Source organism: Variovorax sp. GW822-FHT04A09, from assembly GCF_058801005.1.
Map to the genome: position 1 here is coordinate 1 of NZ_JBXAMV010000003.1, position 108,932 is coordinate 108,932.

General features: G+C 65.8%; 110 protein-coding genes, 1 other RNA gene and 3 pseudogenes. 73 read left to right on the top strand and 41 right to left on the bottom strand.

Translation table 11 applies throughout. The annotated features are described in order from the left end of the window. Positions 1–397: 397 nt before the first annotated feature. Positions 398–1,333, bottom strand: a complete 936-nt coding sequence (locus AC1RLW_RS16405) for a LysR family transcriptional regulator (protein ID WP_159277292.1) — start codon at positions 1,331–1,333, stop codon at positions 398–400. A gap of 116 nt (positions 1,334–1,449) precedes the next feature. On the opposite strand from AC1RLW_RS16405, the gene AC1RLW_RS16410 reads away from it, so the two are divergent. From AC1RLW_RS16410 to AC1RLW_RS16430, 5 genes and pseudogenes are all read left to right on the top strand, one after another. Beyond that, on the top strand, positions 1,450–2,421 hold the full coding sequence (locus AC1RLW_RS16410) for a Bug family tripartite tricarboxylate transporter substrate binding protein (protein WP_492684776.1): 972 nt from the start codon (positions 1,450–1,452) through the stop codon (positions 2,419–2,421). An 18-nt stretch (positions 2,422–2,439) separates the two neighbouring features. Beyond that, entirely contained in the window at positions 2,440–3,243 is an 804-nt protein-coding gene (locus AC1RLW_RS16415) for an alpha/beta fold hydrolase (protein WP_070059271.1), read from the top strand. Between the two features lie 228 nt (positions 3,244–3,471). Further along, a complete protein-coding gene (locus AC1RLW_RS16420) occupies positions 3,472–3,780 on the top strand; it encodes a hypothetical protein (RefSeq protein WP_139701812.1) in 309 nt (102 codons plus the stop codon). Between the two features lie 10 nt (positions 3,781–3,790). Beyond that, complete coding sequence (locus AC1RLW_RS16425; RefSeq protein ID WP_095744407.1) at positions 3,791–4,063, top strand: hypothetical protein; 273 nt, start codon at positions 3,791–3,793, stop codon at positions 4,061–4,063. Positions 4,064–4,144: 81 nt separating this feature from the next. Next, positions 4,145–4,291: pseudogene (locus AC1RLW_RS16430) on the top strand (IS3 family transposase); the annotation flags it as partial. Between the two features lie 198 nt (positions 4,292–4,489). On the opposite strand, the gene AC1RLW_RS16435 reads toward AC1RLW_RS16430, so the two are convergent. The 3 genes from AC1RLW_RS16435 to AC1RLW_RS16445 form a co-directional block, all read right to left on the bottom strand. Further along, the gene (locus AC1RLW_RS16435) at positions 4,490–4,852 is read right to left on the bottom strand and encodes an Hsp20/alpha crystallin family protein (protein ID WP_070059545.1); all 363 of its coding nucleotides are present in this window, start codon (positions 4,850–4,852) and stop codon (positions 4,490–4,492) included. Positions 4,853–4,915: 63 nt separating this feature from the next. Beyond that, complete coding sequence (locus AC1RLW_RS16440) at positions 4,916–5,353, bottom strand: Hsp20/alpha crystallin family protein (protein WP_062472360.1); 438 nt, start codon at positions 5,351–5,353, stop codon at positions 4,916–4,918. Positions 5,354–5,403: 50 nt separating this feature from the next. Next, entirely contained in the window at positions 5,404–5,739 is a 336-nt protein-coding gene (locus AC1RLW_RS16445; protein WP_493193978.1) for a hypothetical protein, read from the bottom strand. 790 nt (positions 5,740–6,529) lie between these two features. Between AC1RLW_RS16445 and AC1RLW_RS16450 the strand changes: the two genes are divergently transcribed. The 7 genes from AC1RLW_RS16450 to AC1RLW_RS16480 are packed head-to-tail and all read left to right on the top strand — an operon-like array spanning position 6,530 to position 11,804. Next, positions 6,530–7,150 carry a carboxymuconolactone decarboxylase family protein gene (locus tag AC1RLW_RS16450; RefSeq protein ID WP_159277295.1) on the top strand — a complete coding sequence of 207 codons (621 nt, stop codon included), beginning with the start codon at positions 6,530–6,532 and terminating at the stop codon, positions 7,148–7,150. Next, positions 7,147–8,199, top strand: coding sequence for a LacI family DNA-binding transcriptional regulator (locus tag AC1RLW_RS16455; RefSeq protein WP_493193980.1), 1,053 nt, complete (start codon positions 7,147–7,149; stop codon positions 8,197–8,199). Before AC1RLW_RS16450 ends, AC1RLW_RS16455 begins: the two co-directional genes overlap by 4 nt. Continuing rightward, positions 8,196–8,978: an SDR family NAD(P)-dependent oxidoreductase gene (locus AC1RLW_RS16460; RefSeq protein WP_070059277.1), complete on the top strand. Its 783-nt coding sequence runs from the start codon at positions 8,196–8,198 to the stop codon at positions 8,976–8,978. Before AC1RLW_RS16455 ends, AC1RLW_RS16460 begins: the two co-directional genes overlap by 4 nt. Before the next feature lie 37 nt (positions 8,979–9,015). Beyond that, positions 9,016–9,987, top strand: coding sequence for a Bug family tripartite tricarboxylate transporter substrate binding protein (locus AC1RLW_RS16465; protein WP_159270766.1), 972 nt, complete (start codon positions 9,016–9,018; stop codon positions 9,985–9,987). Next, on the top strand, positions 9,980–10,747 hold the full coding sequence (locus tag AC1RLW_RS16470) for an SDR family NAD(P)-dependent oxidoreductase (protein WP_095744403.1): 768 nt from the start codon (positions 9,980–9,982) through the stop codon (positions 10,745–10,747). The genes AC1RLW_RS16465 and AC1RLW_RS16470 overlap by 8 nt, the downstream gene beginning before the upstream one ends. A gap of 23 nt (positions 10,748–10,770) precedes the next feature. Further along, a complete protein-coding gene (locus AC1RLW_RS16475) occupies positions 10,771–11,325 on the top strand; it encodes a VOC family protein (RefSeq protein ID WP_062472379.1) in 555 nt (184 codons plus the stop codon). Between the two features lie 41 nt (positions 11,326–11,366). Further along, a complete protein-coding gene (locus AC1RLW_RS16480; RefSeq protein WP_235926634.1) occupies positions 11,367–11,804 on the top strand; it encodes an ester cyclase in 438 nt (145 codons plus the stop codon). Positions 11,805–11,946: 142 nt separating this feature from the next. Here AC1RLW_RS16480 and AC1RLW_RS16485 read toward each other — a convergent pair whose 3' ends face one another. Continuing rightward, positions 11,947–12,165 (bottom strand): hypothetical protein, encoded by a 219-nt coding sequence (locus AC1RLW_RS16485; RefSeq protein WP_062472384.1) that lies wholly within the window; start codon positions 12,163–12,165, stop codon positions 11,947–11,949. 233 nt (positions 12,166–12,398) lie between these two features. Between AC1RLW_RS16485 and AC1RLW_RS16490 the strand changes: the two genes are divergently transcribed. The 3 genes and pseudogenes from AC1RLW_RS16490 to AC1RLW_RS16500 form a co-directional block, all read left to right on the top strand. Next, on the top strand, positions 12,399–12,887 hold the full coding sequence (locus AC1RLW_RS16490) for a hemerythrin domain-containing protein (RefSeq protein WP_062472387.1): 489 nt from the start codon (positions 12,399–12,401) through the stop codon (positions 12,885–12,887). 684 nt (positions 12,888–13,571) lie between these two features. Further along, the gene (locus AC1RLW_RS16495; RefSeq protein ID WP_493193984.1) at positions 13,572–13,853 is read left to right on the top strand and encodes an HU family DNA-binding protein; all 282 of its coding nucleotides are present in this window, start codon (positions 13,572–13,574) and stop codon (positions 13,851–13,853) included. 1,071 nt (positions 13,854–14,924) lie between these two features. After that, positions 14,925–15,119: pseudogene (locus AC1RLW_RS16500) on the top strand (class I SAM-dependent methyltransferase); the annotation flags it as partial. Between the two features lie 64 nt (positions 15,120–15,183). Here AC1RLW_RS16500 and AC1RLW_RS16505 read toward each other — a convergent pair. Then, the gene (locus AC1RLW_RS16505) at positions 15,184–15,783 is read right to left on the bottom strand and encodes an NADPH-dependent F420 reductase (RefSeq protein WP_492699151.1); all 600 of its coding nucleotides are present in this window, start codon (positions 15,781–15,783) and stop codon (positions 15,184–15,186) included. A 32-nt stretch (positions 15,784–15,815) separates the two neighbouring features. Beyond that, positions 15,816–16,598: a 3-oxoacyl-ACP reductase family protein gene (locus AC1RLW_RS16510; protein ID WP_493193985.1), complete on the bottom strand. Its 783-nt coding sequence runs from the start codon at positions 16,596–16,598 to the stop codon at positions 15,816–15,818. A gap of 115 nt (positions 16,599–16,713) precedes the next feature. Here AC1RLW_RS16510 and AC1RLW_RS16515 point away from each other — a divergent pair, with 115 nt between their 5' ends. The 6 genes from AC1RLW_RS16515 to AC1RLW_RS16540 all read left to right on the top strand — a co-directional run bounded on the left by AC1RLW_RS16515 (position 16,714) and on the right by AC1RLW_RS16540 (position 24,468). Beyond that, positions 16,714–17,637, top strand: a complete 924-nt coding sequence (locus tag AC1RLW_RS16515; protein WP_159270757.1) for a LysR family transcriptional regulator — start codon at positions 16,714–16,716, stop codon at positions 17,635–17,637. A gap of 571 nt (positions 17,638–18,208) precedes the next feature. Further along, a complete protein-coding gene (locus AC1RLW_RS16520) occupies positions 18,209–19,450 on the top strand; it encodes a hypothetical protein (protein ID WP_493193987.1) in 1,242 nt (413 codons plus the stop codon). A 790-nt stretch (positions 19,451–20,240) separates the two neighbouring features. Beyond that, entirely contained in the window at positions 20,241–20,927 is a 687-nt protein-coding gene (locus AC1RLW_RS16525) for a response regulator (RefSeq protein ID WP_493193989.1), read from the top strand. A 40-nt stretch (positions 20,928–20,967) separates the two neighbouring features. Beyond that, entirely contained in the window at positions 20,968–22,749 is a 1,782-nt protein-coding gene (locus tag AC1RLW_RS16530) for a sensor histidine kinase (protein ID WP_493193991.1), read from the top strand. 111 nt (positions 22,750–22,860) lie between these two features. After that, entirely contained in the window at positions 22,861–24,213 is a 1,353-nt protein-coding gene (locus AC1RLW_RS16535; protein ID WP_493193993.1) for a DUF8696 domain-containing protein, read from the top strand. A gap of 123 nt (positions 24,214–24,336) precedes the next feature. Beyond that, positions 24,337–24,468: a hypothetical protein gene (locus AC1RLW_RS16540; protein WP_493193994.1), complete on the top strand. Its 132-nt coding sequence runs from the start codon at positions 24,337–24,339 to the stop codon at positions 24,466–24,468. Between the two features lie 128 nt (positions 24,469–24,596). On the opposite strand, the gene AC1RLW_RS16545 is transcribed toward AC1RLW_RS16540, so the two are convergent. Beyond that, the gene (locus AC1RLW_RS16545) at positions 24,597–24,890 is read right to left on the bottom strand and encodes a hypothetical protein (RefSeq protein ID WP_493193995.1); all 294 of its coding nucleotides are present in this window, start codon (positions 24,888–24,890) and stop codon (positions 24,597–24,599) included. An 812-nt stretch (positions 24,891–25,702) separates the two neighbouring features. On the opposite strand from AC1RLW_RS16545, the gene AC1RLW_RS16550 reads away from it, so the two are divergent. After that, on the top strand, positions 25,703–26,008 hold the full coding sequence (locus AC1RLW_RS16550) for a hypothetical protein (RefSeq protein ID WP_493193996.1): 306 nt from the start codon (positions 25,703–25,705) through the stop codon (positions 26,006–26,008). 67 nt (positions 26,009–26,075) lie between these two features. Here the strand turns inward: AC1RLW_RS16550 and AC1RLW_RS16555 are convergent, their stop codons facing one another. Continuing rightward, positions 26,076–26,348: a hypothetical protein gene (locus AC1RLW_RS16555; RefSeq protein WP_493193997.1), complete on the bottom strand. Its 273-nt coding sequence runs from the start codon at positions 26,346–26,348 to the stop codon at positions 26,076–26,078. 218 nt (positions 26,349–26,566) lie between these two features. Between AC1RLW_RS16555 and AC1RLW_RS16560 the strand changes: the two genes are divergently transcribed. After that, on the top strand, positions 26,567–28,306 hold the full coding sequence (locus tag AC1RLW_RS16560; protein ID WP_493193999.1) for an MORN repeat-containing protein: 1,740 nt from the start codon (positions 26,567–26,569) through the stop codon (positions 28,304–28,306). 422 nt (positions 28,307–28,728) lie between these two features. On the opposite strand, the gene AC1RLW_RS16565 is transcribed toward AC1RLW_RS16560, so the two are convergent. After that, on the bottom strand, positions 28,729–29,718 hold the full coding sequence (locus tag AC1RLW_RS16565) for a Bug family tripartite tricarboxylate transporter substrate binding protein (RefSeq protein WP_493194000.1): 990 nt from the start codon (positions 29,716–29,718) through the stop codon (positions 28,729–28,731). Positions 29,719–29,866: 148 nt separating this feature from the next. Here AC1RLW_RS16565 and AC1RLW_RS16570 point away from each other — a divergent pair, with 148 nt between their 5' ends. The 5 genes from AC1RLW_RS16570 to AC1RLW_RS16590 are packed head-to-tail and all read left to right on the top strand — an operon-like array spanning position 29,867 to position 33,948. Next, positions 29,867–30,424 (top strand): VOC family protein, encoded by a 558-nt coding sequence (locus AC1RLW_RS16570; RefSeq protein ID WP_493194001.1) that lies wholly within the window; start codon positions 29,867–29,869, stop codon positions 30,422–30,424. Beyond that, positions 30,417–31,916, top strand: a complete 1,500-nt coding sequence (mhpA, locus tag AC1RLW_RS16575; protein ID WP_493194003.1) for a bifunctional 3-(3-hydroxy-phenyl)propionate/3-hydroxycinnamic acid hydroxylase MhpA — start codon at positions 30,417–30,419, stop codon at positions 31,914–31,916. Before AC1RLW_RS16570 ends, mhpA begins: the two co-directional genes overlap by 8 nt. A 21-nt stretch (positions 31,917–31,937) precedes the next feature. Further along, entirely contained in the window at positions 31,938–32,690 is a 753-nt protein-coding gene (locus AC1RLW_RS16580) for an IclR family transcriptional regulator (RefSeq protein WP_493194005.1), read from the top strand. A gap of 31 nt (positions 32,691–32,721) precedes the next feature. Beyond that, on the top strand, positions 32,722–33,570 hold the full coding sequence (locus AC1RLW_RS16585; RefSeq protein WP_493194006.1) for a fumarylacetoacetate hydrolase family protein: 849 nt from the start codon (positions 32,722–32,724) through the stop codon (positions 33,568–33,570). Between the two features lie 3 nt (positions 33,571–33,573). Then, on the top strand, positions 33,574–33,948 hold the full coding sequence (locus AC1RLW_RS16590; protein WP_493194007.1) for a nuclear transport factor 2 family protein: 375 nt from the start codon (positions 33,574–33,576) through the stop codon (positions 33,946–33,948). A gap of 1,028 nt (positions 33,949–34,976) precedes the next feature. On the opposite strand, the gene AC1RLW_RS16595 is transcribed toward AC1RLW_RS16590, so the two are convergent. From AC1RLW_RS16595 to AC1RLW_RS16605, 3 genes and pseudogenes are all read right to left on the bottom strand, one after another. Next, positions 34,977–35,486 (bottom strand): hypothetical protein, encoded by a 510-nt coding sequence (locus tag AC1RLW_RS16595; protein WP_493194008.1) that lies wholly within the window; start codon positions 35,484–35,486, stop codon positions 34,977–34,979. 153 nt (positions 35,487–35,639) lie between these two features. Next, on the bottom strand, positions 35,640–35,792 hold the full coding sequence (locus AC1RLW_RS16600) for a hypothetical protein (RefSeq protein ID WP_493194693.1): 153 nt from the start codon (positions 35,790–35,792) through the stop codon (positions 35,640–35,642). A gap of 19 nt (positions 35,793–35,811) precedes the next feature. Further along, positions 35,812–35,955 (bottom strand): annotated as a pseudogene (locus AC1RLW_RS16605) (transposase); the annotation flags it as partial. A gap of 194 nt (positions 35,956–36,149) precedes the next feature. Here AC1RLW_RS16605 and AC1RLW_RS16610 point away from each other — a divergent pair. The 7 genes from AC1RLW_RS16610 to AC1RLW_RS16640 all read left to right on the top strand — a co-directional run bounded on the left by AC1RLW_RS16610 (position 36,150) and on the right by AC1RLW_RS16640 (position 44,305). Further along, positions 36,150–36,386 carry a hypothetical protein gene (locus AC1RLW_RS16610; protein ID WP_493194009.1) on the top strand — a complete coding sequence of 79 codons (237 nt, stop codon included), beginning with the start codon at positions 36,150–36,152 and terminating at the stop codon, positions 36,384–36,386. A 22-nt stretch (positions 36,387–36,408) separates the two neighbouring features. Next, a complete protein-coding gene (locus AC1RLW_RS16615; RefSeq protein ID WP_493194011.1) occupies positions 36,409–37,527 on the top strand; it encodes a sugar ABC transporter substrate-binding protein in 1,119 nt (372 codons plus the stop codon). After that, a complete protein-coding gene (locus AC1RLW_RS16620) occupies positions 37,524–39,050 on the top strand; it encodes a sugar ABC transporter ATP-binding protein (RefSeq protein WP_493194012.1) in 1,527 nt (508 codons plus the stop codon). The genes AC1RLW_RS16615 and AC1RLW_RS16620 overlap by 4 nt, the downstream gene beginning before the upstream one ends. Further along, positions 39,047–40,060, top strand: coding sequence for an ABC transporter permease (locus AC1RLW_RS16625; protein ID WP_493194013.1), 1,014 nt, complete (start codon positions 39,047–39,049; stop codon positions 40,058–40,060). The genes AC1RLW_RS16620 and AC1RLW_RS16625 overlap by 4 nt, the downstream gene beginning before the upstream one ends. 52 nt (positions 40,061–40,112) lie before the next feature. Continuing rightward, entirely contained in the window at positions 40,113–41,567 is a 1,455-nt protein-coding gene (locus AC1RLW_RS16630) for an aldehyde dehydrogenase family protein (RefSeq protein WP_493194015.1), read from the top strand. Between the two features lie 120 nt (positions 41,568–41,687). Then, entirely contained in the window at positions 41,688–43,409 is a 1,722-nt protein-coding gene (locus AC1RLW_RS16635; protein WP_493194017.1) for a thiamine pyrophosphate-binding protein, read from the top strand. Between the two features lie 68 nt (positions 43,410–43,477). Next, a complete protein-coding gene (locus AC1RLW_RS16640) occupies positions 43,478–44,305 on the top strand; it encodes an alpha/beta fold hydrolase (RefSeq protein WP_493194019.1) in 828 nt (275 codons plus the stop codon). A 9-nt stretch (positions 44,306–44,314) separates the two neighbouring features. Here AC1RLW_RS16640 and AC1RLW_RS16645 read toward each other — a convergent pair whose 3' ends face one another. Further along, on the bottom strand, positions 44,315–45,262 hold the full coding sequence (locus AC1RLW_RS16645; RefSeq protein WP_493194021.1) for a helix-turn-helix domain-containing protein: 948 nt from the start codon (positions 45,260–45,262) through the stop codon (positions 44,315–44,317). 691 nt (positions 45,263–45,953) lie between these two features. On the opposite strand from AC1RLW_RS16645, the gene AC1RLW_RS16650 reads away from it, so the two are divergent. From AC1RLW_RS16650 to AC1RLW_RS16660, 3 genes are all read left to right on the top strand, one after another. Continuing rightward, complete coding sequence (locus AC1RLW_RS16650; protein WP_493194022.1) at positions 45,954–46,367, top strand: hypothetical protein; 414 nt, start codon at positions 45,954–45,956, stop codon at positions 46,365–46,367. Between the two features lie 42 nt (positions 46,368–46,409). After that, positions 46,410–47,399, top strand: a complete 990-nt coding sequence (locus AC1RLW_RS16655) for a DUF932 domain-containing protein (RefSeq protein ID WP_493194023.1) — start codon at positions 46,410–46,412, stop codon at positions 47,397–47,399. A gap of 116 nt (positions 47,400–47,515) precedes the next feature. After that, positions 47,516–48,229 (top strand): YqaJ viral recombinase family nuclease, encoded by a 714-nt coding sequence (locus AC1RLW_RS16660; RefSeq protein ID WP_493194025.1) that lies wholly within the window; start codon positions 47,516–47,518, stop codon positions 48,227–48,229. Between the two features lie 17 nt (positions 48,230–48,246). Here AC1RLW_RS16660 and AC1RLW_RS16665 read toward each other — a convergent pair whose 3' ends face one another. Beyond that, entirely contained in the window at positions 48,247–48,480 is a 234-nt protein-coding gene (locus AC1RLW_RS16665) for a hypothetical protein (RefSeq protein ID WP_493194026.1), read from the bottom strand. A gap of 256 nt (positions 48,481–48,736) precedes the next feature. Here AC1RLW_RS16665 and AC1RLW_RS16670 point away from each other — a divergent pair, with 256 nt between their 5' ends. From AC1RLW_RS16670 to AC1RLW_RS16685, 4 genes are all read left to right on the top strand, one after another. Further along, on the top strand, positions 48,737–49,267 hold the full coding sequence (locus AC1RLW_RS16670; RefSeq protein ID WP_493194027.1) for a hypothetical protein: 531 nt from the start codon (positions 48,737–48,739) through the stop codon (positions 49,265–49,267). Beyond that, on the top strand, positions 49,264–49,494 hold the full coding sequence (locus AC1RLW_RS16675) for a hypothetical protein (RefSeq protein WP_493194029.1): 231 nt from the start codon (positions 49,264–49,266) through the stop codon (positions 49,492–49,494). Before AC1RLW_RS16670 ends, AC1RLW_RS16675 begins: the two co-directional genes overlap by 4 nt. A 141-nt stretch (positions 49,495–49,635) precedes the next feature. Continuing rightward, entirely contained in the window at positions 49,636–50,394 is a 759-nt protein-coding gene (locus AC1RLW_RS16680) for a DUF7227 family protein (protein ID WP_493194031.1), read from the top strand. Then, complete coding sequence (locus AC1RLW_RS16685) at positions 50,391–50,615, top strand: hypothetical protein (RefSeq protein ID WP_493194033.1); 225 nt, start codon at positions 50,391–50,393, stop codon at positions 50,613–50,615. The genes AC1RLW_RS16680 and AC1RLW_RS16685 overlap by 4 nt, the downstream gene beginning before the upstream one ends. Positions 50,616–51,116: 501 nt before the next feature. Here the strand turns inward: AC1RLW_RS16685 and AC1RLW_RS16690 are convergent. Next, on the bottom strand, positions 51,117–51,461 hold the full coding sequence (locus AC1RLW_RS16690) for a helix-turn-helix domain-containing protein (RefSeq protein ID WP_095946890.1): 345 nt from the start codon (positions 51,459–51,461) through the stop codon (positions 51,117–51,119). Positions 51,462–51,708: 247 nt separating this feature from the next. Here AC1RLW_RS16690 and AC1RLW_RS16695 point away from each other — a divergent pair, with 247 nt between their 5' ends. The 3 genes from AC1RLW_RS16695 to AC1RLW_RS16705 all read left to right on the top strand — a co-directional run bounded on the left by AC1RLW_RS16695 (position 51,709) and on the right by AC1RLW_RS16705 (position 53,615). After that, positions 51,709–52,080: a hypothetical protein gene (locus tag AC1RLW_RS16695; RefSeq protein WP_172438238.1), complete on the top strand. Its 372-nt coding sequence runs from the start codon at positions 51,709–51,711 to the stop codon at positions 52,078–52,080. A gap of 25 nt (positions 52,081–52,105) precedes the next feature. After that, positions 52,106–52,516 carry a hypothetical protein gene (locus AC1RLW_RS16700; RefSeq protein WP_493194036.1) on the top strand — a complete coding sequence of 137 codons (411 nt, stop codon included), beginning with the start codon at positions 52,106–52,108 and terminating at the stop codon, positions 52,514–52,516. 109 nt (positions 52,517–52,625) lie between these two features. Then, the gene (locus AC1RLW_RS16705) at positions 52,626–53,615 is read left to right on the top strand and encodes a hypothetical protein (RefSeq protein ID WP_493194038.1); all 990 of its coding nucleotides are present in this window, start codon (positions 52,626–52,628) and stop codon (positions 53,613–53,615) included. Positions 53,616–54,130: 515 nt separating this feature from the next. On the opposite strand, the gene AC1RLW_RS16710 is transcribed toward AC1RLW_RS16705, so the two are convergent. The 9 genes from AC1RLW_RS16710 to ompA form a co-directional block, all read right to left on the bottom strand. Then, positions 54,131–55,345 (bottom strand): hypothetical protein, encoded by a 1,215-nt coding sequence (locus tag AC1RLW_RS16710; protein ID WP_493194040.1) that lies wholly within the window; start codon positions 55,343–55,345, stop codon positions 54,131–54,133. Positions 55,346–55,357: 12 nt separating this feature from the next. Further along, the gene (locus tag AC1RLW_RS16715) at positions 55,358–56,560 is read right to left on the bottom strand and encodes a YagK/YfjJ domain-containing protein (protein ID WP_493194041.1); all 1,203 of its coding nucleotides are present in this window, start codon (positions 56,558–56,560) and stop codon (positions 55,358–55,360) included. Positions 56,561–56,922: 362 nt separating this feature from the next. Then, the gene (locus AC1RLW_RS16720) at positions 56,923–57,621 is read right to left on the bottom strand and encodes a helix-turn-helix transcriptional regulator (protein ID WP_493194043.1); all 699 of its coding nucleotides are present in this window, start codon (positions 57,619–57,621) and stop codon (positions 56,923–56,925) included. A 147-nt stretch (positions 57,622–57,768) separates the two neighbouring features. Beyond that, a complete protein-coding gene (locus AC1RLW_RS16725) occupies positions 57,769–58,599 on the bottom strand; it encodes a hypothetical protein (protein ID WP_493194045.1) in 831 nt (276 codons plus the stop codon). A gap of 55 nt (positions 58,600–58,654) precedes the next feature. Then, a complete protein-coding gene (locus AC1RLW_RS16730; RefSeq protein WP_493194046.1) occupies positions 58,655–60,088 on the bottom strand; it encodes a tyrosine-type recombinase/integrase in 1,434 nt (477 codons plus the stop codon). A gap of 208 nt (positions 60,089–60,296) precedes the next feature. Continuing rightward, positions 60,297–60,681: a transfer-messenger RNA gene (gene ssrA, locus AC1RLW_RS16735) on the bottom strand. A gap of 12 nt (positions 60,682–60,693) precedes the next feature. Next, positions 60,694–61,371, bottom strand: a complete 678-nt coding sequence (locus tag AC1RLW_RS16740; protein ID WP_223301488.1) for an HAD family hydrolase — start codon at positions 61,369–61,371, stop codon at positions 60,694–60,696. Beyond that, positions 61,368–62,096 (bottom strand): bifunctional 2-polyprenyl-6-hydroxyphenol methylase/3-demethylubiquinol 3-O-methyltransferase UbiG, encoded by a 729-nt coding sequence (gene ubiG, locus AC1RLW_RS16745; RefSeq protein WP_070064006.1) that lies wholly within the window; start codon positions 62,094–62,096, stop codon positions 61,368–61,370. Before ubiG ends, AC1RLW_RS16740 begins: the two co-directional genes overlap by 4 nt. 129 nt (positions 62,097–62,225) lie before the next feature. Next, positions 62,226–62,876 (bottom strand): outer membrane protein OmpA, encoded by a 651-nt coding sequence (gene ompA, locus AC1RLW_RS16750; protein ID WP_062468651.1) that lies wholly within the window; start codon positions 62,874–62,876, stop codon positions 62,226–62,228. A gap of 224 nt (positions 62,877–63,100) precedes the next feature. On the opposite strand from ompA, the gene gyrA reads away from it, so the two are divergent. The 21 genes from gyrA (at position 63,101) to mnhG (ending at position 85,629) form a co-directional block, all read left to right on the top strand. After that, positions 63,101–65,746 carry a DNA gyrase subunit A gene (gene gyrA / locus AC1RLW_RS16755; protein WP_062468652.1) on the top strand — a complete coding sequence of 882 codons (2,646 nt, stop codon included), beginning with the start codon at positions 63,101–63,103 and terminating at the stop codon, positions 65,744–65,746. Next, positions 65,743–66,330 carry a DUF2059 domain-containing protein gene (locus AC1RLW_RS16760; RefSeq protein WP_235926701.1) on the top strand — a complete coding sequence of 196 codons (588 nt, stop codon included), beginning with the start codon at positions 65,743–65,745 and terminating at the stop codon, positions 66,328–66,330. The genes gyrA and AC1RLW_RS16760 overlap by 4 nt, the downstream gene beginning before the upstream one ends. 6 nt (positions 66,331–66,336) lie before the next feature. Continuing rightward, entirely contained in the window at positions 66,337–67,467 is a 1,131-nt protein-coding gene (gene serC, locus AC1RLW_RS16765) for a 3-phosphoserine/phosphohydroxythreonine transaminase (RefSeq protein WP_493194050.1), read from the top strand. Between the two features lie 24 nt (positions 67,468–67,491). Further along, positions 67,492–68,613, top strand: coding sequence for a prephenate dehydratase (gene pheA / locus AC1RLW_RS16770; protein ID WP_159275245.1), 1,122 nt, complete (start codon positions 67,492–67,494; stop codon positions 68,611–68,613). Between the two features lie 18 nt (positions 68,614–68,631). Further along, positions 68,632–69,525: a prephenate dehydrogenase gene (locus tag AC1RLW_RS16775; protein WP_493194052.1), complete on the top strand. Its 894-nt coding sequence runs from the start codon at positions 68,632–68,634 to the stop codon at positions 69,523–69,525. A 1-nt stretch (position 69,526) separates the two neighbouring features. After that, entirely contained in the window at positions 69,527–71,545 is a 2,019-nt protein-coding gene (locus tag AC1RLW_RS16780) for a bifunctional 3-phosphoshikimate 1-carboxyvinyltransferase/cytidylate kinase (protein ID WP_493194053.1), read from the top strand. 232 nt (positions 71,546–71,777) lie between these two features. Further along, positions 71,778–73,466: a 30S ribosomal protein S1 gene (gene rpsA / locus AC1RLW_RS16785; protein ID WP_062468664.1), complete on the top strand. Its 1,689-nt coding sequence runs from the start codon at positions 71,778–71,780 to the stop codon at positions 73,464–73,466. An 80-nt stretch (positions 73,467–73,546) separates the two neighbouring features. Beyond that, positions 73,547–73,873 carry an integration host factor subunit beta gene (locus tag AC1RLW_RS16790; RefSeq protein WP_070064000.1) on the top strand — a complete coding sequence of 109 codons (327 nt, stop codon included), beginning with the start codon at positions 73,547–73,549 and terminating at the stop codon, positions 73,871–73,873. A 142-nt stretch (positions 73,874–74,015) separates the two neighbouring features. Continuing rightward, positions 74,016–74,351, top strand: coding sequence for a LapA family protein (locus AC1RLW_RS16795; RefSeq protein WP_095744339.1), 336 nt, complete (start codon positions 74,016–74,018; stop codon positions 74,349–74,351). Then, on the top strand, positions 74,341–75,528 hold the full coding sequence (gene lapB / locus AC1RLW_RS16800; protein WP_492684905.1) for a lipopolysaccharide assembly protein LapB: 1,188 nt from the start codon (positions 74,341–74,343) through the stop codon (positions 75,526–75,528). The genes AC1RLW_RS16795 and lapB overlap by 11 nt, the downstream gene beginning before the upstream one ends. Positions 75,529–75,664: 136 nt before the next feature. Further along, positions 75,665–75,997, top strand: coding sequence for a ComEA family DNA-binding protein (locus AC1RLW_RS16805; protein WP_062468671.1), 333 nt, complete (start codon positions 75,665–75,667; stop codon positions 75,995–75,997). Between the two features lie 162 nt (positions 75,998–76,159). Next, the gene (locus tag AC1RLW_RS16810; RefSeq protein WP_354347785.1) at positions 76,160–77,128 is read left to right on the top strand and encodes a TRAP transporter substrate-binding protein; all 969 of its coding nucleotides are present in this window, start codon (positions 76,160–76,162) and stop codon (positions 77,126–77,128) included. A 3-nt stretch (positions 77,129–77,131) separates the two neighbouring features. After that, positions 77,132–77,665 (top strand): TRAP transporter small permease, encoded by a 534-nt coding sequence (locus tag AC1RLW_RS16815; protein WP_492729291.1) that lies wholly within the window; start codon positions 77,132–77,134, stop codon positions 77,663–77,665. A gap of 31 nt (positions 77,666–77,696) precedes the next feature. Then, the gene (locus AC1RLW_RS16820; RefSeq protein ID WP_172438236.1) at positions 77,697–79,010 is read left to right on the top strand and encodes a TRAP transporter large permease; all 1,314 of its coding nucleotides are present in this window, start codon (positions 77,697–77,699) and stop codon (positions 79,008–79,010) included. Positions 79,011–79,035: 25 nt separating this feature from the next. Then, a complete protein-coding gene (gene crcB / locus AC1RLW_RS16825; RefSeq protein ID WP_062468679.1) occupies positions 79,036–79,422 on the top strand; it encodes a fluoride efflux transporter CrcB in 387 nt (128 codons plus the stop codon). A 77-nt stretch (positions 79,423–79,499) separates the two neighbouring features. Next, positions 79,500–82,466 (top strand): monovalent cation/H+ antiporter subunit A, encoded by a 2,967-nt coding sequence (locus AC1RLW_RS16830; RefSeq protein WP_493194056.1) that lies wholly within the window; start codon positions 79,500–79,502, stop codon positions 82,464–82,466. Continuing rightward, positions 82,466–82,816: a Na+/H+ antiporter subunit C gene (locus AC1RLW_RS16835; protein WP_056582686.1), complete on the top strand. Its 351-nt coding sequence runs from the start codon at positions 82,466–82,468 to the stop codon at positions 82,814–82,816. The genes AC1RLW_RS16830 and AC1RLW_RS16835 overlap by 1 nt, the downstream gene beginning before the upstream one ends. Next, complete coding sequence (locus AC1RLW_RS16840; RefSeq protein ID WP_493194057.1) at positions 82,813–84,519, top strand: monovalent cation/H+ antiporter subunit D; 1,707 nt, start codon at positions 82,813–82,815, stop codon at positions 84,517–84,519. The genes AC1RLW_RS16835 and AC1RLW_RS16840 overlap by 4 nt, the downstream gene beginning before the upstream one ends. Then, positions 84,516–85,007: a Na+/H+ antiporter subunit E gene (locus AC1RLW_RS16845; protein WP_062468688.1), complete on the top strand. Its 492-nt coding sequence runs from the start codon at positions 84,516–84,518 to the stop codon at positions 85,005–85,007. The genes AC1RLW_RS16840 and AC1RLW_RS16845 overlap by 4 nt, the downstream gene beginning before the upstream one ends. Beyond that, positions 85,004–85,282, top strand: coding sequence for a K+/H+ antiporter subunit F (locus AC1RLW_RS16850; protein ID WP_062468691.1), 279 nt, complete (start codon positions 85,004–85,006; stop codon positions 85,280–85,282). The genes AC1RLW_RS16845 and AC1RLW_RS16850 overlap by 4 nt, the downstream gene beginning before the upstream one ends. After that, positions 85,279–85,629, top strand: coding sequence for a monovalent cation/H(+) antiporter subunit G (gene mnhG, locus AC1RLW_RS16855; RefSeq protein ID WP_062468694.1), 351 nt, complete (start codon positions 85,279–85,281; stop codon positions 85,627–85,629). The genes AC1RLW_RS16850 and mnhG overlap by 4 nt, the downstream gene beginning before the upstream one ends. 24 nt (positions 85,630–85,653) lie before the next feature. Here mnhG and AC1RLW_RS16860 read toward each other — a convergent pair whose 3' ends face one another. After that, positions 85,654–86,649: an ABC transporter substrate-binding protein gene (locus tag AC1RLW_RS16860; protein WP_167394993.1), complete on the bottom strand. Its 996-nt coding sequence runs from the start codon at positions 86,647–86,649 to the stop codon at positions 85,654–85,656. A 120-nt stretch (positions 86,650–86,769) separates the two neighbouring features. Between AC1RLW_RS16860 and AC1RLW_RS16865 the strand changes: the two genes are divergently transcribed. From AC1RLW_RS16865 to AC1RLW_RS16890, 6 genes are all read left to right on the top strand, one after another. Beyond that, positions 86,770–87,441: a TetR family transcriptional regulator gene (locus AC1RLW_RS16865; protein ID WP_447742337.1), complete on the top strand. Its 672-nt coding sequence runs from the start codon at positions 86,770–86,772 to the stop codon at positions 87,439–87,441. Positions 87,442–87,521: 80 nt separating this feature from the next. Next, on the top strand, positions 87,522–88,334 hold the full coding sequence (locus AC1RLW_RS16870) for an ABC transporter permease (RefSeq protein ID WP_493194058.1): 813 nt from the start codon (positions 87,522–87,524) through the stop codon (positions 88,332–88,334). Continuing rightward, entirely contained in the window at positions 88,331–89,380 is a 1,050-nt protein-coding gene (locus AC1RLW_RS16875; protein WP_493194059.1) for an NAD-dependent epimerase/dehydratase family protein, read from the top strand. Before AC1RLW_RS16870 ends, AC1RLW_RS16875 begins: the two co-directional genes overlap by 4 nt. A 102-nt stretch (positions 89,381–89,482) precedes the next feature. Next, entirely contained in the window at positions 89,483–90,319 is an 837-nt protein-coding gene (locus AC1RLW_RS16880) for a GNAT family N-acetyltransferase (protein ID WP_493194061.1), read from the top strand. Positions 90,320–90,331: 12 nt separating this feature from the next. Further along, complete coding sequence (locus AC1RLW_RS16885) at positions 90,332–91,399, top strand: dihydrodipicolinate synthase family protein (RefSeq protein ID WP_493194063.1); 1,068 nt, start codon at positions 90,332–90,334, stop codon at positions 91,397–91,399. Beyond that, entirely contained in the window at positions 91,396–92,196 is an 801-nt protein-coding gene (locus tag AC1RLW_RS16890) for an ABC transporter ATP-binding protein (protein WP_493194065.1), read from the top strand. Before AC1RLW_RS16885 ends, AC1RLW_RS16890 begins: the two co-directional genes overlap by 4 nt. Positions 92,197–92,221: 25 nt before the next feature. On the opposite strand, the gene AC1RLW_RS16895 is transcribed toward AC1RLW_RS16890, so the two are convergent. The 7 genes from AC1RLW_RS16895 to AC1RLW_RS16925 form a co-directional block, all read right to left on the bottom strand. Next, entirely contained in the window at positions 92,222–93,244 is a 1,023-nt protein-coding gene (locus AC1RLW_RS16895) for an XdhC family protein (protein ID WP_062468715.1), read from the bottom strand. A 19-nt stretch (positions 93,245–93,263) separates the two neighbouring features. Further along, positions 93,264–93,917, bottom strand: a complete 654-nt coding sequence (locus AC1RLW_RS16900; RefSeq protein ID WP_493194067.1) for an SRPBCC family protein — start codon at positions 93,915–93,917, stop codon at positions 93,264–93,266. Positions 93,918–93,951: 34 nt separating this feature from the next. Further along, positions 93,952–95,166 carry a vWA domain-containing protein gene (locus AC1RLW_RS16905; RefSeq protein ID WP_492684893.1) on the bottom strand — a complete coding sequence of 405 codons (1,215 nt, stop codon included), beginning with the start codon at positions 95,164–95,166 and terminating at the stop codon, positions 93,952–93,954. A gap of 19 nt (positions 95,167–95,185) precedes the next feature. Further along, positions 95,186–96,088, bottom strand: coding sequence for an AAA family ATPase (locus AC1RLW_RS16910; RefSeq protein WP_493194068.1), 903 nt, complete (start codon positions 96,086–96,088; stop codon positions 95,186–95,188). A gap of 64 nt (positions 96,089–96,152) precedes the next feature. Then, the gene (locus tag AC1RLW_RS16915; RefSeq protein WP_095744326.1) at positions 96,153–96,944 is read right to left on the bottom strand and encodes an FAD binding domain-containing protein; all 792 of its coding nucleotides are present in this window, start codon (positions 96,942–96,944) and stop codon (positions 96,153–96,155) included. Between the two features lie 34 nt (positions 96,945–96,978). Continuing rightward, positions 96,979–99,363 (bottom strand): xanthine dehydrogenase family protein molybdopterin-binding subunit, encoded by a 2,385-nt coding sequence (locus AC1RLW_RS16920; protein ID WP_493194069.1) that lies wholly within the window; start codon positions 99,361–99,363, stop codon positions 96,979–96,981. A gap of 10 nt (positions 99,364–99,373) precedes the next feature. After that, positions 99,374–99,880, bottom strand: a complete 507-nt coding sequence (locus AC1RLW_RS16925; protein ID WP_062468730.1) for a (2Fe-2S)-binding protein — start codon at positions 99,878–99,880, stop codon at positions 99,374–99,376. 187 nt (positions 99,881–100,067) lie between these two features. On the opposite strand from AC1RLW_RS16925, the gene AC1RLW_RS16930 reads away from it, so the two are divergent. Beyond that, positions 100,068–101,207, top strand: a complete 1,140-nt coding sequence (locus AC1RLW_RS16930; RefSeq protein WP_493194675.1) for a helix-turn-helix domain-containing protein — start codon at positions 100,068–100,070, stop codon at positions 101,205–101,207. Positions 101,208–101,220: 13 nt separating this feature from the next. On the opposite strand, the gene AC1RLW_RS16935 is transcribed toward AC1RLW_RS16930, so the two are convergent. From AC1RLW_RS16935 to AC1RLW_RS16970, 8 genes are all read right to left on the bottom strand, one after another. Further along, positions 101,221–101,598 (bottom strand): nuclear transport factor 2 family protein, encoded by a 378-nt coding sequence (locus tag AC1RLW_RS16935; RefSeq protein WP_095744324.1) that lies wholly within the window; start codon positions 101,596–101,598, stop codon positions 101,221–101,223. A gap of 90 nt (positions 101,599–101,688) precedes the next feature. Beyond that, positions 101,689–103,182 carry a M81 family metallopeptidase gene (locus AC1RLW_RS16940; RefSeq protein WP_493194071.1) on the bottom strand — a complete coding sequence of 498 codons (1,494 nt, stop codon included), beginning with the start codon at positions 103,180–103,182 and terminating at the stop codon, positions 101,689–101,691. Further along, positions 103,179–104,315, bottom strand: coding sequence for an ABC transporter substrate-binding protein (locus AC1RLW_RS16945; protein WP_493194073.1), 1,137 nt, complete (start codon positions 104,313–104,315; stop codon positions 103,179–103,181). The genes AC1RLW_RS16940 and AC1RLW_RS16945 overlap by 4 nt, the downstream gene beginning before the upstream one ends. Next, positions 104,312–105,592, bottom strand: a complete 1,281-nt coding sequence (locus AC1RLW_RS16950; protein WP_493194074.1) for a Zn-dependent hydrolase — start codon at positions 105,590–105,592, stop codon at positions 104,312–104,314. Before AC1RLW_RS16950 ends, AC1RLW_RS16945 begins: the two co-directional genes overlap by 4 nt. A gap of 27 nt (positions 105,593–105,619) precedes the next feature. After that, the gene (locus tag AC1RLW_RS16955; RefSeq protein WP_493194076.1) at positions 105,620–106,327 is read right to left on the bottom strand and encodes an ABC transporter ATP-binding protein; all 708 of its coding nucleotides are present in this window, start codon (positions 106,325–106,327) and stop codon (positions 105,620–105,622) included. Next, on the bottom strand, positions 106,324–107,091 hold the full coding sequence (locus AC1RLW_RS16960; protein WP_307694425.1) for an ABC transporter ATP-binding protein: 768 nt from the start codon (positions 107,089–107,091) through the stop codon (positions 106,324–106,326). The genes AC1RLW_RS16955 and AC1RLW_RS16960 overlap by 4 nt, the downstream gene beginning before the upstream one ends. Next, positions 107,088–108,047, bottom strand: a complete 960-nt coding sequence (locus AC1RLW_RS16965) for a branched-chain amino acid ABC transporter permease (RefSeq protein WP_095747509.1) — start codon at positions 108,045–108,047, stop codon at positions 107,088–107,090. Before AC1RLW_RS16965 ends, AC1RLW_RS16960 begins: the two co-directional genes overlap by 4 nt. Positions 108,048–108,054: 7 nt before the next feature. Further along, positions 108,055–108,915, bottom strand: a complete 861-nt coding sequence (locus tag AC1RLW_RS16970; RefSeq protein ID WP_062468750.1) for a branched-chain amino acid ABC transporter permease — start codon at positions 108,913–108,915, stop codon at positions 108,055–108,057. Positions 108,916–108,932 lie beyond the last annotated feature (17 nt).

Consider the following 108,932-nt stretch of genomic DNA (forward strand, 5'->3'; position numbering starts at 1 on the left):
ACTGCGTCGCGCGTGACGCAGGAGTTGCACAACGCCCTGGTCAAGGGCGCGACGCGGATGCTCAGCGGGTGAACGGCATCGTTGTGGATGGCGCAAACGTCGAAGGTGCTGATGCTCCCCCGGGCCTTCTCGAAGGCATCATCCCTTCCGCGATCGACACGGCCGCCAACCTTGGACATCGGGGCGCGCGGCAGCGACGCGAGACGGAGCAGTTACTCATGGGTTCAGTCGAAGGCAGCATGGCTTGCAAGCAAATCCCCTCTGTTCATTGCCGGGCTACACCAAGGACGTCACGATATCGCGCACTGAGGGGACGCTGCCTGCAAGGCACCCGAGGCTGGCCCCACGCGCCATGGTGCAGATCGACAGCAGCGCCGCGAGCCCACCGCAAACTCTGTCAATGCGGTACTTCAGGGTTCATAAAGTCGACCAGTTGCCGCCACGCCCCGAACGGTCCTGCGATCGGGAACATCAAGCCGAGTGGCTCGAGCATGTAAAGCGGCCGTAGCTTCAACTCGCGCAGCAAACCGGCATCGAGGAGAGGCCGCACGAAGCTAAGCGGCAGGAACGACAGTAGGTTTTCTTGCTGCGAGAGCCACCACAACATGGCCGTTGAACGAGTGACGACCGGATAGGTGCGGATCGGGTGAGGCAGATTCGCGGTCAATTCGTCGAATCGCTCACGGGCGGCCGAACCCGTGGGGGCGAGTAGCCAGGTCTCGTCGGCGAGTTGCGGCCAGCCCAGGGAACGCTTGCGCGCCAGCGGATGGTCTGCGCGCGCCAAGACCGCGAAACGATCTTCGCGCACCGGCATGAACTGCCAGCCTTCCGGGATCACGGGAGGCCGTCGGCATGCCACGAGATCTGCCTCGCCACGTGCGATGGCCAGCAGTTGATCGTCCCCTTCGGCTTCCGAGAGGTGAACGGTGACATCCGGATGCCGTTGCGCGAAGCGAGGCAGCACGTTGAGCAGGAGCCCGTTCATCGCGCCGACCGAGGCGACGAGGCGGATGGCGCCGCCGATGCGTTGCCGTCGCGCGGTGACGACCTCGGCGCCGTCGGCGACGCCGATCAGCATGCGACGCGCAACGGGCAAGAGGTCTTCGCACGCCTGCGTGGGTCGCGCGCCGCGCGCATGCCGCTCGAAGAGCTGAACTTCCAGCAGCCGTTCCAGGTACGCGAGGCCCTGGGTCACCGACGACTGCGTCATGCCGATCGAGTCCGCCGCCCGCTGGAGGCTGCCCAGCTCTGCCACTTTCAAGAGGATCTGCACATGCCGAAACTTACCGCGCGCGAGCAGGCGGTTGAAGAGGACGGACGCGTCATGGCTCAAGATATCGGAAAGTCTAATGGAAGAGCGTCATTTTTAATTTGTCGCCGATGGCTTGCTCAGGAATGATGGCAACTCCACAAACGGCGGGCAGCAAGCCACGCGACAGGAGACAAAACGTGAAAAAAAAATGGCCGCTGCTCGCGGTTGTCTGTTGCCTGCTCGGCGCCTTTTCGGCCCATGCGCAGGACGAGGTCTGGCCATCCAAGCCGATCCGAGTGATCGTGCCGACCCCGCCCGGCGGCGCCTACGACCGCACCATGCGACCGCTTGCGCAGGAGTTGGCGTCGTTGCTCAAACAACCGGTGGTGATCGACAACAAGCCTGGTGCCGGCAACATCATCGGCGCCCAGGCGGGCGCCGCGGCCCCACCCGACGGCTACACGCTCACGATGACGGGCATGGTGAACACGATCGCCCAAGGCATGTACGACAACGTGCCCTTCAACATCGTCAATGACTTCACCCACGTCGCAATGATCGGCGGCGGCGCGCAATGGCTGGTGGTCAACAGCCAGTCCGGCATCGAGTCCTTCGCCGATCTGATCGCCCGCGCCAGACGCGAGCCGGGCGCGATCAACTACGCGAGCTCGGGCGCCGGCAGCACCGGCCATCTGTTGATGGAACTGCTGCAGAAGGCGACACAAACCTCGTTCGTGCACATCCCCTACAAGGGCGGCGCGCCGGCGCTGATGGATGTGCTGGGAGGCCAGGTCGCTGTCACCGTGATTCCGCCGAGCGGGTCGATGCAGTACATCCAGAGCGGCAAGCTCAGGGTGCTGGCGGTGTCCAGCCCGAAGCGCAGCCCCGAGCTCCCTCAGGTTCCGACTTTCGAGGAGCTGGGCTACAAGCAGCTGACGGTGATCTCCTGGGTGGGCCTGTCGGCACCGAGGAAGACGCGGCCCGAAGTCGTGCGCAAGGTCAACGAAGCAGTGCGCGAAGCGATGACGAGGCCGGAGCTGCAAAAGAAGCTCGACGCCGAAGGCATCACGCCGATGACGATGACGCCCGACGAGTTCACGCGCGTCGTCAAGAGCGATACCGAGCGCTGGGGTGCACTGACACGCAGCCTGCAACTCAAGGCCAACTGAAACCCAAGCCCATCCCTCATGCCTTTTGTCACATCGAACAAACGCGACATCTACTACGAGCGCCACGGCGCCGGCCCGGCGATCCTGTTCCTGCACGGAGCCGGATCGAACGCCGCCACTTGGTGGCAGCAATTGCCGGCCTTCACGCCGCAGTACACCTGTCTCACGATGGACATCCGCTGCTTCGGTCGTTCGGTGGCGCCGCCGGAGGAGTTCTCGCTGGAGCTCTTTGTCGGCGATGCCTTGGCGGTACTGGCGCGCGAAGGCATCGAGCGTGCGACGGTCGTCGGCCAATCGCTTGGCGGGATGATCGGGCTGCGGCTCGCGCTGCGCCATCCCGAGCGCGTCGCCGCGTTCGTCGCTTGCGACACGTCGCTGGCCATCGACCACCCGACGCTGGTCGACAGCATCGAGCGGCGCTTTAAGACAGTTTCCGCGGTAAGCATCGAGCAGCGCTCGCTGGGCGCCTGGTTCTTGAAGGCGCAGCCCGCGCTTGCAGCGCTTTACGCGCAGATCAACCACTTCAACCCGAGCGCTCACAGTATTGAGCCCGAAGCCTGGCGCGAGGCCGTACTGCGTCTGAACCAGCCCGAGAACCTGCTTGCCGTCGCAGAGATCGACCAGCTGGCTTGCCCGACGATGTTTCTCGTTGGCGCCGAAGACCCGATTGTTCCGCCCGCGGTCATGCGCGAACTCGGCCAGCGCCTGCCAGGAAGCGAGGTCGTTGTCGTCGAGGAGGCCGCGCATTCTGCGTACTTCGAGAAGCCGCTGGAGTTCAATCAGACGGTGTTCGACTTCTTGAGACGACGCGCCGACTCCTAGGTCTGCTGTGCAGCGACTTCTGAATCTCGGAGCTTGCCTCCATGCAAAAAGCGCGCTCATGACCCGGCCCACGCTGGCGAGCAGCTCGGAGCTCTTCTCTCGCCTGTGCTCGAAAGCTCCGATACATTCTGTTGCCTTGCGCTCCGCAACCGCCCCTTGAAGACGCTGCTGGGACGTCCTATTTTTCTCCCGTTCCAAGTTGGTCGTAGAGAAATGGAGGACAAAGCCATGGCCATGGACATGCTCAAACAACTTGCCGGCTCCCCCTTGCCGGCGACCTTCCGGACCCGGGCGGAGATCGACCAGATCAAGCTGCTGCGGGCCGCCGGCCTCGTGATCGCGCTGACGCCCGCGCCGTCGGATCCCCTCACCCTCTCGGGCAGCCCCGACGCCGCTCAGGTGCTCGCCATCACCGAAAAAGGCCGCGCCGAACTCGAACGCATCCACTACCCCGTGGCCGCACAGGGCCCGTGGCGCGGTGCCGCGTCGCGGTGGCGCGCGAAGCTGCCCCACGCAATCCGCACCCGCCTGATGTAGGGAGGCCGCCATGCGTTCGAAGACGTCCAGCCGCATCCCCTACCGGGGCTTCAATATCGCGATCCAGGTCGACCGCGCCGGCGACCAGATCTTCGGCCACGCGGACTTGTTCGCCGACGACGAGTTCAAGGCCCGGCTCGCCGTCGGCACCCAGGGCCGCCGCACCAAGGAAGTCCGCGACCGGCTGAGACGCCTCGCAAAATCCAAGGTCGACGTGTGGGCGATCACGGGGTCCGCGCGGAGCGCTGCCGCGCCCGGCGATGCACGGCCGAGTCCGGGGTGATGCGCGGGTGAGCTACGGCCGGCGCGCAGCGCTGCTTAATTGAACAACTGGATTCCTTTGATTGGCGGTCGGCGCCGACCGTCCGCTGTTACCAGCGAGCACTTCCAGGAGCTGCTCAAGGAACCAAGTATTTCCTGCAGTATGAGCCGTGCGGGCGAGGTCTGGGGCAGCTCGGCCATGGAGAGCTTCTTCAGTTCACTGAAGACTAAGCGCACGGCCAGAAAGGTAACCGGGTCAGCGAGCAGGCTCGCGCCACCATGCCCGCTGTCGGGTCGGGGGCGGTCAGCAATCACGATGGAGCTGAACGGCGTCCGTCTGGACTGACGCTCCTTCGCGGGCGGCCGGCGAGCGCAAGCGCTGCACATTTGCCGCCCACGCGGGTTGACGCTCTCTTGAGGGCGCCCGCGGGCGCCCTCGCCTTACGACTCATCCGACCTCGACATTGATTCGCCGCGGCTTGGCATGCTCGGCCTTGGGGATACGCAGTTTCAACACGCCCTGCGCCAGCTCGGCGGACACCTTCTCGGTGTCCAGCTCCTTGCTGAGCGTGAAGACGCGGCGAAACCGGCCCAGGCCGACCTCGGTGTGGCTGGTCTTCAGGTCATCCGGCACGCTCAGGCCCGACTCCGCCTCGATGGTCAAGGTCTCCGCTTCGACATGAAGATTCAGCTTGTCGCGCGACACGCCGGGCAGATCGGCGTAGAGCGTGATGCCCCCGGCGTCTTCCACCACGTCGACAGGCGGTGTGAGGGCCGCGCCCTGATAGCGTGGCGCCTGCCCACGATCCATGGGTTCCGGCGCGCTGGGCGATGCGGTCTGTACGTCATTGCTCATGATGTTCATCTCCTTGTTTCACAGGACAGCGATGCGCCGCGGCTGTGCCGAGGCCCGGCGGCGGACCGTGATGCGCAGTACACCGTCGCGCAGCCGGGCCTCGACGGCCTCTGGATCGGCATCGTCCGGCAGAGTGAGGACGCGGCGAAACGGCCCCTCGAAGCGCTCGTTGATGTGCACGGCCGCCTTGGCCTGCGCATCGGGAAGCAGGCTCTTGCGCTCACCCGCGATGGTCATGAGACCACGCTCGAGGTTGATCTCCAGCGTGGCCGGGTCGACGCCGGGGGCGAACGCGAAGATCTCCAGCGCCTGCGGTGTGGCGCCCACGTTCAACGCGGGAAATCCGTTGCTGCCGTAACCGCGAATGGTGGGTGACAGATCGAACGCCTGCTGCATGTCCCGTTGCAGGCGATCCATCTCGGCCAGCATGTCGCGCGGGAAGAAAGATCGGTACATGGGAAACCTCCTGTCAAATCAATTGAACCTGAACAGAATCGAGCCGCCCCTCACTGGGGCAGGCCGTGCGTGCCCGTTGGCCGCGCAGCGCCATCGCTGTCCGCGCGGTGCCGTGCAAAGATCCGGGAGGGTCGCTGTCGCCAGCGCGCGGTGCGCGACTGCGGGTACGAGAATTTCGCCAACTCCTCGCGCCCCTTCTGCGTGATGGCCAGCACCTGGGCGGCCGAAGGGGAGCCAGACAGCGTGAGCGAGTTCGAGGGCGCGGGGATCAGGGCAACGACGAGCCCGGCGGTCCGAAGCACCCGCACCTGATCGATGTCCGCGGTGCGATAGAACGAGACAGGCAAGCGAGAGCCGGCAATTTGCTTGAGCAAGTTCATGGCCATTGAATACCTCCTTTTCGGTTGACCAATTTCCGACGCAAGCGAACATAGGAGCCTCCGAATCGATTTTCAAGAGGCGGTTTTCGACACCCGCGCGAGACGCAGGCCGACACGAAAAAAACCCGGCCGCACGCGACCGGGTTGAGGTTTACAGCAAGTCCGCGGTGGTGCCGCGGAGACAAAAATCTACCGCGCCGCGCCGACGCAGGCATGTCAGACAACTTCTGATTCTTGAACGCCAGCGCAATGGCCGGACCGACGCGCTAACGCGCCTGGGCGCGTCGATTCTGCAGGGCGTATTCGGGCAACATCCCTCTCAAGTTGAAGGCATCCTAGACCGTGCCGTTGCGAGAGGGTCAAGCACTTTCCAGGGGCCGCGGTCGCTGCGTCAGCCGTTTTTCGACGGGCACCCTCTGCCTGCAGCAGGCTGCGCCAGGTGTGCGGACATCAAGAGCTTCGGCCCAACCCGGAAAACGAAAGCGGTTGCTGGCCGGAGACTGACATGCGTCGCGTCCAGCGCAGCTCATCCGATGCTGGCCGAGCGCGCAACGGCCATCTGCAAACAGCTTGAGCCGGCCCTTGACGTCACGCGGCGTCGCAGGGATTCCCATCGCCGGACCACGTCTGTTTCCGGGGCGAAGGCCATCCGGCTGAAGTCGATCCTAAGGCGGTGGAAAGATGTAGAACCGTTTTCATTCGTTCGGCACTTCTTTCTCCTTCGTAATTTCCTTCGTTTTGGGAATTCAGGGTTATCACTGTAGAAACGTTTCCACACCCACCGCAAACTGCAGTCATGACCGGTTCTGCATCGCCCTTTCTCGCACCCTCCACACGCTTGCCACTGCGGCCGCCCCCCTACGAACCCGAGGTGGCAGCAGCCGTGCAGAGCACCGCCTTCAAGGGCCTGTCACCCCTGAACCTTCGACTGGCGCTCGCGAATCACAGCAAGCTCGGCCCGGCCTTCCAGGCCATGGCACATGTGGTGCTGTTCCAGTGCGCGCTGCCCGAACGGGACCGCGAGATCGCGATCATCCGCACCGGCGCGCTCACGCGGTCCGAGTACGAATGGGGCATGCACATCAGCATCTACGCGGACAGGTGCGGCCTGGATGCCGCGCAGGTGCGCGAGCTCACCGGCAGTGCCGACTGGCATGCGCTGTCGCCAGGCCTGTGGAGCGACAAGGAACGCCTGATCGTGCGCATGGTGGATGAGCTGCACCACCACTGCACGGTGTCCGATCAGACCTGGCAGTCCCTTGGCGCGGGCTGGCCGCAGGAGCAGGTGATCGAGCTGATCTTCGCGTCGAGCTTCTATCACATGGCCGCGCTGTTCCTGAACAGCGCGGCCGTGCCGCTCGAGCCCGGTGCCGAGCGTTTCCCTGCCCCGCTTGCACAGGCGAAAGTGCCGGCATGAAGGCCAAGATCACCATCCGCGAAGTGGCCAAGGCCGCCGGCGTTGCGATTGGAACGGCCTCGCGGGCCCTGAACCGCAGCGGGCGCGTTAGCGAGCAGGCCATCGCAGCGGTCACCAAGGCGGCGCGCGAGCTCGGCTACACGCCGGATTCGGTGGCGCAGAGCATGCGCACCCGCTCGACAGGCGTGGTCGGGTTACTGGTGTCGGATCTGGCCAACCCCTTGTACGCGCGGATCATCACGGCGGTCGAATCGCGCCTGCTGACGGCGGGCTATGCGCTGCTGGTGGCCAGCACCCACAACGACGACCAGCGCGAGAAAACCCTGGTCGACCTGTTCCGGCGCCGGCGCGTGGACGGGCTCATCCTCGGTCCCTGCCAGGCCGAGACCCCGGCCTACCTCGACCAGCTGGCGGCGCACGGCCCGGTGATCGCGCTCGATCGCGACTTCCAGGGCAACAACGCGGGCGTGCACGTTGACCACTACCACGGCGCGCTTCAGGCCACGCGCTACCTGCTGAACCTCGGTCACACGCGCATCGCACTGCTGACGCCCGGCAGCGTGTTGCGTCCGGGTCGCGAGCGCATCATGGGCTACAGGGACGCCTATCTGGAGCGTGGTCTGCAGCCCGACCCCAAGCTGATCCGCGCCGAGAAGTCGGCGATGGACTTCGCCTTCAGCGAGGCCCTCTCGCTGCTGGGCTCCCCCACGGCGCCCACGGCCTTCCTGTGCCTGGGCACCCGCATCCTGTCGGGCGTGCTGCAGGCACTGCGTCACTCGGGCCGTTTGGCGCCCGATGACGTCAGTGTCGTCAGCATCGGCGACACCGACCTGTCGCAGCTTTTCAGTCCCGCCATCACCTCGCTGACCTGGGACCTGGAAGCGGTCGGCACCGCCGTGGCCGAGCTGCTGCTGCGGCGGCTGGACAGCACAGCCCCCCTTGAGCAGGAGCGCATCCTGCTCACCACCCAGATGGTGCTGCGCGAATCCTGCGGTCCGGTCGCCAAGGCACCCGCTGCCGTCCGCAAGAAAACGAGAACGGCCTCATGACGCAGCGTCTCAAGGACAAGGTGGCTATCGTGGTCGGCGCCGGCTCCATCGGCACCGACATCAGCAACGGCGCCGCCTGCGCCGTCACCTTCGCCCGCGAAGGCGCGACGGTGATCTGCGTCGACCGGTCGCCCGAAGCTGCGGCGACGTCGGTGCGTCGCATTCATGACATCGGCGGCATCGCCGAGGCCTTCGAGGCCGATGTGCGCAGCAGCGAGCAGATCGAGCGGATGGTGAACCACTGCCTGGCGCGCTTCGGCCGCATCGACGTGCTGCACCACAACGTCGGCATCGAGGAATTCGGCGAGCTGATCGAGGTGACGGAGGAGTCCTGGGACCGCGTGCACGCCATCAACCTCAAGGGCCCCATGCTCACGGCGCGCGCCGTGGTGCCTCACATGATCCGACAAGGCGGCGGCGCCATCATCAACGTCTCCTCCATCGCGAGCCGCAAGTGGAGCCCGATGCAGTTCCTGTCGTACAGCACCTCCAAGGCGGCACTGAACCACATGACGCGCGTCGTGGCGCGCCAGTACGCGCAGCACCAGGTGCGCTGCAACGTGATCGTGCCGGGCCTGATCGACACGCCGCATGCCGCGGCCCTTTTCAAGAGCGAACAAGAGGCGCAGGCCGGCCGACAGGCACGCAACGCGCGCTGCCCCATGGGCCGCCAGGGCTCGGCCTGGGACGTGGCCAACGCGGCGCTGTTCCTCGCCTCCGACGAATCGAGCTACGTGACGGGCCTGGAGCTTGTGGTCGACGGCGGACTGTCCCTGTAGACGGGTATTCGAGCATCAACGACAAGGAGACAACACCATGCGCACACTGTGGATTGCCGCGCTCGCGGGCCTCGCATTCGCCGCCCATGCCCAGGCGCCCTCGGACTATCCGTCGCGGCCGATCCGCTTCGTCCTGATCTCGGCCGCAGGCAGTGGCGGCGACGCGCTCGGCCGGCTCCTGGCCGACAAGATGGCGCCCCTGGTCAAGGGCGCGTTCGTGATGGACAACAAGCCGGGCGCCAGCGGTGCCATTGCCACCGACTTCGTCGCCAAGGCGCCGGCCGACGGCTACACGATCGGACTGGGCGGCGCGACCACGCACGTGCTGCTGCCCGCGAGCAATCCCAAGCTCTCGTACGACTCGGTCAAGGACTTCGCACCCATCGGGCAGGTCGGCACCGCCTCTATCCTGCTTATCGCGACCAACGACTTCCCGGCAAACAACGCCAAGGAGCTCATTGCGCTGGCCAGGAAGTCGCCCGGCAGCGTGCAATACGCGAGCTGGGGCATCGCCTCGACCGGTCACTTTTGCGGGGAGCTCTTCAATCTGCGCACGCAGGCACAGATGAGCCACATCCCCTACAAATCGGTGGTGCAGATCCAGACCGACATGCTGGGTGGCCACGTCAAGCTGGCCTACGTGGACATGGCATCGGGCTCGCCGATGGTCAAGTCCGGCAAGGTCAAGGCGATCACCGCCTGCACCTCGCGCTCGCCCAGTCTGCCTGACGTCTCGAGCTACGACGACGAAGGCATCGATTTCGCGGGCAAGCGCATGGGCGCGCTGCGCTGGGCGCTGTACGCACCCGCGGGCACCCCCAAGCCGATCGTCGCCAAGCTCTCCGCCGCGCTGAAGCAGGTCGTCGAGATGCCGGACGTGAAGGCGCGTCTTCTGGACCTGGGCATCACCGCCGCGTTCGTCGGTGGCGACGAACTGCGCGCCATGACCGCCGCAGACATCGAGGGCTGGCGGCAGATCGCCAAGGCCGCGAACATCAGCAATGAGTGACGCGGCCCTTCCCCTGCTGCAGGGCCGCGTGGCCTTGATCACCGGTGCGTCCCGTGCGCGCGGTATCGGCCTGGCGACCGCACGGCTGTTCGCCCGCCACGGTGCCCGGGTGGCGCTGCTCGACCTCGACGAAGGGCAGGCACAGGTCGCTGCCGAATCCCTCGGCGCCGAGCACATCGGCATCGGCTGCGATGTGCGCGATGCCGGCGCCTGCAAGGCGGCCGTGGCGCGCGTGCTGCAATGGGCGGGCCGCATCGACGTGCTGGTGAACAACGCTGCCATCACACAAAAACGCGGTGTGCTGGACGTGAGCGCCGAGGACTTCGAGCAGGTCGTGGGCATTACCCTTCGCGGCACCCTCCAAATGTCGCAGTGCGTGATCCCCACCATGATCGAACAACGCAGCGGCTCGATCATCTGCATCTCGTCGATGTCCGCACAGCAAGGCGGTGGCGTGTTCGGCGGCAGCCACTACTGCGCCGCCAAGGCCGGCGTGCTGGGCCTCATGCGCGCCATGGCCAAGGAACTGGGCCCCCAAGGCATTCGCGCCAACGCCATCACGCCGGGCTTGATCATGACGGACTTCTCGCGCGGCGCGAACTCCGACGACAACAAGCACGCGCTGGGCAAGACCTTTCCACTGAGCCGTGTCGGCCAGCCCGAAGACATCGCGGGCGCGTGCCTGTACCTGGCAAGCGACCTGTCGTCCTTCGTGACCGGCGCAACGCTCGACGTCAACGGCGGCGCGTACATGCGCTGACCACGCCCCAAGGAGTCCATTCAATGAGCATGCTGTTCGGCGGCGCCCGCCAGGTCGGCTATGTCGTTCACGACATCGAGAAGGCGATGGCCCACTGGTCGCGCACGCTGGGCGTGGGCCCATGGTTCTACAAGGAAGAGGTCGGCACGACCGAGTTCAACTACTACGGCAAGCCGTCGCGCCTGCCTCGGCTGTCCATCGCGCTGGCCAACTCCGGCAACCTGCAGATCGAGCTGATCCAGCAGCGCGACGACGCCCCCTCGCTCTACCTCGATTCGCTGCGCCGCGGCGGCGAGGGCGCCCAGCACCTGGCCTACTGGAGCGACGATGGCTTCGACGACGCCGTGCGACACCTGCGCTCGACGGGTTACGTCGAGGGCCACAGTGGCCGCATGGGCATGCGCGGGCGCTTCGCCTACTTCGTGCATCCCGACCTGCCCAGCGGCATGTTCGAGATCTCCGAGATGGCCGGCGGCAAGGGCGAGTACTTCCGCGACATCCGGCACGCGGCCGAAGGATGGGACGGCAAGGACCCGATCCGCCGCATGGGCGCGAACGCCATCGCCCCGGTGCCATGACGGCTCCCGACCACCCCGTTCACCAACCAGCAGGAGATTCCGTGCAGACCACAACCCTTCAAGCGGCACGCATCAAGACGGTACGCGATCACATGGCGCTCGAGTGCACGCAGGAGTGGGATGCGGTGATCGACACCTTCGAGCATCCCCGCTACGAGATGCACGGCAGCGGCGTGGTGTTCGACGGCGAGGAAGAAGTGCGCGGCTATTTCCGCAGCTCGCGCACGCCCTTTCCCGACCTGGCCAACGAGATCATCGCCATCGCCGCCGACCAGGACACGGTACTGGTCGAGTTCTGGCTCAGCGGAACGCACCTCGGGCCGCTGCATGCCAACGACAAGGTGTTCGATGCCACAGGCCGGAAATTCCGGATCCGCCTGGCGGCAAGTTTCGAGTTCGCACCAGGCTCCGACAAGATCGTGTGCGAGCGGCCCTACTCCGCACCCGATGCGAAGCTGCGCGCGCTCGGGTTGATCTGACGACCCTCTCGCGCTTCGCCTCGGCTGCGCGCGTCGAGAGGAGGCGGGAAGCCACCCAACCTCCTGCTCACTGGCTGTGCGCTATCGTCTTGGCGGCTTGCACTCAACACCGAGTGATGTTTCTCCTGCGCTGCGCAGGCTCTCACAGCGGCCTGTCGCGCATCCGCTCAAGCTCGCCCCGGCCATGAGGCGTGATTCGCAGAACAACCGCTGGCAGGTCATGGGCTTCAGCCTCTTCTGGAAGGATCGCCTCGACAAGCCCCGCGGCAACCAGCACCGCGACGTTGCGGATGTCCATGGGGTCGGTCACGGTCAGCGGCAACGTTTCGTGTTCGACCTTCTTGAGGAAATCCATCGGCATGAAGCGCTCCCTTTCTCGAAGCGGCTCAGTTTAGGTCAAAGGACCTCCCTCAATCCCCGCAAGGCCCTTCTCTCTTCCATGAGCAGAACGGACTTCTCCCGCTCCTGGGGCTGAGCCCACAGTTCACGCACCGGAGAGCCTCAGCACATTGACGGCTTCCCGCAGCGACGCCGTCCTACGCCCACAAGCACCCACCCCTGAGATGTTGGGGACCCACCGACCAGGAGACCCCGATGACAGCCAAGCGCCATGAACCCGATGCATGCTCGCTACTCGACACCGATCACAAGAACGTCAAGAAGATGTTCGCCGCCTACGAGGAGCTTGCCAGCTCAAAAGCTGCCAGCGCCTCGGAGAAGAAGCGAGATCTTGCACTGCAGATCTGCATGGAGTTGACCGTTCACACGCAACTCGAAGAAGAGATCCTCTATCCAGCAGTGCGCGAAGCCATCAAGGAAACTGAACTGCTCGACGAAGCCGAGGTTGAACATGCGAGCGCCAAAGACTTAATTGCGCAGATCCAGGATTCGACCGAAGTCGATGAGATGTTCGATGCGAAGGTGAAGGTCCTGGGCGAGTACATCGACCACCACGTCAAGGAAGAGCGCAACGAGATGTTCCCCAAAGCGCGTGCCGCGCGGGGACTCGACCTGGTTGCCATGCGCGAGCAACTCACCACTCGCAAAGAAGAATTGATGGCGGACATGGCAGTCACGGCCTAGACTGCCCCTAGGCCCCTTCCTGGAAGCGTTCCGCCGCCCCTTCGCAAAGACGCAGCCGTCAATGCTGGCCCTCACCAAGCCGCAACTTCGCAATTCCGCAGGAATGTTGCGCCCACCCGGTATCGCGATGAAGCTTCCGTACTTTGCATGCTCGTGCAACATCAAGCATCTGGAAAATGTCCCGGGGCAGGCATGGCTTCGCCTGTTACCCCGGGTTCAGATGTATCGCTGCATGAACTGCGGGCAATCGCAAGTGTTTTCGCGGCGCTCCATCGATCGAGCCCTGGCCCTTCAAGATACTCAACCGGCCAGCTCCAGGGAGCCGGATAGGACGCGCCATAGTCCACCGCACTGATGCTCCGGGTGCCTCGAAGGACCGAGACCGAAGGGAACGACCGGTGTCTTGCTCAGTACGTTGACCCTGTTCGACATGCCTTTTTCGTATCGGGCGCTCTGCATCCACCAAATGCGCATCGCACGAGTTCGGCAGCCTCTCCAGCAACGCCTTGCCGGATGGCAACGAGCCCTTCGTCTATTGAATCAAGCACACGCGAGATTGATCACGATGTTTCAAGCTTGAACCACTTCGATCACGCGACTTGGTCCTCGCGGACCGTAGACTGAATCCGGCGCGCATTCGCACCGCCGATCCCCCGTTCACATTCCATTGAAAGAGTTCCTACTTTGAACAAGACCGACCTTGTCGCGGCCATCGCTGCAGATACCGACCTCAGCAAGGCAGATGTTGCTCGAGCACTCGATTCCGCCATCGAAAATCTCTCACGCGCGCTGACACGCGGTGATGCCGTTCAGTTGACTGGCTTTGGTACGTTCTCGGTGTCGAATCGCTCAGAACGCACTGGCCGAAACCCGTCGACTGGCGAACCGATCATCATCAAGGCCAGCAAGGCGCCCAAGTTTTCTCCAGGCAAGGCCTTGAAGGACGCAGTCAATGCCGTGAGCTGAGAGAGCTCTCTCCGCCGGGTCGAGCACGCACCGAAATCAGATCGAGCTCGACACGGTGCAACGGGCCAGTTCAATCGACGCTCGGTTGATCCAGCTCGTACTCATCACGGTCGTCAGCCACATTGACCAGGTCGTTTCGTTGCTTGCATCCGGAGCACAGAAAGAAGACGCCATCGCCATCTATCTTGGGCTCCGCGGACCGAGGCATGACCTCGAGACTGCAGTTTCTGCACTTCCACATGGTCACGCTCCTAAAACGTAGCCCGTCGCGCCGGGCAGCGAGCTCGTCCGCGCATTGGACGAATGACATCAATTCGCACCGATGACACGTGTGATAGCGGTTTTCACCGCCCAAGGAAAACGTCCTCGGCCTTGGACGTTGCGCTTTCGGCCTGCTGAATCCAAGCGAGGCATCTCTTCTTGAGAGATTCGACACTCGCGCCATCGGTCGAGTCGGGGAGATTCAATGCAAGCTTGCATTGCTGCTCCCCTCCAAAACTGATGTCCGCAGTCGCATAGAACGCGCCATCGACGAGGGTCCGGAAGATGGTGTAAACCCAAAGACCCGACCTCCCGCTGTATAGGAATGCTTCGCCATCCATGTGGAACCCCGCGGTACTCAGTACAAGCGTGGCACCAGGATCGATGATTGGCGCGAGCAACAAGCGTTTTCACCGTAGCACGAACAGGCTACTCTCACAATCGGACCAGAGACCGCCTCAGGGCCATGTTGAGCTGGATGCCAGGTCGACTTCTTTCCCGCTTTGCCGACCTGCCGAGTCCCAAAAACCCCATGTGCTTTTCTGGCATTCGTACCGATGTCAATCTTCCCCCGACTGCCAGGCTGCGGCTCGCGAGGCCGCCGAGCAGGCAACGCTCGCGGCGGAGCCCGAGAACGGGCGAAAGCGCGCGGACGCTGCACGCGCAAAGCAGCAGTCCCAGGCCAGACTTCAGCCTAGGAACGCCCAACAGTTGTTCGCAGGCGCCGACGAACTGATGGCCCAAGGAAGCCCCCCCGTGCCCGTGAAGTGCAGAGCGCCTTGACGAGCCGCTTCCCGCTGCTTCGGCAAGGACTACGCGCGAACCCTGGCAGAGTGGCGTCGCCGGTTCCTCGCCGCCTGGCCGCAGATCGAGCCACTCGGCTTCGACGCCGCGTTCAAGCGCTTGTGGACCTACTACCTCTTCTACTGCGAGGCCGGTTTCCGCGCGGGGCTCGTCGACGTCGGCCTCTACCGGTTGCGCGTGGCTGAAGTCGGACCCGCCTGATCGGTCGACATAGCCTGAGCCGCACGCTTGGCGCCCGGAGATCCTGGGCATCATTCCCGTCCGGCTACGCTTGCCTGACAAGGTTCAGCGCTGGTAGAGGTCCGCCCGGGAACTGCTGCATCGCGCCGCCCGTAGCGAGCCCACCCAAATCCACCACCGCAAAGCCCAGCGATTCGAAGAGCCTCACCACTTCGGCTTTGGCCTGCGCGTCGTCGCCCGACATGAAGAGCACACGGCGCCCGCCGTTCGTGCGCGGATCGGCCGCGAGCAGTGGCGGCGGTAGCGTGTTTGCGATCTTCACCACGCGCGCACCCGGCACGTGGTCGGCCACCACCTGGCTCGACGTGCGGCCGCCGAGTTCGGCGAGGCGAAAGCCTGGCATCTCGACCGGGTTCATGGTGTCAATCACGATGCGGCCGTCCAGTGGGGGCAGACCAGCAGTGGCGCTTCCCAAGTGCTGCCAGGGCACCGAGAGAACGAGCATGTCGGCCTGCGCCGCTTCGGCGCGCGTGCCGGCGCGGGTCTTGCCGCCGGTGCTGCGTACCGGGTCGGCGAGCGATTCGGGGCCTCGGCTGTTCGACAGCACGATGTCGTGGCCGGCGTTGGAGAACTGCTTGGCGAGCGCGAGGCCGATGCTGCCGGCGCCGATGAATCCGATCTTCATGGTGAAGCTCCTTGTGTGGATGAACGAGGGGGTCAGGCCGAATAGCCGCCGTCAACCGCGATGCTCGCGCCGGTCACAAAGCTCGCTGCGGGGCTGGCGAGCCAGGCCACCGCGTTGGCGATCTCGTCCACGTGTGCGTAGCGGCCCAGCGCGATGTAGGTGCGCGCCTGCTGCGCGAAGTCGCTGGTCGCGGGATTCATGTCGGTATCGGTCGGGCCGGGCATCACGTTATTGACCGTGATGCCACGCGGGCCGAGGTCGCGAGCCAGCGCCTTGGTCAGACCGGCCACGGCGGCCTTGGTCATCACGTAGAGAGCCCCGCCGGCGTAAGGCACGTACTGGCTGTTGATGCTGCCGATGTTCACCACCCGGCCGCCCTCGCTCATGTGCTTGAGCGCTTCCTGCGTGGCAACGAACAGGCCCTTGAGGTTGACGTCCACCATGCGGTCGAAGTCGTCAAGGCCGATGTCCTGCACGGGCTTGCCGATGGCGATGGCGGCGTTGTTCACGAGGATGTCCAGGCGCCCGAAGGTAGCGACGGCCTGCGCCACCGCAGCACGCACTTCGTCGGGCCGGCTGGCATCGGCGGCGATGGCGAGCGCCTTGCCGCCCGCGGCTTCGATGGCGGCGACCACGGCTTGCGCCGGTTCGGGTGAGGCGACATAGGTGATGACGACCGCTGCACCGTCGGCGGCCAGCCGACGGGCGATGCCGGCGCCCATGCCGCGCGAGGCGCCGGTCACGAGAGCCACCTTGCCGGACAGCGGCAGCGTGGCGGTGGAAAGAGAAGAGACGGAAGAAGACGAGGAGGTCATGGTGTTTCCTTGGTGGAAGGGGTTTGACATGGCGCAATGGTCGGCCCGGGACTCATTTCTCGGTAGCCAGTAATGGCTGGAATCTTTTTCAAGCAATGCTTGAAAATAAGAAGCCATGGAAACACTCGCCAATCTCGAATCCTTCGTTCGCAGCGCCGAGTCAGGCAGCTTCTCCGAGGCGGCGCGCCGGTTGGGTCTGACGCCCGCAGCCGTGAGCCGCAACGTGGCAAGGCTTGAGGCCAACCTCGGCGTGCGGCTGTTTCAGCGCAGCACACGACGCCTCACCCTCACCGAGGCGGGCGAGCGCTTCTTGCAGTCGGTGTCGGGCGGACTGGAGGACATTCAGACCGCCATTGCGGGCGTCTCGACCGAGGCCGGGCAGCCGGCCGGCGTCCTCAAGGTGAGCATGGCGCCAGGCTTCGGCGTGGACTATGTGGTGCCGCTGCTGCCGGCATTCATGCAGCGCCACCCGGCCGTGCGCCCCGACTGGCATTTCGACAACCGGCACGTGGACCTGATCGCGGAGGGCTACGACGCGGCCATTGGCGGCGGTACCGAACTCACGCCCGGCGTCGTGGCGCGTGAATTGGCACGTGCGCACATCGTCGCGGTGGCATCGCCAACCTACATGGCGGGGCGCAAGGCACCACGCGAGCCGGCCGACCTAGCGACGCTCGACGGCATCGTGATGCGCTCGGTACACAGCGGCCGGCTGCGCGACCGCATGATGCGGGACAGTGCCGGCGCACAGGCTCCTGTCGAGCTGCAACCGCGTATCGTGCTCAGTGACCCAGACGCGTTGTGTCGGGCAGCGCTGCTCGGCCTGGGCGTCGCATTGGTTGCGATGCCGCATGCGCTGCCACATCTCGAAAGCGGCGCGCTGCTGCGCGTGCTGCCACGCTGGTATGCCGACGGCGGGCCCATCTCGCTCTACTTCGCTGGCGGGCGGCTGCTACCGGCCAAGACTCGGGCCTTCGTCGACTTCGTGGTCGAGGCCTTCGAGCGGGAGAGGTTGGCTGAGCGCTTCTCGGCAGTCTGAAGACGTCGTGAACTGAGGAGGCGGCATGCTTGGCTCACCCTTTCGCGATGTGCTGCGGGGCCTGTGCCGCAATCGCGCTACACCTGTTATCGCGCGCCAGCGCATCGAACTTGCGTCGCGCGTACGCCAGACAGCCCGGCATCGTACGTTCCGGCATGCTTAACTGATCAGCATGGTCCTCGGCTCGGCTTCTGTTCTCCAGATGGCGTCACTGACCGCTCAGTGCCAGCGTGCCCGCCTGCACCGTGGTGCCGCCGGTGTAGGCTAGTTTGGGAGTTTGCATCGCACCGTCAGAAGACCAGGTGCGACCAAGACCAATCATTCATCGCAAGAGTCCAAGTCATTGAAGCCAGTCGAACTGCTGGCCGTTGAAGAGCGATTTCTGCTCTCGGGCATGGGCTGACCTCGGTGCCGGATTTTCCAGTGCGGAACGGCTCGCGGCATGTCTCGAACCGCGCCCCTGTGGTCGACCTATCCCCTTTTCATGCGATGCCCCTGGGCCGCACTCCCCGAGAAACTCGGCGCCGGGTTAGTAGCCCTTTTTGACACATTCCAGCAAAGAGACACCCAAATGCACATTCCGAAAAAGACTCGCCTGGCCAGTGCGGCGGCCCTGATGCTCACCCTGGCTGCCTGTGGTGGTGGTGGTGGCGGCGGAGGCGGCGGAGGCGGCGGCGGCGGCCTCGCCTTCCCGCTTCCGACAGCGGCCCCCGCGCCGGCACCCGCACCGGCCCCGGCGCCCCCCGCGCCGGCACCGGCACCGGCCGCCCAGGACGATTCGGGCGTGGCGGCCACCTGCGCCAGCCTGACCAGCGGTACCTATCGCTACCTCACCTCCAGCGACAAGACCGACTCGACCGGTCTGCTCCAGGTCAAGGCCGGCCTGCTGGGCGCGGACGGCACGACGCGCTCGGCGCAGATCACCGACGCCAGCGGCGCCACCACCACGCTGGCGCCGGTGAACGGCAGCGCCTGCGAGTTCACGCTCAACGGCAGCAAGCTGGTGATCGGCCCCAACGGCCTGGGGCTGGCCACCGACCCGGTCACGTACGCCGGCACGCCAGGCTACGCCGTCACGCTGTTCTTCCCCGAGCAGACGGGCGACGGTGCGGTGAAGGCGTCCGATCTGAACGGCGTGTTCAACCGCCTGGGCTGGGAGCGCGAGACCGACGCGGACTACTTCTCGCTGGCCTACGGCGCCGTCAGCTTCAACGGCGGCGTGGTCGCGGATGGCCTGGCCTGTCCCATCACCTCCAGCATCGCTGGCGGCTGCACGTCCCTGGTGGTGCCCAACGACATTCCCGCCAACACCGGCTTCGTGGCCGACAGCGCGGCCGGTGGCTTCTCAGGCACGGGCGGGTTGGCCAACGACCACGCCTACGCCTTCAAGTTCGGCGACGTGGTGACGCTGGTCGCGTACAACAAGGACAACGGCAGCGTCCAGTTCTTCACCAACCAGCGCAGCTCCAGCCTGCCGTCGCAGGGCCAGGTCAGCCACTACTGGCAGTTCTCGGCCGACACCCTGGGCGAATCCGAGACCGACATCACGGCGGACTACAACACCATCGTCTCGGTCGACAGCGGCACCAGCACCGTGACGCGCTACGCGGGCACGAACAGCAGCCTCGTGCAGACGGTGCACTACAACGCACCGCTGCCGGGCTACCGCAAGCGCGACGGCGCCACCGACATCTCGCCGGTGATCCAGTTGCCCCTAGGCGGCGGCCTGACCGTGGTGTCGCGTCTGGGCGCGACCAATGCCAACGGCTTCCTCAACCTGAGCCTGAACAAGCCGGCGCCGGCCACCAACTGACGCAGCCCGCTCGCTGACGCAACGCCCCGCCCCGCGCGGGGCGTTTTGCTTTCCGCACCTGACATGCAGTGCCCGGCATGGCCACCATGGGCAATACTTGGAGCTCGGCAGAAGCGCCGCACACTCCGATGCCTTTCCTAGCTTTTCGCTACGCGCACAAGCTGCCAGCAACCAAAGTAGCAACGTGAGTCGAAATCGTGCTGACGCACTCGCGAGGGGCTTTCGAGCCGTCATTGAATGTCGCTCCCGCATCACGAATTGGCTTCTGCTTTTGATCGTGACAGGCCCGTTGTTGACCGCCCGGTTGTGGCCGACTGTAGCTTGGTGGCGTGACTTCAAAAAACGCCTCAAGCAGGCAAGCCGCATGGTCCAAGTGGCGAATACGACCAGGTCACCTTGATCAGTGGGAATGTTCTCCACGCCACTAGCTTCCTGAGTCCCCGATGGCAAGAAGAAAGATGCCGACCGCAAAAACGGCTCCTGCTCAAAGGCACAGGAACAAGGCATTGCTCAGAAGAAAACGCGACCAATGTGAAGAGCTCTGCGATGGCAAGCAAGCCATTGAATACGACTACCGCGACTCAGACAGGCCGGGAATCGACAACAAGGTATTTCAAGGCCCCGCCTGGAGTGATGCCGTGCTGCAGTCCGACTGCTTCATACGTCCCTCAACGGGGCGCCCCGACGGTATATGCCTTTCTGCGTATGTCTTTTCCCTTCGCCAATGCGACGTGCGTCATGACTTTGGTCATTTCAGGTTCGCTGGTGTCCGCACTACCATGCCCGGACCATGGCCACTGCCACACCACAGCCGTCGCATGCCGCGCCGTTGCGCAGCGAGGCCGGCATTGCCATCCCCGCGCGAGGCATCCTGGTGGTCGACGACCACGAGCTGGTGCGCCTGGGCCTGCGGGCGCTGCTGCTGGCGGAGACCGGCAGCGTGCCGGTGTACGAGGCGCGCTCGCTGGCCGACGCCTTGCACCTGTACGAGCTCCATCTGGCGTCGCACTTCCTGGTGCTGCTCGACCTCGACCTGCCCGACGCCCAGGGGCTGGACACCCTCGTGCGCTTCAAGCGCGCCTTTCCGGCATCGCGCGTGGTCGTGCTCTCGGGCAAGGACAGCCATGCGCTGATGCAGGGCGCAATGGCGCTCGGCGCGCAGGCCTTCCTGCCCAAGACCGGGCACCTGGGCGAGGTGCTGCGCTACGTGCGCGACAACGACCTGGTCGGCCTGCCGGCCCGGCCCCTGGCGGATGCACCAGCCGTCGTGCACGCGAAGGCGGCTGTGGCCGAGTTGCAGCCGCAGCTCAATGCGCGCCAGGTCGAGATCCTCGACTGGCTGCTGGCCGGCAAGTCGAACAAGGAGATCGCCCAGCTGTCGCGCCTGACCGAGGGCACGGTCAAGAACCACGTGTCCACCCTGTTGCTGCTGTTCGGCATGCGCTCGCGGGCCCAGCTCATCAGCAGCCTGAGGTGACGCCCGCGCACGGTGCGGCCTTCGACATGCCGATGCCCGCATGCCCGCGATGACCGAGCCGCATCCGCCCGCACTGGCCCAGCGCGTGCTGCGCGAGCAGGTGGCCACGGTGCATGCCAACGCGCCGGCCGCCTACCTCGCGGACTTCCTCACGGCACAGACGCTGGGCATCGGCCTGTTCGTGGCCACGCGGCGCTGGCAGGTGCTGCTGTGGATGGCGCTGCACCTGGCACTGACCCTGCGGCGCGCATACCGGCGCTACCAGCGCAGCCCCGATGCAGCGGCCCACCCCGAGTACTGGGCCCGCTTCAACGCGCGCAACGTGCTCATGCGCTCCTGCGTCTGGGGCCTGGCGCCCTGGCTGTGCGTGCCGCCGGGGCGCAACCTCGGGCTGTGGGTCATGGTCATCGTCATGATGATGGGCGGCTGCGCCGGCGGTGCGCTGTCGCTGGCCGTTCTCAAGCGCAACATCCCCCGCTTCATCGTGCCCAGCATGGCGAGCCTGACCCTGGCGCTGGCCTGGCGCGGCGACACCGTGCACCTGTTCCTGGCCACCGGCTGCCTGCTGTACATGGGCGTCATGATCATCTTCGCGCTGCAGCACCACCGGCTGCTGACCGCCGCGCTGACCATGCGTTTCGAGAAGGAGGCGCTGGCCGAGCAACTGAGCCACCAGATTGCCGCGACCCAGCGCGCCAGCGAGGAGAAGACGCGCTTTCTTGCCGCGGCCAGCCACGACCTGCGCCAGCCGCTGCACGCCATCGCGCTGTTCGGCGCCGTCATCGAGAAGAAGCTCCAGGGCAGCGACGAATGGAACCACGCGGCGCGGCTGATGGATGCGGTCGGAACGCTCGGCGATTCGCTGGACACCCTGCTCGACATTTCGCGGCTGGACGCCGGCGAGGTGTCGCCGCAGATCCGCCCCGTGGAACTCAACCCGCTGTTCCTCGCACTCAACAATGTGTTCGCGGCCCAGGCGGCCGACCGCGACCTGCAATTGCGATTGCGCGCCACACCGTGCTGGGTGCTGAGCGACCCGCAGCTGCTGCAGCGGCTGCTGTCCAACCTCGTGGACAACGCGCTCAAGTACACGGTGCGCGGCGGCGTGGTGGTGGCCGCCCGTGCGCGCGGGCCGCTGGTGTGGATCGACGTCTGCGACACCGGCATCGGCATTCCGCACGAGCACCTGGGCCGCATCTTCGACGAGTTCTACCAGGTCGGGAATCCGGGGCGCGACCGCGCGCAGGGGCTGGGCATCGGCCTGTCCATCGTGCACCGGCTCTCGCGCCTGATGGCGCACCCGCTGCAGGTGCGCTCGCGCCTGGACCACGGCAGCCGCTTTCGCCTGGTGCTGCCGGCGGTGTCGGCTTCGGGCGTCGCGCCGCTCGCCGTGCGCCCGGACGCTGCCTTGCCGTTGCCGCAGCGCGTGCTGCTCATCGACGACGAAGCCGCGATCCGCCAGGCCGTCACCGGGCTGCTGCAGGCCCACGGCGTGCGCATCGACGCCGTGGCCAGCGAGGCCGAAGCCGAGGCCGTGCTGGCGCAGGCCGCGCACGGAAGCGCCCCTGTCGAGGTGCTGCTGTGCGACGTGCGACTGGCCGACGGCGGCGACGGGCTGGCCGCCGCGCAGCGGCTGTGCGCGCGCTTCGGCCCCGGCCTGCAGGCGCTGTTGATCACCGGGGAAACCGCGCCGCTGCGGCAGCAGCAGATGCGCGAATCGGGGCTGCAGGTGCTGCTCAAGCCCGTGGCGGCCGACAGGCTGCTGCAGGCCCTGGCATCGCTGACCCGGCACGATGCAACGCACGCCGGCATGCGCGCCTGAGCACTTTTTTTTTGCGGGGTGTCGATGACCTTCGACACTGGATTGCGCGTATCGCCGACCCTACCGTGGAGGCCTTCTCTCTCACTCCACTTGAAAAAAGGAAGGCCCCTCATGACTACTCCTCGTCCCGTTCTTCGTGCATGGCGTGCACCTGCCGCGCTGATGGTGATGAACCTCGTGCTCGTGGCTTGCGGTGGAGGCGGCGGCGGCGGAGGTTTCCCCGGCTTCGCCGTCGCCCCTGCACCGGCCCCTGCAGCCCAGGACACACCGCCGCCCGCCCCCGCGCCGGAAGACACCGCGCCCGCCATCACCACGCAGCCATCGGACACCACCGTGGGCCAGGGCGTGGCCGCCACGCTGAAGGTGCAGGCCGTGCGCGCCACCGCCTACCAGTGGCAGCGCAGCGTCGATGGCGGCGCCAGCTGGAGCGATGTCGCCGGCGCCACCGGCGACAGCTTCACCACCACCGCCGGCCAGCTGGCCGACAGCGGCCAGCAGCTGCGCGTGCAGGTGACGGGCGGCAACGCCAGCGTGACCAGCCATGCCGCCACGTTGACCGTGAAGCCCTGGGTCGCCACCGTGCTGGCGACCACCGGCGTGACCTACAACCGCCCCTACCAGCTCGTCCTGGACGCCAGCGGTGCGAACCTCTATGTGGCCATGGGCGGCAACGGCTCGGTCTACCGCATCGACACGGCCAGCGGCACCGGCGCCGAAGTCACGCCGGGGTCGACCATGAATACGCCGTATGGCCTGGCACTGGCCGCCGACGGCACCCTGTACGTGAGCGACCAGCACCGCATCAACAAGATCGCTCCCAACGCCATCACCTACAGCACCTGGGTCGGCGACAGCACCAGCGGGTATGCCGACAGCCCGGCCGCTGCGATGTTCAACAACCCCGCCAGCATTGCGCTCGACGGTGCAGGCAACCTGTTCGTGGCGGACCTGGGCAACAAGCGCGTGCGCAAGGTCGCACCCGATGGCACCACGAGCACGCTCGCGGGCGACGGCACGCAGGCCAACCTGGACGGAGTCGGCACCGCCGCCCAGTTTGCGCGCCCGCAGGGCCTGGCGATCAGCCGCGATGGACGCACGCTGTACGACACGGACACCGACAGCCTGTGCCTGCGCAAGATCGACGTGGCCAGCGCCACGGTGAGCACGCCGCTGGGCGATTGCGCCAACGGCGGCGTGGTCGACGGAACCACCGCCACGCCAGCCCGGCTCGGCTTCTCCTACGGCGTGACGGTGGATGCGCACGACAACGTGTTCCTGACCCACGCCTGGGACGGCGTGGCGCGCGTGGTCACGCCCGCGGGCGAGATCAGCACGCTACGCGACAGCACCGGCGCGGCGATGAGCTTCAACTTTCCGATCGGCGTGGCGGTGGCCAGCGACGGGAGCGTCTACGTGGGTGCCTCCAACGGCAACCAGATTTTCAAGCTCACGCTGGCGCCCTGAACAGGAGCGTGGGTCGTCGGCTCACACCGCGCGAGCCGGCGATCTGGCCGCAGGGCAGAAGCCTTCGTACGGATAGGTCTGCCTTGCATTCATTCTCCTAAGAGGTCAATGCTCGCAATTGAGATGACTCCGACCATCGCCGATCGGGGAGACGAGCCCGGTGGCGGCTCTCCCGATCAGCTCGGTGCGATGACCCGCGACCAGTACAAGATGCGGGGCGCCGTCGTGAAGGCCAACAACATCACGGCAGGTTGAGGGTCGATGTCGCGGAAGCACATCAGTCTAGGAGGCCCGATGCGCATTAGATTTTCCCCTGCGTTCTGGTAGGGACGGAATTCGATGCTTCGGCACAGCGAAGCTGACGTGGCGCTTTGTTGGGAGCTTCAGTGCAACTCTGACGGACTTGATGGAGCAAGAGTTGCCAAGAGGTCATCGGTCGCGTCACGCGACGGCTCATAGCCAAGGGTAACGAATGCGATCCGAGCAGCCACATGTGGCGCGCAGTCCATGTTCAGTGGATAGAGCGTCGTGGCCAAGCCAGACAGCCACAACGGATCGAGCTGACCACCACAAAGTTCGTCGAATATCTCTTCGAATTCGACGAGCCATGCGTCCTGAATGGACAGCGGTCGGCCAGCGATCATAAGAGGGCGATCAGGTTTCCACATGTGCAGCATGCTAGCTCCGCACACACCGGGGGCGCATCTGGCCGATGTGATCGCCCGCCTAAGACTTGTGCACTATTCGACCAAATTTCCAACTACATGGGACGGCATCTGCCCGCTACCGCGGAGAGAACCCCTCGTCAATGTGCAATCGATGTAGTCGTGCAGTCAGCGCACTGCCCCACCTGTGGCAAACGCCGACGTCCGCCGGATTCCATCTCACCACAAGTACTTTGCGCCGCTGTCTGCTGCGCTTGACATTCGTGCTACTCGATTGCTGGGGCAAGCGCGGGGACTGGTGATGTCAGCACTGCAGCGACTGACAAGCTTCACGATCGCAGACTCACTGCCCGCACTGATCGACTCGCAGCTGCTCGCCAGAACCAGCCAGCACTCAACCGCCGATAACAGGGCGTTTAAGAGGGTTAGCTTTTGGCGCACAGACGGGGCTGCCCCACGCCGCCGACGGATATTTGCGCAGCTTACGGCAACAACAGCCCCAGAGCGCCCTACGGACCGTCATCGTCGTCTGGCCTGCATCGACCTCTGTAGCTTGCGTGGCATAGCCGTCTAGACCTTCATGTAGATTTGTTCCTCACGCCTGCGCTCCTCAATCGCTTTGCCGCATTGGGCCATCGCATAGAGGCTTAGACCCCAGCCTTCGATCACCCCTGTCGTCTGAGGATTTCGCGTTGGGGACTGTGCTTTTTCCTCACAGTGATCATAGGCAGGGAGCGTTGTTGCGACTCGGCTCGGCACTGTAGACCGAGGGCTGGTCGATGTGAAATCGCACATGAGCAGAAAGCGAGAAGTAGCATCCGCCCATGTGGAAGCCTGCCAACCTCATCGTGATCGCCGGCCGCACCCTGACCGATCAGGAGGCGTGGTGGCACGAATTTAAGAAAGAGCTGCACGACCAGTGCAACGGCAAGCTCGACGGTGACTGGCTCACCATGGTCTGCCGCGTTGTCTACCCCATCGCCTTCAACGATGACCCGCGCCACATCGCGAGACTGGCGCATGCTGTCTTTGGGCTCCAGAGGCCAAAACTCGGCGGTGCGGCGCACAGAACACATATGCGCCGGCCACGGTCAAATCAGTGCAGGGGCGCTTCTCGGCCCCGGCGATAGAAGTCGCTTCGCGTCGGCGCTGCTTGTCATTCAACACTGACCTCGTGAACGAAGTCCAGAGCGATCGCTAAACGCCGCTTGTCACCCTATCCATGTGCGGCGGAAATGTCCAAATCACCGCCCCTAGGCTCAGAATCGTTTCGACGTTGGACTCGTAGCAACTACTGCTCGGGTTCAGTTCACCGATCATCTGCAAGACTTGCGAAACGGCATCGTCCGGCAGTTTGGCCAAGTCCAGGTCACTCAACTCGGACAGACGCAGCGCCACATCCGTGCGGGTCATCTCTGCACCCGATGCGGTCGGAGGAAACAGCCGGCGGCTTCGCGCATCGTTGAACATTAGTAATTTGCATTACTCTTGTCAACAATTAGCTCCTTGGACTTCGTCTAGCTCCCAATCTGAACCGCCTCCCGAGGCGCCCTTGCCCGCCTTCGTGCGGGCTTTTTCTTGACTCGAGCACTGTGGCCACCGGGTTCCGTGGACTCCCACAAATGCGGTATTTGGTCTACAAATTGCACGACTAGACTTTTGGCCGTCCGGATCGAGGAGACGCCCCAATGATGAAGACAACCGCGCTGGGCCTTGCCTTCTGGGCAAGCGTTCTGGCCATCCCCCTAAGCGCCCAGGCACAGCCCCTGCCTGAGTTGAAGTGCGAGGAGTTGAAGGAAGAGGCCGTTGCGCCCATTGCGGCGCTCTGCAAAGCGCATATTGGCTGCGGCTATGTCCTGAACAGCCATCGCCGCTGCGCCGATGCCAAAGGTTATCTGGAGCGCTTGCAGCCACTTATCGGCGAGGGAACGAAAACGCTTTTTGGCATCCGCAAGGAGGTCACGCCGGACGCGGTGTTCACCGCCGTTTTGGGAGGCGAGGCCTACGCGAACGCGCGCGACTTGGAGGAGCGCTCCCCAGAAGCCAAAGAAACGATCCGAAAAATCGGCGAAGCGGTTCGCGCGGTCGGAGCAGGCGAGGTGTTGACCGGCCGGTGGAAAACCAACGTCCAGTGGGTCTATTACGGACAGGTACGCGACGGCAAAAGCCAAGGCGTTGGCACGTTGATCTCGGAGTATGGCTCGATCGAGCGCGGAACATTCGGCGATGACGGCCTGAAGGGCGATGGAGACGCACCGAAGAAGACGACGCCCAACCCGATGACCGGGAGAAAGTCCATCGACGGGCCTGCTCGCACGGTCGGAAGATTTATCGATGGACACTTTGTTCGGGGGCAAATCCTCAGTATCAGCGGCGACGAGTTGTACCTGCTCGATGGAGCTTGGTCTTACGACAACGGCAAACAAACTTTCACCGGAATCAAGACTTATGCCGACGGCCGGCGCTTTGAAGGACGTATCGTCAGCAGTCTGCATGACGCGGGGCGGTTGTTGCGTGCAGACGGCACATTGGCGGAAGCGGGCAACTACGAAAAAGGCAAGCTATCGGTGGGCAGGCAATACGACGGATCAGGCAAGACCGTCATCGCTGAAATTGATCTTCCGGCCGAACGCAAGGCTGCCGAGGCGAAGGCGGAGCAAGACAAGCTGTTGCAGGCACAAGAGCAGGAACGACGTAAGCAGGAGGCTGCCGCACAGGCCGAGCAGCAATTCCGTGCCAGCTTGCAGGCGATGAATGCCGGCCAACTCTTCGCGCGAGCCGACGAACTGAACGTTCAGGGCGACCGCACCCGCGCCCGGGAAGTGCAGCGCGTACTGATGAGCCGCTTCCCCGACCATCCGCTGACGGCCACGACGGCGCGGCAGATAACAAGTGAGTCCGGTGGCAGCACGGCAGCGGGCGGAGGTTCGTCGCCAGCGGGTACGGCAAACGCAGCCGGCCGCCCCGCAGGAACGCGCCTTTCCAGCCAGACCTGCGAAGCCATGAAGCAAACTGTCATGACGACCAGGGTGCCGCCCAATGCATCGGTGACCGCCAGCACGGAAACGGTGATGTTCATGACAAAGACGGTGCTGGACATGATTGCCGGCGGCTGTCCGACGGACGGCACCACACCGGCACAGATCGAGGCGGAGCGACAAGAGCGCCAACGACAGTACGCAGCGGCCGAAAGCGCCTGCAACCAAGTGCAGTCTGGCGGGCGTCGCTGCGTGCCGCAGGCTCATTTGTCAGCAGGAGCGGTGAGCAAACCTCCAGTCGCATCAGCAGCAAACAATGCGCGGCAGTCCGCGGTCGGCTATGACCCTGTGACTGGTCGTTGCTTGCCGGTTGATTCGTGTGAATGCCAGCAGGCCTGTGGCGTGCCCCGCAGTTCTTCAGGCGGCGGGGGTATCCGAACGGCGCGCTGACCAGGCAGGTTTTTAATCTCGCCTCAAAGAGGTGCGCCAACGGTGATCTGCTTTTGAGCCACCTGTCAGCACGCTAGCAGCCCGCTCTAGTGCCGTAAGCGTCGCTTTTTTTGGGCGCATCCACCTTGCTCACCGGAGATAGTGACGGCTGCCCACCTGCCATCCCCGCGGCGTGCAGCCGCCACCACGACACAGTGGTCGCCCCATCTGAAGCAAGGCCCAATTTCGATCCCTGTCATGCTGGCTCTCCTTTGATCACGAACCGATTGCGATCTTCCGAAGGCAGCCCATCGAGGGCAACTCCAAACAATGATAGGTTGACGGCGCGATGCCTTGGAGCGCTCAGCATCGCGAAGGGCTTGAGAGTGCGTTATCCGCAGGTGCAAAGTTGAGGGTGAGGGTCGATTTGATGCGTGACGCGATCAGTCAAGCTTCACGCCTGCCTCGCGAATCACCTTGCCCCACATGGCGCGGTCCGCGTTGATGAACGCCGTGAACTCGGCCGGCGTGTTGCAGCGCAGTTCGCCGCCGTAGTCGCGCCACTTCTTCGCCAGCTCAGGCGACTGGCAAACCTTGCGCATGGCCGCGCTGAGTTTCTTCAGGACGGCCGGCGGCGTGCCCGCGGGCGCAAGCACGCCTTGCCAGGCGATGGGCGCGTAGTCGGGCAAGCCCTGTTCCGCGAAGGTCGGCACGTTCGGAAAGCTGGGGTGGCGCTCCTTGCCGGTGATGGCCAGCAGTTTGAGCTTGCCCGCCTGCACGTTGCTCGCAGCGGCCGGCAAGCCATCGAACATCAACTGGATCTGGCCCGCCAGCAGGTCGGTGTACGGGCTGTTGCTGTTGTACGGAATGAGGTTGGCCTTCACGCCCGCGACGTTGTTGAACCACACGGCCGACAGGTGCGAATAGCTCCCGATGCCTTGCGTGGCAACCGACGCGAAGTCGGGCCTGGCCTTGAATTGGGCAATGAGCCCGCGCGCGTCGCTGGCCTGCACGCCCAGGTGGGCGATCAGCCCGGTGTTGAGCACGCCCAGCAGGCTGATCGGCGCGAAGTCGCGCTCCGCATTGAACGGCAGCTTGTTGTACAGGTGCGGCACCACCGACAGCGAGCTGGTGGTGCCGATGTACAGCGAGTAGCCGTCCGCAGGCGCCCTGGCCGCCGCCTCGGTGCCGATGATGTTCGAGGCGCCCGGCCGGTTCTCGACGAAGAACGACTGTCCCAGGATCTTGGTGAGCTCGGCCGCGAGCTCCCGGGCGTTGGCGTCGGGGCCGCTGCCTGCCGGGAAGGGGGCAATGATGCGCACCGGCTTGGTGGGGTACTCGGCCTGAGGGGCAGCAGTGGCGGCACAGGCGAAGCCCGCGGCGAGCGCCAGGGCGACCAACGATTGGACGGCGAGCCTCTTGAGGAAGGTCATGAATTTGTCTCCATCTGCGAATCCGTGCCAATTGCACGAGATCGGATCATACAAAAATCACTTAAATTATCAAAATACGATAATATACTCATTATTTATCCAATAGACGCCCCGTTGATGCCACCCGTTCTCAGATGGAGACAAATTGATGCAACCTCCCCCAACATCGAATCTGCAGTTCAGCCACATCGGCCTGTACGTCACCGACCTGCCGCGCATGGCGGGCTTCTACAAGCAGGCGCTTCGCTTCACGCAGACGGATGCGGGCGACCTAGGCACGGTGCAGCTGGTGTTCTTGAGCCGCGATCCCACCGAGCACCACCAGCTGGTGCTCGCCACGGGACGGCCCGCGGACATGACCTTCAACGTTGTGAACCAGATTTCCTTCCGGGTACCCGATCTGGCCACGTTGCGCGGCTTTCATGACCGGCTGCTTTCAGAAGGCGCCACCGAAATGCACCCGGTGACCCATGGCAACGCGGTGTCGGTGTATTGCCGCGATCCGGAAGGCAATCGGCTCGAGCTGTTCATGGACACGCCGTGGTACTGCGACCAGCCGCTGCGCGAGAGCATCGACCTGGCGCAGACAGACGAGGCCATCCTTATGCAGGCCGAAGCCATCGCCAAGCGCTTTCCCAAATTCATGAGCCGCGCGCAATGGCAGGCCGAGATCGCGTGCCGCATGCAGGAAAACCAGAATGCCTGAGTGCTCGCACGTCTACGACGTGGCCATCGTGGGTTTGGGGCCGACCGGCGCCATGCTCGCCAACCTGCTGGGCGCAGCAGGCCGGTCCGTGCTTGTGCTGGAAAAAGAGGCCGGCATCTTTTCACTGCCGCGTGCCATCCACTTCGACGGCGAGGTGCTTCGCACCTTTCAGGCGGCCGGTCTTCGCGAGCAGGTGCTGGCGATCTCCCGCCCCGGCACGCAGGGCATGCACTTCGTCAACGGCGCGGGCGAGACGATGCTCATCCGCGGCGGCACGGCCGCGCTCGGCCCTCACGGATGCGCCAACAACTACTACTTCCACCAGCCGCAGCTCGAGGCGGTGCTGCGAGATGGCATCGCGCGTTTCGCGCAGGTCGAAGTCAAGCTGCGGCATGAGTTCATCGATATCCGGCAGGACGCCGATGTCGCCACGCTGAGCTATCGCGCGATGGACAGCGGCCAGAAGCATTCGGCGCAGGCCCGCTTTGTCGTCGGCTGCGATGGTGCCCGCTCCCCCATCCGCCAGCACATCGGAAGTCCCATGGTCGACCTGGGCTTGCGCCAGCCCTGGCTGGTTTTCGACGTGGTGCTGACGCAGCCGGTGGACCTGCCCGATCACACGGTGCAGCACTGTGATCCGCGCCGGCCCATGACCTACTGCCACGTGGTGGGCGCGCGCCGGCGCTGGGAGATCATGGTGCTGCCCGACGACGACCGCGAGGCGCTCGTCCAGCCAGACCATCTCTGGGGGATGGTGGCGCCTTGGGTGCGCCGCGACCAGGCGACGCTGGAGCGTGCAGCGATCTACACCTTCCACTCGGTGATCGCTGACGGATGGCGCGAGCGTCGCCTGTTCCTCTCCGGCGACGCGTGCCACCAGACGCCGCCCTTTCTCGGACAGGGCATGTGCGCAGGCATCCGCGATGCCTCGAACCTGGCCTGGAAGCTCGATGCGGTGCTTGCCGGCCGCGCACCGCACGCCTTGCTGGACACTTACGAGTCCGAGCGCAAGCCGCACGTGCGCGCGCTGATCGACCTCGCCGTGCGCCTGGGCAGCATCATCCAGACCACCGACTTGCAGCAGGCCGCCGAGCGCGATGCGAAGTTCAAGGCCGGTCAGCCGGAGATCTTCGAGCTGCCGCCGCAGCTGCTCGGCGCAGGCGCTTTCGACGCCGCGGCGGACAGCCCCGCCGGCCGGCCTTTTCCGCAGCCGCGACTCGCGGACGGACGCCTGCTCGATGAACTGCTCGGCCGCCGAAGTGCGGTCATCGGACACAGGAACACGCTCTCGGCGGCCGCGCCGGCGACGGTGCAGCGCTGGCTGCACAGCGATGCCGTGGTGATCGACCGCCCCGATCCACGCCTGGACGCCTGGCTGCAGGCGCATGACGCCAATGCCGTGATACTGCGGCCCGACCGATATATCGTCGGCGTGGCGCGATCAGGGGCTGATCTGGATCGCATTTCGCAATACCTCCCCGTCGCGCCATGAACTATTCATTGGGGAACTGCCGTGTCCGAATCTTCCACGTCGAGCCTGGAACGCATGCTGGGCGTGCTCGACCTCTTCGACGACACCCATCTGACACGCACGGCGGAAGACATCGCCACGACGCTGGACGTTTCGCTGCCCACGAGCTACCGCTACGTGCGCCTGATGCTGCAGGCGGGCCTGCTGCAGCGCGTGGAGGATTCGCATTACGCCCTGGGGCCGCGCATCATCCTGCTGGACCACTACATCCGCCGCGCCGATCCGGTGCTGAAGGTCGGCTTGCCGATCCTTCGCGAGCTGGTCGCGGCCACGGGCTTCGACTGCGTGGTGACGGGCGTGTTCGGCATGCAGGTGCTCGACACGCACCGCGAGATGGGCGGCATGCCGGCCGAGCTGGCCTACGGGCGGGGCCGCCCGCGGCCGCTGTTCCTCGGTGGTGCGCCGAAGGTGCTGCTGTCCACCTTCGGTCCCGCCCAGCTCAAGAAGGTCTTCGAGTCGCGGCACGAGGAGCTTGTGCGTTGCGGGCTGCCCGCGGAGTGGCCGGAGTTTCGCCGCTACTACGCGGCCATCCGCAAGGCGGGCTACTACGTATCCAACGGCGAGCTGGAGCCGCAGCTGGCGGCCGTGGCCGCACCCATCCCGAAGTCGGATGGCGGCGCCTGGGCTGCCATTTCCCTCGTATTCGATACCTCGCGCCTGGCGATCGTCGACCTTGAAAAGTTGGTCCGACTGATCACCGAGGCCACGACGCGCATCGGAGGTCGGTTGGCCTAGATCCACCCCAACCCTCCCCAAGGAAATTCCCATGAAACTCATCAGCTATCACCACAACGGCCAGGACGGCTACGGTGCCGTAGTGGGCAACCGCGTGGTCGATCTGCGCGCGATCTTTGCCGATCGTGCGCCGGATCTGAAGGCGTTCATCGCCGCGGACCTCGTCTCGCAGGCAGCCGCCAAGGTGGCCGCCGCAACGGCCACACTGTCCCTGGCCGACGTCAGGCTGCTGCCGGTGATTCCCAACCCAGACAAGATCTTCTGCATCGGCCTGAACTACGCCGAGCACATTCGCGAGACCGGCAAGGAGGTGACGGAAAAGCCCGTGATCTTCCTGCGCGTGGCCGACTCGCAGCTGGCCCACGGCGAAGACATCGTGCGCCCGCGCGCCTCCGAACGCCTGGACTACGAAGGCGAGATCGCGATCGTCATCGGCAAGGGCGGCCGCCATATCTCCGAAGCCGATGCCTGGTCGCACATCGCCGGCTACAGCTGCTACAACGACGGCAGTGTGCGCGACTGGCAGCTTCACACCTCGCAGTGGACGCCGGGCAAGAACTTCTGGCGCACTGGCAGCTTCGGCCCCTGGATGGTGACGGCCGACGAGATCGCCGCCGACCAGAAGATGACGCTGGTCACGCGGCTGAATGGCCAGGAGATGCAGCGGGCCACCACCGATATGATGGTGCACAGCATTCCGCGCCAGATCGCCTACATCTCCACGTTCATCCCGCTTGCGCCCGGTGACGTCATCGTGACCGGCACGCCGGGTGGCGTCGGCAACAAGCGCACGCCGCAGGTCTTCATGAAGCCCGGTGATGTCTGCGAGATCGAGGTGGACGCGATCGGTGTGCTGCGCAACGGCATCTGCGACGAGTGAGCCTTGGACCAGGCCGTGCGGATCCTCCTACTGGAGGAAGAACGACGTGCAGCGATGCTCGCCGGCGACGAGCACGCTTTGCGCAGATTGCTGGCGCCCGATCTGCGCTACGTGCATTCCACCGGCAGCGCCGATTCGCGTGAGAGCCTGATTGCCAGGCTGACCTCGGGACACGTCGTCTACCAGCGCCTTTGCTTCGACCGGCTGGCGGTAACGCACATGCCGGATTGCGCCCTGGTCTCCGGCGAAATGCACGCACAGGTGCACCGGGACGGTGAACTGCGCGACATCACGACTTGCTACCTGGCGGTGTGGCTGCGGCGCGAAGACGCATGGCAACTCGCCGCGCTCCAAGGTACGACCCTGCCAGCACATTGAGCGCGGAAGTCACGCCCCGCATCACCGCTTCATGATTTCGGGGGGCCGTCACGAATAACCTCTTGCCCGGCCTGCTGATGGTCGCCGCGCCTCGCAATGCCGAGGTCAACGCTCGGCCCATGACTGCTTGGGCCTGTCAGCGTTAGTAGACCTTGGACGGCGACCGGTAGGACTCGCGGCAAGGCGGCCTCGCGCTAGAAAGCAACCAATGCCGGCTTCGCAGCGTTTGCCGACATCCCTTGGCCTCGCACGAATGGGTACTATCGGCCACAACCTGCCGTTCACGTGAAGGTTGATTTCCTTCTCTCCCCCGGCTGCGACCAATGCCAACACCAGCGCTCCACTCAAAATACGCAACCAGTTCCGCCTCCTTCTGGAGGCAGCATCGGTGGCCGCTTGTCTTCGTGCTCGTGGTTCTATCGTTCACTCCTGCCGTATTGGAGCGCCTGGCCCCGTCCGTTGGTTCTGCGCCGGGTAGGGTGCTTTTCGTTTTCATGTTGGCGTACTTCGCCGCCGTCATGCCACTCCTAGTGTTTCGTCGCCTTCTGCCAGCCAAACCCTGGCCCAACGGCGTGGCACTTTGGGCTTGGGCCCGCTCGACAATTTGCACCGCTTGGATTGCGCTCTGCATTTGGTTCATTTGGTCCGCATTCGACCGCTAGGCAAGACATTCGCGCTCTGAAGGGCGGCTTTCGGGAAAGCCCAACGTCCGGAATGGGCCCCTTCGCGAAGGCAGAGTCACCGGCTACAGTCGGCCAAAACCAGTCGCTCAACCTTGTGGCACGATTCATCAAATGAACTGCCGGATTTGTGGTCGTGAGCTCGGTCGAGAGGATGACCCGCTGTCCTTGGATTGCGGCGGGGACTGCTGGGGCTGCATCGGTGAAATCGAGGCGGAGATAGGTTCGGAATCGTCCCTCGCACGGGTTCGCGAGGAAGCGGCCCAAGGTCTCCGGCCAAGCTGGAAGGCCCCGGCTGAGCAGCCGCCGTCGGCCAGGACCGGCCGTTCATGAGCGCGATTTGAAGGTTCAGTCACAGAGTTGCGGCACGCCGTGGTGTACCAGCCGTGCGGGCTCGACGACCGCCTCTAGATGCAGGTGGATGTCTTGGTCATCACCGAGAATTCCACTCCCTGGAGGTGACGTGTACGCGGTGATCCGGTAGAACCCGTCGGCCAATTGAATCACCTGCTCGTCATCACAGGCGGCGTCCCAGGCCATCAACTCGAACAGGTCTCGAATCTGCAGGAGGCCATCACGCACCTCCACGCCTAGTCGAACCTTGTAGTCGGCCTGAACTAGCGCGGTTTCGTCAGGCGGGTCAGTGCGCAGATGCAAGCGCCATACACCAGGAGAGCCGGTGCAAAACGCGGCGATTCTCGATGAATTGACCCACTCGGCAACATCTGCCGGATTGCTGAACCTGCTGGTGAGAAAGTCCTCGCCTTGTGCGAGGTTTGCAGTCGCCCAGGGAGAGTGAAGAACGATGCCCATGCCCGAAGTCACGAGGCAGATAGTTTTGGGCAAGGTGTTCGGCATGGCGGCGATGCTACTGGCAGGCAAGCTACTCTACTCGAACGGCAGCTTTCGGACTTAGCGATCGGCTGCTTAGGGCGCATAGCCGCCAGCCGCTCCTCCCCAAACCGGTCGATCGCCTTGCGCAAGCGTCCGGCCATGTCATCTTGACGCGAGTCAGGCGCCGTTGATCTCGTCGGTGGTTTCTCCATTCTCGTAGAACTGAGCGATGGCTTTGTCGAGCCGCTTGAGCAGCGCGTTCAGCGTCTCGCCTTCCCGACGAACGAGCATGTAGGCCCGCGCGGCTGCGGCGCGTGGCGATGGCCACATTCAATGTCTTCTGACGCCGCGACAAAGTGCTGTAGTCGGGCACGGCCCAGTCCAAGTGGGCCAGTTTGATCAGGCTCTCGGCTAGGCCCGTAGCCTGGCGCGGGCCCAGCCCAAACATGCACTTCAAGGTCAGGCAGAACTGAATCGCAGCATTGCTGAACACAGCAAGCCGGCCTGAGCGACCACTGGCAGGAGTCAATCATTGAAGGTCGACGTCGAGCCAGCCCATCAATGATCCCCTGCGCTTGAGCGCCGCGTTGTACTCACTCCAGTTCGCCGTGCGGTACTTCGCCCGCGGTGGCTTGCTCATCTGTCTAGCCTAGCCTAACTACGATCGGAGGCCACTCGCGCAGGGTTATGCAACAACGCCCCAACACGCCCACCGAAGCCGACAACGGCGATCCGCAGCGCGTGGCGGTGGGCGACACGGTCACCCTGACGGAGACGCCTTTCACTGGCATCAACTCATCGAGCGCAGGTCACGCTGTCGTGTTTTTTGCCGAATGCACAAAGGATCAATCTATTGCGCATGATTCTCCAACCTCCCTGCAGGCCTCGATCTTAGGATTCCTCGCACCCCATCGGGATCCGTAAGAAAGACAACAGGAGGCAAATGATGCACAGCAAGACACGGCCCACCGACATCCTCGCCATGGCCCTGGCAATTGGCTTTTCAGGAGGTGCGTTCGCTCAATCCGACGCAACACGCGGATTCTCTGAGCGGATCGTTGGTCAAGCGGCGAAGTCCGTCATGTCGCGCGACAAGCTCGGCGACGGCGCCGTCCGCTGGAGCGGCGCGGAAAGTTCGCCGCCCCCTGCGAAAGGGGCCACGGTCGCCGTGGTCCCTTGTCCCCTTGTGCTGTCGGTGTGTCAGACGATGCTTGCGGACGCGACGGCCGCAGCCAAGGCTATCGGATGGTCCGTGGTGCCGGTCGATTCCACAGGCGATCCCACAGTCACCCAGAAAGCCGTCGATGCAGCCATCAACCGCGGGGTGTCTTGCGTCCTGACGCTCGGGTCTCCATCGCGTGACATCCGCGCGCAAATCCAGCGCGGCAAGGAAAAGGGCATCGCCTTCGTCACGGGCTTCGCCGACGACCCGCGACAGTACGGCGGCGACGTGGGATTCGGCATCGACCAGAACGCCGCGGGCCAACTGCTGGGCGCCTACATCGTGGCCAACGGGGGCGGCAACGTGGTTCTGTTCTCCGCGCCGGCCTTTCCGCAACTCGCCGAACGCGTGCAGGGTGTCAAGGACTACTTGGCGGCGCATGGCAAGGGCACGGCACGGATCACCGATGAGGTCGAGTTCAGTGTCAGCGCCGGCGCGCCCGATCTCATCACCAAGACGCAGGCGCTGCTGACCAAGCACGCGAAGGGAACGATCCAATGGGTGGTCGGCCCCTACGACGAAGCCCTGGTGCCGATCCTGGCCTCCGCCAGGCAACGCAGCCGGGGGGAGATCCGCGCGCTCGGCTTCGACGGCGAGCCGGTGGCGCTCAAATCCATCGCCTCCGGCACCGGACAGGCGGCCACGATCAATTGGGGCCTCGAATGGGTGGCCTGGGCAGGCATCGACGAATGCAACCGGGTGATCCACAAGGCCGAGGTGGGCGTGAACCGCGACTTCCCGCTGCAGCTGGTGCAGGCGTCGAACGCCGCCGCCGGCAAGCGCTACGACCCGGGCCTGGACTTCAAGGCGAAGTACCAGGCGCTGTGGAAGGCCGGGAAGTGAGCGCCTCCGCCCCAGCACTGGAACTGAAGCAGATTGTCAAGTCGTTCGGCAGCACCCAGGCATTGAAGGGCGTGGGCTTCGAACTCGGCGCCGGAGAAATCCACGCGCTGGTAGGGGAAAACGGCGCAGGCAAGTCCACGCTCATCCGCATCCTCGCAGGCGACCACGCGCCTGACAGTGGCGATATCAGGGTGGACGGCCAGCCCTTGCGCATGCGCCATCCTGATGATGCGAGCGCGGCCGGTATCGGTTTCGTCCACCAACGGCCTGCGTTCGCACCCGATCTCTCGATCACGGAGAACTTCTACCTGGGCCTGCCCTTCCGCCATCGCCGCTTCGGGCTGATCGACTGGAACGCCCACCATCGCGAGTGCGCCGCAGGCTTGGCAGCCCTCGGGCTGCGGGTCGATCCGCGCCTCCCGCTGTCCGAGCTCAGCGCCCATCAGCGCCAGATGGTGGCGCTTGCGCGGGCCTTGCAACACCGGCCCAAGGTGCTGGTGCTCGACGAGGTCACGGCCTCGCTGTCCGAGCCGGAGGTGCGCGTCCTGCTGGCCACGATCCGCACGCTGCGCGGTCGCGGCGTGAGCGTCATCTACGTCAGCCACCGGCTGGAAGAGGTCTTCCGCATCGCCGATCGCGTGACCGTGCTGCGCAATGGTCAGCGGGTTTCCAGCAAGCCACTGGCCGCGTTCAACGAAGCGAGCCTCGTCGAGGAAATCGTCGGCAGCGCGATCGGCCAGCTCTTCGAGCGCAAGGCCGTGGCGGCGCCCGACATGCGCCAGCCGCTGCTGAAGGTCCGAGGCCTGAGCGACGGCCGGCTGAGGCCGACGAGCTTCGAAGTCGGCAAGGGCGAGATCGTCGGCATCGCAGGGCTCGGCGGCGCAGGTCGCTCGCGCCTGCTCAAGCTGCTGTACGGCGCCTTGCCGCACCAGGCGGGATGTGTCTGGCTCGACGGGCAGGCGCAAGTCATCCGCTCGGTACCGGACGCCCTGCGTGCCGGCATCGCTCTGGTGACCGAGGACCGCAATCACGACGGCTATGTCGATTCGCTGCCGATCTGGCAGAACGTCACGCTCCCCTGGCTGTCGCGCTTCAGCAGCGGCGGAGTCGTGCGGCGGCAGGAAGAAATGCGGCAGGCGCGCGTGGCGATCCAGCGCTTTGCGGTTCGCATGCCGTCGATCCACGCCCCGATGTCGGCACTGTCGGGCGGCAACCAGCAAAAGATTCTGTTCTCGCGATGGCTGGTCGGCCCGGTGCGCCTGTTGCTGCTCGACGAGCCGACGCATGGCGTCGACATCGGCGCGAAGTCGCAGATCTATGACGCCATCCGCGACCTGGCGGCCGAGGGCCGCGCGATCCTGGTCGCGTCCTCCGAACTGGAGGAACTCGAGGCGCTTTGCCACCGCGTGCTGCTGCTTCGGGACGGTGCACTCCAAGGGGAGCTGCGCGGCGCCGAGATCTCCAAGGACGCCATGCTCCACCTCCTTCTTGCCCCAACGAACTCCCTGGAAACCGCCTCATGACACAAGCGCCTGTCGCCCTGCAAGACCCGGCCTCCGCCGCCGCCCGCGCGCCGTCCGATCACGCCGGATCGGGCACCGACCTCAGCGGCCTGGCACCGGTGGTTTTTCTGGGGCTGCTCATCGCCGGCTTCTCTCTGGCCATGCCCACGATCTTTCCAACGCTCGAGAATCTGACCACCATCCTCAACGATGGCGCGGTGCTGGCATTGCTCGCCTGCGGGCTGACGCTGGTGTTGATCGTGGGTGAGTTCGATCTGTCGATCGCTGCCACGGCCTCCTTCGCAGGCGCGCTGGCCACGGTACTGATTGCGCGGCTCGGCTGGCCGGTACCGCTCGCCCTGCTTGCCGTGCTGGCAAGTGCCGTGGTCATCGGGCTGGCCAACGGCTGGCTGGTCACCACCCTGGAGATCCCCGCGCTGGTGGCGACGATCGGCCTTGCCAGCCTGCTGGACGGACTGACGCTGTGGGTCACCGGAAATTCAGTGATCTTCACTGGCTTCACCGATGCCTTCATCCAATGGGGCACCTGGCGCATCGGCGGCTTGCAGGCGCCGTTCTTCTATCTGGTGGTGTTTGCCGTGCTGATGGGCATGGCACTGCGCTACACCGCAACGGGACGCCATCTGTACGCCATCGGCAGCAACCGGGCGGCCAGCCGCATGGCCGGCATCCGGGTCGAGCGAAAGGTCATGCTCGCGTTCATTGCCTGTGCCGTGCTGGGCAGCCTGGCGGGCTTTGTCTATACGGCGCGCCAAGGGTCGCTCACACCGCTGTTCGGCACGTCGATGATGCTGCCCGCCTTCGCGTCTGCCTTCCTTGGCTACGTCACGCTGGCCCAGCGGCGCTTCCACATCCTCGGCACGGTCATCGGCGTCTACATCATCGGGACCGGCACCCTCGGGCTGCTGCTGGTCGGCGCCCCGGCCTATTCGCAGCAGCTGTTCGCCGGGGTGGTGCTGATCGCGGCGACGGGCGGCGCGAGCCTTCGTCGCTGGCGCCGCCGCCGGTAGGCGCCACCACGCCGACACCCCTTTTTCTTCCAACTCCCCAGCGGAATCATCCATGCCCTCGACACCCAATGCCCCCGATTGCACTGAACACCTTCAGCGCCTGCTGAAGGTGCAGAAAGACAGCTTCCTGCGCGACGGTGTTCCCGACCTCGCCACACGGTTGGACCGTCTGAAACGGCTGGAACGCATGCTGCTCGATCATGAAGACGAGATCGTGCAGACCCTGTCGCAGGACTTCCAGGGGCGTTCACGCCACCTGACACGCGCGGCCGACATCGTCGGCGGCGTCTCGGCGATCCGCCACACCATCGAGCACCTGCCGCGCTGGCTGGAGCCGCAACCGCTGGAACTGCCGCACGATGTGGCCCACACCGGCACCACGGCGGCCGTCCACTACCGTCCCGTGGGCGTGGTGGGCGTGGTGGTGCCCTGGAACGGCCCGGTGCTGCTGACCTGCCTGCCGCTGATGGGCATCCTGGCCGCGGGCAACCGGGCCATGGTCAAGGTGTCCGAGTTCGCGCCCGCCGCAGCCAGCCTGCTGTCCCGGATGGTCGCGCACACCTTCGCGCCCGAGGAGGTCGCGATCGTCGAAGGCGCCGCCGACGTCGCCAGTGCCTTCACCCGTTTGCCCTTCGACCACCTCTTTTTCACCGGCTCCACCCAGGTCGCCAGGCACGTGATGCGCGCGGCGGCCGAGAACCTGACGCCCGTCACGCTGGAGCTGGGAGGAAAGAGCCCGGTCATTTGCGGTCGGACGGCGCAGTTGGACGAAACCGCGGCTCGCCTGGCGCACGGCAAGCTGGCCTTCGGCGGCCAGGTGTGTGTCACGCCGGACTATGTGCTGGCGCCTGCAGGACAGGAACGGGTGCTGGCCGAGAAAATCCTGACCGAGGCCGCTTGTCTGTATCCGACGATCCACGGCAACGACGACTACAGCGCCATCATCAACGAGGCGCACCTGCGCCGCCTGCAGGGTCTGCTCGACGATGCCCGGGCCAAGGGCGCGACCTTGCTGACCGTGCCCTATGTCGACCGCGATGCCGAAGGCAGCAGCCGCAAACTCCCCCTGACCGTGGTGCTGAACGCATCCGACGACATGAAGGTGATGCAGGAAGAGATATTCGGCCCCATCCTGCCGATCCTTCCGTACGACACGGTGCACGACGCACTGGCCTACATCCGGGCCCGGCCCAACCCGCTGTCGGCCTACTACTTCGGTCAGGACGCCGACGAGCAGGCGCTCGTCACCCGTTCGATCCAGACCGGCGGGCTGCTGGTCAACGACGTGCTGTGCCAGATCTTTTACGAGAACATTCCTTTCGGCGGCTCTGGCGCCAGCGGTATGGGCCGCTATCGCGGCGCCGAGGGCTTCAAGACCTTCAGCAACGGCGTCTCCGTGTTTGTCCAGAAGCAGCCGGAAGCACTGCTGCAGCAGCAAAGGCCGCCTTATGGATCGGCGATGCAGTCGTTCCTGGACGCGCGCGTCGAGCAGTTCAGGCGCAGCTGAACGCGGCCATCGCATCGTGCCATCGGCTGCGCTTCGCCTGACCCGGCGAGCGCGACGATGGCCCTGACAACCGCCGCAACCCAGCCGGCGAACTCACAACCCAAGTACAGGAGACAGTCGATGTCGGAAAGAACCCAAATGACCGCCGGGGAAAGAATCGTCCAGAATTTTCTGCAGGAAGGCGTGGAGATCGTCTTCAGCCATGGCGAGCTCTCGCTCATGGATATCCAGAAGCACGCCCTTCGGAACGGGCTGCGCATGGTGGGCGCACGCCATGAATCGGCAGGGGTCTTCATGGCGGCCGCCTACTACCGCCTGACCGGCAAGCCGCAGGTTGCCATGGGCGCGCAAGGCCCCGGCGCCGCCAACATGCTGCCTGCCGCCGTCAGCTGCCGCACGGAAAACATCCCGGTCGTGCTCGTCGGGGCTTCGCGCCAGCACGAATCGACGACGGGCGTGCGCGCTGGCCGCTTTCTCCATGGCGACACGTTGTGGCCAGCCTTTCGCGACATCTGCAAGTGGTCGGGCAAGATCCTGCACCCGCGCCAGGTCGACGAGATGGTGCAGCAGGCCTTTCGAGAGGCCTTGAACGGGCGGCCAGGCCCGGTCTACCTCGAAGTGGACTACGAAGGCCACCAGCAGGAGTGGACGTATGGCCCCCTCGTGGCGCCCGCGCGCTACCGCTTGCAACGGCAACCCGCCGCCGAGGCGGCACTGCAGGAAGCGGTGCAACTCATCGCGCAGGCGCGTTCGCCCCTGATCCTGGCGGGCGAGGAAATCCAGAGCACGCGCACCTTCGATGAAGTTCATGCGTTGACGCGTCTCGTGAATTGCCCCGCCACCAGTCCGATGACGGCGCGCGGCACGGTCGCCGAGACCGATGCGCACTTCATCAACTTCAGCAGTGACACGATCCGCGAAGTCATCGCCGAATCCGACCTCGTGATTGCGATCGGCACCGACATCTCCGAACACATCAACTACGGCCGGCAGCGGCATTGGGCGGCCGGCGATGAAAACCGAAAGTGGATCCTGATCCACCAGGACCCCGCAGCCTTCGGCCTCAACCGGCCCGTCGACCTGCCGCTGCTGGGCAAGCTGCCGGACGTGCTGCCGCAGCTTGTGGCAGCCCTGCAGGCAGCAGGTGGGCGCCCGCCGCATCCGAAGCTCGAACAGTGGCGGGCGGCCTTCCTGAAAGAACGGCAGCAGCGCATTGAAGAGGCGCGTGGCAAGCAGCCCATTCATCCTTACGAGCTGATGGCCGTGGCGCGCGAGGCCGTGCCCGACGACGCCGTGATCGTCACCGAATGCGGCTTGACTGGCGTCTACCTCAACGACGCCTTCGAACAACGCAGCAACGACTACCTGTGGAACGTGACTTTCGGACTGATGGGGGCGGGTCTGCCGCAAGCCATCGGCGCCAAGCTGGCGGTGGGTGAACGTCCGGTGTACCTGGTGACCGGCGACGGCGGGATCGGCCCGCACATCATGGAACTGGAGACCGCGGTGCGCCACAACGTGCAGATCGTGGTGATCGTCAACGACGACCAGTCCTACGCCGCCGAACTGGCCGCACTGCACGCCAAGATGGGTGAAACGCCCGAAGCACGCTTTGCCTACACACGCTTCGATCAGCTGATCGAGTCGGTCGGAGGCCACGGTGAATACGTGGAGCGCATCGAAGAACTGGCGCCCGCCATCCGGCGCGCCCAGGCGGCCGGACGGCCGGCGCTGGTGCAAGTGCGGGTGGACCAGGACAGCGGCCTCAAGTACCTGCCGTTCGGCAATGCCGAGTTGTTCAGCTGGGTCCACGAGGACCCCGCGCGCCAGCGGGATCGCTGAGTCGGCGCCGCGAACGGGCCATCGCTGCGGCGTTCGGCCCGCCCCCAAGACATTCAAGGAAACTCACCATGCAAACAATCAAGACGGTCCATGCCGGGCCGTTCCCCCGGATCGCCGTGGACCACTGCGGCAGCGGTGAACTCGTCGTCTTTCTCCATGGCATCGGAGGCAATCGGCGCAACTGGCAAAGCAGCCTTCCCGTGTTCGGCGAGCACTTCCTGGCCGCAGCCTGGGATGCGCGCGGCTACGGCGACAGCGATGACTATGCCGGCGCGCTGAGGTTTCATGACTTCTCCGACGATCTGGCCCGCGTGCTCGATCATTTCGGCGCCGATCGCGCGCATCTCGTCGGGCTGTCGATGGGAGGACGTATTGCACTGAACTTCGCGCAACGACACACCGGTCGGCTGCACAGCCTCACCCTGTGCGCGACCTTCAAGGGCTTCGGCACGTTCAGCGACGCGGCCAAGGCAGAGTTCATTCGCTCCCGCAAGGAGCCCTTGCTCAACGGGAAGGAACCCGCCGACATCGCCGAAGACGTCGCCCGCTCCCTCCTCAGTCCCGGGGCCTCGGACAACGCACTGCAACAGCTCGTGGACAGCATGCAGCGCTTGCACAAGGAAAGCTACATCAAGAGCATCGAGGCCATGGTGCACGAGGATGTCGATGCGAGCCTCGACCACGTGCGCGTTCCTACCCACGTCGTGTGCGGCGCGAGCGACCCGCTCGCGCCGCTGGCCATGTCGCGCGAAATCGTGCGGCTCATTCCGCATGCGGAACTGACGCTGCTCCCGGACACGGGCCATCTGCTGAACATCGAAAACCCGAGCGGGTTCAACGACGTGGTATTGAACTTCCTGCTCAGGCGACGCGCGAGCGCCGCCTTGTCGGCCTGACCGCCTCGCTCAATGGCCTTCGCTGGCGGCGCGCACCTGGCGAGGAGGCATGCCGAACTTCTTCGTGAAACGGCGGCTGAAATGCGCGGGATCGCTGAAGCCGCAATCCAGCGCGATCTCCTGGATCGACCGCTCACGCTGATGCTGGCTTCTCAGGGCCCGCCAAGCCCGCTCCAGACGCTCGCTCTCGATCCACTTGTGCAGCGTCGTCCCGGTGGCGCCGAACACCTGGTGAAGGTAGCGCACGGAGATGCCTGACAGCGCGGCCACGCCCGCGACCGACAGGTCGGGGTCGAACAAGTGGGTCAGCACGATGGTCCGGATGCGGCGAACGATGTGGTCGTGCGACAGCCCGATCTGAGTCAAGGGACCGTCTTCGCTTTCAGCTTCGGCAATCAGATCGAGAACGGAGGCGGCGAGCGAATGGCCCGCCTCCGAGACCAGGTCGACGGATTCGCTTGTCAACACGCGCATGAGGCGCGAGGCAATTCCGCCCGTGCCGCGCTCGCCGTTATAGAGGCGCCCGCACACCGCGTGGGTGGAGAGGCCCCTGCGCATGAACTCGCTGCGCGGATAGCGCATCACGAAGCGACGTGTCGAGCCTTCGGCCTCGATGCGGTAGGGCAGCGCGCTGTCGACGATCACGAACGCGCCACGCTGGAGTTGGATCTCGCGGTCCAGATGCCTCATGCGCACGTTGCCATCGACATGCAATGCCAGCAGGTAGTCGTGGCTCTTCTCGCTCGCGATGTCCTCCAGCCTGCGCTCGATGGTGGCCGTTTCGTACTCGACAAGAGAGCATTCGCAAGAGCCCACCTTGCTGCGCTGAATGCGGGCATTGAAGGTGCTATCCCTCGCGCGAGAAGCACCGAGACTAGCGATCTGACACACGGCTTTCTGGAACGCCGAGAAGCGGAAACCCGGATCGATGGTTTTCGTGTCGAGAATGGTGTGCATGCCCGTATTGGACGACCATAGCGTGCATCGCAGCCCCTGGGTCAACTCGATTGATGCTTCTGATGGCACATGATAAGAGCCTGGTCTTTGCGGCAAGGCCGCAGCCAATGTCTGGTCCTGATCGTCTACTGCTTGGGTACAAGCACACCTATTTTTTCCGACGCCCCCGCCAAACTGATCGAACGTCCCTGCTGGAAAGCGGGGACAGTCCGTGGAATGCGGCGTGCAAGGCCATAAAGACATGAACCCATCCACGACCGGCATTCGACCCCAGCGGTCGTTGCTTTCTTTCGGCCATGCCTGTCGGCGCCGGCGCGCGAATGTAGATCGACCGGCCGCTCGCTTTCTTCAAGTATCAAGCCGATGGTCTGCTTGATGAAGGCGACCCGCACATAGTCGGTCACTGGCAACCAACGCACGACTGCTCCCGAGGCAAGCAGTCATTCGGGCTCGAAATCGCGGCGATCGCACCCAGTCTAAAGCGGGTGCAGCTGCAGCTTACCAGCGCAAGCCGCCGCGGCGATTGCAGAAATTTTCAGCCCCATATGACTACTCCGGATAGACAGTAGAAAGTCCGTCCGCCTCCAACAAAGCCCAGCCCGGTCTCCGCCGCGCTGGGCTTTGTGCCGTCTGACTCTGCCAGACGTGTGTTCCGTCCTTTCCGGGAATACCGCTGTGCATCCCAAGCCCTATGGATCACGACTTCACATCCACCACTTTCGACGACGAACCTTTTTCTGATCATGAGCCCCACACACAGTCACCCAACTTCGCGTGCCCCGCCTGCCAATCGCGACGCACCATTGCCCGCGACACCGGCAAGAAGGCTGGTGCGGCCATCGGCACCGTAGCAGGCGCTGCCGGCGGCATCTCCGGCGCGCTGTCCGGGGTCATCACAGGCGCCGAGATCGGCATGGCGATGGCTGCAACCGCAACAGCCAGTACACCGCTTGGCATCGTCGCCGGTGCGATCCTCGGCGGCCTGAGTGGAGCCATCGCCGGCTGCACCGTCGGCGCGGCACTCGGCGAGGCTGTCGACGACTCGATCTTGCGCAACCGCCGCTGCTTGGCCTGTGGCCAGACCTTCTCGGCCTCGCGCCGCTGACCACTCTTCTTCACCCCTCATCCCCAACAAGGAAACCTCCTCATGGCACATCTCATCGAAACAATGGCCTATGCCGGCGACACGCCGTGGCACCGCCTGGGTCACCGCCTCCCGCCCAAGCAACCCCTGGAGGTCTGGGCCCAGCAAGCCGGCATGGACTGGAGCATCCAGGAAACCCCAGTGCGCTTCATGACCCAACCTGAAGGCGATGCCCTGCAGGCCCTGGAATCGTTCGCCGAGCAGAAGGTGCTCTATCGCAGCGACACCCGGGCTGCACTGTCGGTGGTCAGCAGCCGCTACCAGGTCGTGCAGCCTCGCGCCGTTCTCGAGTTCTACCGCGACCTCACCGAGATCGGCGGCTACGAGATGGAGACGGCAGGTGTTCTCAAGGGTGGTCGCAAGGTCTGGGCACTGGCGCGCACCGGCAAACAGGCCGTGCTCAAGGGCAGCGACACCGTTAACGGCTACCTGTTGCTGGCAACCTCCTGCGACGGAACGCTGGCCACCAGTGTCACCCCTACAACTGTGCGGGTCGTGTGCAACAACACCCTGGCCATTGCACTGGACAGCACCAGCAACGTCATCCGTGTGCCCCACAGCACCAGTTTCGATGCGGATGCCGTCAAGCGCCAACTCGGCATTGCCATCGGGCAGTGGGATGACTTCATGCATCGCATGAAGATGCTGGCAGGTCGAAAGGTCAAGGGCAAGGAAGTCGAGGCCTACATCCAGCGGGTGCTCTGCGGACCAAGCAAGTCTGACGAGGTCTCCGCGCCCGGCGCAGGCACGCAGCCCATGCCAGGCGCTTGGGCTGCCCGCAAGGTCCTGGAACTGTACGAGGGCAAAGGCCGCGGCGCCGAACTCGCTGCTGCGCGGGGCACGGCCTGGGGCCTGCTCAGCGCAATGACCGAGTTCGTCGACCACGAGCGCCGGGCCCGCAGCCGCGAGTACCGCCTGGACAGTGCCTGGTTCGGCCAGGGCGCCGCACTGAAGCAGCGAGCCCTTGCAAACGCACTGGAACTCGCGAGGTGAACCTCAAAGCGACCGCCCCCATTCCCCACCACCCCATCGAAGCCCCGCCTCTGTATCCAGAGGACGGGGCTTTTTGCTGGCTGTAGATCGATCCCAACCCTTCAAGGAAAACCAAGATGAGTCTGACCCCAGACACGCGCGGCGTTCCGCGCCCCTCGATAGCCCGCCGGCCTTTGCGCGCCCCGGCATTGCAGTTGGTCCAGACCGCTCGCGCGCCTGTCCCTATGCCTGAGCACTGGCCGAACATGTACGAGGGCGGCCTCGCGAGCTTGGATGCCGCTGCAGCCATGGGCTGCGATCCCTTCAAGTCACCGGTTCGACTCTGGATGGAGAAGACCGAACGCCACGACCTGCTGCAGCCGAGACCGGAGGCTGCGCCGACGCCCGAAGGTGCTGTCTACTGGAGCCGGCTGCTGGAGCCTATCGTTGCAGCGCACTACACACTACGCACTGGGCGGCATGTGCGGCGCTCCAGCACCTTGCTGCGGCACCCGCAGCACCCCTGGATGTTCGCCCATCCCGGCCGCGAAGTCGTCAGCGACCCCAACGTTCAGCTTCTAGAGTGTCGATGCGTCGGCATGGATGCGGCTGCGCACTGGGACGCGGGCCTGCCCGCCTACGCTCGGATCCAGCTGCTGCATCAACTGGCAGTGACTGGGGCTCAGGCCGTCGATGTCGTGGCCCTGATCTGCGGGCAGGACCTGCGCATCTATCGTGTCGCACGCGACGACGTCGAGATCTCTCGGCTCATCGACGCCGAACGTGAGTTCTGGAGTTGCGTGGAGCTTGATCAGGCCCCACCCGATCAAGGCGGGAAGGTCGTGCCCTGATCTTCAAGTCCTGGCAGTCAACCGACTCGCCAGAACCGCCACCAACGGCGCCGTGTTGCGGCCCGTAGCTCCAGGGGACGCAAGTCCAAGGTGTCGTAGTTCGTGAGTGGTGCACCAGCACGCCGGCGCATCTCGCGCTCGTATTCGTGGGCAATGCCCCGCGCGTGCAAATCTCCCTGCAGCGCCTTCATGCGCCACTCGCTCGCCAGGACACCCAATTCCTCGTCGGTCAGCATCTCCTTGCTCGTCATGCCGGGAATTGTGCCGTCCTCGCCACTCTTGAACGACGACACGCGCGACAACCCGTCCCGGAATGACCTGCGGTCATGTCCGGAATTTCCCCTACTCACCCCAGCAGCTCGCCTTGCGCGGGCTTTTTTTACGTCTGTCTCATGCCCAACAACACTTCTCTCTCCAAAGTGGGCGCGCCTGTCGCGCGCGTCCGTTCATTCCGCCGGCCTTGTGCCGGCATCGCCATGCGCCGCCCATCCACCTGGAGCGACTGACATGGGCAGCATCGTCTACCGGGCCACCAAGGACCAGGCCGTCCATGACGAACTGCAGAACGTGGCGGCCTTTGCCGCAGTGCTCGCCCATCGCGCGATCGGCAACCGCCTATGGTTCCTGGCGCAGAACCGTCAGGGTGAACGCATTGGGCGGATCTGGATCGGCCTGACCCTCATCGATTGCAGGAATGGCCAGGCAGTCGTCAAGAACATGGACGAGAGCTGCGGTCCGTACTACTTCGACTGTCCCTTGGCCTTTCTTGATCGAGCGGATCCGCCGGTCGGGCCCTACGCAGGCCCATGGCGCGAGAAAGTACGTGCGTTCCATGCGAACCGAGCCGCCAAGCGAGCAGCCATCCGCGCGGGCCTGCGCGTCTCGTACGACGGCCGCACCTACGAGCTGCGGCACTGCCTGGGTCGCCGCGGCTGGGAGGTGCAACGTGACGATGGCCTGATCTTTCGCATGAAGGACAGACAGCTCCAGCAGGCAACGATGCTGCCGGCGGCGACACCGCAGGAGGCATCGGCATGAAGCAGGACCGCCCCCAGACCAACGTCGAGTTCGTCGACGACTTGATGGAGTTCAGCGCACATGGGGCATTGATCCAGGCCTTCGTTCTGCAGGCACTGACGCAGTTCGCAGAAAAGGTGGCTGCCACCGATCCCGAAGCGATGGATACCGGCCTGGTCAGCGGTCAGGCCTGGCATGGCTGTGCTCTCGAGGTGCAGCGAAAGCTCAAGCAGCGCTTCGACGACTAGGCCCGACAGGGTTTCTCTGGGCGATCGAAGCCCATCCATCTCCGCGCACCGCGCCCCCTCAGAGCCCGTGGGGGCTGGGAAGGGGACGCCTGCGCACCCCGTGCTCGCGACGACAGCACCTCCCCCTCCAAGGAGAACATCTTGCTCACCACGATCTCACGCGGTGGCTCGCCATCGCGCGCCGCGTCGGCAGCATTTTCGCAACCATCGTCAGAACCCTTCACCTATCACTTCACCCGCATCAGCCGCAACGCCAAGACCGGCCCCATGGCGGTCACGACCACGAGTGCGAACTCATGTCCACCGGATTGCGGGTTTCGGCGCAACGGCTGCTATGCGGAGAGCGGACCGCTAGCGTTGCATTGGCGCGCCGTGTCTGCCGGCGCCCGAGGCAGCACCTTCGACGAACTGCTGCAAGACATCGCCACACTGCGGCGCCGAGCCCTGTGGAGACACAACCAGGCTGGCGATCTGACGCCCTGCGCACCTGGAACGATTGACGCTCGCCTGCTCACAAGGCTGGCGATGGCGAACCGGGGGCGGCGCGGGTTCACGTACACGCACTACCGGCCGACGCAGGCGAACCAGGCCGCTATTCGCAGCGCCAATGAGCTCGGGTTCACGGTGAACCTCAGCGCTCAGACATTGGCGCAGGCCGATGCCTATGCGTCGCTCGGCGTAGCGCCTGTGGCGGTGGTCTTGCCTGTGGGCGCCACGAAGCCGGCCAGGACGCCCGAAGGCCGGCTGGTCATCGTGTGCCCGGCCAGTGTCGGCAACACCGACTGCCTGAACTGCGGCATCTGCCAGCAGGGTGATCGTGCGGCCATCGTGGGCTTCCCGGCCCACGGGGCCGGCGCCCGGCGCGTGCAGGCGATTTTCTTCGAGGGGAAGCCCTCATGAGAAAACTGCCGGACGAAGCCGCAGTGTCGGGCACGCCCCATCAGAGCGAGGTGCTCGCGCTCGACGAGGCGTTTCTGCAGCGGGTGGATCGCGTGATGCTGCAGCGAAAGCAAACCGATCCGTTCCAACGGGAAGCGGCTTGGCGTGCGACCGAAGAGGAAGTGCGGGTGAAACGACTTCAGCTGCAGCGCGAGGCCCCTGTCCGGAGCGAGCCGCACTGAATGACGGTCCGCTCACCGCGGGGCTCCTCTCGCTCCCACGGCCTTCTCGCGACGGCACAAGCCCCGGCCCCTAGAGGGGCCGGGGCTTGTTCTTTGGGGGCTCAAGAACCTGAACTACCAACCATGAAGAAAGAGAAAGGGCATCGCCATGGGAATTTTCTACGGACCGATCGAATACTTGAGGGCCTTCGCGTTGGTGCTAGCCACCGGGATCCTCTTCGGCTTCGGGCTGGGGTGGCATTTCTGCAGCTACCTGCGCAGGGATTCTCTGCACGCCTTTGACTGAAGCCGATGGACTCCTGACAAATCAGCACATCGCCACCGAGTTGGCCGGTTCGACGGCTTCGCCCCATTTCCGCAGAGGGCTAGCGACGGCCCGCCCCATGCGGATTGAAGGGGTGGGCAACACAAAAGTCCAAGCCCCAACTTTGGAGAATTGGTCCGGCCATTGACCCCTCGGGCAGGCCCTGAGCACAGCGGTGCCAAAACAATAGGAGTCCTCTACTTGGGGGCAGCCAAGTCCTGAATCGAGCGCAGCGCCTGCTTGCGCATGCGCACTCCGAGAGTGTGATAGAGCCGTAAAAGCTCCGCTTCGTCGTCATCGACCGCCCAGAAATACGACAACGGCACGCCCAGCGCTTGAGCCAAGTGCGTGGACATCAAGACATCCGGTGTGTGTTTGCCGCGTTCGTACTGGTTGATTCTCGCGCTGGCGGAAAACTCGTCCACCCCGGCGGCCACGCCCAGCCCTTCTTGCGAGAAATTGCTACGCAAGCGTGCGGCCTTGAGCCGCCTGGCGAACAACGGCAAAGCGGGGTCAATCTGAGCATGGCTTGCACGCGGCATCCTCAGATAGTCTGAGTTTCTACTTGTTCTTATACTAAGGAATCCTTAGCATTTGGAAACACAAACCCTACGGAAAAAACACCTCCGCGATGCAACCGCGAAGGACCACCACATCACGACAGATGCCCCCTCACCGATCGCAAGACATTCAAAAGTGCGCCCTTTCACCGATTCACTGAGAAGCAATGCACATCGCCCTTTGGGGCATTGAGGCAACCAACTCCCTCTCCCTTTCAGCCCCCTAACCATGAATATCCATTTCACCAAAAACAACCAAACCCGCTTCGTTAAGCACGGCTTCTCGTGGCAGTTGGGTCTTTTCGGCCCCATTGCCTTCCTGATGCGCGGCCAGTGGCCCCTGGCGCTGGCGTGCTCAGTCTTTCTGGTTGCCGGTTTTTGCCTCGTTACCGCCTTCCTGATCCTGGTGTTCGATGCGCCGGACGGGATAGTCGACCTGCTGAGCATCGTCATTCCCTGCGCGTTGGTGGGTCACTTTGGCAATCGCATCTCGGCGCGCAGCTACGTGAAAAACGGTTGGGCGCCTGTCGCGGACTTCCCGCCTGACTGGAATATCCCGCAGTTGATCGCGCCAAAGGCGGCCGAAACCAAACTCGGCTGAGCTCCCGACCTACTTGGAGCCCACCATGAAAGCCGCACTCGGCACCATCTTCGCGGCGCTCACCGCGATCACTTTGATGCCCTTGGCTTTGGCCAAGGGCGTCGACCCACTCATCAACCCCGACGCGGTGAAGCACCAGATCGATCGCTCGGCCATGGAGATCCAGATCCAGGGCTGGAGCCACGATCTCAAGTACCCGGTCTACCCGATCCAGGTGCAGGCAGGGACCAACGGCGTGTACTACACGACCACCGATCGCGCGAGCTCCTACAAGGAATTCAACTTCGACGAACTGCGCTGCGAGATCGGTGACGCCGATCCTGCTGTCCTGAAGACGCCCGGCTATGCCTGTGCCGATGGCGTGTGCATGACCAAGGAAGGCGCTGTGCTCGGAACCGACCCGCGCCGGACTCTCAACCCAAGACACCGCTGCTAGGCGCTCACTGCGCAGGAACAACGACGAGGACGGACGGAACAGCGGCCAGGTACATCCGCCGCCCCATATCCATCACCCCCACAACCACTTTTTATAGAAGAACTTTCAAATGACTCCCCTCAATGCCATCAAGTTGATCGGCCTCGGGTTCCTCGTGGCTGCACTGACTGCCTGTGGTGACAGCAAGATTTCCGCCGTCAAGGACACGCGCTTGCACGGGGACGAATTCACTGTCGGCGAAACGCTGGGCAAGATCAAGGAATGCAAGAGCAGCGACTGGACCAGCGAAGTCGTGAACAACGCCACGATGGTCACCCACACCTGCGCGATCAAGCTGGACGAGAGCACCTTCACAGCATCGAAGGAAAAAGCGCTGCGCGATCTGGATGACGCAGTCCGGATCACTACGGAGAATCACCGAGCCAATGTGACCAAGGTCCAAGGACGCCAGGAACATGCGCTGGCCGACGATGGAGGCGAAGTCGCGAAATTGAACGAGAAGCTGGAATCGATCGAAAAAGAAAATGCCAAGCTGGATGAGCCGTTCGTCTTTGTGCGGCGCTTCCTCGCCGATACGGAAGAAATGGCGAGGCCGCGATGGGAGGCTGAAAAGGCTCGACATCGTGCAGAGTACGCAGCGACAAAGGAGCGCATCTTGCGCGACATCACGCAAGCCAAGAGCAGCCAGCAAGCGCGCCGTGACGAAAGCACCCGGGTGCTCGAAGCAATTCAGCCCTGGCTTCCCAAGTATGCCGAAGCACTTGAGCAAACCAAGGCTGCGGTAAGCAAGGAGATCGACGCCGCTTACGACAAGAATCACACCGCAGAGGTCAGGACGGTTTTTCGGTATCGAGAAGGTCTTGATGCGGAGCTGATCGACTCCGCACTTTTCGTCGATGGGAAGAAAAGGAGCTCGACAATTCCTGTCTATCTGCTCGATCCAAAGCGCATGCAGGAGTACATCAACTACACGTCGAAGGACGGCTTTGGAATGGGAGTACGAGAGATGTTCGATCGGATCTTCCCGATCGAGAGTGATCGCACGATCGGCAGCGATTTCGACGGCTATGGCTACAAATACAAGAAGCCAGCGGGCTAATCTGTCACTGTAGGGGGCTCCCAGCACGGGACCTCCACAGCAGGAACCAACCGAGCAGAGGGAGGAGAGGCTGAGGGCCTCTCCATTCTTTCTTTGTTTTTCTTTTTTTGCTTCCTACCGAAGACACCGAGGTGGGGTTTGCGTCAGTGCCGAATCCTTCAGAACTTCATATCGTTGGCGACGTGCGTTGACGTTGCGGCGACAACCTTAAACTCCCTCACTGTTCACGAGGGAGCGAATCGATGCGCCAGAGGGAGGTACCAAATGACAGTGCGGCGCGGCCCGCTCTGCACACTGCGGTGCGAGCCGGGGCGTGGGTACTCCGTCGCGCTGCTGGTGGCGTGCGGGGGGCCTCCCCAGTCGTCCGCTCCGTTTGAATCGACGGACACCTTCGCACCACCGCGGTTTCTCAACTTCAATGAGCTCTGCGGTTCGAACGCTTTTATTTTTTGTCTGAGATCAGCTTCAGCATCAAGGCACGAGCACCATTGCCGCACCGTCGATCATTTACGACGTCAGGGGCTCCCGATGAGCAGGCCAGTGCGCCCCTCGTCATACCCGACATGGATGATGCGATCCGTGTCAGCCAGGAAGACGGCCGCCTTGTCCAACAGGCTTGAACTCGACTCGTGCTGGTTGAAGTGATTGCCAGCGCCCCGGTACATGAACGTCTCGACTGCGCTGCAGTCGATTAGGTATCCAATACCTTGCGTCTGGGCCTTCCAGCCCTCCGAGAGCGTCTGTCGCATCGCGAACAGCTCGTGCGGGCGGGGACCATCGATCGCAAGCACGACATGGACAAGGTAGTCGCTCGTGTTTCCGCGATCGACCTTGCGGATGGCACACACAATGGCCTCGCCGAATTCTTGGCGAAGATCGCGCAAGTAGCGGGCGCTGGCGTCCAGCATGAAGCCGTATTCATCTTGCCTGCTCGACATGGAATTGCGGCCCATGCACAGCTCGAATCGCAGGAAGGAACAGCCGGGGTGACGTTTGAGCCCTCCCGTGAGGTACGAGCGCACCTCGCGCCCTCGAGCCGCGTGCATGTCTTCGTGAAACTGCATTTTTCGGCCCATGCTGACTTGCTGTCCACGCTTGCTCAGTTCAGCGAAAAACGCATTCACTCGGACGGCGACCGATGCGGCTGCGTAGCCCTGGGCGAACCAGCGCTCAACCTGCGCCAGCGGCCCCATCGCCGTTCCCTCCAAAAGGCCGACCTGTTGAAACACATCGACTGCAAGTTGCACCTGCGGATCAAAGCGCGCGTCGTCGCGCCGAGCGCGGCTCCAGAATTCAACGACAGAAACCACTTCGAGGAAGCTCTTCCCCAAGCGACTAGCCTTCCATCCGCGCGACGTGAGATTGAAGGCTGATGCCGTCATCGTGCTCGCGCAGAAGCAGGTCTTTGCGAAGGCCTTGATGGTTAATAGGTGGTCCCCGTAGCCCATTGTTTCCCAGCGTGGGAACAAACGGTCTGCCGGCGGCGTGGCGACGCTACCTTGAGGCGCATAGGCAGGCTGCCAGACTAGCGCAGGAGCATGAATCGGTGCAGGCTGCTGAATCTCGATGTCGCACATCCGCTCTGCGAGTGCCTGGCGCAGCAACTGGATCTTCGCTACCCGCGGCACAGCCTGAGCCGGCCGGCGACCACGAAATGCATACGAACGGCTACCCGCCGTAGGCTCCTGAGGGGGCAAGCCCCCATGCGTGTTCTGAGGGAACGGGAACATGGGTGCTTGTCCTTAGATGAACTTCATGAAGTTCGCGCGCGCCTGCGCGACCGTGATCTTCAGCCGCGAGCCAGCCGCTCGGTCTTGCGGACGTCCCGCCTTGCGCAGCGGCCCCTTCGGAAAGCGTCCCTTGGAGAAGGTACGGAACCGCTTGTTCACGTCCAGCTTCACGAACAGTCCGGCGAGCGTCAAGTAGCTCATGAGGAACTGCAAACCTGTGATCGTCTGCGGGTCGTCCAGATTCACGCGGCCGAGCACGGGATACGTTTGGTGATCGGCGTGCGCGTTGCCGTTGTAGATGTACCCACGTCCTTCGGTCAGGGACACCCACTTCTCGCCCAGCATCTCCACCAGGCCCACATGATCCTCGTTCCCGCGAGGATCGAGTAGGACGAAGTAGTGCACGTGATATTTGCTCTCACGTCCGTATTCGAGTGCCCAGAAGTACCCCAACAGCTTTTTCCCAAAGCGGCGATGGAGCGAACGATGAAAGCGCTCGCGACAGACCATGAACTCATCCAAGCCATCCAAGCTGGCCGCCTCGCCCAGCTTGACTGGCTCAGACCCGGCTGCGCGTTCGTACAAATCGAAGCGCAAGCCGATCACGTCCTTGCGACGCTGAGTCAGCCAGACCACCGAGTCGCTCAGGCCGTTGAAGTTGTCCATCGCCCCTCGGCGGAAGTTCTCGTTCGCCGTTTTGACCGATTCACGATCAAGCGCTTGACGCAATGCCTTCACGAACTGGAGGGCTTGAACCACGATTTGATCGGCTTCTTCCGCCGGAACCGACCGGTCGAAGTACGAAGACGGGTAGGAAGGCATAAGGCGGCGCAGTCGCGCAAAGACCTTGTAAACCGGGGAGAAGTCGTGCAGCGGGTAGTCCGCTTGGATTTGATAGAAGTCCGCACGCGCTGCGTCCAGTAACTGCTGACCGAGCGGCGTGCAGCGAACGAAGCTGCGGGTTTTGCCGTGCTCCGCGAAGAAAGGCGGATCGGACGGGTGCATGACTTCTTTAGCCAGCTCATGCAAGAGCGAGATGATCCGGTCGTGGACTTCGGTGCGCGCGACTTGGAGCCCCTGTTCAGGATGCTCATCGTTCTTCAGGGTCCGTTCAATTGCTCGCTGGCGAAGAGCAAGCTTCGCCATGCTGTTGAGTTCCGCCTCTTCGGAGGTCGTCGCGATCTGATCACGCGCTTTATGGTTGGGCTGGTTCATTTGGAATACACCTGTTTACGCTGCCTTCAATGGCAGCGATCTGTGAAAATAGATTGACCTAACAATTGCTTTGAGGACGTTGAATCCTTCCAATGGAAGGAGGCTTCAGATCTCGTATCCCCCAGGGAGAAGGAGGGTTTGCAATAGTGTTAGTGGTAACGACGCAGTTCGAATACGACGAGGCCGATGGACTCGGCATCAACGTGACTCGAATGCGCAGCGCTCCCGCAAATCGGCACTAACCGACGTGCTGGCGTTTTGGCTCCACCGGCGGCATATAGTCCGCCGTCGGACAACCATCGTCGGGCGTGCGTCCGATAGTTGTCCGCTGGCGGTTTAGTTCGCCGTCGAGTTAGAAATACTCAGATCCGGCCCGTAGGGAACATGGACAGCACAGACGGATGTTCCGGTGCACACTGGTGCGTGCGGGGGGGCGCGGCGTACTCGGCATACACGGGGGTTACCTCGCACGGGATGGGGAGTGCGTGCTTCGGCTGCTCCGGCGCAGGTTTTTCCATGCAGGACGTGTACGTCCAGTAATCCGGGACTTGGCTTGCCGCCACTTCGTCATTCCGCGTATCAGGCAGGGACTGGGCGACGGGCGCAGCGTTGATGGGCATTGCTGCACGCTTGCGGCGCATCACGACAGAGATCTGCTTCGGGCGGCCGTCGAAGCCAGTGGCGGAAAGCACACCGCGCACAACGTCGCGGTCCGGCGTGGTGGTTTGCGCAGACGGGTTCTCGGGCTGCGTTTGGGGCGCAGTCAACGACGAGGACAGCGGCGCAGTCGTGTGCACCAGTTCGCCGAGAGCTTCACTCCCGTGGCGGGAGCGACTCTCGGCCAAGGCGATCCAGCTGTCGATCGCGGCCTCGCGCCAGTACGGGATGCGACTGTTGGGAAAGTAGATCGGCAAGGGGAAGGTAGTATCCCGGTACCGGCCCTTCGCCATTTTTGCGTGGAGCGTGCTCTTCGAGAAGGGGACCTTCTCAAGCAAGCGCTTCTTGCGGATGAGTTGGTAGTTCTGACCAGCCAGGATTGGCGTTTGGTTCGTGTTGGACATCTTGGTTCTCCGTCGGTAATGGTTGGTTGCGACGGGATCAAGTTTCTCAACGGGACCCTTTTCTGTAATCTCCCCCCAGCTGGGCAGCCCCCCCTTGTCTGCTCAGTAGACCCCCCACTATTTACAGTGGAAGGGGATCACGAGGAGTTAATTTTGGGCTTGAACTGGGACGATCCCTGGCGATGACCGACTCAGGCGCTCCTTGAGCGACGGAATGAGATCAAGGCGATCTGGCATGGCCTTGATCCAGCCTCCGACCGTCTCCTCGAAATTCTTGAGCGCGTCCTGTCCATACTCTGCTTTGAGCTTTGAGATGACCGCTCGTGTCGCCCGTGACTGACTGGCCCAATCACTACGGCTGCGCACGATTTCATGGGTCTTCGCCTTCATCACTCCTGACTTATGGTGACGAGCTTTGGCCCCATTGCCGGCCCTCTCCTTGTTAACAGCGTCAAAGACGTGCTTGGTAAGTACTTCTTCCGCTCGGTTCGTCACCAACATCGCGCCGGTCGGGGTATGCGCATCGCACATGAATTCCCATGCACGGTCTAGGTCGCTGGCATTTAGGGCTCTGGAGGACGCCACAACGTTCGCGCAGGCGCCGTAAATCCACCAAAGATCGGACGAGATGGCATCCCCCTCAACCTTGATCAACTCGGCGACTTTTTCGATGCAAACCTCACCTGTGGAGAGGATCAGTTCGCCCGGCTTCGTGATCGCCAAGTCGTTCATCCTGTTGAACACTCGCTCTCTGAAACCGGTCGCTCCGTGCTCCGGCTTGATTTCAAGATACTCACGTTCCAATGTGTCCAACAGGCGGTGAGCCCGGTGCACAATTCGACGAAATTCTTCTGGAACGTTTTGGTCACTCTCGGTGTTCATTGGATAGCTTTGGCCTCGGTCGTTATGAAAATGGACGTCGAGACTAGCACGGGCACCGCGCCGCCCCGATGTTGCGACCATCATCAAGAATTGCATGCCCTCGCATTTATGCCGGAGCGTGCACACGCGTCCGTCCGCGCCCCTTGAGAAGCTATCTCGTACGAGCGGCACCTGAAGAAACCGCCTGAGAGAAGAGTTCCGCCATCGTCTCCCCACCTATGCGCTTTTCCTTTGGCTGAATGCCCCCCGCAGCAGCATCAGGCACACCATCCAATTCACCCGCTGCGCGCAGGAACTCACGCATTAAGCTCACCATGCTCTCACGGTTTTCCGCGTCCTGAGGACGCGGCGCAATCGACTCAGCAGCCGCGCAATTCTGCTCCCGCAACGCGTCGAGGTAGTCAGCCCACCGCTGCATCATTTGCCTACGCTGGTTGACGTACTGCGTACGGTTGTAGGCTCGGCCGTTGGCGTCTTTTACTGCATGCGCCAGTTGGGCCTCGATCACCAGCGGATCGACCTCCAACACTTCGGCCAGCATGGTGCGGGCTGTCGCCCTGAAGCCGTGCCAAGTCTGAATTTCCGGCGTGTAGCCCATTGTGATGAGCGCAGTGCGAACGGAGTTTTCAGAAATAGGACGGTCATGACTGCGCTCACCAGGGAACACAAGGACGCCATGACCGGTCAATCGGTGCAAGTCACGCAGCACAGCCACGGCCTGCGTCGGCAGCGGCACTAGGTGAGGACCTCCGTGCTCCTTGCCTTCCTTTTCACGCTTCATCCTGGCGGCAGGAATCGTCCAGAGGGCCGCATCCAAGTCAATTTCCGCCCAAGCAGCAGCACGCAGCTCGCCCGGCCGTTGAAACAGCATGGGCGCGAGTTGGAGCGCCGCGCGAACAATGGGTCCGCCCTTGTAGACCCGAATCGCCCGAAGCAGCTCGCCGAATCGGGCCGGCTCGGTAATAGCCGCAAAATGACGGCCTCGATAAGGTTGCAGCGCGCCTTTCAGATCCACAGTGATGTCGCGCTCTACTCGGCCCGTCGCTACACCGTAGCACCAGACCTGACGAGCCAACATCAAGCCGCGATCGGCGGTCTCAATGGCACCGCGCTCCTCCACCTTGCGCAGGGTAGCAAGCAGTTCCACGGGTTCGATTTCGCACAATCGCCGCTCCCCCAACCAAGGAAACAAGTCGCGCTCGAGCTGTCGCCGCAGCCGCTCAGCGTGACCGAGACTCCATTGGTCTTCTTGCTTCGCATACCACTCCAAGGCCACGACCTTGAACGTGTCCCCAGTCGGATTACTGAACTTGAGTTTCTGAAGCTTCCGCGCCTGTACTGGGTCAATGCCTCCAGCCTTCTGCATCTTCGCTGCGTCTCGAGCCTTGCGAGCGTCAGCCAGACTTGTACTCGGATAGCTACCCAAGGCCATCCGCCCCTCTTTGCCGTCCGAGTAGGTCTTCCAGAACCATCGCTTCGAGCCGGTCGGACTAACCTCCAGATACAAGCCCAGCGCATCAGTGAAGCGAGCTCGCTTCTTGTCGGGCGGGCAGGCGGCGTTCTTGCAGTGCTTGTCAGTCAGCATGGACAGGGCTCCGGGGCGGGAAATAAGTAGCAACCGGGGAACGATACCCCATCGCAGCGACCTTTCCCCCGACTGTTCCCCGGCTTGTTCCCCGATTCAGTCTTGGCTGCCAGCAAATCTCGTCGGCCGTCCTCGCACGATAGACAACCGGTTTCCCAATGAAAAAGGGCGTTCACTGAACTTCAGTGAACGCCCTTGGACGTCATGTTGGTGGAGCTGGGGGGATTTGAACCCCCGTCCGCAAGCCTTCATCGCGCAGTTCTACATGTGTAGTGATCTGATTTAAGTCTCGCTTCCGGAGTCGCGCAGTCACACGCTAAACCGGACGCCAGCACCCTATTTTCTCGCCCCGACCCAAGGTACCCGGATCGGAGCCAGCCCATGTAATTATCCTTGCAGCCGGGAGGTCAGGATTGCTCCAGACCCCCTTGCCCAGCCCATCGGCCAACTGTTGCAAGGCTCACTGGCAATTAAGCAGCGAGTGCGAAACGTTCGTCGTTTGCAGTTAGTTTGTTTGAATCTGTTTTACGAGCGCATTCAGCTCGACATGCCCCGCTGCGACTCCGAACCCACGTCGAAACCAGTGCAGCCCCAAGCGACTCATTTTAGGCGCTATTGAGTAACTTCAAGAGCTCCAGGGGCGAAGAGATTGAGGCATCGGCTTTCCACAGCGCCGCATCGGCCTGAGAACCCATGTAGCCGTAGGTGGCCGCCACGGTTCCCATGCCTGCGGCGCGGCCCGCGATGATGTCGCGCTCGTCGTCTCCCACGTAGATGCAGGCCTCGGGCGCCACGCCGAGGCGACGCGCCGCCTCGTGCAACGGCTCGGGGTGCGGCTTGGCGAACGGCGTGGTGTCGCCGCTCACGATCGCGCCGGCGCTCGCGAAGAGCGGCATCGCGGCGGTCAGCGGTTCGGTGAAGCGGGCCGACTTGTTGGTGACCACGCCCCAGCGCAGGCCGCGCTCGCGGATCGCCTCGATCAGCGGCGCCACGCCGTCGAACACCAGGGTGTTGAGCAGCATGCGGCGTTCGTAGCCGACGTAGAACTCCTCGCGCAGCGCGTCGAACTCCGGCGCATCGGGCGTGATGCCGAAGGCGATGCCGAGCATGCCGCGCGCGCCGGCACCGGCCATCGGGCGGTAGCGCTCCAGCGGGTAAGGCGCCAGGCCGCGGTCGGTGCGCATCTTGTCGGCCGCCGCGCCCAGGTCGGGCGCGCTGTCGATCAGCGTGCCGTCGAGGTCGAACAGGATGGCCTGTGTGGTCGTGCTCCCGATCTTCATCATCCCTGCGCCTCCGGCAGCGCCGGCTTCTGGGTCGCGAAGAGGTAGTTGACGCTGGTGTCGGCGCTGAGCCAGTAGCGGCGGGTCAGCGGGTTGTATTCCATGCCCCGGGTGTGGCGCAGGTCCAGGCTGGCAGCGCGGCAGTAGCCGGCCAGTTCGCTGGGACGGATCAGCTTGGGGTACTCGTGCGTGCCGCGCGGCAGCATGCCCAGGACGTACTCGGCGCCCACGATCGCCAGCATGAAGGACTTCAGGTTGCGGTTGATGGTCGAGAAGAACACCCAGCCGCCCGGCTTCACCAGGGTGGCGCAGGCCTGGATCACCGATGCCGGATCGGGCACGTGCTCCAGCATTTCCATGCAGGTGACCACATCGAAGCTGCCAGGCTGCTCGGCCGCGAGCGCCTCGGCACTGATTTCGCGGTATTTGACGCCGCGCGTCCCGGCTTCGAGGGCGTGCAGTTGAGCGACCTTGAGCGCCTTGGTCGCGAGGTCGACGCCCAGCACGTCGGCGCCCTTGCGCGCCATCGAATCGGCCAGGATGCCGCCGCCGCAGCCGATATCGACCACACGCTGGCCCGAAATAGGCGCAATACCGTCAATCCATTCCAGCCGCAAAGGATTGATTTCGTGCAGCGGGCGGAATTCGCTCTCCAAATCCCACCACCGGTGTGCGAGTTCCGAAAACTTGGCCAGTTCGGCCGGGTCTGCATTCACGTTTTCTGTCATGGGGCAATTATGAAGCGAGCAAAGCCCGGCTCGAACGCAATGGGCTTGCCTCAGGCACGGCCGCAAATACGGCAGGCATAAAAAAACCCCGCCGAGGCGGGGTTTTCATTCGTCGATGGAATCGATCGATCAGTTGGCGCGGGTGCCAACCACTTCGATTTCCACGCGACGGTTCTTGGCGCGGCCTTCCTTGGTGCGGTTGTCAGCCACAGGCTGCTTCTCGCCCTTGCCTTCGGTGTAGACGCGGTTGCGTTCGATGCCCTTCGAGACCAGGAAGGCCTTGACGGCTTCGGCGCGACGCACCGACAGACGCTGGTTGTAGGCGTCGGTACCGATGGAGTCGGTGTGACCCACAGCGATGATGACTTCGAGGTTCACGCCACGGATCTTCTCGACCAGGTCGGTCAGCTTGGCGCGACCTTCGGGCTTCAGCACCGACTTGTCGAAGTCGAAGAAGGCGTCAGCAGCGAAGGTGACCTTCGAAGCAGCGACTTGTGCGGCAGGCGGAGCGACCGGAGCGCCAGGCGTGGGAGCCACAGCAGCCGGAGCAGCCGGAACCAGAGCGCCGTCGCAACCGGCGGCAGCCGTTGCGGGCGTCCAGTTGGCATCGCGCCAGCACAGTTCGTTCGTGCCGTTCTTCCAGACCAGTTCGCCGGTGCCGTTTTGCCAGTTGTCGATCGTAGGACCGCCGTTCGCAGCGGTGACACGGGTCTGCGCGCCGGCGGCAGTGGCGAGCGCAGCGACTGCAAACATCATCGCCACTTTATTCAGTTTCTTCATGGTTCTCCTCTTGGGGAAAAAGCCGCAGCCGCGCTGCGAATCAAGGACGCTTTAAGTGACCACCACCCAAAACGTTGAGACGATTGTGCCATAGGGTCTTTGGCAAACAGGCCGCTGGACGCCCCTGAAGCGTAGGACGGAGGCGGAATAGAGCCCTTGTGTTGCGGCGGTGCGACACCCCTCACAGCGTAAAATTTCGCCTTCCTGCCGCCAGCCTCTTGCTCATGACCTCCTTCGCCAAAGAAACCCTGCCCATCAGTCTCGAAGAGGAAATGCGCAGCAGCTACCTCGATTACGCCATGAGCGTGATCGTCGGCCGGGCGCTTCCCGACGCCCGCGACGGCCTCAAGCCGGTGCACCGGCGCGTGCTGTACGCGATGCACGAGCTCAACAACGACTGGAACCGGCCGTACAAGAAGTCGGCCCGTATCGTCGGTGACGTGATCGGTAAGTACCACCCGCACGGCGACCAATCGGTCTACGACACCATCGTCCGGCTGGCCCAGGACTTCTCGATGCGCCACATGCTGGTCGACGGCCAAGGCAACTTCGGGTCGGTCGACGGCGACAACGCCGCCGCAATGCGTTATACGGAAATCCGGCTGGCCAAAATTGCGCATGAAATGCTGGCCGATATCGACAAGGAAACTGTCGACTTTCAGGACAATTACGACGGCTCCGAAAAAGAACCGAAAGTTTTGCCCAGCCAGCTGCCGAATTTGCTGGTCAATGGCTCCGGCGGTATTGCGGTCGGCATGGCCACCAATATCCCGCCGCACAACCTGAATGAAGTGGTGGATGCCTGCCTGTATCTGCTGCGCAATCCGCAGGCGAGCATCGACGAACTGATGGAAATCGTGCCGGCGCCCGACTTCCCCACCGCCGGCATCATCTACGGCATCAACGGCGTGAAGGACGGCTACCGCACCGGCCGCGGCAAGGTCGTGATGCGCGCCAAGTGCCACTTCGAGGACATCGACCGCGGCCAGCGCCAGGCGATCATCGTCGACGAGCTCCCCTACCAGGTCAACAAGAAGACGCTGCAGGAGCGCATGGCCGAGCTGGTGCACGAGAAGAAGATCGAAGGCATCAGCCACATCCAGGACGAATCCGACAAGTCGGGCATGCGCCTGGTGATCGAACTCAAGCGCGGCGAAGTGCCCGAGGTGGTGCTCAACAACCTCTACAAGCAGACCCAGCTGCAGGACACCTTCGGCATCAACATGGTGGCGCTGGTCGACGGCCAGCCCAAGCTGTGCAACCTGAAGGACCTGATCGAGGTCTTCCTGCAGCACCGCCGCGAAGTGGTCACGCGCCGCACCGTCTTCACGCTGCGCAAGGCCCGCGAACGCGGCCACGTGCTCGAAGGCCTGGCCGTGGCGCTGGCCAACATCGACGAGTTCATCCGCATCATCCGCGAGTCGCCCACCCCACCGGTCGCCAAGGCCGAGCTCATGACCCGCAGCTGGGACAGCAAGCTGGTGCGCGAAATGCTCACGCGTTCACGCGCCGACGGCGGTGTGATCAACGCCGACGACTACCGCCCCGAAGGCCTCGAGCGCGAGTACGGCATGGGCGGCGACGGCCTGTACCGCCTGTCGGAAACGCAAGCGCAGGAAATCCTGCAGATGCGTCTGCAGCGCCTGACCGGCCTCGAGCAGGACAAGATCGTCGCCGAGTACAAGGACGTCATGGCCGAGATCGACGACCTGCTCGACATCCTGGCCAAGCCCGAACGCGTCTCGATCATCATTGGCGACGAACTCGGCGAGATCAAGCAGGAGTTCGGCCAGTCGAAGATCGGCGCCCGCCGCAGCCTGGTCGAGCACAGCGCCTACGACCTCTCGACCGAAGACCTGATCACGCCGACCGACATGGTCGTCACGCTCTCGCACAGCGGCTACATCAAGAGCCAACCGCTGGGCGAGTACCGCGCGCAAAAGCGCGGCGGGCGCGGCAAGCAGGCCACGTCCACCAAGGACGACGACTGGATCGACCAGCTCTTCATCGCCAACACGCACGACTACATCCTGTGCTTCTCCAACCGCGGCCGGCTGTACTGGCTCAAGGTGTGGGAAGTACCGGCGGGTTCGCGCGGCTCGCGCGGACGCCCCATCGTCAACATGTTCCCGCTGCAGGAAGGCGAGAAGATCAACGTCGCGCTCGCCCTCACCGGCGAGAAGCGCAACTTCCCGGCCGACCAGTACGTGTTCATGGCGACCTCGATGGGCACGGTCAAGAAGACGGCGCTCGACGAATTCAGCAACCCGCGCAAGGGCGGCATCATTGCCGTGAACCTCGATGAAGGCGACTACCTCATCGGCGCGGCGCTGACCGACGGCAAGCACGACGTGATGCTCTTCAGCGACAACGGCAAGGCCGTGCGCTTCGACGAGGAAGACGTCCGCCCGCTGGGCCGCAACGCCCGCGGCGTGCGCGGCATGTCGCTGGAGCCGGGCCAGGGCGTGATCGCCATGCTGGTGGCCGAGGACGAGCAGCAGAGCGTGCTCACCGCCACGGAAAATGGTTACGGAAAACGCACAAGCATTACCGAATACACGCGTCATGGCCGCGGAACCAAAGGCATGATCGCGATTCAACAGAGTGAGCGCAACGGCAAGGTCGTTGCCGCCACGCTCGTTCATGCGGACGATGAGATCATGCTCATCACCGACAAGGGTGTGCTCGTGCGCACTCGTGTGGCCGAGATTCGCGAACTGGGTCGGGCGACGCAAGGCGTCACGCTGATCGGGCTCGACGAAGGCGCCAAACTCAGCGGGCTTCAACGCATCGTCGAAAACGACGCGAACGGCGAAGGTGAGCCGGACGCAGACGACACTTCCACATCTTCAACGGAGAATCCTCAGTGAAAAAACAACTCAAGCTCGCACTCCTGACCGCTGCCCTCGCCGGCTCGTCCATGGCCGCCATGGCCCAGGACAAGGCCACGCTGATCAAGCAGTTCATCGAGATCCAGCGCCCCGGCATCGAGTCGCTGGCACGCGGCCTGATCGAGCAGTCGAGCGCCCCCATCGCGCAAGCCGGTTCGCAGTACCTGCAGACCCAGGTGCCCGAAGCCAAGCGCGAATCCGCCGCCAAGGCCGCTGACGCCGAACTGAAGAAGTACTTCGACGACGCCTACCCGCTGGTGCGCGACAAGGCCGTGCAGATCGCCCCTGGCGCCCTCACGCCCATCCTCGAGCAGAACTTCAGCGAAGACGAACTCAAGCAGCTGCTGGCCTGGATCAACTCGCCCCTGAGCAAGAAGTACCAGGAACTGAACCCGAAGATGCAGACCGCTCTGACGGAAAAGCTGGTGACCGAAACCCGCGCCACCATCGAACCCAAGATGCGCGCACTCGACACCAACGTCGCCAAGGCCCTCGGTGCTCCGACCGACGGTGCAGCAGCTCCCGCCAAGGCGCCCGCCGCCAAGGCTCCCGCCAAGAAGTAAAGCAACGTGACCCAGCAGCAGACGCCGGCCGGCAAGCGCCCCTACAACTTTTCGGCCGGTCCGGCTGCCATGCCGGAGGCGGTGCTGCAACGCGCCGCTTCCGAGATGCTCGATTGGCAGGGCAGCGGCATGAGCGTGATGGAGATGAGCCATCGCGGCAAGGAATTCGGTGCCATCTGCACCCAGGCCGAAGCCGACATCCGCACGCTGCTGGCCATCCCCTCGCACTTTCACATCCTGTTCATGCAGGGTGGCGGCCTCGGCGAAAACGCCATCGTGCCGCTGAACCTGTCGCGCGGCGGTGTTGCCGACTTCGTCGTCACCGGCAGCTGGAGCGCCAAGTCGCACAAGGAAGCGCAGCGCTACTGCACCGCCCGCGTGGCGGCCAGCAACGCCGACAACCAGCACACGCAGCTGCCCGATCCCGCCAGCTGGCAGCTGTCCGCCGATGCCTCGTACGTGCACGTGTGCAGCAACGAGACCATCAACGGCATCGAGTTCCAGCAACTGCCCGACCTGGCCGCGCTCGGCAGCAAGGCGCCGCTGGTCATTGATTTTTCCTCGCACGTCGCCTCGCGCAGCGTCGACTGGAGCCGCGTCGGCCTGGCCTTCGGCGGCGCCCAGAAGAACCTCGGCCCCGCCGGCCTGACCATCGTGGTCGTGCGCGACGACCTGCTGGGCCACGCGCTCGAGATCTGCCCGAGCGCGTTCAACTACAAGACCGTGGCCGACAACCACTCCATGTACAACACCCCGCCGACCTGGGGCATCTACATGGCAGGGCTCACGTTCCAGTGGCTGCTGCAGCAGACCGAGGGCGCGCTCACCGGCGTTGCCGCCATGGAGCAGCGCAATGTCGAGAAGGCCAAGCTGCTGTACGACTTCATCGACGGCTCCGACTTCTACGCCAACCGCATCGACGCCAACTGCCGTTCGCGCATGAACGTGCCGTTCTTCCTGGCCGACGAGGGCCGCAACGAGGCCTTCCTGGCCGGTGCGCGCGAAGCCGGGCTGCTGCAGCTCAAGGGCCACAAGTCGGTCGGTGGCATGCGCGCGAGCATCTACAACGCCATGCCGCTGGCAGGGGTGCAGGCCTTGGCGGCCTACATGAGAGAATTCGAGCGATCGCATGCGTAGGCGCATGCCCTGTTGCTCGCACCGATGACCGCCTCTGCCCCCACACCACCCACCTCCCCCGACAATTCCGAAAGCCTGGCCGGTCTGCGCGTGCAGATCGACTCCCTCGACCAACGGCTGCTGAGCCTGCTCAATGAGCGCGCCCATGTGGCCGAGCTGGTCGGCGAGGTCAAGAAGCGCGAAGGCACGCCCTTCTTCCGCCCCGACCGCGTCGCCGCGGTCATCGACAAGATGCAGAAAAGCAATGGCGGTCCGCTCAAGGACCTCCATGTCGCGGCCATCTGGCGCGAGATCATGTCGGCCTGCCTGGCCCTCGAGTCGCCCCAACGCGTGGCCGTGCTCGGCCCCGAGGGCACCTTCTGCGAACAGGCCGCCATCGAGTACTTCGGCGGCGCCGCCGACCTGATCTACTGCGCCAGCTTCGACGAGGTGTTCCACGCCACCGCCGCGGGCAGCGCCCAGTACGGCGTGGTCGGCGTCGAAAACTCGACCGAAGGCGTGGTCACGCGCTCGCTCGACCTGTTCCTGCACTCGCCCACCCATGTCGTCGGCGAAGTCAGCCTGCTGGTGCGCCACCACCTGATGCGCAGCAGCAATTCGCTCGAAGGCGTCGAGGCTGTGCTGGCCCATCCGCAGGCACTGGCGCAGTGCCAGACCTGGCTGTCCAAGCACCTGCCCAACGCCGAGCGACGCGCCGTGTCGAGCAACGCCGAAGGCGCACGCCTCGCGGCCACCAACCCGGCCTGGGCCGCGCTGGCCGGCGAACGCGCCGCCACCCGCTTCGGCCTGCACATCGTGGCGCATGCCATCCAGGACGATTCGTACAACCGCACCCGCTTCTCGGTGATCTGCCTGCCGCAGACGCTGGCCATGCCGCCGGCCTCGGGCAAGGACTGCACGAGCCTGATCGTCTCGGTGCCCAACCGCCCCGGCGCGGTGCACGACCTGCTGGTGCCGCTGAAGGCCAACAACGTGTCGATGACGCGCTTCGAGTCGCGCCCCGCACGCACCGGCCAGTGGGAGTACTACTTCTACATCGACCTCGACGGCCACCCCTCGCAGCCCAACGTGGCCGCGGCGCTGGCCGAACTGCGCGGCCTCTGCGCCTTCTACAAGGTGCTCGGCGCCTACCCGATCAAAGCCTGAGCCGAACGGACCGACGCGATGTTCGAGCAACTGGGATTGATCGGCTGCGGCCTCATGGGCGGCTCCTTTGCGCTCGCGCTCAAGCGCGCGAAGCTGGTGAAACGGGTGGTGGGCTACAGCAAGTCGCCCTCCACCACCGAGCGGGCGCGCCAGCTCGGCGTGATCGACGTGGCGGCGCCCTCGGCGCTGCTGGCGGTGTCGGGCGCCGACATCGTGCTGCTGGCCGTGCCGGTGGCCGCCTCGGAAGCCACCTTCAAGGCCATCCGCCACGGCATCTCGGCCGACACGCTGGTGATGGACGTGGGCTCGACCAAGGGCGACGTGATCGAGGCCGCGCGCAACGGCCTGCAAAAGCAGTTCGCGAACTTCGTGCCGGCGCATCCGATCGCCGGCAAGGAAGTCTCCGGCATCGAGCATGCCGAAGCCTCGCTCTTCACCGGCCGCCAGGTCGTGCTGACCCCCGTCAAGACCACGCTGCGCTCCAACGTGCAGCGCGCCTCGCAGGTGTGGAGCGGCATCGGCGCCAACGTCGTCACCATGACGCATGAGGAGCACGACGCCGCCTTCGCCGCCGTGAGCCACCTGCCGCACCTGCTGGCCTTTGCCTACACCAACGCGCTCATCGGCCAGCCGCAGGGCGACCGCTTCCTGAGCCTGGCGGGGCCGGGCTTTCGCGACTTCTCGCGCATCGCCGCCAGCGACCCCGTCATGTGGCGCGACGTGCTGCTCGCCAACCGCGAGCAGGTGCTGCAGCAGTCGCAGGCCTTCCGCAAGGCGCTCGACGACCTCGAGACGCTGATGACCGCCGGCGACCTGCAGGGCCTGGAGCAATCCATCGCCGCCGCCAGCAAGGCGCGCGCCGCCTGGCGGCCGAATTCGAGCACGGACGCTCTGGCCCAGCAGGACAGCTGACATGTTCTCGACCGCCTTCCTCGACCTCCCGCCCCTCGCGGGCGCCGCCGGCACGGTCCGGCTGCCGGGCTCCAAGAGCATCTCCAACCGCGTGCTGCTGCTGGCGGCGCTCGCCAGCGGCACCACCACGATCCACGACCTGCTCGATTCCGACGACACGCGCGTGATGCTCGACGCCCTGCGCGCGCTGGGCTGCGGCATCGAGCCGGCCGGCGCCTCGCTGCGCATCACGGGCCTGGGCGGCCAGCTGCCGCCGTCGCTGGGCGCGACGCTGCTGCCGCTGTTCCTGGGCAACGCCGGCACGGCCATGCGTCCGCTGACGGCGGCGCTGTCACTGCTCGGCGGCGAATTCGAACTCAGCGGCGTGCCGCGCATGCACGAGCGCCCGATCGGCGACCTGGTCGACGCCCTCACGCAACTCGGCTGCCGCATCGACTACCTCGGCAACCCCGGCTACCCGCCGCTGCGCATCCACCCGGTGTCGCACGGCGAGCTGGCGCTGGGCGCACCGATCCGCGTGCGCGGCGACGTGTCGAGCCAGTTCCTGACCGCCCTGCTGCTGGCGCTGCCGCTCGCGGCGGCCGACGACATCGTGATCGAAGTGGTCGGCGAGCTGATCTCCAAGCCCTACATCGAGATCACGCTGAACCTGCTGGCACGCTTTGGCATCAAGGTGCAGCGCGACGGCTGGGAGCGCTTCACCATCCCCGCCGGCAGCCGCTACAGCTCGCCGGGCGAGATCCACGTCGAGGCGGACGCGTCCTCTGCTAGCTATTTCATAGCACTCGGGGCCATCGCAACGGGCGTTTCGGGGCAGAACGGCATCCGCATCGAAGGTGTCGGCGCGGCCTCGATCCAGGGCGACATCCGCTTCATCGACGCCGCCCAACAGATGGGCGCGCGGGTCGACAGCGGCCCGAACTGGCTCGAAATCCGCCGCGGCGCCTGGCCCTTGAAGGCCATCGACCTCGACGCGAACCACATCCCCGACGCCGCGATGACACTGGCCGTCATGGCGCTGTACGCCGACGGCCCCAGCACGCTGCGCAACATCGCAAGCTGGCGCGTGAAGGAAACCGACCGCATCGACGCCATGGCGAACGAGCTGCAAAAGCTCGGCGCGACGGTCGAGGCCGGGCCCGATTTCATCCGCGTCCACCCCCTCCCCGCCGCCGGCTGGCGGCCCGCCAGCATCCGCACCTACGACGACCACCGGGTCGCCATGTGCTTCTCGCTCGCGGCCTTCAATCCGGCCGGCGTGCCGGTGCGCATCCTCGAGCCGCACTGCGTCGCCAAGACCTTCCCCGACTACTTCGAGACCCTGTTCTCGGTGGCCGAGGCTGCCGAGGTGCCCGTGATCTGCATCGACGGCCCAACCGCCTCGGGCAAGGGCACGCTGGCCGCCGAGGTGGGGCGCCTGCTGGGCTACCACTACCTCGACTCGGGATCGCTCTACCGCGTGACCGGGCTCGCCGCCCGCCGCGCCGGCCTGGAGGCCACGGCCGCGAACGAAGCGCAGATCGCCGCCCTCGCCGCCGCCCTGCCCCTGCAGTTCACCGAGGGCAAGGTGCTGCTGGCCGGCGAAGACGTGAGCGACGACATCCGCACCGAAGCCGCCGGCATGGACGCCTCGCGCGTCTCCGCGCTGCCCGCCGTGCGCGAGGCGCTGCAAGACCTGCAGCACCGCTTTCGCCGCCTGCCCGGCCTGGTGGCCGACGGGCGCGACATGGGCACCGTGATCTTCCCCGACGCAGCGCTCAAGGTGTTCCTCACGGCGGGAGCCGCCCAGCGCGCCGAACGGCGGCATAAGCAGTTGATTTCAAAGGGTATTTCGACTACACTCGACAGTCTTCGCTCCGACTTGGAAGCACGTGACGCCCGGGACTCTTCCCGCAGCGTCGCCCCTCTGAAGCCGGCGCAGGATGCTCGCCACCTCGACAACTCCCAGCTGTCCATCGAACGCTCGATCGACACGGTGTTGAACTGGTGGCAAGAAATTCAACCGTTCAAGTCCGCTTGAGCGGATTGAAGTGCAGCCTTTCAAGTCCGCTTGAAAGGCTTGCGTCTCCCGGGTGTTCCGGGTGGCGCCTACCGCTCCAGCAGGCTCCTTCCGCGCGACAGCGCACCGGCCTGCTGGTTGTTCAACCAACCGGGCTCACGCCCACAACCTAACCGCCGTCTACAGACCCACAGCAGCCGCACGCAATTTCGCAAGAGCGCCTGCCAACCCTGCCTGACGGAAGGAACCATAAATGTCTGAATCTTTTGCCGACCTATTCGAAGAGTCCCTGAAGCGTTCCGAAATGCGCAGCGGCGAGGTCATCACAGCCGAAGTCGTGCGCGTCGAACACAACCACGTCGTCGTCAACGCCGGTCTGAAGTCCGAAGCGTATGTGCCGATCGAAGAGTTCAAGAACGACAAGGGCGAACTCGAAGTCCAGGCCGGCGATTTCGTTTCCGTTGCCATCGGCAGCGTTGAAAACGGCTACGGCGACACCATCCTCTCGCGCGACACCGCCAAGCGTCTGGCTTCGTGGCTCGCCCTCGAGAAGGCCCTGGAATCGGGCGACTTCGTCACCGGTACCACCAGCGGCAAGGTCAAGGGCGGTCTGACCGTTCTGGTCAACGGCATCCGCGCGTTCCTGCCGGGTTCGCTGATCGACACGCGTCCGATCAAGGACCTGACCCCGTACGAGAACAAGACCCTCGAATTCAAGGTCATCAAGCTCGATCGCAAGCGCAACAACGTCGTGCTGTCGCGCCGTGCCGTGGTCGAAGCCAGCATGGGCGAAGAACGCGCCAAGCTGATGGAAACCCTGAAGGAAGGCGCAGTCGTGCGCGGCGTGGTCAAGAACATCACCGAATACGGTGCGTTCGTGGACCTCGGCGGCATCGACGGCCTGCTGCACATCACCGACATGGCATGGCGCCGTGTCCGCCACCCGAGCGAAGTCGTTCAGGCCGGCCAGGAAATCACCGCCAAGATCCTCAAGTTCGACACCGAAAAGAACCGTGTCTCGCTGGGTCTCAAGCAAATGGGTGACGACCCGTGGATGGGCGTTTCGCGCCGCTACCCGCAATCGACCCGCCTGTTCGGCAAGGTCACGAACATTGCCGACTACGGCGCGTTCGTCGAACTCGAACCCGGCATCGAAGGCCTGGTGCACGTCTCCGAAATGGACTGGACCAACAAGAACATCGCTCCGAACAAGATCGTCTCGCTGGGCGACGAAGTCGAAGTCATGGTCCTGGAAATCGACGAAGACAAGCGCCGCATCAGCCTGGGCATGAAGCAGTGCAAGGCCAACCCGTGGCAAGAGTTCGCGCAAAACACCAAGCGCGGCGACCGCGTCAAGGGCCCGATCAAGTCGATCACCGACTTCGGCGTGTTCGTGGGTCTGGCTGCCGGCATCGACGGCCTGGTTCACCTCTCGGACCTCTCGTGGAACGAAACCGGCGAAACCGCCGTTCGCAACTACAAGAAGGGCCAGGAAGTCGAAGCGATCGTGCTGGCTGTCGACGTCGACCGCGAACGCATCTCGCTGGGCATCAAGCAGCTCGACAGCGATCCGTTCACCACGTTCACCACCGTGAACGACAAGGGCCAGATCGTGACCGGCAAGGTCAAGACCGTGGACGCCCGCGGCGCTGAAATCGACCTCGGCGAAGACATCATCGGCTACCTGCGTGCTTCGGAAATCTCGCGCGACCGCGTCGAAGATGCCCGCAACGTGCTCAAGGAAGGCGACGAAGTCACGGCCATCGTGGTGAATGTGGATCGCAAGACCCGCAACATCCAGCTGTCGATCAAGCAGAAGGACATGGTCGACGAACAAGGCGCCATGGCCAGCCTGAGCCAGCAGTCGGCACGCGAAAACGCGGGCACGACCAGCCTGGGCGCCCTGCTGCGCGCCAAGCTCGACAACAGCGACAACAAGTAAGCTGAGTCCGAAGACAGAGGCAGGCCCCCGGGGCCGCTCTGTCTTTTTTTTCGTCCACGTTTTTCGTTTATGTTTGGCCTATGACCCGCTCAGACCTCGTCGAAGAACTCGCAGCCCGTTTCGCGCAGCTCACGCACCGCGATGCCGAATACGCCGTCAAGACCATCCTGGACGCGATGAGCGACGCGCTGGTGCGCGGCCACCGCATCGAGATCCGTGGCTTCGGCAGCTTCTCGGTCAACCGCCGTCCGCCGCGCATCGGCCGCAACCCGCGTTCGGGCGAGAGCGTGCAGATCCCCGAGAAGCGCGTGCCGCACTTCAAGCCGGGCAAGGCGCTGCGCGAGGCCGTCGACGCGAAGACCGCCGAGCTCGATGCAGGCAAGGAAGCCCAAGGCCAACTCCGGTGACAATCGCTCCGGCCCCTTCCAGGGGGCCGCCGCGCACGGCCGCCCGAAGCGGCCGGCCCGCCCCCGGTAGGGGGTTGGCGAAGCGACACGAAGTGCGCGCAGCCTGGGGGCGAGCAATAATCCACCGGCAACGGGAACAGCTATGAAATACCTCCTGTGGCTGCTCAAGGCAGCCATTTTTTTTACGCTCTTCGCCTTCGCGCTGAACAACCAGCACGACGCGACCGTCTACTTCTTCTTCGGAACCCACTGGCGCGCGCCGCTGGTGCTCGTCGTGCTCGCGGCCTTTGCCGGCGGGCTCGTGGTCGGCGCGCTGGGCATGCTGCCCGGCTGGTGGAAACACCGCGCCGCCGCCGCCCAGGTGCCTGCGGTTTCCGAAGCCCCCTCGCCCGCACCGCTGGCCACTGCGACCGCCTCCGCGGCAACGCCGTCCATCTCCGCCACCGACCTTCCCGCCGTACGTCAACATGGACTTTGATCCCAGCTGGCTGCTGATCGGCCTGCCCGTCGCCTTCGTGCTGGGCTGGCTCGCATCGCGCTTCGACATCCGCCAGCTCAAGCTCGAGAACCGGCAGGCGCCCAAGGCCTACTTTCGCGGCCTGAACTTCCTGCTCAACGAGCAGCAGGACCAGGCCATCGACGCCTTCATCGAGGCCGTGCAGAACGACCCCGACACGCAGGAGCTGCACTTCGCGCTCGGCAACCTGTTCCGCCGCCGCGGCGAGTACCAGCGCGCGGTGCGCGTGCACGAGCACCTGCTGGGCCGCGGCGACCTGAGCCGTGCCGACCGCGAGCGCGCGCAGCACGCGCTGGCGCAAGACTTCCTGCGCGCCGGGCTGCTCGACCGCGCCGAGGCGGCGCTGCAGAAGCTCGAAGGTACGCGCTACGAGAACGAGGCCCGCCTCGCGCTGCTGGCCATCTACGAACGCTCGCGCGAATGGGCGCAGGCCGCCGACGTGGCGCAGAAGCTCGACGAGTCCGACCAGGCCAGCTACAGCACGCGCCGCGCCCACCACCTGTGCGAGCAGGCCAACGAACGCGTCGCGGCCGGCGACCTGCAGGGCGCCGGCGACCTGCTCACGCAGGCCCGGGCCCTGGCGCCGCAGGCACCGCGCCCGGCCATCGACACCGCCACCTTGCAGCTGCGCAACGGCGAAGCCGCCGCGGCCTTCGACACGCTCGAAGGGCTCAGCGACACGGCGCCGCTGGCACTGCCGCTGTACGCCGCAGCACTGCAGAAGGCCGCCGTGGCCGCGCAGCGCGAAGGCGAGGCGCTGGCATTGCTGCAGCGGCGCTATGCCGAGTCACCGTCGATCGACGTGCTCGAGGCGCTGATCGCGCTCGGCGGCACGCCGGCCCGCACGGCATCGGACACGCCCGCCGAAGAAGCACCCGCCCCCACGCCGCGCGACAGCTACATCGCCCACCTCGCGCACCAACCCTCGCTGGTCGCGGCATCGCGCTGGCTCGCCGGCGAGCGCTTCGAGCACGAGCAGTTCCACCCGCAGGTGCAGCGCGCGCTCGACCAGGCCACCCGGCCGCTCATGCGCTACCGCTGCGCGGCCTGCGGCTTCGAGGCGCACCAGTACTTCTGGCACTGCCCCGGCTGCCAGGCCTGGGACAGCTACCCGCCGCGGCGCGTGGAAGAACTCTGACCACGGTTCAGAACAATCGTCACACGGGGCCACTGGCCCCGTTTTGACGTCAACTGCTGCGTTCGCCCTCTCGTTGAGCCGAAGCCGATATTCCTGTCGGCTTAGCCATACCAACGATTGAAGAGGGAGTTTCACCATGTTCAAGAAAGTCATCGCCACGCTCGCCATGTGCTTCGCGGCCGTCTCGTTCGCCGCTGTCGACGCCAACAAGGGCAGCGCCGCCGACCTCGACGGCCTCAAGGGCGTCGGCCCGTCGCTGTCCAAGCGCATCCTCGACGCGCGCAAGGAAGGCGAGTTCAAGGACTGGCCCGACCTCATGCAGCGCGTGAAGGGCGTGAAGGAAAAGAGCGCGGCCAAGCTGTCGGCCGAAGGCCTGACGGTCAACGGCCAGAGCTTCAACGGCGCGGCGGCCCCGGCCAAGGCAAGCAAGGCCGCCAAGGTGGCCGAGGCGAAACCCGCCAAGCAGTGACCTCGCCCTAAAACGAAGAAACCGCCCCCGAGGCGGTTTTTTCATGCCCGCAGCTGGTGCCGCATCGACACCACATGGCAGGGAAATGCCTCAGCGAATGGCCCGGAATTTGCACGTATGCTTTTCTTTCATTCAGCTTTGACTACATTCCGGAGCGCGTCCATGAATCACAAGTTCGGCATTGCCCTGGCGGGCCTCACCCTTGGCGCCGCCGCCTTCGCGCAAACCAAGTGGGACCTGCCCACCGCCTACCCCGCGACCAACTACCACACCGAGAACATCACGCAGTTCGCGAAAGACGTGGACGCGGCCACCGGCGGCAAGCTGAAGATCACGGTGCACGCCAACGCGTCGCTGTTCAAGGCGCCGGAGATCAAGCGCGCCGTGCAAAGCGGCCAGGCCCAGGCCGGCGAGATCCTGCTGGCCAACTACGCCAACGAGAACCCGATCTACGCGCTGGACGGCGTGCCTTTCCTGGCCACCACGTACCCCGAAGCCCGCAAGCTCTACGACGCGTCCAAGCCCGCGATGGACAAGCTGCTCGCCGCCCAAGGCATCAAGGTGCTGTTCGTGGTGCCATGGGCACCGCAGGGCATCTACACCAAGAAGGAGATCGGCTCGGTGGCCGACCTGCGCGGCATCAAGTGGCGCGCCTACAGCCCGGCCACCGCCAAGATCGCCGAGCTCATCGGCGCGCAGCCGGTGCAGATCCAGCAAGCTGAACTCAGTGCGGCGATGGCCACCGGCGTGATCGAGAGCTACATGAGCTCGGGCTCCACCGGCTACGACACCAAGACCTTCGAGCACATCAAGAACTTCTACGACACGCAGGCCTGGATTCCGAAGAATGCGATCCTCGTGAACGCCAAGGCATTCGATGCGCTGGACGCCGCCGGCAAGGCCGCCGTCACCAAGGCTGCCGCCGACGCGGAAGCACGCGGCTGGAAGGTCGCGCAGGAGAAGAACGACGAGTACAAGCGCCTGCTGGCCGAGCGCGGCATGAAGATCCACAAGCCCTCGCCCAAGCTGGACACCGACATGCGCCAGGTCGGCGGCATCATGCAGGCCGACTGGCTCAAGGCTGCCGGTGCCGATGGCGCCGCCATCGTCGACACCTATAAAAAGAAGTAAGCCGTGCGCCGCTTCCTCGACCGCCTGTACGACGGTGCAGGCGCGCTGGGCGCTTTCTGCGTCTTCCTGATCTTCGTGCTGATGATCGTGGCCGGCGTGGGCCGGCAGATGAACTGGCACGTGAGCGGGCTCAACGACGCGGTGGCCTGGCTGTGCGCGGCGGCGGCCTTCTTCGCGATGGCGCATGCCTTTCGCCACGGCGACTTCGTGCGCGTCACGCTGCTGCTCGATGCCGTGCCGCCGAAGGTGCGCCGCGTGCTCGACGTGGCCTGCCTGCTGGTCGCCGCCGTGTCGGTGGCCTACCTGACCTACTGGGCCACCAGCTTCACATACGAGAGCTACGAGTTCAAGGAAATGGCCACGGGCCTGCTCGTGATCCCGATCTGGATTCCGCAATCGAGCTTCGTGATCGGCTGCTGGCTGCTGTTGATCGCCATGGTCGATGAACTCGTCGGCGTGGTGCGCGGCGAGAAGCCCAGCTACCAGCGCGCCGTCGAAGAGCGCCACGCGGCAGGCGACTTCTCTTCCGACGTCTGACCGACAACGACAACAACAACGAAGACACCCGATGCTCGAAACCCTTTTGATGGGCGCGCTGCTGCTCGGCATCATGCTGTTGCTGCTCGCCGGCGGCGTCTGGATCGCCATGACCCTGGCCATCGTCGGCTGGGTTGGCCAGGCCTTCTTCACCAACACGCTGCCCGGCAAGAACCTGTTCTCGGCCTTCTGGGAAAGCAACGCGAGCTGGGAGCTGGCGGCGCTGCCCCTGTTCATCTGGATGGGCGAGATCCTGTTCCGCACCAAGCTCAGCGAGGAGATGTTCGAAGGCCTGCGGCCGTGGCTCAACCGCGTGCCCGGCCGGCTCATGCACACCACCATCCTCGGCTGCGGCGTGTTCGGCTCGGTCTCGGGCTCGTCGGCCGCCACCTGCGCGACCATCGCCAAGGTGGCGCTGCCCGAGCTCAAGCGCCGCGGCTACAACGAGAAGCTGGCCATCGGCTCGCTGGCCACGGCCGGCACGCTGGGCATCCTGATCCCGCCGTCGATCACCATGGTGGTGTACGCGGTGGCGGCCGATGCCTCGATCATCCGCATCTTCCTGGCCGGCTTCCTGCCGGGCTTTTTGCTGATGCTGCTGTTCTCGGGCTACATCGGCTGGTGGAGCCTGCGCCACCCCGACCAGGTACCGCCGGCCGACCCGCCCACCACCTTCATGGAGAAGATCAGGCTCTCAGGCAACCTCATTCCCTGCGCGCTGCTGATCGTGTTCATCGTCTGGGTGCTGGTGGCCGGCTGGGCCACAGCCACCGAGTGCGCGGCCTTCGGCGTGCTGGGCTCGCTGGCCATCGCGGCCTACGGCAAGAGCCTGACTTGGCAGAACTTCAAGGACGGGCTCATGGGTGCCACGCGCACCAGCTGCATGATCATGTTCATCCTGGCCGGGGCTGCGTTCCTGACCAAGACCATGGCCTTCACCGGCATCCCGCGCGAGCTGGCCGAGTGGGTCGACAGCATGCACCTGTCGCCCTATGCGCTCATCGGTGCGCTGGTGGTGGTGTACCTGGTGCTGGGCACGGCCCTGGACGGCATCTCGATGATCGTGCTGACCAGCGCGGTGGTGCTGCCGATGATCCAGAAGGCGGGCTTCGACCTGGTCTGGTTCGGCATCTTCGTGGTGCTGCTGGTCGAGATCGCGGAGGTCACGCCGCCCGTGGGCTTCAACCTGTTCGTGCTGCAGAACATGACGGGCAAGGACAGCAACGTGATCGCCAAGGCGGCCATTCCGTTCTTCTTCTGCCTCGTGCTGTGCATCGCGCTGATCACGCTGTTCCCGGGTATCGTCACGATCCTGCCCGACCTGGTGATGGGCAAGGAGAAATGACAGTGCGACGACGACAAGGGAACGGATGCCTCCTCTATTGCCGGTTCTAGCGATCTGCGTGGGCGCCTCGTGCGGCGCCCTCGCCCGATGGGGCCTGGGCCTGTGGCTCAACACCGGCGGCCCCGTGCCCTACGGCACGCTGGCCGCCAACCTCGTCGGCGGCTACCTCGTCGGCGTGGCCGTGGCCGTCTTCCAGGCGCTGCCGCAGCTCGACCCGGTGTGGCGGCTGCTGCTCATCACCGGCTTCCTCGGCGGGCTCACGACCTTCTCGAGCTTCTCGGCCGAAGTGGTCGCGCTGCTGCTCGGTGGACGACCGCTGCTGGCGCTGGGCACCGGCCTGCTGCACCTGTGCGGCTCGCTGGTGCTGACCTGGCTGGGCATCCGCAGCGTGCAGCTCGTGCTGGCTTCGTGACAGCGAAAAAACTGCCCGTGCTCCTGCGGTTATAGACAGGGGCTTCCCAGAGGGTCGGTCGATAGAATCGACCCCCGATGCCCCTCGCCCTTCTCGTCGCACTCCCCTTTCTTGCCAGCGTGCTGGCCGCGTTGATGCCGTCCAACGCGCGCAACCGGGAGTCGACCCTCGCAGGGCTCGTCGCATTGGGCTGCGCGATCCAGGTCGCCTGGCTCTTTCCGCAGATCGCGCACGGCAACGTGCTGCGCCAGGAGATCGAGTGGCTGCCGGCCCTCGGGCTGAACCTCGTGTTCCGCCTCGACGGCTTCGCATGGCTGTTCTGCATGCTGGTGCTGGGCATCGGCGCGCTGGTGGTGCTCTATGCGCGCTACTACATGTCGGCCTCTGACCCGGTGCCGCGCTTCTTCTCGTTCTTCCTCGCGTTCATGGGCGCGATGATGGGCGTGGTGCTCTCGGGCAACCTGATCCAGATGGTGCTGTTCTGGGAGCTCACCAGCCTGTTCTCCTTCCTGCTCATCGGCTACTGGCACCACCGGCGCGACGCGCGGCGCGGCGCACGCATGGCGCTCACCGTCACCGGCGCGGGCGGGCTGTGCCTCTTGGCCGGCGTGCTCGTGCTGGGCCGCATCGTCGGCAGCTACGAACTCGACATCGTGCTGGCCTCGGGCGACATCATCCGCGCGCATGCGCTGTACCCGGTGGCGCTGGTGCTGATCCTGCTCGGCGCGTTCACCAAGAGCGCGCAGTTCCCGTTCCACTTCTGGCTGCCGCGCGCCATGGCCGCGCCCACGCCGGTGTCGGCCTACCTGCACTCGGCCACCATGGTGAAGCTGGGCGTGTTCCTGATGGCGCGGCTGTGGCCCGTGCTCTCGGGCACCGAGCAGTGGTTCTGGATGGTGGGCGGCGCGGGCGCGATCACGCTGCTGCTGGGCGGCTTCGCGGCCATGTTCCAGCGCGACCTGAAGGCGCTGCTGGCCTACTCGACCATCTCGCACCTGGGCCTCATCACGCTGCTGCTGGGCCTGAACAGCCCGCTGGCGGCGGTGGCGGCCGTCTTCCACGTCATGAACCACGCGACCTTCAAGGCCTCGCTGTTCATGGCGGCCGGCATCATCGACCACGAGACCGGCACGCGCGACATCCGCAAGCTCAGCGGCCTGATGCGCCTCATGCCCATCACGGGCACGCTGGCCATCATCGCCAGCGCCTCGATGGCCGGCGTGCCGCTGCTCAACGGCTTCCTCTCGAAGGAAATGTTCTTCGCCGAGACCGTCTTCATCCAGGCCACGCCCTGGATCGACTTCAGCCTGCCGGTCATCGCCACCCTCGCGGGCATCTTCAGCGTGGCGTACTCGGCGCGCTTCGTGTTCGACGTGTTCTTCGGCCCGCCCTGCGGCCCCGACGTGCCCAAGCCCCCGCACGAGCCGCCGCACTGGATGCGCGTGCCGGTCGAGCTGCTGGTGCTGGTGTGCCTGGTGGTGGGCGTGGCGCCGGCCTGGTCGGTCGGCCCGATGCTCGCGGCCGCGGCAACGCCGGTGGTCGGCGGCACGCTGCCCGTCTACAGCCTGGCCGTGTGGCACGGCTTCAACCTGCCGCTGATGATGAGCTTCGTCGCGCTCGCGGGCGGCGCCGTGCTCTACCTGCTGCTGCGCCGCCCGCTGGGCAGCGGGCGCCTGGAGCACACGCCGCTGCTGCACCGCTTCGACGGGCAGATCATCTTCGAACACCTGATCGCGCTGCTGAGCGAAGCCGGCCGGCGCAGCCGCCGCCTCTTCGGCACGCGCCGCCTGCAGTGGCAACTGCTGTGGCTGGTGGTGGTGGCCGTGGCCGGCGCTACAGCCTCGCTGTGGGCCACGCCGGCCGAGCGCGGCACGCGCGAGCTGCTGCCGTTCTCGCCGATGTTCGCGATGACCTGGCTCATCGGCTGCACCTGCGCCGTGGCCGCCGCGTGGCAGGCCAAGTTCCACCGGCTCGCGGCGTTGATGCTGGCCGCGGGCGCCGGGCTGGTCTCGTGCGTCACCTACATCTGGTTCTCGGCGCCCGATCTGGCGCTCACGCAGCTGGTGGTCGAGGCCGTGACCACGGTGCTCATCCTGCTGGGCCTGCGCTGGCTGCCGATGCGCAGCAAGGACGTGGTGCAGCCCGCGCGCATGCGACTGCGGCCCTGGGGTCGGCGCGGGCGCGACCTGCTGGTGGCCACCATCGCCGGCTGCGGCATGGCGGCACTGGCCTGGGCGATGATGACGCGCACCTTCCCGCAGAGCATCTCGCCCTTCTTCCTCGAACGCGCGCTCACCGAAGGCGGCGGCACCAACGTGGTCAACGTGATGCTGGTCGACTTCCGCGGCTTCGACACCTTCGGCGAGATCACGGTGCTGGGCATCGTGGCGCTCACCGTGTATGCGCTGCTGCGGCGCTTCCGCCCGGCCATCGAATCGATGGCGTTGCCCATTCAGCAGCGGCTGCAGGTCGACGACGGCAGCAGCGACCTGCTGAACCCGCGCCGCGCCACCGACTCCGCCATCGGCTACCTGATGGTGCCGGCCGTGCTGGTGCGCCTCGTGCTGCCGGTGGCCGTGCTGGTGTCGGTGTACTTCTTCATGCGCGGCCACAACGCGCCCGGCGGCGGCTTCGTCGCGGGGCTGGTGATGTCGGTCGCGCTGGTGCTGCAGTTCATCGTCTCGGGCACCGAGTGGGTGGAAGAGCACCTGCGCATCTACCCGCGCCGCTGGATCGCCATCGGCCTGCTGTTCGCGCTGGCCACCGGCGGCGGCGCGATCGTGTTCGGCTACCCGTTCCTCACCACGCACACCGCGCACGTGCACGTGCCGCTGCTGGGCGACATGCACGTGCCCAGTGCCCTCTTCTTCGACATCGGCGTGTTCGCGCTGGTGCTCGGCGCCACCATGCTGATCCTGACCGCGCTGGCTCACCAGTCCATCCGAAGCCACCGCTGGGCCGACGAACAAGAAGAGAAAGAAGCGCAGGCCCGCGCGGCCGCCGAAGCCGAAGAGGCTGCCGCCGCCACCGGAGGGGCCCGCTGATGGAAATCGTGCTGGCCATCGCCATCGGCGTGCTCACCGGGTCGGGCGTGTACCTGCTGCTGCGCCCGCGCACCTTCCAGGTCATCATGGGCCTGACGCTCATCTCGTACGCGGTCAACCTGTTCATCTTCAGCATGGGCCGGCTCAAGGTCGACAGCGAGCCGGTGCTGGTCGAAGGCTTCAAGGCCACGCTGGCCAACACGGCCGACCCGATGCCGCAGGCGCTGGTGCTCACGGCCATCGTGATCGGCTTCGCGATGACCGCCCTGTTCCTCGTCGTGATGCTCGCCTCGCGCGGCCTGTCGGGCACCGACCACGTGGACGGTGAAGAGCGGGAGGCCGTCGAATGAACGACCTCTTGCACCTGCTCGACCGCTTCCTCGAGTTCAGCATGCCGCACCTGGTGGCGGTGCCCATCCTCGTGCCCATGCTCACGGCGGCGCTGATGCTGCTGATGAACGAGAACCACAGGCGCACCAAATCGTTTCTCAGCGTGGTTTCGGGCCTGGTCGGCCTGCTGGCCGCGCTCGCGCTGCTGCGCTGGGTGAACGCGGCCGACACCGGCGGCGGCCCGGGCTCGATCGGCGTGTACCTGCCGGGCAACTGGCGCGCGCCCTTCGGCATCACGCTGGTGGCCGACCGGCTCTCGACCATGATGGTCGCGCTCACGGGCGTGGTGGCCTTCGCGGCCTCGATCTATTCCACCTCGCGCTGGGACCGCGCGGGCGTGCACTTCCATCCGCTGCTGCAGCTGCAGCTCATGGGCCTGAACGGCGCCTTCCTCACGGGCGACCTGTTCAACCTGTTCGTGTTCTTCGAGGTGATGCTGGCGGCCTCGTACGGCCTGCTGCTGCACGGCTCGGGCCGGCTGCGCGTGCGCGCCGGGCTGCACTACATCGCGATCAACCTCGCGGCCTCGTCGCTGTTCCTGATCGGCGCGGCCATCCTGTACGGCGTGACCGGCACGCTCAACATGGCCGACCTGGGCGCGCGCATCGCCGAGCTCGCGCCGGGCGACCGCGGCCTGGTGCACGCGGCTGCGGCCATCCTGGCCACCGCCTTCTTCGCCAAGGCGGGCGCGTGGCCGCTGAACTTCTGGCTGGTGCCGGCCTACAGCGCGGCCGTGTCGCCGGTGGGCGCGGTGTTTGCGCTGCTCACCAAGCTCGGCGTGTACACCGTGCTGCGCCTGTGGACCGTGCTGTTCGCGCCCGACACCGGCGCCTCGGCCGCCTTCGGGCAGGCCGCGCTGGTGGGCGTGGGGCTGGCGACGCTGTTCGTCGGCGCCATCGGCATCGTCGGCACGCAGCGGCTGTCGAACCTCGCGGGCTTCAGCGTGCTGGTGTCGGCGGGCACGCTGCTGGCCGCCGTGGGGCTGGGCGACCCCGCCGTGTGGGCGGGCGCGCTGTACTACATGCTGAGCTCGACGCTCGCAGTGGCGGCCTTCTTCCTGCTGATCGACATGATCGAGCGCTGGCGCAACGCGGGCATGAGCGTCGCGCCGCACGAAGCGGCGGGCAACGCGCCCTTCCTGGCCGAAGACCTGCGCGCGCTCGACGACGTGAACCTCGACGACGATGCCCAGGCGCTCTACGGCCGCGCCATCCCGGCGGGCGTGGCCTTCCTGGGCCTGAGCTTCATGCTGTGCACGCTGCTGCTGGCGGGCCTGCCGCCGCTGTCTGGCTTTGTCGGCAAGTTCGCGATGCTCTCGGGCCTGCTCGACGGCAGGGCCGTCACCACCGCCGGCTGGACCTTCCTCGGCCTGCTGATCGTTGCGGGCTTTCTCTCGCTGATCGCGCTGAGCCGCACCGGCATCCGCCATTTCTGGACGCAGCCCCACGCCACCATGCCCTCGCTGCCCGCGCTCGAGGTGCTGCCGGTGGCCGCCCTGCTCGCAGCCTGCGTCGCGCTCACGGTCTGGGCCGAGCCCGTGATGCAGCACGCCCAAGCCACCGCCGGCGGCCTGCGCACGCCCACTGCGTACCGCGAGGCCGTGCTCGGTGCCAAGCAGAAGCCCAACCCGGTGCCCGCGAAGAAAGAGGAGGCCAAGCCATGAAACGCTTGATGCCTTCCCCGCCGCTGTCGTTCGCGCTGTTCGTCATCTGGCTGCTGCTCAACCAATCGCTCGAAGCGGCCACGCTGCTGTCGGCCGCGCTGCTCGCCATTGCCGTGCCGCTGATCACCAAGGGCCTGCGCCCCGCCACCGTGCGCATGCGCCGGCCCGGCGTGGCGCTGCGGCTGTCGTTCCTCGTCACCTTCGACATGCTGAAGTCGGCGTACGACGTGGCGCGGCTGCTGCTCACGCGCCGCACCGCCGACATCTCGGCGCGCTTCGTGCAGATTCCGCTGGACATGCGCGACCCCAACGGCCTCGCCGTGCTCGCGATGATCATGTGCCTCACGCCCGGCACGGCCTGGGGCGAGGTGTCGTTCGACCGCACCACGCTGCTGATCCACGTGTTCGACCTCGAGGACGAGGCGGCCTTCATCGCCCTGATCAAGACCCGCTACGAACGTCCGCTGATGGAGATTTTCGAATCATGACGCCTGTTCTCTTCTGGGCCCTGAAGGCCGCGCTCTTCCTGCTGGCCGTGGCGATGCTGTGCGCGCTCTTTCGCCTGCTGGCCGGCCCGTCCGCGCAGGACCGCGTGATGGCGCTCGACTGCCTGTACATCAACGGCATGCTGATGATGCTGGTGCTCGGCATCAACTACGCGAGCAGCGTGTACTTCGAGGCGGCGATGCTGGTGGCGCTGTTCGGCTTCGTGGGATCGACCTCGATCGCCAAGTTCTTGCTGCGCGGGGAGGTCATCGAATGAGCGCCACCGCACTTCCTCTTTGGGCGGAGATCATCACCGCCGTGTTCGCGGTGCTGGGCGCGGCCTTCGCGGCCATCGGCTCCTTCGGCCTGGTGCGCATGCCCACCTTCTTCCGCCGCATCCATGCGCCCACGCTGGGCGCCACGGTGGGCGCCTGGTGCCTGACGGTGGCCACCATCGCCTACTTCTCGGTGCAAGGTTTCAGCCTGTTCCTGCACGCGGTGCTGATCGTGCTGTTCATCGTGCTGACGGCGCCGATCACCACCATCTTCCTGATGCGCGCCGCCCTCTTCCGCGAACGGCAGAAGGGCAACACGAAGGTGCCGCCTTCCTCCGAGTCGCGCTGAAGCGGCTCCCTCCTTCTCCTTGCCTCAGTTGGGCGCCATGCGCACGCCCTTGTCGAGGAACTCGTTGGTAAAGAGCGTCGCGGGGTCGTAGGCCTTGTCGATGCCGATCAGCGAAGACACGAGCTCGTAGTCGGCCTTCACACGCGCACCGTCGAAGGCACCGAGCGCCACCTTGGTGGTGGTGTCGTCGCGCATCAACTGCTTGATGCGATTCCACTGGTCGCGCTGGTTGTCGGGCGTGAGGCCGCTCACGCTGGCCTGCAGCGCCTGCAGGCAGGGCTCGAAGCTCTTCACGCAGGCGTCGTAGGCGCGCTGGGTCACGGCGACGAACTTCTTCACCTGGCCGGGGTTCTTCGCGAGGTACGGGCCGTTCACGATCAGCGAGTTGCCATACACGTTCACGCCCGCATCGCGCCACGGCTGAAAGCCCAGGTCGGCGCCGAACTCGCGCGCCTTCAGGTCGTGCTCGTTGTAGAAGTCGCTGATGATGTCGACCGACTTGCTCTTCAGCGCCGCCACCTTGGCCTGCGGGCTCACGTTGACGAAGGTCACGCTGGCCGGGTCGAGCCCCACCTTCTTGGCGAAGGCCGGCCACATGAGGCGCGCGGCGTCGCCGGGCGGGTTGCCGATCTTTCGGCCCGCGAAGTCCTTCGGGCCATTGATGCCCGACGACTTGAGCCAGTAGAAGCCCTGCGGGCTGTTGGCGTAGATGACCATCACGGCCTTCACGTCGGCGCCCTTGCCCTTGGCCTGGATCGTGGTGGGCAGGTCGGAAATGCCCAGGTCGCTGCCGCCGGTGCCCACGCGCTGCGCCGAGACGGCCGAGCCCTTGCCGGCCTCGATGTTCAGGTCGATGCCCGCCTCGGTGTACCAGCCCTTGGCCTTCGCGAAATAGATCGGCGCATGATCGGCCGTGGGTGTCCAGTTGAGCATCAGGCTCATGGCATCGGCCGCGAACGCGGCAGGGGCCGAAGCCATGAGCAAGGCGGTGGCGCCGGCGGCCGACAACAGCTTTTTCATGCGGAACACTCCAAAAGAAGGTAAAAACAGGTTCTGAAATTCATATTACCAACTGTTTGGTTGACAGGCAATCCAGATCATCCAGACTGCGTTGCCACTGCCGGGAGATTCAAAAACACCATGACCGCCACCAAGCCCGCCCGCACCGCCGTCGCCACGAAACGCGAGCGCGATCCCGTCGCCGCCAAGCAGGCCCTCATCGCCGCTGCAGTGGCCGAGTTCGCCACCAAGGGCTTCGCGGGCGCGCGCGTCGACGAGATCGCCGCCAACGCCGGCGTCAACAAGCAGCTCGTGTACCACTACTTCGACAGCAAGCAGGGGCTGTACCTGGTCGCGCTCGAATCGGTCTATGCCGAGATCCGCGAGAAGGAACAGAAGCTCACGCTCGACGCGCTGGAGCCGCTGGAGGCCATGAAGCAGCTGGTGGCCTTCTCGTTCGACTACCTGGCCGAGCACCCCGAGTTCATCGCGCTGCTGGCCGACGAGAACCGCAACCACGGCGCGCACCTGCGCGAGTCGGAGCGGCTGCAGAAGATGCACTCGCCCTTCATCGAGATGCTCGAGGCCACGCTCGAGCGCGGCGTGGCGGCCGGCGTGTTCCGGCCCGACTTCGACGCGATCAACCTCTACATCTCGATCGCCGGCATCTCGTACTTCTTCTTCTCCAACAACCACACGCTGTCGGCCATCTTCGGCAAGCCGCTCGATGCGCGCGGCGCGCTGCTGCAGCGGCGCCGGCACGTGATCGAGTTCGCGCTCAATGCCTTGCGGCCTGACAAAGCCGTCGCATGAAAATTATCAACTAGTTGGTTGACTCGGGTCGCAGCGACTCCTATGATTCGCCGCATTGCTTCCTAGACCCAGGAATTGAGATGACGGCACCTGATGGCGCTCTGGCGCCCCTCGCACCTGCGCCCTCGTCGGGCGAGCGCCCCGAATGGCAGCGCTGGTCCCTCGTGGTCGCGGTGCACCTGGCGGGCATCGTGCTGTGGGAGCTCGCGGTGCGGGTCTTCGCGATCCAGCCCTTCATCCTGCCGGCGCCCTCGAAGGTGCTGGCCACGCTGGCCAATCCGAACTACAGCTGGCTCAAGAACACCGGCGTCACCGCGCTCGAAGTGTTCGGCGGTTACGCGCTGGGGCTGGTGCTCGGCATTCTTTGCGCGCTGCTCTTCATCACCAGCAAGCGGCTGATGCTGCTGGTGTTCCCGCTGCTGGTCACGCTCAACATGATTCCCAAGGTGGCGATGGGGCCGCTGGTGATCGTGTGGTTCAGCTACGGCATCGGGCCGAACATCCTGATCACGTTCAGCCTGTGCTTCTTTCCGATCCTGCTGACCACCATCCGCGGCCTGAACGAGACCGAGCCCGAGCTGCTCGACCTCGTGCGCGCGCTCAAGGGTTCGCGCTGGCAGCTGTTTCGCTACATCCAGCTGCCGGGCTCGCTGCCGTACGTGTTCTCGGGCATGAAGGTCGCCACCATCCTCGCCGTGGCGGGCGCGGTGGTGGGCGAGTTCATCGCTTCGGAACGCGGCCTGGGCTATCTGATGATCCAGGTCCAGGCCTCGCTGGACACGCCCGCGGTCTTCATGGCCGTGCTGCTCATCACGGGCCTGGGCGTGCTGCTCTATCTGCTGGTGCTTCTGCTGGAGCGCCTCTTCATCACCCAGGACGCAAGAATCCAATGACCTCCACGCCTGTCCTCGACGACCTGCCCTTTCCCGAGCGCTTCGAGAGCGAAGCCGCGCTTGAAGACTACCTGGCCACGCCCTCGCGCGACCTCGTGCGCGACATGGCCCGCCTCGACGGCGACCTGATGATCCTCGGCGTAGGCGGCAAGATGGGCCCGACGCTGGCCCGCCTCGCCAAGAACGCGATGCCCGGTCGCCGCGTGATCGCCGTCGCCCGCTTCAGCGAAGCCGGCGTGCGCGAAGCGCTCGAAGCACACGGCATCGAGACCATCGCCTGCGACCTGCTCGACCGCGCCGCCATCGCCGCGCTGCCGCCGTGCGCCAACGTGGTCTTCATGGCCGGGCGCAAGTTCGGCGCCGACGCCGACAACCCGCTGACCTGGGCCATGAACGCGCACGTGCCGGCGCTGGTGGCCGAGCACTTCCATGCCTCGCGCATCGTTGCCTTCTCGACCGCCTGCGTGTACCCCTTCGTGCCCGTGACCAGCCAGGGCGCGAGCGAGAGCGACGCGCCCAACCCGCCCGGCGAATACGCCAACTCGTGCGTGGGCCGCGAGCGCATGTTCGAGTACTTCTCGCAGCGCCACGGCACGCCGGGCCGCCTGTTTCGCCTGAGCTACGCCATCGACCTGCGCTACGGCGTGCTGGCCGACGTGGCGCTCAAGGTGTGGCGCGGCGAGCCGGTCGACGTGACCATGGGCCACGTCAACGTGATCTGGCAGGGCGACGCGAACGCGCAGGCGCTGCGCTGCCTCGCGGTGGCCACCGTGCCGACCTCGCCGCTGAACGTGAGCGGGCCCGAGACGACGTCGATCCGCTGGCTTGCTGAAGAATTCGCGCGCCAGTTCGGCAAGCCCGTGACGATCGCCGGACAAGAGGCGCCTACTGCCTGGCTCATGAACACCGGCGAAGCCGAGCGCCTGTTCGGCTACCCGCGCGTGCCGCTGGCGCAGCAGATCCGCTGGGTGGCTGACTGGATCTCGCGCGAGCAGCGCCAGTACGGCAAGCCCACGAAGTTCGAATCCCGCGACGGGAAATATTGATGCTCCCCCAGGCTTGCCCACTTCGTGTGGCCTCCTTCCCCCTCGCCGGGGGCAATACCAGCGGCCCGGCAAAGCCGGTTCCGCGGTATTCCTGAAAGAGTCATGACTGCGCCCGTCGTCGACACCCTCGCATCGATCACGCCCGGCATCGCCCCGATGCTCGACGCGCTGGTCGCCGCGAGCGGCTGGAACCAGACCGCGCACGACTGGCGGCTGTTCGAGCGGCTCGGCACGGTGCATGGCGTGCGTGACGGCGAAGGCCAGCTCATCGCCAGCGGCGCGGTACTGCCGATGGAAGGCGTGGCCTGGATCAGCATGATCCTCGTGATGCCTGCCGCGCGCGGACAAGGCCTGGGCCGCGCGGTGTTCGCGCGCTGCCTCGACCAGGTGAAGGCCGCCGGCCTCGTCGCCATGCTCGACGCCACGCCGCAGGGCGAGCCGCTCTATGCGAGCTTCGGCTTCACGCCGCTGTGGCGGCTCACGCGCTGGCAGCGCGAGGCCGCGCCCGCCACCGCATCGCTCGCCACGGACAAGCCAGCCCTCGACAACCTCGCCGCGCTCGACGCGCAGGCGCTGGGTTTCGCGCGCCCCGCCGTGCTCGCCGACCTGCTCGGGCGCGACGACAGCCGCTGCGTGCGCAACGGCCTGGGCTTCGGCCTCGTGCGCACCGGCCGCACCGCGCACCACATCGGGCCGCTGCTGTCGTCCGATGAAGCCGTCGCCGCCGCGCTGCTGACGCAAGCCGCACGCGGCATCGGCGGCCGCATCTACATCGACGTGCCCGACGGCCGCAAGGCCATGACCGCCGCATTGCGCGCCGCCGGCTTCACACCGCAGCGCAGCTTCGCGCGCATGGCGCTGGCCACGCGCGAGAGCGCGCAGCCGCCCACCGGACACCCCGCCTTCATCCACGCCATCGCCGGCCCCGAGTTCGCCTGAGGACCTTCGCCCATGCCACTGAACCGCTCCGACCTTCCCGCCGACGTGCTTGCGCTGCTGTCGCAAGGCACCGTCATCCCGGCGCATCCGCTCGCGCTCGACGCCGATCGCCAGTTCGACCGCCAGCGTCAGCGCGTGCTCACGCGCTACTACGTCGATGCCGGCGTGGGCGGCCTCGCGGTGGGCGTGCACACCACGCAGTTCGCGATCCGCGAGCGCGGCCTGTACGCCACCGTGCTCGAGGCCGCGATGCAGGACCGACTGACCTGGAACGACCGCCCGATGGCGATGATCGCGGGCCTGTGCGGCCCGACCGCGCAGGCGCAGGCCGAGGCGCGCACCGCTGTCTCGCTGGGCTATCACGCGGGCCTGCTGAGCCTCGCGGCGCTGGCCGGCGCATCAGAAGACGCGCTCATCGCCCATTGCGAGGCGGTGGCACAGGAGATTCCGCTGATCGGTTTCTACCTGCAGACCGTGGTCGGCGGCCCGATCCTGTCGAGCGACTTCTGGCGCCGCTTCGCGCTCATTCCGAACGCGCTGGCGATCAAGGTCGCGCCCTTCAACCGCTACCGCAGCATCGACGTGGTGCGCGGGCTGGTCGACGCGCGCGCCGAGGAGCGCGTGTTCCTCTACACCGGCAACGACGACCACATCGTGCTCGACCTGGCGCTGCCCTTTGCCGCGATGCGCGACGGCGCGCCCGTGCAGGTGCGCTTCCGTGGCGGCCTGCTGGGCCACTGGTCGGTGTGGACGTCGAGTGCGGTGCACCAGCTGCAGCAGATCAAGGCCGAGCTGGCCGCCAGCGGCGGCGCGCTGAGCCCCGCCCTGCTCGCGCTCGACTCGCGCGTGACCGACTGCAACGCCGCCTTCTTCGACGTGGCGAACAACTTCCACGGCTGCATCGCGGGCTGCCACGAGGTGTTGCGGCGCCAGGGCCTGCTCGAAGGCATCTGGTGCCTCGATCCCGAAGAAGGCCTGGGCCAGGGCCAATCGGCGGAGATCGACCGCGTCTACCGCCAGCACGGCGACCTGGCCGACGACGCCTTCGTGCGCGACAACCTGGCACGGTGGCTGGCATGAGCGCCGTACTCGCGCCCGCGCAGGAGGCGCCGCTGATCCGCATGCGGCAGCTGCGCAAGGTCTACCGCAAGCGCAACGAAGAATTCCTCGCCGTCTCCGACGTCACGATGGACGTGCATGCGGGCGACATGATCTCGCTGGTCGGTCCCTCGGGCTGCGGCAAGTCGACGCTGCTGAAGATCCTGTCGGGCCTGCACGGCCACGACGGCGGCACGCTCGAGATCGGCGGTCCCGGCGGGGCAAACGGTACAGGCTTCAACCCGGGCCGCGACGTCGGCATGGTGTTCCAGCAACCGCTGCTGCTGAAGTGGCGCACGATTCTCGAGAACGTGCTGCTGCCCGCCGACATCCTCGGGCTGGACCGCAAGGCTGCCAAGGCGCGCGCGCACGAGCTGCTCGACATGGTCGGCCTCACGGGCTTCGCCGACAAGCTGCCCTACGAACTCTCGGGCGGCATGCAGCAGCGCGCGGCCATCGCACGCGCGCTCATCCACGACCCGAAGCTGGTACTGATGGACGAGCCCTTCGGCGCGCTCGATGCGCTCACGCGCGAGAAGATGAACCTGGAGATGCTGCGCATCTGGGAGCGCAGCCGCAAGACCTTCATCGTGGTCACGCACAGCATCCAGGAGGCGGTGTTCCTGGGCTCGCACTGCGCGGTGCTCACGGCCGGGCCGGCGCGCATGGCCGACTTCTTCCGCATCGACCTGCCCGAGCCGCGCAAGCTGCACGTGAAGACCAGCCCGGAGTTCGGCGAGTACGTGCGCCGCATCTACGACCTGCTGGGCGTGGACTGAGCCCCGCGCAGCAGGTCCGTTCAGCTCAGCTGGGTTGCAGCTGCTGGATTTCCTTGGCGCGCGCCACTTCCACTTCGCGCGGCAAGGTCACCGCGTTCTTCACCGCCAGGATTTCCGCCATCACGCTCACCGCGATCTCGGGCGGCGTCTTGCTGCCGATGAAGATGCCGATGGGCCCGCGCAGGCGCGCGAGCGACTCGGCCGTCTGGTCGAAGTGCTCGATCATGCGGTCGCGCCGCGCGTCGGCGTTGCGGCGCGAACCGATGGCGCCCACGTAGAAGGCCTCGCTCTGCAGCGCTTCGAGTAGCGCGAGGTCGTCGAGCTTGGGGTCGTGCGTGAGCGCGACCACGCAGCTGCGGCGGTCGGGCTTGAAGGCCAGCACGGCGTCGTCAGGCATCTCGGTGGTGATCGTCACGCCGGACAGCGTCCACGCGGTGCGGTACTCGGCGCGCGGGTCGCACAGCGTCACGGCGAAGCCGCTGAACTTGGCCATGGTCGCCAGGTACTCGGCGAGCTGGCCGGCGCCGATCAGCAGCATGCGGTACTCGGGGCCGAAGGTGTTGGTGAGCTCGGTGTCGTTCACCGTGAGCTCGTCGGGCGCGGTCGCCTCGGCCAGCCGCACCGCGCCGGTGGCCAGCGTCACCGTGCGGCGCATGAGCTTGCCGCGTTCGAGTTCGGCGACCAGCGTGTCGAGCGCGTCGGCGTCGGGCGCGTATTCGAGCAGCAGCTCGAGCGTGCCGCCGCAGGGCAGCCCGAAGCGGTGCGCCTCGTCGGCCGTGATGCCGTACTTGACGAGCGCGGGCGGCGCGCCCAGCGGCACGTCTTCGCCCTTGCCGTGGGCATGGCTGTAGCGCGCGATGAGGTCGTCCTCGATGCAGCCGCCCGAGACCGAGCCGACCACGGCGCCGTCCTCGGCCAGCGCCATGATCGAGCCCACGGGCCGCGGCGACGAGCCCCAGGTGCGCACCACGGTGGTCAGCAGCGCGCGCTTGCCGGCACGCCGCCAGTCGCGCAGCGTGCGCAGCACCATGACGTCGAGGTTTTCCATGGCGAAGCCTTGTGCGTTGTCAGGCGGCGTCGCCCGGGGTGGCGGCGTCGTCACCGTCCTTCTTGCCGAAGCCCATCTTCTTCATGAGGCCCGACATCACGCCGGCCTTTTCGGCGGGCGCCTCGGCCGCCGCTTCCGCGGGCGGTGCGGGCGGCGGGCCGTAGCGGCTTTGCATCTCGGCCTCGAAGCGCTTGAAGAAATCGTCGGCGGTGGACTTGGCCGCGCCGTCGATCAGACGCTGGCCGAGCTGGGCGATCTTGCCGCCGACCTGGGCCTGCACGGTGTAGTCGAGTTCGCAGCCGGCGGGCGCGGCGGCCACGGGGGCGGCTTCGGCAGCAGGTGCGCCCTCTGCGGTGGGTGCGCTGTCGGCCACGGCCACTGGCTTGAGCGACACGCTCGACGAGCCCTTGGCAAACCCCGCCACGCCGCCCTGCCCCTCGAAGGTGAGCTTGTAGCCGTCGGGCGCGACGATGTCCGACAGCATCACCTTGCCGCTGAACTTGGCCGACACCGGGCCGATCTTCACGGCCAGCGCCACGCTGTAGGTGTTGTCGCCCGTGAGCTCGAACTTGTCGCAGCCGGGGATGCACTTCTTGAGCGTCTCGGGATCGTTGAGCGCGTCCCAGGCCTGTTGTTGGGTGACGCCGAGGCGGCGGTTTCCGAGCATTTCCATGGTGGGTTTCCTTTGTTCCTTCCTGAGTCCGGTCCTAGCGACTGGCGCGCATCAGCGCGGCCAGGCTGGCGGCCAGCTGTTCGAGTGCATTCAGATTGTGGACCGCCAGCATCGCGTCCGCATGGCGGTGCAGCACGGCAGCCCCACGCGCCAGAGGGGCGTAGCCCTCGAAGCGCAGCAGCGGGTTGAGCCACAGCAGCCGGCGCGAATGGCGCTTCAGCCACTGCAACTCGGTCTCGAGCAAGGCGGGCTCACCTGTGTCGAGGCCGTCGCTGATCACCAGCACCAGCGTGCGGCGGCCGATGAGCCGGCGTGCATGCGACTGGCGCAGCTCGGCCAGCGAACCGCCCAGCCGCGTGCCGCCTGCGAAGTCGTCGATGGCCAGGCTGGCGGCCCCCAGCATGGCGTCGGTGTCGGCCAGCCGGAAGGCCGGCGTGAGGTCGGTCAGCCGCGTGCCGAAGGCGAACACGTCGCGTCGGCCGGCTCGCCGCGTGGCGGCATGCAGGAAGGCCAGCAGCAGGCGGGCGTAGCGCTCCATCGAGCCCGACACGTCGACCAGCACCAGCAGCGGCAGAGGCTGCTCGCGCCGCGCCAGCCGGGGCAGGCGCAGGATCTCGCCGCCGGTGCGGGCCGCCTCGTGCAGCACACCGGGCCAGTGCATGCGCGCGTGCGCACGGCCGGCATCGCCCGCCGGGCGCAGGCGGCGCGCAGGCAGTTCGGGCACCGGCAAGCGGATGTCGCGCGCCAACCGCTCGACCAGCCGGTACTCGGCCGCGCCCAGCGCATTGAAGTCGGCATGCTGCAGCCGCTGGCGGTCGCTGGCCGTCATGGCGGCGTCGAACTTGATTTCCTCGTCGGGCTTCGTTGGCGCCGCGGGCTTCACGGCATCGCGCGGCGGGCTCAGTGCCTCGCGCACGCGCGGGCGGCGCTTGGAGGGCTCGGCCTTGCCCTCGGCGCTGGGCAGCATCTGGGCGAGCAGCTTGTTGGCCAGCTCGGGGTCGCGGAACCATGCGTCGAAGAGTTCGCGGAACACCAGCCGGTCCTGCTCGCGGCTGACCATCACGGCTTCCATGGCGGCGCCCAGGTCGAGCTTGTCTTCGACGCCGACCAGCGTGGCCGCCTCGGTGGCGAGCGCGATGCGCATGGCGTCGGTGCGCACGCCGGCGCGGCGCAGTGCGCGGCCGAAGGCGGCGATGTTGCCCGCCAGCTTGCCGCTGCGCACGTCGCCGAGTTGCTGGATGCCGGCCATGTAGGTGCCTCGGCCTCGCTCAGCTCGCGAGCGGTTCCTCGGGCCTCAGCAGGTCGGAGGCCAGCTCGTGCGTCAGCGCCGCCACGTCGTCGCGCTGCTTGAAGAGGATGCCGGCGGTGTCGACGACGACCTCGGGGTCGAGTTCGACAGTGTCGAGCGCGATGAGCGCCCGCGCCCACTCCACGCTTTCGGCGATGCCGGGCGCGCGCTGGAAGGCGTTGGCGAACGGCGCCGAACGCAGTCGCGCGACAAACGCCGCCACCTGTGCCGACAGCGCCTCGCCGGCCTGCGGCACCTGCGCGCGCACGATGGCGAGTTCGCGCTCGCGCTCGGGGTAGTCGAGCCAGTGATAAAGGCAGCGCCGCTTCACGGCGTCGTTCAGCTCGCGCGTGCGGTTGCTGGTGAGCAAGGTGACGGGCGGCACCACAGCGCGCACGGTACCCAGCTCGGGAATGCTGACCTGGTACTCGCCCAGGTACTCGAGCAGGAAGGCTTCGAAGGGCTCGTCGGCGCGGTCGACCTCGTCGATCAGCAGCACCGAGCCGGGCGCCGGCGTCTGCAGCGCTTGCAGCAGCGGGCGGCGGATCAGGTAGTGCGGCTGGTAGACCTCGGCCTCCACGTCGCGCGCCGCCCCGGTGGCTTCGGCCGCGCGCATGTGCAGCAGCTGCGCGGCGTAGTTCCATTCGTAGAGCGCCTCGCGCTGCTCCATGCCGTCGTAGCACTGCAGGCGCAGCAGCTCGCGGTTCAGGGCCGTCGACAGTGCCTTGGCCAGCTCGGTCTTGCCGACGCCGGGCTCGCCTTCGAGCAGCAGCGGGCGCTGCAGCTTGAGGGCGAGGAACACCGCGGTGGCCAGGCGGCGGTCAGCAAAGTAGCCGGCCTGCCGCAAGCCGTCGGAAAGGGCGTCGATGGTCGGGAAGATCATGGGCAAGCGTAGCGGAAGACGCGAGGGTGTCGCGCCTTCCGGTGGGCGGCGGCGCTGGGCTGCTTCAGCCGAGTGCTTTGGTCACGGCGCGCTGGGTCAGCACGCTGATCAGGTTCGCGCGGTAGGCGGCCGAGGCATGCAGGTCGCTGTTGAGGTCGCTCGCGTCGATCTTCACGGCCGCGGCGGACGCGGCGGTGAAGCTCTTGTTGAGCGCATCCTCGAGCCCGGCGTGACGGAACACGCCGTTGCCCGCGCCGGTGACGGCCACGCGCACGCCGCTGTCGTACTGCGCCAGGAAGATGCCGACCAGCGGGAAGTTCGAGGCCTTCTGGCGCAGCTTCTCGTACACCGCGCGCTTCGGAATCGGGAAGCGGATGGCGACGATCAGCTCGTCTTCTTCGAGTGCCGTGGTGAACAGGCCCTGGAAGAAGTCGTCGGCTGCAATCTCGCGCTTCGAGGTGACGATGGTCGCGCCCGAGGCCAGCACCGCGCTCGGGTAACACGCCGCCGGGTCGTTGTTGGCCACCGAGCCGCCGACGGTGCCCATCGCGCGCACCTGCCGGTCGCCGATGCGCGACGCGAGGTCGGCCAGCGCGGGGTACGCGGCCTTCACGTCGGCGTTGTTCGCCACGTCGAGGTGGCGCGACATGGCGCCGAGCGTGATCGCGCCGCCGTCCTTCTTGATGCCGGTGAGTTCCTTGATGCCGCCGAGGTCGACGAGCTGCTCGGGCGCCGACAGCCGCAGCTTCATCGAGGCCAGCAGGGTCTGTCCGCCGGCCAGTGGCTTGCCGCCCGCGGCGATGAGCCGGGCCGCGTCCGCCACGCTGGCGGGCCGTTCGAGTGTGAAGGCATACATGGGGTGATTCCTTCTCTGTTATTTCTTGTGTCGTTCAGGGCTTGGCGGCGGCCTGCATCGCTTCCCAGACGCGGCTGGACGAAGCGGGCATGTCGAAATCCTTGACGCCCAGCGGCGCCAGCGCATCGAGCACGGCGTTGATGACCGCCGGCGGCGACCCGATGGCGCCCGCCTCGCCGCAGCCCTTGGTGCCCAGCGGGTTGTGGGTGCAGGGGGTGCAGACGGTGTCGAGCTTGAACTGCGGGAAGTCGCCGGCGCGCGGCATGGCGTAGTCCATGAAGCTGCCGGTGAGCAGCTGGCCGGTTTCGTTGTCGTACACGCAGTTCTCGAGCAGCGCCTGGCCGATGCCCTGCACCAGCCCGCCGTGCACCTGGCCCTCGACGATCATCGGGTTGATGATGGTGCCGAAGTCGTCCACCGCGGTGAAGCGGTCGACCTTTACTTCGCCAGTCTCTTTGTCGATCTCGACCTCGCAGATGTAGGTGCCGCCCGGGAAGGTGAAGTTGGTCGGGTCGTAGAAGGCGGTTTCGTTCAGGCCCGGCTCGAGCTTGTCGAGCGGGTAGTTGTGCGGCACGTAGGCCGTGAGCGCCACCTGGCCGAACGGGATCTTCTTGTCGGTGCCCTTGACCGTGAACTCGCCGTTGGCGAACTCGATGTCGGCGTCGCTCGCCTCCATGAGGTGCGCGGCGATCTTCTTGGCCTTGGTCTCGATCTTGTCGAGCGCCTTCATGATGGCCGCGCCGCCCACCGAGATGGAGCGCGAGCCGTAGGTGCCCATGCCGAAGGGCACGCGGCCGGTGTCGCCGTGCACCACGTCGACGTTCTCGACCGGAATGCCCAGGCGCGCGGCCACGACCTGCGCGAAGGTGGTTTCATGGCCCTGGCCGTGGCTGTGCGAGCCGGTGAACACCGTCACGCTGCCGGTCGGGTGCACGCGGATCTCGCCGCATTCGAACAGGCCCGCGCGCGCGCCGAGCGCCCCCGCGATGTTCGACGGCGCGATGCCGCAGGCCTCGATGTAGCTCGAATAGCCCATGCCGCGCAGCTTGCCCTTGGCCTCGGTCGCCGCCTTGCGCGCGGCGTAGCCGTCGACCTCGGCCAGCACCCGCGCCTTGTCCATGCAGGCATGGAAGTCGCCGGTGTCGTACTGCAGCGCTACGGGCGTCTGGTACGGGAAGCTGATGATGAAGTTGCGCTTGCGGATCTCGTCCTGGCCCAGGTTCATTTCCCAGGCGCAGCGCGACACCAGGCGCTCCAGCAGGTAGGTGGCCTCGGGCCGCCCAGCCCCGCGGTACGCGTCGACCGGCGAGGTGTTGGTGAACCAGGCATCGACCTCGACGTAGATCTGCGGCGTGGTGTACTGGCCCGCCAGCAGCGTGGCGTACAAGATGGTCGGCACTGCCGTCGAGAAGGTCGACAGGTAGGCGCCCAGGTTGGCGTCGGTGTGCACCCGCATGGCCAGGAACTTGCCGTCCTTGTCCATCGCCATTTCGGCGTGGCTCACATGGTCGCGGCCGTGCGCATCGGACAGGAAACACTCCGAGCGCTCCGCCGTCCACTTGATGTTGCGGTTGAGCTGCTTGGCGGCCCAGGTCAGGCACACGTCTTCGGCGTACAGGAAGATCTTGGAGCCGAAGCCGCCGCCCACGTCGGGCGCGATCACGCGCACCTTGTGCTCGGGCAGGCCCAGCACGAAGGCCGTCATCAGCAGGCGCTCGACGTGCGGGTTCTGGTTCGACACGTAGAGCGTGTAGTCGTCGGTGCCACGGGCGTAGCTGCCGATGGCCACGCGCGGCTCGATCGGGTTGGGCACGAGCCGGTTGTTGACCAGGTCGAGCTGGGTGACGTGCGCGGCCGTGGCAAACACCGCATCGACCGCCGCCTTGTCGCCCAGCGCCCACTTGTAGCACTGGTTGTCGGGCGCCTCGTCGTGCAGGGTGACGCCGCTGGCCTTCTTGGCGGCGTCGGCCACGCTCACCAGGGCCGGCAGCACGTCGTAGTCGACCACCACGGCCTCGGCCGCGTTCTTGGCCTGCTCGACCGTCTCGGCCACCACCATGGCCACGTGGTCGCCCACGTAGCGCACCTTGTTGATCGCCAGGATCGGGTGCATCGGCTCCTTCATCGGGGTGCCGTCGGGGTTGTTGATGAGCCAGCCGCAGGGCAGCCCGCCCATCTTTCCTTCGATGTCCTTGCCGCTGAAAATGCCGACCACGCCGGGCATCTTCGAGGCCTCGGCGATGTCGATGGACTTGATGACGGCATGCGCGTGCGGCGAGCGCACGAAAACGGCGTGGCTCTGGTTGGCCAGCGTGATGTCGTCGGTGTAGTTGCCCGCGCCGGTCAGGAAGCGATAGTCTTCCTTGCGCCGCAATGCCTCGCCGATGTGCGGCAGGTTGGAGAAGTCGGAAGCGCCCATGTCGCTCTCCTCAGGCCGTGACCGTGGTTTGCTGGGTCGGCACCGGATTGCCCGATGCCATGGCCTCGCCGCCCATCTTCACGGCCTTGACGATGTTCTGGTAGCCCGTGCACCGGCACAGGTTGCCCTCGAGCAGCTCGCGGATTTCCGATTCGCTCGACTTGGGGTGGTGGGTGCACAGGTCGATGGCGCTCATGACCATGCCCGGGGTGCAGAAACCGCACTGCAGGCCGTGGCATTCCTTGAAGGCCGCCTGCATGGGGTGCATGGTGCCGTCGGCGGCGGCCACGCCCTCGATGGTGGTGACGTCGGCGCCGGCCGCCTGCGCGACCAGGATGTTGCACGACTTGACCGCGCGGCCGTTCAGGTGGACCGTGCAGGCGCCGCACTGGGCGGTGTCGCAGCCGACGTGGGTGCCGGTGAGGTGGAGGTGCTCGCGGATCGCGTGCACAAGGAAGGTGTTGGGTGGGGCGTCGACCGTGACCGGCCGGCCGTTGACCTTGAAAGCGACCTGCATGTGGCTGTCTCCGTGAAAGGTGATGGCTGGTTCAGCGAGGCATCTTGGATGCCGCCCTTTCGCACTATCCTAGGCAAAAACCCTTGACACTTGCACAGAGCGCGGGAAATTCTCAAAATGAAACAGCTTGCCAACCGGCCGGCCCGCAAAAGCAGCCCTCCCCGCGCGAAGAAGAACTTTCACGATGATGTCCGCTTCCGCCGTCCCCCCTCCTGCTGAGCGCTCGCTGGCCATTGCGCAGGCGCGCCGCGAGCTGATCGACGGCGACGGCCCCCGCCCGCGCGGCAGCGTGCGGGTCGACCCGGGCATCACGCGCTCCTGGCAGCGCTGCCTGGAGGCCGGCCGCCGGCCCCAGCAGCGCGTGAGCTTCGAGCCCGTGAGCCGCACCGCCAGCCGCGAGGTCACGGAATGCAACCGGGCCCTGGTCACGGCGGCGCGTCCGGTGATCGAACGGCTCTCGCGCGCCATCGCCGACACCCGCTATTTCGCCATCCTGACCGACGCCCGCGGCATCGTGGTCGACGTGGGCACCTTGCCCGACGGCACCGACCCCGCCGCCCGCTATGCACGCGACATCGGGCGCATCGGCGTCGACCTGTCGGAAAGCGCCATCGGCACCAGCGCCATCGGCACGGCGCTGGCCGAGCAGGAATCGGTGTGGCTGCACAGGGGTGAACACTTCTTTGACGACACCAGTGTGTACAGCTGCGCCGGCGCCCCGCTCTTCGGCCCCCGGGGCGACTGCATCGGCATGCTCGATCTCACGGGCGTGCAGGTGGTCGAGCGGCCCGAGCTGCGCCACCTGGCTACCCTGTCGGCGCGCAGCATCGAGAACCTGCTGGTGCAGCGCGAACCCTGCGAGCTGCTGCTGCGGCTGCTCTGGCCCGGCTGTCCGAGCAGCGAGACCACCGAAGGCCTGCTGTGCATCGACGCCGCCGGCCACGTCACCGGCGCCAACGCGGCCGCCCGACAGATGCTGCACCAGCCGCTGGCCTGCCATGCGGGCGGCCTGCATTTCAACGACCTGTTCGCGTTGCCGCTGCACATGATGTTCGACGCCGCCCGGCGCGGCGACGCCACGCTCGAGGTGCCGCTGTGGTCGGGCCTGCGGGTGCAGGTGCGGGCCCAGCGCGGCGGCAGCGAGCATGGCGGCGTGCCCGGTGCCGCGACCGACGGCCGCCCCCGCCTGCGCGACGTGGAGACCGCCCTGATCCGCAAGGCGGTGACCGACGCGCGCGGCAATGTGGCCGAGGCGGCGCGCACGCTGGGCATCAGCCGCGCCACGGTCTACCGCAAGCTCTGGCGCGGCCGGCCGGCGGGCGACTGACCCGCCTGCTTCATCACGCGCCTGCGGGCACGCGGTCGAGAAAACCCGTCACCGCGCGCAGCTTGCCCGCATCGAGCTGGGCGAAGTCAGTGCCCTGGATCAGGTCATCGGCACCGCTCGGGCCCAGGGTCCACGAGAAGCGCAGGTTGTCGCCGTGCGCCTCGGCCTTGCCCAGCAGGTGGAAGCGAAAGCCCGGGTAGCGCTGGTGCACCGCGCCGACCAGCGCGCTGATCTGCTCGTGGCCGCTGGCCTGCGCCATGGGGTCGACATAGCGGGCGTCGGCGGTCCAGCCGGCGTCGATGAGCGCGGCGCGGCGCGCGGCGTCGGTCTCGTTCCAGACGGCGATGTAGCCCGTGGCGATGGCATGGGCGTCGTGGGCGGCGGTGTTCATGGCGACTGTTCCTTTCGAGGGTTCGACCCGCAACAGCGCGGGTGAAGGAATGGTCGCGGGGCACGCGCCGCGCGTCGATGACGTGGCAGGTTATGCCGGCGCGTCCATCGCCGCGTTCGCGTCGAGCGGAAACACCGGCCGGCGCACCTGGCTGAACGGGAACAGGCTGTAGTCGGAGCTCGTCACGCCCGGGCTGTCGCACTCCACCAGCGCCGCCGACAGCGGCTCGAACACCGGCCGGCAGTACATGCGTGACTTCAGCAGCAGGAAGCGCTCGGTGCGCGGGTCGAGCCCGGCGCACTCGAACACGCCGATGTCCCACGGCTCCTGCGTGCGCTCGGTGACGACGATGCGCGCGGTGCCGATGTCGAACAGCACGGTGCGCCCCATGCTGCTGCGCTGGCCGGTGTAGGTGGGGCCGGTGATCACGTACTCGCCGTCGCTCACCGTTCGCACGACGCCCGTCAATTGCACGGGCGTCTTCGCGAGGCCAATGCCTTCCAGCGACACCTTGTTGCCCAGCGCCACCGTCACTTCGGCGCCCTCGCCCGCCGCGACCAGCGCGGCCACTGCCTCAGGGTCGCACAGCGGCCCGACGCCGATGCCGTCCAGGCCCTGCGCCAGTGCCTCCTGCAGCACGTCCATCGTGTCGCAGCTTCCGCCCGACATGCAGTTGTCGCCATGGTCGAGCAGCAGCACCGGGCGCGTGGCACCACCGGCGATGAGCTTCGCGCGCGCGACCGATGCGGCCAGCGGCTCGCTGCGGTAGATGAAGGCCTCGCGCTCGGCCCACATCTGCGCCGCGATGCGGTCGGCCGTGGCCTGCGCGCGCGCGGGCGATTGCGCATCGACCACGATCACGCTCATGCACGGCGCCGTGATGTCCGACAGCGAGAAGCCCGCCAGGATCGACACCGCCAGCGACTCGGATTCCTCCGCCGCGCGCGCCGCCTCGATGGCCCGCTGCATCGCACCGGTGAACGAGGCGCTGCGCAGCGTGTGCGCCATCAGCGGCAGCTGGCGCCAGCGCATGTGCGGCTGGCTGCGCCCGGCCAGCAGGTCGAACAGCAGGCGGCCGGCGTGCTCGCCGGTCTCGTACATGTCGACGTGCGGGTAGGTCTTGAAGCCGACGATCACGTCGGCGTTCTCCACCATCGCGGGCGTCACGTTGGCGTGCAGGTCCAGCGCCACGCCGATGGGCACGCCGGGCGCGGCGGCGCGCAGGCGCACCAGCAGGTCGCCTTCGCCGTCGGTGCTGTTCTGCGCCACCATCGCGCCGTGCAGGTCGAGCAGGATCGCGTCGCAGCCCGGCGCCGCATCGACGATGCATTGCGTGAGCGTGGTGTAGGCCTGCGCATCGACCGGCCCGCTCGGGTTGGCCGAGGCCGACACCGGCGTGACGAGTTGCGCGCCCGCCGCTTCGGCCAGGTCGATGAAGGCCGACATCGCGGTGCGCATGCCCTTGTTGTCGGCGTAGGCCTGCGCGCCGAAGGTCGGGCCGTCGGGCCCGAAGGCCGCGAGCGGCGTGGGCACGGGCGAGAAGGTGTTGGTCTCGTGGTTGAGACGTGCGATCAGGACTTTCATTGGGCAAACTTTCCGGCGCTGCCCAGCATGGTGATGTCACCGAAGCTGGAGCCGTTGCGGTTGTCGGGACGGAACGCGACCGTGAAGCCGTTCAGGTTCATGGGCGGCGAGTTCTCGATGCTGCGGCGCAGCGATTCGGTGGTGATCGGCCCCTTCACGCGCTGCAGCGATTCCGCAAAGGCCTTGGCCGTGATGTAGCCCTCCAGCCCCAGGTAGGAGCCTTCGCCTTCGCTGCCCGCGGCCTTCCGCGCGCGCTGGTATTCGTCGACGATGGGAAAGCGTGTCTTCCAGAACGGCGGCACCACCTGCGACAGCACGATGCCGCGGCTCTTGTCGCCGAGTTCCTTGTACAGAAGGAACGAGCTCGCCACCGAGTTCGTGTAGATCTGCGGATGGATGGGCGCGGCCACCAGCGAGCGGATGATGTTGATCGCCGGCGTGCCGGCCGCGATGACGTACACCGCCTGCGCCCCGCTCGCGATGACCTGCTGCGCAATGGCGGGATGGTCCTTTTCCTTCGGATCGAAGCGCAGCGACAGCAGGGCCGGCTGCCTGTTCTTCTCGAGCGCGGCCAGCGCGTCCTTCTCGATGCCCTTGCCGTACGCGTCGTCGCTGGAGACGATGGCGATGCGCGTCACGCCGATGGTCGTCAGGTGGTTCATCACACGCGAGACCTCGTCGGCATACGACTCCCGCACGTGGTAGATCGGCACCTTCGGCCCGCGCAGCACCGCCGCACCGGTCAGCCCGCCGAAGATGAAACTGTCGTACTTCGCCGCCACCGGCACCATGGCCGCGCCGATGCCCGTGCCCATGGTTCCAAACAAGCAGACGACGCGGTCCGTGCCGAGCAGCTTCTCGGCATTGGCCGCCGCCTTCTCGGGCATGTAGGCGTCGTCGTAGGTGATCATCTTGACGGGCCGGCCACCAACGCCACCCGCCTTGTTCAACTGGTCGAGGAACAGCGTCTGGCCTTCCATGAACGCAAGGCTGTTCGGCGTGAACGGGCCGGTGAGCACCGCGGACTGGCCGACCAGGATCGGCTCTCCAGCCGCCAGGGCCGCCGTCGACACCGCGACCATGCCCATCGCCAGCACGCAGTGAAGGCCGATGCGGCGAAGCGCCGCTTTCACGCGGCCACTCCCGCGCTCTGCAGCATCGCCTGCAGCAGCACGTTGCAGCCGGCTTCGAGGTGGTCGGGCTGCGCGTCCTCGATCTCGTTGTGGCTGATGCCGTCCAGGCAGGGCACGAAGATCATCGCCGCGGGGCACACGCGCGCCAGGTACACGGCGTCGTGGCCGGCGCCGCTGATCACGTTCATCCATGTCATGCCCTGGTCCTGCGCGGCCTCGCGCACGGCCGAGACCAGTGCGGGCGTGAACGGCTGCGGCGGGAAGTACACGACCTGTTCGGCCGTCGCCTCGACCTTGCCCTTCGTCGCGATGCGCTGCACGGCCTCCTTCAGTGCCGCGTCCATGGCCGACAGCACCACGTCGTCGGCCGCCCGCAGGTCGACGCTGAGCTTCACGCGGCCCGGGATCACGTTGCGCGAGTTCGGGTAGTTGTCGATCCAGCCGACCGTGCCGCGCCCGTGCGGCGCGTGTGCGAGCGCGATGCGGTTCACCTCGACCACGAGTTCGGCGGCGGCCAGCAGCGCATCTTTTCGCAGTTCCATCGGCGTGGGGCCGGCGTGGGCTTCCATGCCCTGCACCACCACGTCGTACCAGCGCTGGCCCAGCGCGCCCTCGACCACGCCGATGACGCGCTCGTTGGCTTCGAGCACCGGGCCCTGTTCGATGTGCGCCTCGAAGTAGGCGCCGACCGGCGACGCCGCCGCCGAGGCGGGCACGGCGCCCGCATAGCCGATGGCCGACAGCGCATCGGCCACGCTCACGCCCTCGGTGTCGCGCTGCGCGAGCGCGTGCTCCAGCGTGAAGGCGCCAGCGAACACGCCCGAGCCCATCATCACGGGCACGAAGCGCGAGCCTTCCTCGTTGGTCCACACCGCCACCTCGACCGGCGCTTCGGTTTCGATGCCGGCGTCGTTCAGGCTTCGGATCACCTCCAGCCCCGCGAGCACGCCGTAGTTGCCGTCGAACTTGCCGCCCGTGGGCTGCGTGTCGATGTGGCTGCCAGTCGTGATGGGGGGCAGCGCGTTGTTGCGGCCCGCGCGGCGCGCAAAGATGTTGCCGATGGCGTCCACGCGCACCTCGCAGCCGGCCTCGCGCGCCCAGCGCGTGAAGAGGTCGCGGCCCTGGCGGTCCAGGTCGGTGAGCGCGATGCGGCACACGCCACCCTTCTCGGTGGCGCCGAGCTGCGCGAGCTGCATCAGCGAGTCCCAGAGGCGTTGGCCGTTCACGCGCAGGGCGCGCACGTCCGTTGCGGCGGAAAGTTCGTTCGTTGTGTTCATGGTTTTTGCGACGAATGAATGGCGGGTTCAGGCAAGGCCAACACCCAGATAGCGGTCTTTCACGTCGTGGTCGGCCATGAAGGCGGCGTTGCCGGCCTCGTGCACGATCACGCCCTGCTCCACGATGTAGTGGCGGTCGGCCAGCTGCACGCAGACCTCGAGGTTCTGCTCGACCAGCAGGATGGCCACGCCCGCGGCCTTGATGGTCTTGAGCTGCGCAACGATCTCTTCCACGATCACCGGCGCCAGGCCTTCGACGGGCTCGTCCAGGATCAGCAGGCGCGGGTGGTTCATGAGCGCGCGGCCGATGGCCAGCATCTGCTGCTCGCCGCCCGACAGCTGCCCGCCGCCGTTGCGCCGACGCTCCTTCAGGCGCGGAAAGATGCGGTAGATGTCGGCCAGCTGCCAGGGCGAGTCGCGCCGCAGGCCGAGCAGCAGGTTCTCTTCCACCGTGAGCAGCTTGAAGATGCCGCGGTGCTCCGGCACCAGGCACACGCCGCGCGTGGCGATGCGGTGCGGCGGCTGGCCCGCGAGGTCCGCGCCCTGGAAGCGCACGCGCCCTTTCGTGGGCGTGACGGCGCCGGCAATGCTCTTGAGCGTGGTCGACTTGCCCGCGCCGTTGCGCCCCAGCAGCGTGACCAGTTCGGCCTCGCCCACCGTGAGCGACACGCCCTGCAGCACATGGCTCTTGCCGTAGTGCGCGTGCAGGCCTTCGACTTCGAGGATGTTGCTCATGCCTTGCCTCCGGTGATCATGTTGCCCAGGTACGCGGTGCGCACGCGCGCGTCCGAGCGGATGTCGCCCGGCAGCCCCTCGGCCAGCACGCGGCCCAGCTGCATGACGGTCACGGTGTCGGAGATGTCCATCACGATGTTCATGTTGTGCTCGATCAGCACCACGGTGTGCGCGTCGCGCAGGCCGCGGATGAGATGCTTCATGTCGTCGAGGTCGTCGATGCCCATGCCCGAGGTCGGCTCGTCCAGGAAGATGGCCTTGGGTTTTGCGGCCAATGCCATGCCCACCTCGAGGCGGCGCTGCTGGCCGTGCGAGAGCACGCTGGCGGGCGTGTCGGCCAGCCGTTCGAGGCCGACGCGCGCGAGCACCTCGGCCACCGTGTCGGCACAGGCGCGCTCGCCGATGGGTGCGCGCCAGCAGTTCATGGCCTGGCGTGGCGCGATGCCCTGCGCCGCCACGCGCAGGTTCTCGCGCACCGACAGGCTGGGGAACAGGCTCGTGACCTGGAACGAGCGCGCCATGCCGCGCTGCACGCGCTGGTGGTCGGGCTCGCGCGTCACGTCGTGGCCGTCGAACAGGATGCGCCCGCCCGTGGTGGTGCCGGTGCCCGTGAGCATGTGAAAGAGCGTGGTCTTGCCCGCGCCGTTGGGCCCGATCACCGAGTGCACGGTGTTGCGCCTGATCTTCAGGTCGACCCCGCCGAGCGCGGCGAACTTGCCGTAGTGCTTGGTGACGCCGATGGCTTCGATGAGGATGTCGCTCATGCTTTTTCTCCCTGTGCCAGCGGCGCTTCGGCGGCAGCCGCCGTCTTGCGAAACACCCGTCGCCAGGCGCTTTCACCCAGGCCCCAGAGGCCGCGTTGCATGCCGATGCTCACGCCGATCAGCAGCAGGCCCAGCAGCAGCAGCCAGCGCGGCCACAGCGTGGAGAGCCAGTCGGCCAGCAGCACGTAGAACGCCGAGCCGAGCACCGAGGCAAACAGGTTGCCGGTGCCGCCGATCACGGTGATGACCAGGATCATCTCGCTCGTGTGGTACTCGGCGTTGGACAGCGGCGCGATGCCGGTCATCATCGCGTGCAGGCCGCCGGCCAGGCCCGTGACGGCGCCCGAGATCACGAAGGCCAGCAGCTTGAAGCGCTTCAGGTCGTAGCCCACGGCGGCGGCGCGGTCCTCGTTGTCGCGGATGGCGAGCAGCGTGCGGCCGAAGACCGAATCGGTCACCTTGAGCAGCAGCGCGAACGCGGCCAGGAAGATCACCGCCACGAAGGCGTAGTACTTCCACGGCGTGTCCATGAAGGCCGGGCGCGGCACGTCGAGCAGGCCGTTGTCGCCGCCCGTGAGCCCCGAGGCCGTGTAGGCGATGAAATAGAACATCTGCGCGAAGGCCAGCGTGAGCATCACGAAGTAGGTGCCGCGCTGGCGGATGGCGACCCAGCCGACCACCGCTGCGCCCAGCGCGCCCATGCCGATGGCGGCGAGCAAGGCGAGCGGCATCGGCAGTTGCAGCCGCGTGAGCAGGATCGCGATGGTGTAGCTGCCCAGCCCGAAGAAGATGCCCTGGCCGAACGAGAGCAACCCCGTGTAGCCCAGCAGCAGGTTGCAGCCCAGGGCCGCGAGCGCGTAGATGAGCACTTCGCTCGCGAGCGAGCCCGAGCGCATGAACAGCGGCAACGCGAGCGCGACGATCAGCGCCAGCAGGAAGGTGTATTTCTTTGGCATGGCGCGTTCATCCTCTGCGGCCGAGCAGGCCATGCGGGCGCAGCAGCAGCACGGCGCCCATCGCGATGTAGATCATCAGGCTCGCCCCCGGCGGCCAGATGGTGCTCATGAGGCTTTGCACGATGCCGATCAGCACGCCGCCGACCAGCGCCCCGCTGAAGCTGCCGAGCCCGCCGATCACCACGACCACGAAGGCCACGCCCAGCGCCTCGACGCCCATGAAGGGCTCGGCCCCGCGAATGGGCGCAGCCAGCACACCGGCCAGCGCCGCCGTGGCCGCGCCGAGCGCGAACACCAGGCTGAACACGCGGAACACGTTGATGCCCAGCAGCGAGACCATCTCGGTCGATTCGCTGCCCGCACGCACCGCGCTGCCCAGGCGCGTGCCTTCGAGCACCCACCACAGCCCCACCGCGAGCACGGCGGTGAAGCCGATCACGAAGAGCCGGTACTTCGGGTAGATGAAGCTGCCCCACATCACCACGCCCTGCAGCAGGTCGGGCGTGGGCACGCTGTTGCCCAGCGGGCCCCAGAACACGATGACGATCTCCTGCACCGCGAGCGCCAGGCCTACGGTCACGAGGATGTGGAACTCGTGCGGCTTGGCGTACACGCGGCGCAGCAGCAGCTTCTCGGCCAGCCAGCCGAGCGCGCCGACGAACAGCGGCACCAGCACGAGCGCGGCCCAGAAGTTGAGCCCCCACTGCATGGCCTGGAAGCACAGGTAGGCGCCCAGCAGGTAGAAAGCGCCGTGCGCGAAGTTCACGAAGCGCAGCAGGCCGAACACGATGGACAAGCCAACGGCCAGCAGGAAATACAGCATGCCAATGCCGATTCCGTTGATGGTCTGGAGCAGGTAGACGGACATAGGTGTCGTGGGGGTGG

What these genes read in the sequence shown, in the direction of transcription:
- AC1RLW_RS16415 (WP_070059271.1), top strand. Translation starts at nt 2,440, where the DNA reads ATGCCTTTTGTCACATCGAACAAACGCGACATCTACTACGAGCGCCAC.
- AC1RLW_RS16420 (WP_139701812.1), top strand. Translation starts at nt 3,472, where the DNA reads ATGGCCATGGACATGCTCAAACAACTTGCCGGCTCCCCCTTGCCGGCG.
- AC1RLW_RS16425 (WP_095744407.1), top strand. Translation starts at nt 3,791, where the DNA reads ATGCGTTCGAAGACGTCCAGCCGCATCCCCTACCGGGGCTTCAATATC.
- AC1RLW_RS16435 (WP_070059545.1), bottom strand. Translation starts at nt 4,852, where the DNA reads ATGGATCGTGGGCAGGCGCCACGCTATCAGGGCGCGGCCCTCACACCG.
- AC1RLW_RS16440 (WP_062472360.1), bottom strand. Translation starts at nt 5,353, where the DNA reads ATGTACCGATCTTTCTTCCCGCGCGACATGCTGGCCGAGATGGATCGC.
- AC1RLW_RS16445 (WP_493193978.1), bottom strand. Translation starts at nt 5,739, where the DNA reads ATGGCCATGAACTTGCTCAAGCAAATTGCCGGCTCTCGCTTGCCTGTC.
- AC1RLW_RS16450 (WP_159277295.1), top strand. Translation starts at nt 6,530, where the DNA reads ATGACCGGTTCTGCATCGCCCTTTCTCGCACCCTCCACACGCTTGCCA.
- AC1RLW_RS16455 (WP_493193980.1), top strand. Translation starts at nt 7,147, where the DNA reads ATGAAGGCCAAGATCACCATCCGCGAAGTGGCCAAGGCCGCCGGCGTT.
- AC1RLW_RS16460 (WP_070059277.1), top strand. Translation starts at nt 8,196, where the DNA reads ATGACGCAGCGTCTCAAGGACAAGGTGGCTATCGTGGTCGGCGCCGGC.
- AC1RLW_RS16465 (WP_159270766.1), top strand. Translation starts at nt 9,016, where the DNA reads ATGCGCACACTGTGGATTGCCGCGCTCGCGGGCCTCGCATTCGCCGCC.
- AC1RLW_RS16470 (WP_095744403.1), top strand. Translation starts at nt 9,980, where the DNA reads ATGAGTGACGCGGCCCTTCCCCTGCTGCAGGGCCGCGTGGCCTTGATC.
- AC1RLW_RS16475 (WP_062472379.1), top strand. Translation starts at nt 10,771, where the DNA reads ATGAGCATGCTGTTCGGCGGCGCCCGCCAGGTCGGCTATGTCGTTCAC.
- AC1RLW_RS16485 (WP_062472384.1), bottom strand. Translation starts at nt 12,165, where the DNA reads ATGCCGATGGATTTCCTCAAGAAGGTCGAACACGAAACGTTGCCGCTG.
- AC1RLW_RS16490 (WP_062472387.1), top strand. Translation starts at nt 12,399, where the DNA reads ATGACAGCCAAGCGCCATGAACCCGATGCATGCTCGCTACTCGACACC.
- AC1RLW_RS16505 (WP_492699151.1), bottom strand. Translation starts at nt 15,783, where the DNA reads ATGAAGATCGGATTCATCGGCGCCGGCAGCATCGGCCTCGCGCTCGCC.
- AC1RLW_RS16510 (WP_493193985.1), bottom strand. Translation starts at nt 16,598, where the DNA reads ATGACCTCCTCGTCTTCTTCCGTCTCTTCTCTTTCCACCGCCACGCTG.
- AC1RLW_RS16515 (WP_159270757.1), top strand. Translation starts at nt 16,714, where the DNA reads ATGGAAACACTCGCCAATCTCGAATCCTTCGTTCGCAGCGCCGAGTCA.
- AC1RLW_RS16520 (WP_493193987.1), top strand. Translation starts at nt 18,209, where the DNA reads ATGCACATTCCGAAAAAGACTCGCCTGGCCAGTGCGGCGGCCCTGATG.
- AC1RLW_RS16525 (WP_493193989.1), top strand. Translation starts at nt 20,241, where the DNA reads ATGGCCACTGCCACACCACAGCCGTCGCATGCCGCGCCGTTGCGCAGC.
- AC1RLW_RS16530 (WP_493193991.1), top strand. Translation starts at nt 20,968, where the DNA reads ATGCCCGCGATGACCGAGCCGCATCCGCCCGCACTGGCCCAGCGCGTG.
- AC1RLW_RS16535 (WP_493193993.1), top strand. Translation starts at nt 22,861, where the DNA reads ATGACTACTCCTCGTCCCGTTCTTCGTGCATGGCGTGCACCTGCCGCG.
- AC1RLW_RS16540 (WP_493193994.1), top strand. Translation starts at nt 24,337, where the DNA reads ATGACTCCGACCATCGCCGATCGGGGAGACGAGCCCGGTGGCGGCTCT.
- AC1RLW_RS16545 (WP_493193995.1), bottom strand. Translation starts at nt 24,890, where the DNA reads ATGCTGCACATGTGGAAACCTGATCGCCCTCTTATGATCGCTGGCCGA.
- AC1RLW_RS16550 (WP_493193996.1), top strand. Translation starts at nt 25,703, where the DNA reads ATGTGGAAGCCTGCCAACCTCATCGTGATCGCCGGCCGCACCCTGACC.
- AC1RLW_RS16555 (WP_493193997.1), bottom strand. Translation starts at nt 26,348, where the DNA reads ATGTTCAACGATGCGCGAAGCCGCCGGCTGTTTCCTCCGACCGCATCG.
- AC1RLW_RS16560 (WP_493193999.1), top strand. Translation starts at nt 26,567, where the DNA reads ATGATGAAGACAACCGCGCTGGGCCTTGCCTTCTGGGCAAGCGTTCTG.
- AC1RLW_RS16565 (WP_493194000.1), bottom strand. Translation starts at nt 29,718, where the DNA reads ATGACCTTCCTCAAGAGGCTCGCCGTCCAATCGTTGGTCGCCCTGGCG.
- AC1RLW_RS16570 (WP_493194001.1), top strand. Translation starts at nt 29,867, where the DNA reads ATGCAACCTCCCCCAACATCGAATCTGCAGTTCAGCCACATCGGCCTG.
- mhpA (WP_493194003.1), top strand. Translation starts at nt 30,417, where the DNA reads ATGCCTGAGTGCTCGCACGTCTACGACGTGGCCATCGTGGGTTTGGGG.
- AC1RLW_RS16585 (WP_493194006.1), top strand. Translation starts at nt 32,722, where the DNA reads ATGAAACTCATCAGCTATCACCACAACGGCCAGGACGGCTACGGTGCC.
- AC1RLW_RS16595 (WP_493194008.1), bottom strand. Translation starts at nt 35,486, where the DNA reads ATGCCGAACACCTTGCCCAAAACTATCTGCCTCGTGACTTCGGGCATG.
- AC1RLW_RS16600 (WP_493194693.1), bottom strand. Translation starts at nt 35,792, where the DNA reads ATGTGGCCATCGCCACGCGCCGCAGCCGCGCGGGCCTACATGCTCGTT.
- AC1RLW_RS16610 (WP_493194009.1), top strand. Translation starts at nt 36,150, where the DNA reads ATGCAACAACGCCCCAACACGCCCACCGAAGCCGACAACGGCGATCCG.
- AC1RLW_RS16615 (WP_493194011.1), top strand. Translation starts at nt 36,409, where the DNA reads ATGCACAGCAAGACACGGCCCACCGACATCCTCGCCATGGCCCTGGCA.
- AC1RLW_RS16625 (WP_493194013.1), top strand. Translation starts at nt 39,047, where the DNA reads ATGACACAAGCGCCTGTCGCCCTGCAAGACCCGGCCTCCGCCGCCGCC.
- AC1RLW_RS16630 (WP_493194015.1), top strand. Translation starts at nt 40,113, where the DNA reads ATGCCCTCGACACCCAATGCCCCCGATTGCACTGAACACCTTCAGCGC.
- AC1RLW_RS16635 (WP_493194017.1), top strand. Translation starts at nt 41,688, where the DNA reads ATGTCGGAAAGAACCCAAATGACCGCCGGGGAAAGAATCGTCCAGAAT.
- AC1RLW_RS16640 (WP_493194019.1), top strand. Translation starts at nt 43,478, where the DNA reads ATGCAAACAATCAAGACGGTCCATGCCGGGCCGTTCCCCCGGATCGCC.
- AC1RLW_RS16645 (WP_493194021.1), bottom strand. Translation starts at nt 45,262, where the DNA reads ATGCACACCATTCTCGACACGAAAACCATCGATCCGGGTTTCCGCTTC.
- AC1RLW_RS16650 (WP_493194022.1), top strand. Translation starts at nt 45,954, where the DNA reads ATGGATCACGACTTCACATCCACCACTTTCGACGACGAACCTTTTTCT.
- AC1RLW_RS16655 (WP_493194023.1), top strand. Translation starts at nt 46,410, where the DNA reads ATGGCACATCTCATCGAAACAATGGCCTATGCCGGCGACACGCCGTGG.
- AC1RLW_RS16660 (WP_493194025.1), top strand. Translation starts at nt 47,516, where the DNA reads ATGAGTCTGACCCCAGACACGCGCGGCGTTCCGCGCCCCTCGATAGCC.
- AC1RLW_RS16665 (WP_493194026.1), bottom strand. Translation starts at nt 48,480, where the DNA reads ATGACGAGCAAGGAGATGCTGACCGACGAGGAATTGGGTGTCCTGGCG.
- AC1RLW_RS16670 (WP_493194027.1), top strand. Translation starts at nt 48,737, where the DNA reads ATGGGCAGCATCGTCTACCGGGCCACCAAGGACCAGGCCGTCCATGAC.
- AC1RLW_RS16675 (WP_493194029.1), top strand. Translation starts at nt 49,264, where the DNA reads ATGAAGCAGGACCGCCCCCAGACCAACGTCGAGTTCGTCGACGACTTG.
- AC1RLW_RS16685 (WP_493194033.1), top strand. Translation starts at nt 50,391, where the DNA reads ATGAGAAAACTGCCGGACGAAGCCGCAGTGTCGGGCACGCCCCATCAG.
- AC1RLW_RS16690 (WP_095946890.1), bottom strand. Translation starts at nt 51,461, where the DNA reads ATGCCGCGTGCAAGCCATGCTCAGATTGACCCCGCTTTGCCGTTGTTC.
- AC1RLW_RS16695 (WP_172438238.1), top strand. Translation starts at nt 51,709, where the DNA reads ATGAATATCCATTTCACCAAAAACAACCAAACCCGCTTCGTTAAGCAC.
- AC1RLW_RS16700 (WP_493194036.1), top strand. Translation starts at nt 52,106, where the DNA reads ATGAAAGCCGCACTCGGCACCATCTTCGCGGCGCTCACCGCGATCACT.
- AC1RLW_RS16705 (WP_493194038.1), top strand. Translation starts at nt 52,626, where the DNA reads ATGACTCCCCTCAATGCCATCAAGTTGATCGGCCTCGGGTTCCTCGTG.
- AC1RLW_RS16710 (WP_493194040.1), bottom strand. Translation starts at nt 55,345, where the DNA reads ATGTTCCCGTTCCCTCAGAACACGCATGGGGGCTTGCCCCCTCAGGAG.
- AC1RLW_RS16715 (WP_493194041.1), bottom strand. Translation starts at nt 56,560, where the DNA reads ATGAACCAGCCCAACCATAAAGCGCGTGATCAGATCGCGACGACCTCC.
- AC1RLW_RS16720 (WP_493194043.1), bottom strand. Translation starts at nt 57,621, where the DNA reads ATGTCCAACACGAACCAAACGCCAATCCTGGCTGGTCAGAACTACCAA.
- AC1RLW_RS16725 (WP_493194045.1), bottom strand. Translation starts at nt 58,599, where the DNA reads ATGCAATTCTTGATGATGGTCGCAACATCGGGGCGGCGCGGTGCCCGT.
- AC1RLW_RS16730 (WP_493194046.1), bottom strand. Translation starts at nt 60,088, where the DNA reads ATGCTGACTGACAAGCACTGCAAGAACGCCGCCTGCCCGCCCGACAAG.
- AC1RLW_RS16740 (WP_223301488.1), bottom strand. Translation starts at nt 61,371, where the DNA reads ATGATGAAGATCGGGAGCACGACCACACAGGCCATCCTGTTCGACCTC.
- ubiG (WP_070064006.1), bottom strand. Translation starts at nt 62,096, where the DNA reads ATGACAGAAAACGTGAATGCAGACCCGGCCGAACTGGCCAAGTTTTCG.
- ompA (WP_062468651.1), bottom strand. Translation starts at nt 62,876, where the DNA reads ATGAAGAAACTGAATAAAGTGGCGATGATGTTTGCAGTCGCTGCGCTC.
- gyrA (WP_062468652.1), top strand. Translation starts at nt 63,101, where the DNA reads ATGACCTCCTTCGCCAAAGAAACCCTGCCCATCAGTCTCGAAGAGGAA.
- pheA (WP_159275245.1), top strand. Translation starts at nt 67,492, where the DNA reads ATGACCGCCTCTGCCCCCACACCACCCACCTCCCCCGACAATTCCGAA.
- AC1RLW_RS16775 (WP_493194052.1), top strand. Translation starts at nt 68,632, where the DNA reads ATGTTCGAGCAACTGGGATTGATCGGCTGCGGCCTCATGGGCGGCTCC.
- AC1RLW_RS16780 (WP_493194053.1), top strand. Translation starts at nt 69,527, where the DNA reads ATGTTCTCGACCGCCTTCCTCGACCTCCCGCCCCTCGCGGGCGCCGCC.
- rpsA (WP_062468664.1), top strand. Translation starts at nt 71,778, where the DNA reads ATGTCTGAATCTTTTGCCGACCTATTCGAAGAGTCCCTGAAGCGTTCC.
- AC1RLW_RS16790 (WP_070064000.1), top strand. Translation starts at nt 73,547, where the DNA reads ATGACCCGCTCAGACCTCGTCGAAGAACTCGCAGCCCGTTTCGCGCAG.
- AC1RLW_RS16795 (WP_095744339.1), top strand. Translation starts at nt 74,016, where the DNA reads ATGAAATACCTCCTGTGGCTGCTCAAGGCAGCCATTTTTTTTACGCTC.
- lapB (WP_492684905.1), top strand. Translation starts at nt 74,341, where the DNA reads ATGGACTTTGATCCCAGCTGGCTGCTGATCGGCCTGCCCGTCGCCTTC.
- AC1RLW_RS16805 (WP_062468671.1), top strand. Translation starts at nt 75,665, where the DNA reads ATGTTCAAGAAAGTCATCGCCACGCTCGCCATGTGCTTCGCGGCCGTC.
- AC1RLW_RS16810 (WP_354347785.1), top strand. Translation starts at nt 76,160, where the DNA reads ATGAATCACAAGTTCGGCATTGCCCTGGCGGGCCTCACCCTTGGCGCC.
- AC1RLW_RS16820 (WP_172438236.1), top strand. Translation starts at nt 77,697, where the DNA reads ATGCTCGAAACCCTTTTGATGGGCGCGCTGCTGCTCGGCATCATGCTG.
- crcB (WP_062468679.1), top strand. Translation starts at nt 79,036, where the DNA reads ATGCCTCCTCTATTGCCGGTTCTAGCGATCTGCGTGGGCGCCTCGTGC.
- AC1RLW_RS16830 (WP_493194056.1), top strand. Translation starts at nt 79,500, where the DNA reads ATGCCCCTCGCCCTTCTCGTCGCACTCCCCTTTCTTGCCAGCGTGCTG.
- AC1RLW_RS16835 (WP_056582686.1), top strand. Translation starts at nt 82,466, where the DNA reads ATGGAAATCGTGCTGGCCATCGCCATCGGCGTGCTCACCGGGTCGGGC.
- AC1RLW_RS16840 (WP_493194057.1), top strand. Translation starts at nt 82,813, where the DNA reads ATGAACGACCTCTTGCACCTGCTCGACCGCTTCCTCGAGTTCAGCATG.
- AC1RLW_RS16845 (WP_062468688.1), top strand. Translation starts at nt 84,516, where the DNA reads ATGAAACGCTTGATGCCTTCCCCGCCGCTGTCGTTCGCGCTGTTCGTC.
- AC1RLW_RS16850 (WP_062468691.1), top strand. Translation starts at nt 85,004, where the DNA reads ATGACGCCTGTTCTCTTCTGGGCCCTGAAGGCCGCGCTCTTCCTGCTG.
- mnhG (WP_062468694.1), top strand. Translation starts at nt 85,279, where the DNA reads ATGAGCGCCACCGCACTTCCTCTTTGGGCGGAGATCATCACCGCCGTG.
- AC1RLW_RS16860 (WP_167394993.1), bottom strand. Translation starts at nt 86,649, where the DNA reads ATGAAAAAGCTGTTGTCGGCCGCCGGCGCCACCGCCTTGCTCATGGCT.
- AC1RLW_RS16865 (WP_447742337.1), top strand. Translation starts at nt 86,770, where the DNA reads ATGACCGCCACCAAGCCCGCCCGCACCGCCGTCGCCACGAAACGCGAG.
- AC1RLW_RS16870 (WP_493194058.1), top strand. Translation starts at nt 87,522, where the DNA reads ATGACGGCACCTGATGGCGCTCTGGCGCCCCTCGCACCTGCGCCCTCG.
- AC1RLW_RS16875 (WP_493194059.1), top strand. Translation starts at nt 88,331, where the DNA reads ATGACCTCCACGCCTGTCCTCGACGACCTGCCCTTTCCCGAGCGCTTC.
- AC1RLW_RS16880 (WP_493194061.1), top strand. Translation starts at nt 89,483, where the DNA reads ATGACTGCGCCCGTCGTCGACACCCTCGCATCGATCACGCCCGGCATC.
- AC1RLW_RS16885 (WP_493194063.1), top strand. Translation starts at nt 90,332, where the DNA reads ATGCCACTGAACCGCTCCGACCTTCCCGCCGACGTGCTTGCGCTGCTG.
- AC1RLW_RS16890 (WP_493194065.1), top strand. Translation starts at nt 91,396, where the DNA reads ATGAGCGCCGTACTCGCGCCCGCGCAGGAGGCGCCGCTGATCCGCATG.
- AC1RLW_RS16895 (WP_062468715.1), bottom strand. Translation starts at nt 93,244, where the DNA reads ATGGAAAACCTCGACGTCATGGTGCTGCGCACGCTGCGCGACTGGCGG.
- AC1RLW_RS16900 (WP_493194067.1), bottom strand. Translation starts at nt 93,917, where the DNA reads ATGGAAATGCTCGGAAACCGCCGCCTCGGCGTCACCCAACAACAGGCC.
- AC1RLW_RS16905 (WP_492684893.1), bottom strand. Translation starts at nt 95,166, where the DNA reads ATGGCCGGCATCCAGCAACTCGGCGACGTGCGCAGCGGCAAGCTGGCG.
- AC1RLW_RS16910 (WP_493194068.1), bottom strand. Translation starts at nt 96,088, where the DNA reads ATGATCTTCCCGACCATCGACGCCCTTTCCGACGGCTTGCGGCAGGCC.
- AC1RLW_RS16915 (WP_095744326.1), bottom strand. Translation starts at nt 96,944, where the DNA reads ATGTATGCCTTCACACTCGAACGGCCCGCCAGCGTGGCGGACGCGGCC.
- AC1RLW_RS16920 (WP_493194069.1), bottom strand. Translation starts at nt 99,363, where the DNA reads ATGGGCGCTTCCGACTTCTCCAACCTGCCGCACATCGGCGAGGCATTG.
- AC1RLW_RS16925 (WP_062468730.1), bottom strand. Translation starts at nt 99,880, where the DNA reads ATGCAGGTCGCTTTCAAGGTCAACGGCCGGCCGGTCACGGTCGACGCC.
- AC1RLW_RS16930 (WP_493194675.1), top strand. Translation starts at nt 100,068, where the DNA reads ATGTCCGCTTCCGCCGTCCCCCCTCCTGCTGAGCGCTCGCTGGCCATT.
- AC1RLW_RS16935 (WP_095744324.1), bottom strand. Translation starts at nt 101,598, where the DNA reads ATGAACACCGCCGCCCACGACGCCCATGCCATCGCCACGGGCTACATC.
- AC1RLW_RS16940 (WP_493194071.1), bottom strand. Translation starts at nt 103,182, where the DNA reads ATGAAAGTCCTGATCGCACGTCTCAACCACGAGACCAACACCTTCTCG.
- AC1RLW_RS16950 (WP_493194074.1), bottom strand. Translation starts at nt 105,592, where the DNA reads ATGAACACAACGAACGAACTTTCCGCCGCAACGGACGTGCGCGCCCTG.
- AC1RLW_RS16955 (WP_493194076.1), bottom strand. Translation starts at nt 106,327, where the DNA reads ATGAGCAACATCCTCGAAGTCGAAGGCCTGCACGCGCACTACGGCAAG.
- AC1RLW_RS16960 (WP_307694425.1), bottom strand. Translation starts at nt 107,091, where the DNA reads ATGAGCGACATCCTCATCGAAGCCATCGGCGTCACCAAGCACTACGGC.
- AC1RLW_RS16965 (WP_095747509.1), bottom strand. Translation starts at nt 108,047, where the DNA reads ATGCCAAAGAAATACACCTTCCTGCTGGCGCTGATCGTCGCGCTCGCG.
- AC1RLW_RS16970 (WP_062468750.1), bottom strand. Translation starts at nt 108,915, where the DNA reads ATGTCCGTCTACCTGCTCCAGACCATCAACGGAATCGGCATTGGCATG.